The sequence below is a fragment of the Staphylococcus sp. 191 genome (assembly GCF_011174885.1).
GTDB classification, from domain to species: domain Bacteria; phylum Bacillota; class Bacilli; order Staphylococcales; family Staphylococcaceae; genus Staphylococcus; species Staphylococcus coagulans.
In genome coordinates, this window is the sequence record NZ_PNRJ01000001.1 from 288,358 (window position 1) to 403,700 (window position 115,343).

Consider the following 115,343-nt stretch of genomic DNA (forward strand, 5'->3'; position numbering starts at 1 on the left):
TTTATCATATGATAACCTCGAAGTGGTTTAGGGTTTTAGTCCTGCTTGGCATGATGATTTTAAACGGCGTCGGTATTTATGTAGGTCGTTTTTTACGCTTCCACAGTGTACACGTCATTAACCATCCATTTTCTGTCATATGGTCAACGTTAAAAGCCATTGATACCCCCGCAATGATTTTCATTTCGTTAATCGTTGGCTTACAAGCACTCTTATTAATATTTGTGAAAGGGGTACGCAGTCACTCATGAATATGTTCTTTATTTTTGTCATTGCCATCGTATTGATACAAGCAATCATTGCTATACTCTATTCTCAAATGAATTGGCCATGGTATGTATGTCTTATTGTCTTTTCATTTCCATTTGGTGTCGCATTGTTTTTAATACAATTACTCTATTACGAACGTTTTCATAAAGATTGGGATGTCACGTTTAAAACAAAATTATTACTAAAGTATAGTTATATTTTGACGTTTTTAGAATTTGTTGCATTGTATTTAATCATTTTTGTGGTTTAATAGTATCATCATAGTTCATATATGGAGGTCATCTTATGCGCGCATCTTCAAATCATCCTGTTGCCTGGAGAGACCTATGGGCATTTGTGATTTATTTTTTAGTTCAAGTCATCTTAGCAAAACTTTTTAGCTTATTGTTAGTTCCGTTGCATAATTTTCCAGTAAGTTTATTGTTTCTCATTATTAGGATTATCACTGCATTAACGGTGATTGGATATTTAATTTGGTCCCATCGACATCATTGGAAAGAAAAAATAATCCATGCTATTAAAGCGTCTCGAAAGTATATTGGTACGATGATTGGTGCTTATTTCCTTTATATTTTTGCCAATGGGCTCATGACATATCTTTTTAAATTTTTACCAGAGCAATGGCAATTTAAGGAAACAGGGAATCAAGAAAGCTTAATGCTTTTTTTCAATGATCCAAAATGGTTACCGCTTGCGTTTTTAAGCATTGTTATTTTATCTCCTATTACGGAAGAGTTACTATTTCGACATGTGTTAATTGGGGAACTCGGCAAAAAAGTTGGATATGTAATAACAGGGATTATTTCCACCGTCGTTTTTGCACTTTTACATATGCAAGCGGCACAATCTCCATTCGAAATTTTCCCATATCTATTTTTAGGACTCATGTTTACCTATACTTATATTAAAAGTGGATGCAATATTGCAGTTTCAATTATGATGCACATGTTTAACAACTTTATGGCGTTTATCATTATGGTAATTCAACTTCACGCGTAGTGTAATTGATACAGGGGTGTTACTTTGATTTCAAATCGAAAGTAACACCCCTCTTTTTTTATAGCATCACAGTGTTATTCAATCGTTTATTCTTCACATAAAAGATGACTCAATTTTTAAAAATGTCTATACAGATTTAAAAATCGAGTCATCTTCTAAAATGTCGCTAGACCAAACTTAATCTATTTTTATACGTCGATTTAATGTGATTGTGATGACGTTGCTTTTAATGAGGCTTTTACGGATTCAACCGCTTCAACCGAATGCGCTAATTGTTGCTGTTCATCTTCATTCAGTTCTAATTCGATAATGCGTTCTACACCATTCGCACCTAAGATGGCAGGTACACCAATATAAATATCATTTAATTGATATTCCCCTTGGCAGAATGCAATCGTTGGAAGTACCCGCTTCTGATCTTCTAAAATAGCAAGAACCATTTCATATACTGCTGCAGCAGGTGCATAATATGCAGAGCCGTTGCCTAATAGTTTTACAATTTCTGCGCCACCTTTTCTTGTTCTTTCAACAATAGCGTCTATTTGTTCTTGTGGCATAAGCTCAGTTAATAAAACGCCGTTCACTTGGCTGTGACGAATTAAAGGGACCATAGTATCTCCATGTCCACCTAAAACAAGCCCTGTCACATCTTTCACTGCGACACCGAGTCAGCTACAAAAGTATTAAATCTCGCTGTATCTAAAACACCTGATTGACCCATAACTCTTTCACTAGGAAAGCCGGACGTGCGATAAACGGTATAAGTCATCGCATCGACAGGATTAGTTAATACAATGATTGTACAGTTTGGCGAGTATTTAACTACTTTTTGAGTGACCTCGACCATAATTTCTTCATTCGTTTGAACTAAATCGTCTCGACTCATCCCCGGTTGTCTTGGCAGGCCAGCTGTAATTACTACAACATCAGAATCTTTAGTTTCTGCATAGTCCACAGTTGCATGCACATGTACATTAAACCCTAAAATTGCACCACTTTGTTGCATATCCAAGGCTTTCCCTTTCATCACCGATTCATTTTTTTCTCGGTCTACAAGTAAGACATCTGCATGACCATGCATCGCAATAATAAATGCTAATGTTGCACCTGTATGACCTGATCCAATGATAGAAACCTTTTTACGTTTCATGTTTACTACCCCCTTGTATATCCTCGTCTTTATTATAACACCCTCAAGTTGCTTTTTTCATTTTTAGAGTAAAATCATTTGCATCTTTTTTTATCTTCCATTGCAAATCTATAGACACAAAAAGCACGTCCCTATCACAAAGTACGTATGCGATACTTCGTTTGGCGCAAAGGCAATTCAAATACTTATCAAATTCTCGTTACTTTAGTGAATAAACAATGCGTCCTTATCAAATAAAAACGGCACTTTTACATCACGCTTTTTCAATAAGCTGATCATAAAAGTGCCATTCTATACATTAGTGATATTTGAAAAGCATATATAAGTATAACGAAAATGCGCCAATCATTAACACGGTCATCATTAATAAATACAATGCTGTACGACCATATTTAAATAAGAATGCGATGAACATCGCGATAACGTTATAAACCATAAAAATACCAAAAACTGTAACTAACCAAACCGTATCAGGTGAAAAAATAAATAAAAATGCAACGATGAGTCCAAAAATAATATAAGGTATGGCGATGACGTTGCGTTCAAAACGACTACGTTTAATTTTTTCTTCTTCTGTCATAAGACTGCCCCTAACTTCAATTCGTAATAATCCGATTTTACAATGTTTTTAACGATGATGCACCGACAAGTTGTGACAAATTATGGAATATCATAGCCTTGTGCTGCAGTAAATATATCAAACCATTCTTGGTCATATAATTCAATATCAAGCCCTTGGATAACACGATCAAGTCGCTCTAACTGTTGCGTCCCTACAATCGGCATAATCTGAGCGGGATGCTTTTTAAACCAAGCCGAAACAATGGCTTCAACAGTTGTGTGATGTGCTTGTGCAATACGTTTAAGTACTGTCATGACATGTTGTCCTTTTTGATCGTCGCTTTGAAATAGTGCACCACCAGCAAAAGGACTCCAAGCCATTAATTTGACGTTTTCCCGTTGCATATCATCAATCGTGCCATCTTGAAAAGCGGTCAATTGATATGGAGAAATTTCAATTTGGTTCACTGCAATATGAAATTTATCGTCTTTCAAACATCGATTAAGCAATTCATATTGCGCGCGTTTAAAATTAGATACACCAAACGAACGAATTTTACCTTCATCTACCAAATCTTTCACAGCATCTGTAATTTCACATGGTTTCATTAGTGGCGAAGGTCGGTGAATGAGTAAACTATCTAAGTAATCAACTTGAAGTTCTTTTAATGATCGCTCTACTGCACGCTTAATATGTATTTTACTAAGATCATATCGATGTGCGGTTTGATGAGGATGAATTGCGTTTGGCTGAACAATCCCACACTTTGTAACAATCTGCAGTTGATCTCTAAGTGAAGGGGACAACGCAAGCGCCTTGCCAAACATCCCTTCTACAGTATAGTGACCATAAATATCTGCATGGTCCACGGTTGTGACACCTCGCTCAACCAATTCATGAATAAAGCGATTCATTTCTTGTGATGACATTCCCCACTGATCTGCGCGATAAAATCCTTGAATAATTCTTGAATAGTGTACATGTTGATTAATTGCAATCTTCTCCATAAATAACACCTCTTGATTGATCCATATTAACTAAATTGTAGCACATCCAAATTATTTCTGAGTCTAGCTTCATCTAATTGCTCCCCAATCAAAACGACTGATGATGGAAAATCTACATCTCCGACACTTTCAATCGTAGGCAAACCTTGAGCATATTGAATTAAATACATTTCATCCGGACTTTCTCGAAGTCTAACGTAACCTTTCAAGCGTAACACATTTTCTGGTAATTTTAGGATAAACTGCACCAACTGCGCTTGTGAAATTGCTGAACTAAAAGTATATTTTAGACTTGTATAATGTGCATGATGATGGTCGTGATGATGTTTACCATGATGGTAATGTTCATGTTCATGGTGCGCATGATGTCCGTGACGATGTGCATACTCGGGTAACGTATGCTCAGCGCCTGCATTTTCAATGACAGTTTGTTGAACTTGTCCATGGTCTGAAATTAACACACGACTTTTGGGAGCAATGGTTTCAATCGCTTCTACAATTTCCTTTAAGTCACTGTCATTTGATAATAAATCGACTTTATTAATAACAATCGCTTGACTCGCGCGAACTTGGTCTTCTAATAAATCAAGCGTTTGTTTCGAATAGTTTTGTCGAGATAAAAATCTTGAACTATCTACAATACAAATCGCTTCTGGACTTTCGAAGGCTTGCGCAATAAGCGGGTCTTGACAAGCAATCAAAACATCAATCGGATTTGCAATCCCTGTCGCTTCGATAATAATCTGATCAACACTGTTTTTTTGTTGACTTAGTTGATATAAAACTGCAATTAAATCATGTTGTAAATCACAACAAATGCAGCCTTGTAATATGGATTGTTTGACGTTGTAATCCTTTAAAATTCGACTATCCACATCAAAATCCCCAAATTCGTTTACAATGAGTGCGACTTTCTCATCTTTTTTTAATATTTGCGTCATATAATGATTTAAGAATGTGGTTTTGCCACTTCCTAAAAACCCATTAACGATTGTAAGACGCGTTTTATTTTTAAGCATAAATTTAATCCTTTCTCTTAATAAATCTACAAATCTGTTATAATATATGTGTATGTCTGACTTTTAACTTGATAAAGTACGCTTTATCTTCTAAAATTACCGCATGCTATATTTTAAGGATAGCATAGATTTAAGTGAGAACGGCTTAAATCCACTCGATTATGGACGGGTTCCCATTCGTGATAGAGAGAGAAAACGAATAGAATCTCTGGAGGAGAACTAATTATGTCTGACCATTTAAACTTGAAAGAGCAAGTATGTTTTAGTTTGTATAACGCACAAAGACAAGTTAATCGTTATTATTCAAACAAAATTTTCAAAAAATACAATCTCACGTATCCACAATTTTTAGTATTAGAAATTTTATGGGACCATTCTCCTGTTAATGTAAAGAAAGTTGTAACAGACTTAGCGCTTGATACGGGTACAGTATCACCGTTATTAAAGCGTATGGAACAAATTAATCTCATTAAAAGAGAGCGTTCTGAAATTGACCAACGTGAAGTGTTTGTACATTTAACTGAAAAAAGCAAAGATATGCAACCAGAGCTCGCAAATGCATCACAACTTGTTACTGAAGCTTCATCATTAACAACTGATGAGGTTAAGGAGCTCAATCGATTACTTGAAAAAGTAATTACTGCATTTGAAGAAAAGAAATAATAATTAACAGTTCTTGAAGTGTGTTCTATTTAATGGGTGATAAAATCAGTTATTCTAGTTTCAAATATGACAGTGTATTGCTATAGATAGACTTTGATTTTTGGGGACCGAATCAATATTTACGAAATCATACTGGGGAATCGTAGTATTGACTTTTCAACCTGTTACTTTTCATAAAATCATAACAGGTTGAAATCATATCAAAAAATGAGGTGTTTGATATTGACCACCTTGGTTTATCTATACATACTTTATCAACGACTGAAAGCGCGTTGAATGCATAAAAGACTTTGCATTCACGCACTTTTTTTATTTTATCTTTTCCTACTCTACATTGCATATCTCATCTATCATTAGGCTATAGCTTCAACATGTATGGCTTATAGTTCAATGGGGCGATGAACATATTCCGCCAAAAATGATTCTGGGGACATATCTCCCACCACTTTTCCTTCTTGCATAACAATCACACGATCAAAATCTTTTAAATATTCCATATCATGTGTCGCGACAATCAATGTTTGCGCTTGCTGGTGAAGCTGTTGCATGACCAGTTTTGAATTTTCTATATCTAACGCAGTGGTTGGTTCGTCAACGATCCAAACTGGTTGTTGACGAAGTAGCATACGTGCAATGGCTAATCGTTGAAATTCCCCACCAGAAAGCGCTGTTCTCATCATCGTAATCGGTCGTTCTAATGGAATATGCGCTAACTGCAATTGATCTAACACCTTACGACATTTCGCCTCTGACGCGTGGGTCAATAAATTATCATACACTGTACCGTCGAAAAAATGCGGTTGTTGTAATAATGTATCGATTTGCGCATGAAAATGCGACGTATCGAGTTGACCAATAGGCATCTGATTTATCATTATTTGACCTTCTGTGGTATCGTACAAGCCCATTAAAAGATACAATAGGGTTGATTTTCCTGCACCTGATTCTCCAACAATCGCCACATGTTCGCCTTGATAAATCGTTAAATTCAAATGAGATAAAATGGGTCTTTGTTGATGTTCATAACGTAATGACACTTCTTTCAAATTGAACATCGGTTCGCCGTGCTCAATGTCTGAAATATTTACTTTTCGATGACCCTCTTCACTACCTTGTTCACGCATCACTTCTGATAAGCTTTCTTGTGCAAGTTCTGTCTCGCTCTTATAATAAGCCACTTGACTCATTGGCACAGCTTGCTCAAGTAATGTCAGAATCATTAAAATAATACTTGTCGCATAAACGACATCAACATATTGTTTTTCGACCATCACAATGATTAGGATGACACTGACCAATAGTGCAACCATACTTATGATATTTCTCACATATGCATACTTCAAATGTCCCCGTTGTGAATGATGTTCTGCTAAATTAAAGTGTGTTTCACTTTCGGAAAGTTTGGCATCATATTTTTCAGAACTATTGAAGCGTCGCAGTTCATTGTGACCTAAAATTCTGTCGTGATACTCATGCATAAATTGTTGTTGAGATTGATTAACAGTCGTCTGAACCTGCTTAGCTTGTTGTGCTTGAAGCCAAGGCAAAACCAACAACGTTAACACCATCGTGAATAGGATTAATAGCGCATGTGTCCATGAAAAATAAAATAGGACGCCTGCTGTTAATAAAGTCGTTATTCCTATCACAATAGGCGGATAATAGACACGTAAATACACATTTTGCAAAGATTCCACTTGCGTCACCATACGGCCTAATAAATCACTTGAACGAAATTTACGAAATACATCCGGTACGATTGGAATTAAAGCGCGGTAGAGTTGTACACGTACATCTCGTAACATCGTAAATGTGGCCCGATGAGAACGTAGTCTTTCATAATAACGTGTAATTGCACGAGTAAAACCGAATAATTTCACTGTAACAATAAGCCCCATTAATGCAAAGAGAGGCGCACCTAGCGCACTTTGTGTGATCATATAACCACTTAAGAAAAACATGCCTAAAGCAACCGCACTCCCTACGACACCTATGAAGATGGCCATTAAAATATCTTTGTTCCATTTAATATTAATGGTTTGATTTAATTTTTGATTGTATTTATTCATTTAAACATCACCATCCTGTGGATCCGCCTTGAAATCAATTTGAATCTGGGTATCATCAGAGCGTATCTTTCCGTCTTGTAAATAAATTCGACGGTTCGCATGTGCTATCGTTTGTTGTCTGTGTGCAATCGTCAATCGCGTCGTCTCAGTAAAATAGGTATCCAACGTTTGTTGAATCAATTGTTCAGTTGCTCGGTCTAATCCAGCAACAGGCTCATCTAAAACGACAAAGTCTGGCTGCATCAACAACAGACGTGCCAATTCAATTCGACGCATTTCTCCACCTGACATCATCTCGCCACCCTCTCCAATAAGCGTGTCTATACCATCGTGTAAAGCATTGACTTTATCCCACAAATTGACCGCTTGCAGGACAGTCATCATTTTTTCACGCGGAACTGTATTGAACACACTCACGTTTTCGGCAATCGTTGCATTGAAAATATATGGATTTTGTGATAAATAACCCATCTTTAGGTGTGCGTTTTGATAAGAAACATATCCTTTTTGTGGCACCAATTCTCCAAGTAAGATTTGAATCAATGTAGATTTACCAGCACCACTAGGGCCTACCAGCGCAATTTTGTCCCCTTTATTAATATCAAATTGGATATCACTCAGAACCGCTTTCGCCATACCTTCATAACAAAATGACAGATCTCGAACTTGGATAAGAGAAGTCTGTGTTGTATCTATCACAGGTAACGGATGATTCGGCAATTTATTATCGAGCGCTTCATGAATAATATCACTTGCGCCTTCACTCTCTTTTCCAGTATGAAATGCTTGCCCCAAATCTTTAATCGCATTATAAAATTCAGGTGCCATAATTAACGCAATAGCTGCTGTGTAGAAATGAATAGATTTAAAGACAATCAAACTCAACCCCACTTCTAAAGCGACCAGTCCAATGCCTAGCATACTGATAAATTCAAGCATCAATCCTGAAAGAAAAGCACTTCTTAAAATGACCATCGTCTTGTCACGAAATTGTGTACTCTCTCGTGAAACAGTCTCCACCGCTTGCTCTGAACGATTAAATAATTTTAAAGTGACTAATCCTTTAGTCAAGTTGAGAAAACGTTGACTGAAATGGTTTAAAAAAGTCATTTGGTCTTTGGCATCATCTCGTGTTTTCAACCCAAACACGATGTAAAAGACTGGAATAAAAGGTGCAGTCACTAACATGATCAGTGCTGCAGGAATATGGATTTTAAACATAACGACAATAATCACAAATGGAATAAACGTAGATTTAAAAACTTGAGGTAAATAATTTCGATAAAATGGTAGCATATCGGCTAGTGTCTCAGTAGCCGTTGTTAATCTTTCACCAACTGCTTGTTGATTCACTTGCTTCAATAAACGGTGTCGAATCGTCGTCCGAACACGATGCGAAAGTTTTTCACCTAACCATGAATTCAAATAATCTAAGCTTGCCCTCATTAAAAGTGCCACTGCTAAAAGCGTCACTAAAGGTAACCAGTGGGTGGATTTATTTGTAAGTAGACGGTCTAATATCACACCAATCGTAATATTTTGTGTCACGACTGTGATTGCCAAAGCTAAGCAAACAACCGCCATTAATAATGGATATAAGTAAAATTTCTTTGCCCATGAATGCAATTGTTTCATTTTTTCGTGCCTCCATTTTGGATGCGTTATTTTTTCTATTTTACATTGTTTATGAGGCAGAAAGCTAAAAATTAAATTGACATTTTCAAACGATTTTCATGACATTCATACGCTGAATCAATGCGCCTGGGCTCTTTTCGAAGATGTGACAGATTTTCGAATATCCTTAACCTTTTGATATCTGCACTTAATGCTTTTTACTAGAATAGGATAACCTACCCTTTTAGATACCTCATCATCTTATCCAGTTTGTTTTCATACTTTGGTCCTAGAATATAGGTTAACTAAAGACATGTGAGGGGTTCTTGTGCTATCATATGCTATATTATATTTACAAATAAACAAAAATGAATAGAGGGTACTTGTATGTTATTTTTTGAATTGATCAAAGCAATCATTCTCGGTATTGTGGAAGGTCTTACAGAGTTTGCACCTGTTTCTTCCACTGGGCATATGATTCTCGTCGATGATATGTGGCTCAAGTCGACTGAATTTTTAGGCTCACAATCTGCTTTTACATTTAAGGTTGTCATACAGCTAGGTTCCATTTTTGCTGCAGCATGGGTATTCCGTCATAAATATTTCGAAATGTTACATATTGGTAAGTATGCACCTGAACGTCAAGAAGGTCGACGTTCTAAGCCACGACGTTTGAAATTATCACATATTATTGTCGGTATGATTCCTGCTGGTATACTAGGATTTTTATTTGATGATTTAATTGAAAAGTATTTATTCAGTGTACCAACTGTTCTCATTGGACTTTTCCTTGGCGCAATTTATATGATTTTAGCTGATAAATATAGTCGCAACGTTCGAAATCCAAAAACTGTTGATGAGATAAACTATTTCCAAGCTTTTGTTATCGGGCTTTCTCAAGCTATTGCAATGTGGCCGGGTTTCTCTCGTTCAGGATCAACAATTTCTACAGGGGTCTTGATGAAGTTAGACCATAAATCAGCCTCAGATTTCACTTTTATGATGGCTGTGCCTATTATGCTTGCGGCAAGTGGTCTATCCATCGTAAAGCATTATAATTATATTCAATTTGCGCATATCCCGTTTTACATTTTAGGCTTTTTAGCTGCATTTATCTTTGGTTTTATTTCAATTAAACTTTTCTTAAAATTAATTCAAAACGTGAAGTTACTACCTTTTGCTATTTATCGAATTGTGCTCGTCGTCGTTATCGCAGTCGTATACTACGGTATCTTATAAAAAAGCTCACGCACAATCAGCATCTCAGTGAGGGGTCGAATTGAGGGCGTACTTTAATCTCTAGCAGTTGACTTAAAGATTAAAGGCGCCCTCTTTTACATATGTTTTCTCACCTCGACCTCTAAGCGTTTATTTCCAAGCGCGAAAGGGTAATAACACATAAGTATACTCACAAATGGAGGCAACGTTCATGAACAAAACTATCAAAACAATTATAAACATCTTACCTGTCTTTCTCGTCCCACTCATTGTTGAACGTAAAAAGTTCAAGGCTCATCCAGATGTCCAAAAAGTGACACAAACGACCGTGCATACATCTCAAAAAGTAGCGCATAAAGCGGGACATGCTGCTGGGTATGTTAAAGACTCTGTCGTCTCTGGTTCAAGCCATTTAAAAAATCGTGTTCAAACTAAAAAACAACGTCATGATTATAATAAAGCGATGAAAAAAGAAGCGGAAAAACAACGCTATATGCGTCCTGAAAATGTACGCGCGCGTGGTGAAGACTTAGCGAAAGAAAACCGAAAAGAAATCGATAAACTTTCAAAGAAATTAGACAAACACATTTCAAAACGCCATAAAGAAGAAGATAAAGCGTTAGCCCAACGTCAAAAAAACTTAATTAAAAATATGGAAAAAATGCAAAAGTATGAAGAAAAAGTCGGTCATACACCTGGAAACATAGATTTGAAAACAAAGCAACGTGGCGATAAAATCGAGCAACAAAATAAAAAAGAAATCGAAAAAATGAATAAAAAGTTAAAAAAACATCAAGAAGCACTGCGTAAAGAAGAAGAAAAAATACAAAAGCACGTGAAAAAGCATTGAAAGCAAATATGAAATCCTTACAAAAAGATGAACAGTTAAATGACACATCTCTAAATGCACGTCACAAGCAGGATTAATCAATGCGTATATTGATAGATGGCGATGCTTGTCCAGTCGTAGATTCGATTATTCGTTTGACGTCTGAGACAGGCATCTTTGTATATCTCTTTCGCACATACGACCATTTTTCTGTTCAATCATTTCCCGCACACGTTGAAGTGAAATATATCGATGGTGGTCGAGATGCCGTTGACTTTATGATACTTCAATATGCTCAACCCGACGATATTGTTGTCACACAAGACTATGGTTTAGCGAGTTTACTTTTAAATAAGGTCAAGTATGTTTTGCATCATACCGGGCATTTATATACGTCTGAAAATATAGAACGTTTGCTTACACAACGTTATTATCATCAACAAGAGCGTCGAAAATCAAAGCGTTATCCAAAAGGGCCAAAAGCTTTTAATCAAGATCAACGTTTATCTTTTGAATCGCAATTGTTAAAATTAATTGAGACACAGCAGTAACAGATGACCTGATTTCATCATTTTTTAAATCAATGATTAAAAAAGTGACGCGATTGCGTAGACGCCTTTAATTTTACGTTCGTCACCTAAACCAGGTCGTTGGAAGAATATAATCAAGTAGATTCGTCAATATTAAGGAGGAGGCAATATGATTAAAAGAATTGCTGTCTTTTGTGGCGCAAGTAAAGGTCACGATGATACATATGTAAAAGAAGCATACGCTCTAGGAAAACACCTCGCAGAACATCAAATTGAGTTAGTTTTTGGTGCAGGTTCCGTTGGTATCATGGGTGCCATACAAGAAGGTGTCTTAGATTATGGCGGACGCGTGATAGGCGTTATGCCAAAGTTTCTAGATGAACGAGAAATCACAAGCCAAAAAGTATCAGAATTAATCTTAGTGGATTCGATGCATGAGCGAAAACAAAAAATGTCAGATTTAGCTGATGCTTTTGTGATGGCTCCTGGCGGTGCAGGATCTTTAGAAGAATTCTTTGAAATTTATAGTTGGGCACAAATTGGGTTACATCAAAAACCAATTGGTATTTATAATACGAAACAATTTTTTAATCCACTTCAAAATTTAATTGAACATATGATCAAAGAAGGGTTTATTGATGAAAAATATACGCACCTCGCACACCTCTATGAAACGCCCGAAAGCTTACTAGAAGGCCTTAAAAATGCAAAACCTATCTCGACACGAACATATGATTAATCGTAATCGTTTAAGATAGCGTGTTACACCGTATAATACAAGGGAGCTGGTATGATAAAGCCCATGTTAGGGATTGATGCCACTCCCTTTTTCAATGTATCGTTATCGGACATTTCTTTTATTTAATTACGACGACTTTTTATGTGTCTCTGCCACGTCATCATAAAGCGTTTTATGATATCTGACTTGTTGCTTTAAGACATGATGCGGGCTTAGCTCTCTTTTTTCAAATTTATCATAAAAAGACATTCCAATTTTCTCCATTACACGAATAGAAGGACGATTAATGTGAGCAGCGATGGCATATACTTCTGAAACACCTCGCTGTTTAATATAATTTAAAACCGCTTCCGCCCCTTCAGTAGCAATCCCGTTGTCCCACACTTCTGGTGATAAACGCCAACCAATTTCGTAAAAAGGTAAATTATCAAAAGGATAGTCGCTCGTTTTAGGTATGTAATTTACACCGATAAAACCAATCCATTCTTTTGTCGCTTTCAATTCAACCGCAAATAAACCGATTTTATTTTTAGATAGGTAAGCTTTCATCGCTTCAAAATCAAGTCTTGATTTTTCATAGCTTAACAGACTTGGAAAGTATTGTCTGACTTGGCGATTTGCATTTAATCGTTGCAAAGGTAGTAAATCTTCCTCTTGCCAATCTCTTAGCTTTAATCGTGCTGTCTCTATATATACTGTCATTGATGATCCCCCCATTGTTACCGCTCATAAAAAATAGACTCTATAGCTACAATAGCCATAGAGCTGCAAAAGTGATGCCATATCCATTATGCCTTAGAAATGTAGCTAATCAGTTGGATTTTAACGGGTACTTCTTTTATGCGATTTGGATTTTGACCTTTACTTGTAGTAAATGTCGCATCGACAAAATCATTTTTATGGTTCAAACGATATGTTGCGACATACGTTTCCCAATCATGATCAAAATTAGGTTTTAATGCAATTACACGTTTCAACTCACCTGTTGCATCTATAATTGAATAACCTGTAATATTTTCAAGCTCACGTCCGAGTTCAATTAAAGACATGTCGCGACCTTCTAATAACTCAAATTCCTTTTCATACATGTGCAATCCCTCTTTTCTGTACGTTCATATATGTGTTTTTAATACCCTCTCCATTTTAACATCAAACGCTTGAGATGTAGTCAATGAATGAAAGCTTTCTGTTGCGTGCCTTTTATAATTTGCGTATGGTTAATGTTGCTTGTCGTTTGAATCTGAAGTTGCTTGTTCTTTATGCACTTCATTCGTCTTTTTATGTGTAGACGCCTTTTCATTAGCGTTTGTTGGTTCTTTTGTATGCTTGGCTTTTTCATGGTTTTTTTCTTTTTCTTGCGGTTTATCTTTTTTCTTTTCTGTATCCGTTGATTTACCTTCATCAATGGACTTTTCTACATCTTTAATTTGATGATCTAAATCATCACCTTGCTTTTTTAACTTCTCATTTTCTTGTTGGAGTGTTTTTTGCTCTTTTTCTAGCGATTGAATTTCATTTTGCAGTTTATCTTTTTCACTCTTCCCACAACCAGACAAAACAAATGTGAGTGTCACAAGTATAATTAGCCATTTTTTCATTTTTCTTTCTCCCATATCAAAAAATACTTCTCTTTTATTCTATCATGGTTTTACGCTTCTAGCATAACAAGGCTATGCGCATCATGATAAAAAATCTGAATTCATTCGTGCCCTCTTTAGCTTTCTTTTCCATATCACAAAAATATAGACAATCTTCGAAAAACATCTAGATTCGTACTTCTCTATCGCCTTAATGCTCAAGATTTTTAACCATCGTATACTTTTCGACTTGATAACCTAACTTTTGGTTCAATGCTATCATGGCTTCATTATTTTTATCCACTGTCCCAATCAACTGATGTGCCTCTTGTTTGATTGCCCACTGCTCAATCTCTTTTTTGAGTTGCTCTGCATAGCCTTGTTGACGATAAGCAGGTGCTACATAAAGAGATTCAATCGTCACTGTTTGAGAAGTACTATCAAAATGCGCCCATCCATACGCTTGAACTCTATCGTCGTCACCCCTCATCACACCTAGCCAGTCTTGTGTATAGCGTAACCGGCGATCAATCATTTCTTCGTACAGTGCAATTTCCATCTGACTCACAGCCTTTTTATTGCTATGACGCTGTTCATACAACATTTGTACATGTATTGATGCCACTTGATGTATATAGTGGTGATTTTTTGATTTCAGTAAAAGCATACGTGATACCTCTCTCTTAAGTATTGAATTATTTCTATAAAATCGTCATAATAGTGACAGTTTAATGTTGAACCGAATAAAAGGAGGTGCATGACCAATGAAGACAACTAACGAACTCATGAAAGAAAATAATGTTAAGTCATTGCGCTTAAATAATACAGACCGTCAAATATTTGAAAGCTATATGACATATGTACGCGCAGATATGCGGGTCAATGCACATGATTCAGAAATTGTTCTACAACGTATTTTGACGCATTTGCTTAATGCTGAAAATAAAGGGATGCATGCGATGGATTTTTTTAATCATGATCCAAAAAAACATGCGATACAAACGATTAAAGAGTTACCCAACCATACATTTATCAATATATTTCGTTATATTTTCCAACATATTATTTTTTTATTAGGCCTCTTTTGCTTTTTAAAAGGTTTTTTAGGCTTCTTTATCAATGATACCCGAATTTATCTTTATACTTTCCCGTTCACTTTTATTTTAGGTATTTTTATTACATTTTTGTTTGTATGGGCTTGCTTTAAAATGGTACAGTTACAAGCTTTTAGCTATTCCCGAATTGCTTGGCTTTTAGGTTACATCGTTTTAATCGCTTTAGTGGTGATCATTTTTATTGTTTTCTTCTTCCCACAAAACTTTTTACAATTTGGCCCTTATATTCATATCAGCAATTGGGCTTTTATTGTCGCATCATTCATTATTGTACCTGTAGGTGCTTATTTACAGAATCATAAACAGAAACAGACCGGACCTTCATGGCGTTAAAGTTAAAGCACGGCCATCGTCCAAAGCAAAACGAAGACGATTTTCTATATAATAAATGAATCTTCAAAAGTAATGAGGTGCTTGAAGGTACATGTAAAAAATAAAACTTCTTCGTGCCCTTAATTTGCGCTTAAATGATTAAAAACGGGGCTAGGATCATATCCTAGCCTCGTTTTTTAGTTACTATTTAAATCATTACATAAATGAAGCCCTATTTATCTCCTCAGTTGTCCAGTCTATTTCCTGTATCGAATTTAGCTTACTTCAACTGTTTTTGGACTTTTTTTAGTAAATAAAATTAATACAAAACCTAATGATAATGATAATGCAGAGACATAGAAGACATTACCTAAACCAATCCAGTCACTCATAGCACCGCCTAGAAGGTTTCCTAACAACTGGCCGACAACCATTGCATTTGCAAATAATGTTGAAGCATAACCTGGAAATTGTGGCAAAATATCTTGAAAGTAGCTAATCCCTATACCTAATAAAACAGCTAAAAATGCTGCAAGTAAGACTTGACCAATTAACATCATTCTCACACTTTCAAACACGCCTATACTTCCAAAAAAGAGGCTTCCACAAACAGCTGCAATAGCCAACAGCGTTCGAGTTTGAACCTTACTCGCAACAATGCCTAAAATAATCATAAAAGGCACTTCTAAACCTGCACATAAACTTGCTAAATGACCTACATATTTCTCTTCTTCACCAAGATATTTCGTGACAAAAAGGGGCATATTGAGTGTGTACATCCATTGCCCAATATGTAATAACACAAAAGCAACAAATGGCACGATAAGATAACGATGTCTCAACATAGAAGGTGCATTTTGTTCAGTATGTGTCGCTGTACGCGTGGGTTGTTTCGTCTTGATATCTTTGAAAAAGAAGACTTGTAAGAGTAGTGTTGTCAAAATAATCGCGACAGTGCCTCCGAAAAGTCCACTATAGCCCCATGACTGATTAAGAATGTTACCCACTAAAGGTCCAAATAAGAAACCAAATGAAAACATAGACCGCAGCACAGAATTTGCAAAAACGGCGCGACTGCTTGAAGTTGACTGATCAATAGACTCTCTCGCAGATGCATAAAGTTGTGGCATTGCAGGTGCGAACAGCCCTTGAAAAATGGCATATAAAATAATAAATAGCGTTATAGAATGAATAAAAAAGGGGAGTGCAAAGCTAATAGCGCCCATAAATAACCCAATAATAATTAATAACTTGCGATTCACAGCATGTGTGTCTGAAAAACGCGCGACAATACTGTTCATTGTGAATTGACTAATTGCCGCAAGTGCTAATAATAATCCAAACTGATTGGTAGTCATCCCGAGTTGGTTTGTTGCAAATAGCACAAAAAAAGGTACTGTAATGGCAATCCCCATGCCAATCAGCATCATGTTGACTAAAAAGAGCTTATAATTTTTAATAGTTAATAATTCCCGAAACATTTGTTTTCTCCTTAATACGTAATTATCTTCTTTCTTAAATGACTTTACATCATCCTTTACTTTTTCTTCTGTTTACCTAAAAAAGCACACTCTTAAACCATCGGACGTAAACGCGCAATGGTATACGTCACATCTGATCAAGATGTAGATATTCTTTGAAAACATTAATAAATGAGCTCACTTGCGGTAATTGCATCATACTCATGTCATAACTTAAATATGTAGAACGCACGAGCGAATGTGCTTCTATGTCAACTTTTAACATCTCGAATTGTGTAATATCTAAGTCTTTCACCATAATTTCTGGTAATATGGTCACGCCAACACCACTCAAAAGTAACGCTTTACATGTAGCAACTTGATCCACCTTGATTCTTGCATGATAATCTTGAGACATATGTTGTTGATACCACGTTTTAATTTGATTAATGTAAACTGGATCAGCCTGAAATTCGATGAAAGGTAATTTATGCAACTCATCTTTTTTATTTTTAGGATAAATAAAATAGTGTTTATCGTCCATTAAATGATCATTATGCATATTTAATAAAGGATTTCCGCGAACAATCATTATATGATAATCATTATGATTCGCTTTAATATGTTCACTTGACCCGACTTGTAATTCAATTTCAACATTTGGAAATTCAGTTGTATAACGATTTAACACTTCAGGTAACACTGTTTGACCCACAAGTGATGAACAACCAATCGATAGTGTCCCGTTAATCGCACCCACATGTGCCTTAATTTTATCTTGAAACAAGCGCTCTTGCTTTAACATTGATTTTGCATGCGCTATAACCATCGCACCTTCAGTTGTCGTAATTAACTGCTTTTTTGTTCGGATGAAAATCTCAACACCAAAATGTCTTTCTATAGATTTAAGACGTTGCGTGACTGCAGGTTGAGAAATGTATAGTCTTTCAGCTGCTTTTCTCAACGTACGTGTCTCATCTAAAGTAATTAACAACCGATAATCATCAATTTTCATCGTAGCGCCTCCTCAAAATAAAAGAACACTAGACAAACAGAACATTGTCCAGTGTGCATGTATACTTTCACAGCACACGCTGGGTTGGTTGTAACGGTGTGTGAAAAACATTTCTTTTAATCACTAATACTGTTTATGCTTTTCTTTTTTCTGATACTTATGCTTGATTTTCTGATAACAGTACATTGCCCGTCTTTCAATACCTTCAAAATCCTCATCAATCTGGATCATGAGTTGGTGTGCGATCACATAAGCTTCATGGTATTGCTTTCTTGTAATTTGCTTCGTTTTCAGTGCATATTCCAAGTCATCTTGATCAACAAGTTCATATTGACCATTGGGTAGTGCGAGCACATCTAAGCACAAGTCTAACGTACGTGCCTTACCTTTTTGCGTTATATTTTTTAAATTAATATCAAAATAATATTGCAATGGTTGTCCTTTATCATTAAACATGACAGTCATACTGTAACGCTTTTTTTCTGGTAATATTTGCAACCACTGATAGTTATCATCAGCCACGACTATCTTTTTACCTACAACGGTCACCTCTAAAGGCTCTCTCACCTTTTTAATTGTAATTAAACCTATGATGCCTTTAAATTTGTTATTGTTTACTTTAACTTCGATATAATCATGGTCTAAGAGGCGACGCCAGTGACGTTTATCAATATATTTCACTTTCACAGCCACCAACCCCCTTTCGTACATTATATATAAATCAGCGTTATATGTCACTTCTCTCAGTTTCTAACCCACTTGAACTTTGCTCATCTACACCTCGATGATAGATGTCAGTCTGTCTAAAGCTATGTGATGTGCAATATTTTTTATACGTCAATTTAAGCGTAGACGTTGATTTTCTGAAAGGTGAGAACATCGTACGATTTCATACATCTTAATATGAAACAAAAAACATACTAAAGTGTATACAATCGTTAGGTTCTCATCACCTTAACATCCACCTTAGTATGTTTAAAATCACAACCACTGTCTCCCATCATCGCCCTATATGTTATGGGATTGACGTAATGAGGTCATTCCTCATTCCCTTTCATTTACACATTCTTTTTCGCATATTTTTGAATGATTGTTTTATGCTCAGGATAAGTTTTTATAAGCTCATCTTGTGTGAATAATTCAAAATGTTCAAATTGAAATGCCGGTTGTACCATACAACCCACTACCGCAAAACTATTTTCTTGTTCAATAGAAGATGCAAAAATGGTATTTTTAGGCACAACAAATTGTAATACGTCACCATTTGCTACATCCGGACCGAGTTGCACAGTTTCATATGTGTGATCAGGGTGTATCATATGAATCGTGAGTGTATGCCCAGCATGAAAGTACCATATTTCATCAGCATCAATGCGATGAAAATGAGAAATGTTTGCGTCTTCTAATAAAAAATAAATGCTTGAATAATTTGGACGGCCTTCTGCCTGATTTGGACTTAATATTGTTTCACGATAATATCCCCCTTCAGGATGAGGGGTTAAATTAAGATGCTGTATCCATTCTTGAACATCCATAATAAATGCCTCCCAGAGATTTATTATAGTTCAACATTATAGAAGACACGTTGTACATCTTCAAGGTCTTCTAATACGTCAATCAGTTTTTCAAAAGTCGCTTGGTCTTCACCAGAAAGTTGCACTTCTGTTTGCGGTAACATTTCAAATTCTGCAACTTCAAAGTCAGCAACGCCCATGTCACGTAAAGCTTGTTGAACTGTAGCAAACTGGTCAGGTTCAGCATAGACGATTGTCAAATCACTTTCTTCAACCACGTCACGAACATCTACATCGTTTTCCATTAATGCTTCAAGTACAGTATCTGCATCAAAACCTTCAAAGGCAAATGTCGCTGTGTGATCGAACATATAAGCAACCGAACCAGAAACGCCCATATTTCCTCCATTTTTACCAAATGCAGCTCTTACATCAGATGCCGTACGATTAACATTGTTTGTTAAAGCGTCAACGATGACCATGGAGCCACTTGGACCAAAACCTTCATAACGTAACGCATCGAAATTTTCTTCGCCGCCACCTTTAGCTTTGTCGATTGCTCTTTCAATAATATGGTTGGGTACAGAATAAGTTTTAGCACGTTCAAGTACAAGTTTTAACGCTTGGTTTGACTCTGGATCTGGCTCTCCTGATTTTGCAGCCACATAGATTTCTTTACCAAATTTTGCATAAATACGACTTGTATTCTTATCTTTTTGTGCTTTCTTTTCTTTAATGTTATTCCATTTACGTCCCATTACTTCCATCTCGCTTTCACATGCTTTTTTGAATACTCTTTATTATACATGGAAATTTTACAGTCTGGCAACATTCTACTCAATATGAACAGGTTGTACGAATAATCGTTGTACTAATTCATGCGCCGTTTGCTGATCTGACGCATGATAAATCAACAACCGTCCATCTTGATATAATGTCATTTCATAGTCTTTATATTGTAATCGTTTAATAAAATGATTTTCGATTAAGCATGTCACACTTGGATGGATTTTTGCTGAAAACTGCTCTGGAGAGAGTCTATATTGATAAACGCCACCACACAGTAATTGTGTTTGTTCGAGTTGCTTATGATTTAATCGATCATATTGATGTTGAGCACAAACTTTACAATCTTCTTCTTTCAATGCTGTGATAGACAATGTTTTCATTTTGCCACGATAAATATCCATTGTCGTCATACGATAAGAAAAATCACCATGCATCAAATAATGAAAGACTTCTGCTACAACCAGACTACTCGCCATATGAACAGCGGGTGGAAGAACACCATTAATATCACAACTTTCCATTGTATCTGGCACATCTGGCATTACACAATGTAAGCATGGACCATCTTGATGAATTGGAAAAACACTCACTTGGCTCCCCACTACAGCCCCATAAATATAAGGTATATTTAACTTTCTAGAGGCTTCATTAACTAAATAACGTGTTTCAAATCGATCGAGTCCATCTAAAATCATGTCGGGTTGCGTTTCATTGAGGATGCCCAATATGTTTCTTGCGGTGATTTCCTCATTCAATGGTTCTATCGTCACCTCATGGTTCATTGCTGATAGATGTTGTTGTAATGCAAATACTTTCGGTGTCATGGCTTGTGCATCCGCTTCAGTATAACCACTTTGACGATGTAAATTAGATAAGGACACCACATCTTTATCAACGATTGTTAAACGGCCGACACCACTTCGCGTCAATTGTTCTGCGATACCACTTCCTAGCGCGCCAACACCGATAACCATCACATGTAATTGCTGCAGTTGGACTTGTCCTTGTTGACCAAAAGGTTTAAATTTCTCTTGTCTGTTATAGCGGGTCATTATAAGAACCCTAACCCCTCTGATGGGCTTGATTGAACAGCATTATATCGAATAGGAATACGACCCGCTTCATAGCTCAAACGACCCGCTTCAATACCTTTTTTCATTGCTTCTGCCATTTTCACAGGATCTTTAGCACGCGATACCGCAGAATTTAATAATATCGCATCTGCCCCAAGTTCCATCGCTTCCGCACAGTCTTTTGCCGAACCTATCCCCGCATCGACAATAACAGGAACTTGACTTTTTTCTATAATGTATCGCAAGTTTAAAGGATTGCTAATACCTCTTCCTGTACCAATTGGCGAAGCAAGTGGCATCACGGCATGTACACCAAGCGCTTCCAAACGTTTCGCTAACACAACATCATCTGAAATATATGGACAGACAATGTAGCCTTTTTCTAATAAAATTTCACATGCTTTATAAGTTTCGAGGGAATCAGGTAATAAAGTTTCATCGTCACCAATCACCTCTACTTTAATCATGTCACATACACCCGCTTCATTTGCCAATTCAGCAATACGTACTGCTTCTTCAGCCGTTTTCGCACCTGCAGTATTTGGAAATGTCGTAAATTGAGACAAGTCCACATTGGCTAAAGGATTAGGCAACTTTTCATCATACAAACTCATTCGGCGTACCGCAAATGTAAGTACTTCTGTTTCAGATGCGTCTATCGCACGAGATTGAATCTCTTCATTTTCGAATTTACCTGTTCCTAAAAATAATCTTGAATTGAAACTTAAATTACCAATTTTAAACATCATTAACCGCCTCCAACAAATTCTAAAAGTTCTAACTGATCGTCTTCACGCACTTCAGTTGTATCCCACTCTGAGCGTTTTACAACTTCTTCGTTACGTTCGACTGCCATGCGTTTTGACTCAATACCAAAGTGATTCAATATATCACGAATCGTAGTACCTTCATCGAAAAGTTGCCTTTCACCATTCACATATACTTGCATTCCCTTCACTCCTTTGCACGCCAATAAGTGACCATTTGTTTAAACTGATGGATTTCGTTTGAAAACGCACTTCCGATACATGCGATCCCCGAAAAACCTGTAGGAACGTTTTGGATTGTCTCAAGACGAATGCCTCCAATTGCAATAATAGGAAAGTCAATAGACAACACTGATGCAATTTCACTAGACGATCGCGGTGGCTGATTGGGCTTAGAGGGTGTGGGAAAGAGATGACCAAACAACACAAAATCAAAACGTTGAGCTTGCGCATAGCGAATACTGTTTTCAGAATGTGTAGACATACTAATACGATAATCCGGCGACTTCTGTTTGATATATTCAGCTTCAACATCACCTTCTCTGAAATGAAGGCGATGAATGCCCAATTGCTCGGCAAGCTGCACATCCGTATGTACAATCATTTTAGATTTTGGAAAACCTTCATCATGCAACTTTAAAATCCATTTTTCTAGTTCAGGCTTTCTCATAGGCGTCCTGAAAATGACGCCATTAATATCAGGTTCAATTGCACACAAGCGTTGAATATGCGTGTGATCAAGCCTTTGATAAGGTGTAACCACTACAATCATCGTATCCATCCTCCTTAACGCAACAAAAAAAGCTACTTTTCATAAATCAAATTAAGAAAAGTAGCGTGTTATTCCCACGAATTCAGCCACTTTCCTACGCCAGTACGAACTGGATCAGGTTCAGGAATTTTGAAATCGCATTTCAATCTCAGCCATTCGCAATGGCACTTCCAGTGGAATCGTTTTATCTATTCAATTGCGTTAACGTTTTACCATACGTGTTAATTCTAACACATAACGAATAATACGGAAAAGGTTTAAGAACAAATTGAAACCCATCTCTCTAGGTGAAAATTGTCCTCGTTTCATTCGATTAAAGTCGTAAAGGGTATACAATAAGAATAATAACAAACCTACCACAGCAATAAGCGTATGGTAAATCGGATTATGGATAAACCACCCGAGTAGACTTGCTAAAATTAAAGCGATAAGTGTTACGAATAAATATTTTCCGATACTTGAAGCATCTTTTATCAAAAAGTAACCTAAAAATCCAAAAATAAGAAACGCTGCAATCGCTAATAAAACAGTGTTAAAAAATACACTTGGCCCCAAATCTTCTAACGTATACATAAATGTGGCATAGGATAATAAGCCTGCAACAATGGTATAAATATGTGAAATGATAGGACCACTAAAACGTACACGTTGTACAACCATCGAAGTAAGGATAAGGATAAGTAATCCTATCGATAACGGTTGGCGCCATGCTTCTGGTAAAAATTGACCTAAATAAGTTGAAATGCCAAAAATAAGCCAATAATAAACAAAAAAGAGCCAAACTTTTCCATAAGCCTTACTAGCGGCTTGATGTGTTGATGATGACATCTTTTCTCTCCTTTCTTTTTGGTTGTTATATTTTACGATAGATTGTGTCACGAATAAAATAAAGTCTCTTGTCCTGTACCAGAAAATGCACTTTTTAGACCTCATTCATCTTAGTTTTCACGCCGTGTAATCCACATCTTATGTTCACTATCATTGTGGCGTTTCTTTATGTTATATTCAGTTGCACAAATTAGCCATCAATCTATAGAATACTTTCCACTGACTTATGAAGCCATTAGCCGTTGGACCTTGTTCAATGACTCATTGTTACAATGCATCTTCTTTTATTTTTAACGACAGATGGATGGCAAGACGCCTGAGGGAACAGGACAAGCCGAAGACTACAGGCTGAGGCTGTCCCCTCGGAAAGGAAGCCATCCATACAAGTAATCCAACATCAAAAACGCTCTAAGACAGTTTCATTAAAAACAATCTTAGAGCGTTTGAATTGAGGAAATAACCCCAGCCTCATCTCTTCTATCATATCATCATAGACCCTACAACGGCCATTGTACAATCAATAATCAATGTGCTGACAGATGATCTAAAGCCATATTTAACGCCAACACATTCACATAGTCATCATACATCGTTCCTTTATGTGCTTGCTTAGTAATTAATTGATCAATTTGTTGTGGTGAGAGATTTCGTTGTTTTGCAATACGTGCCACCTGTTGTTTTGCATTATCCACCGTAATATCGGGATCTAAACCTGATCCAGATTCTGTCACTGCATCAATCGGTGTATGGTGGCCATCGTCTTGTTTTAAATCTTCCACTCTCTTTTTAAGTTCAGGATTGCCATTTGAATAGTTATCACTACCAGAAGCCACCCCTTTTTCTTTCAATGTCGCTTTATCCATATTATATTTGACAGCACTCGTTCTTCCGTGAAAATATTGCGGTTCATTCCACTGCTGTCCAATGAGATTCGAACCTACTACCTTACCATTCTGTGTCACAAGACTTCCGTTAGCTTGGTGGTGAAACAACGTCTGTCCAACTGCCGTTACAGCCAATGGAAAGAGGACACCACACAAAACCATTGTCATTACAACGAGTCCTATGCTACTTCTTATCGCTTTCATATACACCCTCCTATATCCACCATTGAACAATGAGATCGATGAGTTTAATTCCAATAAACGGAACAATCATACCACCCAATCCATAGACCAACATATTTTTCATGAGGATGGTCTCGGTTGAAGCACCTTTAATGCGCACACCTTTCATCGCAATTGGAATTAGTAATGCAATAATCAGTGCATTAAATATTAACGCTGAAACAATTGCAGATTCAGGAGAATGCAAACGCATAATATTTAAAATACTCATTTCCGGTACAGTGACCATCATCATTGCAGGTAAAATCGCAAAATACTTCGCGATATCATTCGCAATACTAAATGTTGTCAACGCACCTCTCGTCATCAATAATTGTTTACCGATTTTAACAACTTCCATCAGTTTCGTTGGATTTGAATCCAAATCAATTAAATTTGCTGCTTCTTTTGCACTTAATGTACCTGAGTTCATAGCTAATCCAACGTTGGCTTGTGCTAATGCGGGCGCGTCGTTTGTTCCGTCTCCTGTCATTGCGACGATATGCCCTTTTTCTTGTTCTTCTTTAATGACTTTTATTTTATCTTCTGGTTTACATTCTGCGATAAAACGATCCACACCCGCTTCTTTCGCAATAGTCGCGGCAGTTAATTCGTTATCACCTGTACACATAACTGTTTCGATGCCCATTTGACGTAACTCTTGAAAACGTTCGATCAACCCTTCTTTAATGACATCTTTTAAGTAAATGACGCCTAAAATTGTTTGATCTTCAACGACGATTAAAGGTGTTCCGCCTTTACTAGAGACTTCAGTAACCAGCGATTCAATATTAGAAGGTACCATGCCACCTTTTTGTTTAACATATTTAATCATACTATTAGGCGCCCCTTTAAAGACTGTGCGATCTCCTATGATAATACCGCTCATACGTGTTTCTGCTTTAAATGGTTGGTAGTCACCTTTGACTTCGTCCGGTAATTGAACCGATGAAGCTTGCGCCAAAGCAACAATACTTTTACCTTCAGGTGTATCATCATAAACAGAAGTTTCATAAGCTGCGACGAGCAATCTGTCATACCATTCTTCATGCACGGGCATCAATGATTCCGCTAAACGGTTACCATAAGTAATTGTGCCGGTTTTATCCAAAATTAATACGTCTACGTCTCCGCATGTTTCTACAGAGCGTCCACTTTTAGCTAAAATATTAAATTGTGTAACGCGGTCCATCCCAGCAATACCAATAGCTGAAAGTAATCCCCCAATCGTTGTCGGTATTAAACATACTGTTAATGCGATCAACGTTGCAATGGGCACATTCAGTTTTAAGTACTGTGCAATAGGATAAAATGTTAAGATAACAACTAAAAAGATAATCGTTAAAGTAATAAGTAAGGTGAAAAGTGCAATTTCATTCGGCGTTTTTTTACGTTGTGCACCTTCGACTAAGGCAATCATTTTATCTAAAAACGTAGCCCCTTCCTCACTATCAACTTCAATAACGAGCCAATCCGATGTTACCGTTGTGCCACCAATAACACCTGAAAAATCACCACCTGATTCTTTAATCACTGGTGCTGATTCCCCTGTAATTGCAGATTCATCAACCGTTGCAATCCCTTCAATAATCGTTCCGTCTGATGGGATAGTTTCCCCGGCTTTAACAAGGATACGATCTCCACGTTTTAACGCAGAACCATCAATCGTTTCATATTTTTCATCGCCTATAATTCGACGTGCAACCATATTTGATTTTGTTTCACGAAGACTATTCGCCTGTGCTTTACCTCGTCCTTCAGCAATGGCTTCTGAAAAATTAGAGAATAGAATCGTCAATAATAAAATCACAAAAATTGTAAATAAATAAAGCCGTGACATCGCATCATCTGTAAAAATTTGTGGGACGATCGTCATAATTAATGTTAAAACCATCCCTACTTCTACAACAAACATAATTGGATTTTTAATGAGATATGCAGGGTTTAATTTTATAAAACTCTCTTTGACGGCTTGTTTGACTATCGCGCCATTCAAGACATGAGATGATTGATTCATTCAACATATCCTCCTTTATTTTAATGATAAAAATTCTCCAATAGGTCCAAGTAATAACACTGGTAAAAATGTCAAACCACTCAATAAAATAATAAAAATTGTGAGTGATACACCAAAGAAAGGTTTGTCGATAGCCACGGTCTGATCATCTTTTTGATATGCTTTTTTATTAACTAAGCTTGAAGCAATCATAATTTGTAAAATGATAGGTATATAACGCGCAATCAACATGACGATACCGGTTGAGACGTTCCAGAACGTCGTATCATCTGCGAGTCCTTCAAACCCAGAACCATTATTGGCTGATGATGATGTCATTTCGTAAAGCGCTTGTGAGATACCATGAAATGAAGGATTCGTTAATGCGTCACTCGCACCAGGAATAATAAAAGCGAATGCGGTCGCAACTAAAATCAATATCGGATGAATTAAAAATGTCAATGCGATGAGCTTCATTTCTCGTCCTTCTATTTTCATTCCTAAATAGTTTGGTGTTTTCCCTACCATCAAACTACAAATAAATACTGTTAATAAGACGAAAATCAACATATTCATTAATCCAACACCTTCACCACCGAAAATAGCATTAAGCATCATTAATATTAAAGGTACAAAACCACCAAACGGTGTAAGCGTATCATGCATATTATTAACTGTACCTGTCGTAAATGCTGTTGTAATCGTCGTGAAGAGCGCTGAAAGCCCTGGGCCAAATCTCACTTCTTTTCCTTCCATATTCGGTCCAACCACACCTAAATGCGACAACACAACGTTACCTTTGTACTCTGAAATAATGGCAATCGTGAAGAAAACTAAAAAAAATAGCAACATTGTTCCAAATATGACATAAGCGTGCGCATGAATTTGTTTACCACTTTTTGTCAACATTCTTCCAAATAGGAAGACAAGCGCACCAGGAATCAACATCATACTCAACATTTCAATATAGTTCGACCATACAGTCGGATTTTCAAATGGTGTTGATGAGTTGGCGCCTAAAAAGCCGCCACCGTTTGTACCGATATGTTTAATGGACTCTAATGATGCGATAGGACCATATGCGATTTGTTGAATTTTTCCCGTGATCGTATGCAACGTTAGGTTACCTTTTAAATTTTGTGGTGTGCCTTGACTCGTCAAAAGAATACTCACAAGAAATGATAGCGGTATTAAAACGCGAACGATAAACCGTACAACATCTTGATAAAAGTTGCCAATGACATCTGTCATCCCCGTTAGTCGACGCAACATCGCAATACAAACCGCATAACCTGAAGCACTAGACGTAAACATCAAATAAGTGATGACAATCATCTGTGTTAAATAAGTGAGTCCAGATTCTCCAGCGTAATGCTGTAAGTTCGTATTCGTTAAGAATGAAGCGACCGTATTAAACGCCAATGAAACCGATTGATTTAAACTATGATTCGGATTTAAAAAGAGCCATTGTTGAATCAGTAACAATAGGAATGACACGATTCCCATTAGTCCATTAAATAGTAGAAAATGTTTCAGATATGTCTTACCCGACATGTGCTCTAACTTTGTGCCTAACACTTTGTAAATCCCTTCTTCCACACCTAAAAACACCTTATCTGCCGGTGTAGGGATTAATAATGCAACACTATATAAGTATCGACTTAATAAAAATGCGCATAAAAGAAAGATGATTAAAAAGATAACGACTTCCATGTTTTCCCTCCATCAATAATCGAATTTAAAACTTTTCACTGTAAATTAAGGCGTATACTAAATAGCCAATTAATACGATGACAATGAGACCCAATACGATAATCATCTCTTGACCTCCTCCTTATTGCAGGAATTATTATATAAAAATTTTTATAAGGGGATTATTAATATTTGTACCGTTTTATTAAGAAGTTATTAAGATAAAGAAAAACGTATTTTTTTATAGAAAATATAAGATTTGAAGTTTATGATGAATTAAAAGAGGTGAAAAATATGGAGCGTAATCCAACGATAAAAAGAGGGTCCCTGACAATATACCTTGGTTATTCTCCGGGTGTGGGTAAAACTTATGAAATGTTATCTAATGCTATAGATTCATATCAAGAAGGCGCTGATATTAAAATTGGTTACATAGAGCCACATCAACGTAAAGAAACCCATGCGCTAGCTGAAAAACTACCCGTCATACAAACTAAATCTAAAAATCATGGGAGTCATACATTCCAGTATTTAGATGTTGATCAAATCATTGATGATGCGCCTGATATCATTCTTATAGATGAATTAGCGCACACGAATATTTCAAAAGAGCGTCATGAAAAAAGATATATGGACATTGAAGAAATTCTTTCCCACGGAATTGATGTACATACCACGTTAAATATTCAACATATCGAAAGTTTGAGCGAGCAAGTATCATTAATGACAGGTGTCAAAGTTAAAGAACGGGTGCCAGATCAATTTATTATGTCGAGTGATGCCATAGAAGTGATTGATATTTCACCTAAACAGCTCATCAATCGTCTTAAAGCAGGAAAAGTATATAAAAAAGAACGACTCGATACGGCATTTACTCATTTTTTCACTTACGAGAACCTTTCAGAACTAAGGGAATTAACACTCAGAACAGCCGCAGATATTATGAGCCAAAAAGAGCACCTCTATAAGAAAAATATTGATATTACACCTCATATTGCCGTCGCAATTAGTGGGAGCATCAGCAATGAGACAGTTATTCGAGAAGCGCGGCGTATCGCCAATCGTGAACATGCTCAATTTACAGCTGTTTATATTGACGTTTTTGATCATGAAGGCAGACACTACGCTAATGAAAGTCAAGTCCATCAAAATTTAATGCTTGCACAATCATTAGGGGCATCCGTAAAAGTGATTTATGATAATCAAATTGCATCGGGTCTCGACGACTGGTGCAAATCCCAAAAAGTCACTAAACTTGTTATTGGACAACATATTAGTGACAGATGGAACGATATTTTCAAACGCCCGCTGATTGACCAATTACTGGATTTAAAGCATCATTATAAAATTGAAATCGTGCCAATAAAGCATATTCAAATGAAAGCGAAGCATGAACGACACAGTCAAAAGGTAGAGCAGAAACGTTGGGCCGTGGATATTTTTAAAATGATCACCATTCAAGCCATATGTGTCCTTTTGGGCCTATGGGTTTATAACGCAGATAAAGGGGAACAAGATACCATTATTCTCCTATTATTTTTATTAGGGATTATTGTTTTAAGTATGTGGACACAGTCGCACCTCATCGGTTTTTTCGCAGCGATTTTAAACGTATTTGTCTTTAATTTCTTTTTTACCGTGCCAAGATTTACTTTCGAAGTTTATCGTTTTGATTACCCTATTACATTCACCATTAGTATTATCGTCAGCATCGTGACAAGTGGACTATTAAAACAAATTAAGCATCAGTACATCGTAACGAAACATCAACTCTATCGTACAGATATCCTGTTACAATTTAATGATTCAATTAAACAAACGCATACCATTCCTGATTTATTAGTTAATGCAAGACATCAAATCCAACATCTTTTAAATCAAGAAGTTACGATTTACTTAGTTGAAGATGAAAAGATTTCAAAAACGATTCCTATCGAGGGTCCGCATGCCGACTATTCACGACATCAGCAAGCATTGAGTTGGATTATCAAAAACCAAAAACGTGCTGGTGCCACGACGGATACTTTTCCAGGGATTCAATATTTATTAATTCCAATAGGCACAAATCCTGTCAAAGCGATTGTGTCTATACATTTTTCAGAAACACAAGTCATTGATTCCTATGATAATTCTATTTTAGAGTCTATGCTTAATGAAATTTCACTTGCGGTAGAAAACTTGAGCTTATTACGTCAAACCCGTGAATCGATGTTGCGTGCTGAGCGAGAAATGACACGTTCAAACTTTCTACGTTCGATCTCTCATGATATCCGAACACCTTTAACATCAATTATCGGTAATTTAGATGTATTATTACTTTACGGCAAAGAGATGTCTCAACAAGAACAACATCAGTTGGTTTCACGCTCTTTCGATGAAGCTCAATATTTACACATGTTAGTTTCAAATATTTTGTCACTTACGAAACTCGAACATTCAAATGTGAAATTAAATCGTCAACTTTATCTCATTGAAGAATTAGTTGAAGAAATAGAATCAGTATTAGAGCGTAGAAGATTAAATCATCAAGTTAAGGTCATGGCATTTCATGATATTTGTTTTGTTAATATTGATAGCAAACTCATTTTACAAGCCATTTTCAATTTGATAGAAAATGCTTTAAAACATACACCTCCTGAAACTAAAATCACGCTAGTCATCAGTAAAAATGAACAGCAGATTTTGTTTGAGGTCATTGATCATGGTCCTGGCTTGACTGATGAAGAGCAACATACAATTTTCCAACCTTTTCATAAACATCAACTTTTCAAAGATAATAAAAAAGACAGTATGGGGCTCGGTCTTTATCTTGTTCAGTCTATTTTAGAGAAACATGACAGTCAGTTAAAATATCGACAAAACGAGCCACATGGTAGTATATTTTATTTCAACCTACCTTATGAATATTAAAAAAATTAAGGAGGAAGTGCAGTGAATGTTAAAATACTCGTTGTAGAAGATGATGATGCGATTACACACTTACTCGACGTCTCATTAACCCTTGATTATTATGAAGTGCTCACTGCGACTAATGGCAAAGACGCTAATTTTCAAATTCGTTCAAAAGCACCCGATATTATTTTGTTGGATTTAGGATTGCCCGATATGGATGGTTTGGACCTCATTAAAATGATACGTCAAACTTTTGATATCCCTATTATTGTGATTAGTGCACGATTAGATGAACAAACGATTGTTGAGGCATTGGATAACGGCGCGAACGATTACATGACAAAGCCTTTTAATGTTGATGAATTACGCGCACGCATTAGAGTCGTACAACGGTTGAAAAATATGCAAGATCATAAAGATATCGTCTTCGAAAATGGGCCTTTAGTCGTGTCTTATCAGTCTAAAACAGCATGTATTAATAACGAGACGTTAAGTTTAACCCCTAATGAGTTTGCTTTATTAGAATTATTATGCCGTCACGTAGGAAAAGTACTCACGTACGATACGATACTCAAATCTATTTATGGTTATGTGAATAAATCAGAGATGCCGAGCCTACGAGTCCATATGACATCATTGCGCAACAAGCTTAACCAAGCGCATCCTTCATCTAAACAACTCATTATTACCCGTCCTCGTATCGGTTATCAAATGCAATATTGGCATTGATTTCAACTTAAATCATCAAAAAGCCGGCGCCAAAACTAAGAAATAACAACTTAGTTTTGGCGCCGGCTTCATTCAATTTTTTGCGACGATTTTATAAAAATTTAGTTAGGAATGCAAACACAAATTGCAATGGTAAGCGAATCACATGCTCTTTCACTGTCTTACGTTCACTGTCTGCATATGAAATTTTCTTTCTTGCAGCGTAAATGTTTGCTGGAAAGACGAGCCATAAAAAGCCACTTACAATTTTTCTTACACGATTTCTGTTTTTGCCTAATAAAATGTAGGCAGAAAGTACAAATTCTGCGATACCTGAGTATTTCACAATTGCTTCTTTAAAAGGCAAATAAGATGGGACAATTCTTAAAAACATTTCTTTGTTTTTAAAATGGGCTTGTCCACTTCGGAAAAACATAGTGCTAAATAATAATTTTGCGATAAGTTGTTTCATATTTTCTCCTTTGCTGACTTTAAAGTTTGTGTTTAGTTTCAATTATTCTTCAGATACTTGCACGACTTGCTTACCAAAGTTATCACCTGAGAATAATTTTCTAAAAGCTGTAGGCAATTGATTAAAACCGTTATCAATTGTTACTTCTGATTTTATTTTACCCTCAGAGACCCATTTTGCAAGTTGTTCGCTTGCTTCTTTAAAATGATCAGAAAATTGAGCTACCACAAAGCCTTGCATCAATGCTTGGCTTTTCACTAAAGTTTCTTGAATTCTTGGTCCCAGTTCAGCCTCTGTATTATTATATGTTGAGATGGCGCCACACACCGGGACACGCGCAAACTGATTGAGATGTTTGAATACTTCATCTGATAGTGCGCCGCCCACATTTTCGTAATAAACATCAATACCGTCTGGAACAGCTTGTTCAAGTTTCTCTGCAAAGTCATCACGTTTATAGTCAACTGCAACATCGAAGCCAAGTGTATCTGTTAAATATGATGTTTTCTCGTCGCCACCCGCAATACCAACAACTCTAGCGCCTTTAATTTTAGCGATTTGTCCTACAACAGAACCTACAGCACCAGAAGCTGCTGATACAACGACGGTTTCACCTTGTTTTGGTTTTCCAATTTCTAATAAACCTGTATAAGCCGTCATACCAGGCATGCCGAGAACACTTAAATACAAATACAATGGAACTTCTTTTGAAGGAATCGGATCTACTTTTTGTGCATCTACGGTAATGATTTTTTGCCAAGGTAAGACACCTGTAACATAATCACCTACATTAAAATTATCCGCTTCAGATTTAATAACCTTCGCCACGATATGGCCGTGAATAGGCGCATCAATTTCATAAGGTTTAACATAACTTTTCGAATCATTCATTCTGCCACGCATGTACGGATCAACTGAAATATAAACTGCTTCTAGTTGAACTTCACCTTGCTTTGGCTCAACAGTTTCTATCTCTTCATATCTAAAAGTATCATCTTTTGGTACACCTTTAGGTCTTTTTGCTAAAACAATTTGTTCATTTTGCATAATTAGCCTCCGTTCTTAATAGATTGAGATACATCTCGTCGTATTGAATTCAACAACTTGAGATGCTCGCTTTTAAAAACGATATGATGCCCTATCAATCGCGTGACGTGAACCATTATTATAGGCTCACATTCGCTTTATTTTTCTTCTAGAAATTTTGCAACTGCATCTGAAAGTGATGCATCACCATTAATGATTTGGAACTCTTTACCGTGAAGCGCATCATTAACAACCACTTCTGCTAATACTTCAGCAACGTCTTCTCTTGTGATTTTAATAGGACCTTTACCTCTTACATTAGAAGCAATAATAAATTTTGATGTCCCTTTGCCATTTGTTAAACCCCCTGGATGTACAATTGTATATTTAAGGTTCGTACGACGTAAATAGTCGTCAGCATAATGTTTTGCAATCGTATATGGTTTTAAGTCTCCTGATTCATCAAATGCTTCTCTACGTGAATCAAACGTAGATACCATAATGAAATGCTTAACGCCAGCTTGCTCACTCGCTTTAATCGCTTTAACTGCCCCGTCTAAATCAACAATGATTGTTTTATCATCGCCAGTATTAGGCCCTGAGCCGACTGAAAAAAGAACTTGATCAAAATTTTTAAATGTTTCACTCAATTCATCTATAGATTGATTTTCAACATCTACATAAATCGCTGAGACATTATCATTTTTTAATGCATCAACTTGCGATTCTTTTCTTACACCTGCAGTAAATTCAACGTTTTGCGCTTTCAGTTTATTGACGAGATGTTTACCTACGCCACCATTTGCACCAATAATTAATTGAGACAATGTCATTCACTCCTTTATTTTTTTAATAACGCTAATGCTTTTTCAGCTACAGCATGGCCTGATTGTGGGTTTTGACCTGTAATAATACGACCATCTACGACCGCAAATGGGTGCCAATCTGCATCTTTTTTAAATTTTGCCCCTTTACTTACAAACTCATCTTCTAATAAGTAAGGGATACTTTGAGTTGTCCCATTTGCTTCTTCTTCACTATTTGTAAAACCTGTCACTTCTTTACCATTCACTAAGAAGCCATTTTCAAATGGAATGTCTAACAGGCCAACTGCCCCGTGACATACAGAAGAAACGATTCCGTTATTTTCATAGATTTTAACCGCAATGTTATTGATTGCTTCATTATTTCTTAAATCCCAAATTACACCGTGACCACCCGCAAAATAAATAATACTGTAATCTTCCGGGTTTACTTCATCTGGAGATAATGTATGGCCAAAGTTCTTCATATAGTTATCATCCGTATAGTATGCCCAATCATCATCAGACATCATATCTGGTGTAAGACTTACAGGATCAAGTGGTACATAGCCACCTTTTGGACTCATGTAATCTACTTCGTAACCCGCATCGTAAAAGTCTTTCGCAAAATGCGTTACTTCAGAAAACCAAGCACCTGTTGCTCTTTTTAAATTTTCATATTTAGATACATTTGTCATTACAATTAAAGCTTTTTTCATTGTATTTCCTCCTATGAAATGATTATATATAATAAGATAACAGTTAAACCTTACTTTAAGAGAAGGGATATGCTCACATTGGAAAAATATTATATCGATTATGTTGCAGAAATATGTAATATATCCAAAAGTAGATTAAGATTTTATGAAAAAAAAGAGATTCTAAAATTTATAGAAAGAGATTCGAATAATAAACGATTATATTCAAAAGATGATATTGAAATGATTAAGTTTATCAAATGCTTAAGTACGTTAAATATGACTTTGAAAGAAATTAAGAAAAATACCAATATGCTCTATGAAAAGAAAACAGACGTTAAAACAATTTTAACGTTACATTTAGAGGTCCTTAATACAAAGAAAGCATCGCTAACGAAACAAATTAATATTCTCGAAAAGGAACTCAAACAAATATAAGCCTTATTCTTTCATTAATATGTGCAACTTAACATCGATTAATAAATAAGTTGAACTTAAACATTCTTTTTCCCACTAGATACGCTGTTTCATTATATATCGCAGTCTATATTCTTGTTTTCAATCTCGCTTGAAAACCGCAAAATATTGTTATACTCTTAACATGTAAGTGCAATTAAAGTAATCAGCATATCCAATAAAAAACATAGCTATAACACCTACGATTAAATTACTTTTTATTTTAAATAGTCCGTATCTGTTCGTTTCTAAACCTTTAAACAATTCATATTTGCACGCTCTAATTAAGCTTATTAGTACTGAAACTTTCCATATCATCGTCATTGATGCAGTTACACTTTTATGTAACAAATGCAACATCAGCATTGTGGTGGGGAAATGCATTGTGAACGCAATGATGATTTTAAAATCATTAAGTGTATCAAAATAGTTGCTACGCATCAACTTTATGTGAGACGGCGCGCCCCTTACATATTAATATGATGTCATTTTTTGTTATCGCTTACATTATGTGTGGGTTAATGTGCTATTTAATGAAATAGGATGAGAGCGCAGCGCTTATTTATTGAAACTCGCTTATTAGCCCCAAATTTTAATATCACGAATATATCTTGCTTACTGAAAGGACGAAATTATGCAATTTTTAAATTTAACCGAACAAGAATTTGATTCATTTACTCAAGAGAATTTTTCGCATTACACGCAAAGTAAAGATCTCTTCGAATATAGAGATAATAAAAGCCAAGACGTTCATATTGTCGGGGTTAAAAACGATAAGGGTAAAGTAATTGCAGGTTGTTTATTTACAGAAGCTCGTGTTATGAAATTCTTTAAATACTTTTACTCACATAGAGGACCAGTGATGGATTTTCATAACACTGAGTTAGTAACATTTTTCTTTGAAAATCTCACACAATATTTAAAAAAACAAAAATGCTTATTTACATTAGTTGATCCTTATATGGTCATCAACGAATATAATGCAGATGGTGAAATCATTGCGTCGCATCATTATGAAACATTTAAAACAACGCTTGAAGGGCTTGGCTATAAACATCAAGGCTATTCGATTGGCTATCATCCATTGAGCCAAATTAGATGGCTGTCAGTCCTTGATTTAAAAGATAAAACAGAAGCAGACTTATTAAAAGCAATGCAATACCAAACACGTAGAAATATTAAAAAGACCGAAGAAATGCATGTACAAGTTGAAGAATTAAGTATTGATGAAACAGAACGCTTCTTCAAACTTTTTAAAATGGCTGAAGAAAAACATGGATTTTCATTTAGAGATTTAGACTATTTTAAAGAAATGCAAAAAATCTATAAAAATTCTGCTTTAAAAATTGCGACCATTAATTTGAAAGATTATTTGAGCACATTAACAACGCAACAACAGTCCATCACAGAAACGTTGACTTTAGCAGAAGAAAAATTAGAAGAAAACCCTAATTCTAAAAAACAGAAATCAAAAGTCCAAGATTTACGTCAACGACTTCAAAGCTCAAATAAAAAAATTGAAAGAATTCAATCGCTCATCGAAAGTGATGGTGAAGTGCTTGATTTAGCCGCTGCTTTATACATCTATAACAATCATGAAATGTACTATTTATCTAGCGGATCCAATCCGAAATATAATGAATTTATGGGTGCTTATAAATTACAATGGGAAACGATTAAATTTAGCCTAGATCATCATATTGATCGTTACAATTTTTATGGCGTAACAGGCGATTTTTCAAAAGATGCTGAAGACTACGGTGTTCAACAATTTAAAAAAGGATTTAATGCACACGTTGAAGAATATATCGGTGATTTCGTTAAGCCTATTAAGAAAAACTGGTATTTCATTTACAAATTACTCAATCGAGATCGTTAATTAATAGCCTTCCGTTTTATGACGGTTCCCTCACCTTTTTTACCGTCAATTCGTATCTGTCTTCCGTTTAAGGCATGGAAATGACTACTCGGATTGCACAAAGCTTACAACAGCCCCTGTGCAATCCAGCTAGCCACTGCATTTTATCATTATGCCCTTATCATCCATCTAATTGCCCACCTCCTTACTCATTAATTACCACCCACATTTCTTCATAAGGTGTTCATCTTTATTAACAGGTAAATGAGGTATCGTTATATTAAAATCATCTTACAAAACAAAATTTTCTGTCCGTTAAAATGAATGCAACAATTCGAGCACTACAATGTTTAAAGCCATCCGTCAAATTAAATAAAATTTTCCACAACATTACAAATTCGTAACATGTGCCCTATATGATTTATTCTTTGTTATCATGGGTAGTGTATTCATAACAAATTAGAACACTCATAAATGATAGAGATTAAAAATCTAAGTGTCACTAAGGAGGAAATACATTGAAAAAATTCGCATTTGCATTTACGATGGCATCTGGCACAGCTGCATTATTAACGCATCAAGATGCTGAAGCTTCAACGCAACATACAGTTCAATCTGGAGAGTCATTATGGTCAATCGCACAACAATACGGCACATCTGTTGATCAAATTAAACAAGCGAATCAGTTAGACAATAACATGGTATTCCCTGGTCAAGTCCTCTCAATCGGTGGAGGTAGCGGTGCTGGCGGTGCTGCAACAGCACAATCATCCAATAATGGTTCACACGTTGTACAAGCAGGCGAATCTTTAAATGTTATTGCCGCACAATATGGTGTCAGCGTCCAAGATTTGATGCGTGCAAATGGCTTAAATAGTTATTTAATCCATCCACAACAAACTTTAAAAATCCCTGGTGGAGCTGGTGGTTCTGGTGGTGCACAAGCGCCTCAAATCGGGGGCTCAAATGGTTCATCAACAGGTAACGGAGGCTATACATCTCCTACATTTAATCATCAAAATTTATACGACTGGGGTCAATGTACATGGCACGTTTTCAACCGTCGTGCTGAAACAGGCCAACCCATCAGTACATATTGGTGGAATGCCGATCATTGGGCTAGCAATGCAGCAACTGATGGTTACAGAGTAGATCACAATCCTACTGTTGGTTCTATTTTACAAAACTTTGAAGGTCCAGTCGGTCACGTAGCCTATGTTGAACGTACAAATCCAGATGGTAGCATTCTTATTTCAGAAATGAATTACAATACGCCTCCAGGTGTTGTTGATTATCGTACAATTCCTGCTTCAGTTGCATCTCAATATAATTATATTCACTAATTCATTTTGAAGCATATGTCATTAAAAAAGCCATTAGAAGCTTTTCACTTCTAATGGCTTTTTTATTGTTTCAAATCATCAATTTTTATAGCGTGCTGTAATAATACAGCGCATACTTGTCCTTTTACTCTTACCATTGCATTGCACACTCTTCTTATAATAGACAGAGTCGCTTAGGCTATAGATGCTTCTCTATTATAAGAATAAGTTTAAAATCAAATAAAAAACTGCAGCAATAACAGCTGAAATTGGCAATGTAATGACCCAAGTCACAATCATACGTTTCGCTGTGTTCCAATGCACACCTTTAATCCGATTTGAAGAACCTACCCCTAAGATAGATGAAGAAACGACATGTGTTGTTGATAATGGAAAGTGAAGTGATGATGCGACAAATATTGTCAATGCTGAAGCTAAATCAGCTGACGCACCATTTGCTGGACGAATTTTCATAATGTTACCGCCCACTGTTTTAATAATCTTCCAGCCCCCAATGGCTGTTCCTAATCCCATTGCCGTTGCACAAGAGACCTTAACCCATAATGCAGGCTCAACACTTGTTTGTAAATTCGCGACAATTAACGCTAATGTAATAATCCCCATTGATTTCTGGGCATCGTTTGTACCGTGAGAAAAAGATTGTAAAGACGCTGTGAATATTTGAAAGATACGAAAATTACGATTGGTTTTTGTTAAATTCGCATTTCTAAAAATCGTTTTGACAATCGTATAAATAATAAAACCAACGATAAATGCAATCACGGGTGATAACAGTAACACTAACACAATTTTCGTAAAGCCTTGATAGTGTAACACATTAAAAGAACCCGCAGAAGCAATTGCCGCACCTGCAATTGCACCGATTAACGCGTGTGAAGATGAGCTCGGTATCCCATAATACCAAGTCACTAAATTCCATACAATAGCAGCCAAAATCGCTGCTAACACAACAACAAGCCCATTTTCTAATGTAAATGGATCGACTATTTCTTTTGTAATTGTTGAGGCTACACCCGTAAAAGTCAGTGCCCCGATAAAGTTCATAAATGCTGCCAACAAAATGGCTTGTCTCGGTGATAACGCACGCGTTGATACTGCCGTCGCAACTGCATTAGCTGTATCATGAAACCCGTTGATAAAATCAAATAATAACGAAAAGATAATGATAGCTACCGTAATAAGCAACAAAAACTCCATAAATAAGGACTCCCTTAGCTATTTTTCATTATGATTGTTTCAAAATTATTTGCAACAGCCTGACAGCGGTCGGCAATATTTTCTAAACTTTCATAGATGTCTTTAATTTTAATTAAAGTAACAGGGTCTGTTTCACTATTAAAAATATGTTTAATAGACTGACGTAAAATGCCATCACAATTTGTCTCATATTCTTTAATATTGATAGAGTGTACACGCATATGTGAAAGTTTTTTCTCTGTCATTAAACCAATGGCCAATTTCATCTCGCCAATTGCTTTTTGAATATTATCCACAAACTCAAGCATATACTCATCTGTATATTCAATCGAATACATTTCAAACATACCCGATGTTTCTTCCATTGCATCCAAGACATCATCAATCGCATTACACAATGACATAATATCTTCACGTTCGATTGGCGTAATGAATGTTTGGTTTAAATCTGTTATGACTTGGTGCATTAAGTCGTCACCATGTGATTCATACGTCTTGATATTATCAGCATAAGCTCGTAAGTCTAGGTGTGTATTGAAATCCATTTTACCGAACTCAATTGCTGCACGGTCTAAATTGAAAATCATATCCTCTAGGCGTTCCATGAACTTATCCTTTTTCTTCCTAATCATCTTAAAATCCTCCATTCAGCGATTACCCAATCACTTTTGTAAAAGTTTTATTACTTTAATTATAAGATAATGTTAAACCTTTGTTAACTCATAAGATGCTTGATAGGGGCATATCACCTTTTGATTTTCTTATTTCATTGTTGTTACATGCTTTCAACCTTTTTCACAATTCCTATTAGAAAATAGCATATATTTTAAAGCGCTACAATTAAATTTACAAAACCTTAACATTTTATTTTGTTAAGGTATTTTGCCCCTTAAAATTATCAACATATTTTATTAAATGTGTGTTTATTTTCGAAAATTCTGTGACTATTAAGGTATTATTAATCTCTAATGTAGGGTTATTATAAACTTTTTAAAGAATTTGAAAATATTTTTAAAGTTTAATTTAAAAGATTTACCCTATCAGTCACCTAAAAGTATGATAAGTTTTTGTTATCATTCAAATGATTTATTGTTATATTTATAAAATATGTATTCCTTTTAGAACTAAAAATATCTATCATCATATAATATCATAAAGCTGTGTGCTTATCTTTTTCAAATGTAACTGCCACGTTTTATATACCAAAAAGCACGATAGAAACCTTTATATTTCAAGATTTCTATCATGCCTTTAAAACAATTTAAAATAATGACATGTTTCATTACGTCATGATATCGGATTAAATTTTACTATTTTAAATCGAATATTTAATGCTACGTCGTGAATGCATGTAAGCGAGTAATGCAAAGATAAAGTAGATGATTGTATACACGCCCATCGCAATGAATACAGGTATGAAGTTCTTACCATTCATTAATTCATTAAAAGCTCTAGCAGCAAAACCCGCATGAAGCAAGCCGATAACTAAAGGTAAACCAAAGTTAAATAATACTTTAAATGCCAATCCCTTAAACATATCTTGGTGTGTGTAACCCATTTTACGTAAGATACGATAGTTTTGCATTTCATCCTCTGTCTCATCCATTTGTTTAATATAGATAATACACCCTGCTGCAATAAGAAATGCTATACCCAAGAAGCTACTTACAAATAATAACATCCCTGAAAATTGAAGTTGTTGTTCAAGTAGAGCCGATCTATTTTGCGGAATCTCTTGATTCAATTGGTGATTCCACTTTTCAGCTTTTTTTAAATTCTTCTTATCTTTCAAGTCAAAACCAACCTGCGTTGTAGGACCATTTTGTTTATCATTAAGTTGTGTTGATTGTAGCGCCTTAAAATCTTGTTGATTCACAACTGCAAGAGATTGACCTAATATAATTCGATTGGCAACATAAAACTGACTTGAGATTTCGGTAACTTTTAATTGAACGTGCTTCTTTTGATCCCCGAGACTTAACTGGATACCTTCTTTTAATCCAGAGATGTTGTTTGCTACTCCATAACCATTCACAAATACGACTTCACCTTTATTTACCTTTACATCATCAATTTCTGAAGCACTTATAACGGGTGTCACATCGAAATCCTTATTAACATCACTGCTTTCTGTTAAAATTGGTACATCTATCATGTGCAATGTTTTCTTTTGATAAGGTATATTATTTTCCTTTAATTTATCTTCGAACTGTTGCGCAGTTTTCATTTTCATATAGGTGAATTCATTTGGAGTCATCATGTCAACATTATTTTCGATATTGGCTTGACCTATCGTTGCAAATGATAAAACTGTTATCGTAATAGCAGATATTATACCAATAACAGTTAAAGAAAATGCATTTTTCTTCATTCTATGCATAATTGATGAGGTGAATACCACATCTGTAACATTGACATAGCCTCTTTTACTCCGCTTCAGCGTCTTGAAAATCAATGAAACAGAACTTCTGAAGAAAAGGTATGCCCCTAAAACCGTTGTAAATAAAATTGTAGGTACTAATATGATCAATAATCTTACATCTTTTAACATAATAACTGATAAGTAATAACCGACACCTATCATTAAAATACCGAGTACGCCTAACATAACATCTCTTTTGGTAATGTGTGCTTGCGGGGCTTCAGTTTGTTTAATATCATTCATCATTTGTATAATCGAACGTCGTTTTATAAAAAGAAAACTTTGCATCATAATTAATAAAAACGATAAAACCACAAGTATCAAAGTAATGAGTAATGCTTGAGGTTCGAATGCAATTTTGATTTCAATTGGTAGGTGTGCAACATTTTTAATAATTAATAACAATAAGCGAGAACCAAATAATCCAAGTATTACTCCCACAAATGTTGTAGAAATAAATATGACTGTTTGCTCTATACCAAGCATGCGCATTAAATCTTTACGCGACAGTCCTATCAATTGAAATAATGCAAAATCTTGTGTACGTCTCTTAATAAATAATCGATTCGCATAAAGCAAAAAGACGATGATGATTATAAAAAGAAATTTTTCTCCAATTCCTGCTGCTTTATTCAATAATTCTGCTGACTCTGAATGTGCAATATCATCTGTATATTTTAATGTCACAAAACTAAAATACAACGAGATACTGAGTAGCAAAGAAAACAAATATATCGCATAATGGCGCAAATTTTGGCGGAAATTTTTAAGTACAATGTGACTAAAACGCATGCTGTACACCACCTAACACACTCTGATTTTGAATGATTTCTTGGTAAAAGTGTGAAGCGGGTTTGTCCCCTTGATATAATTCTGTATGAATTTGACCATCTTTCAACATAATCACACGATGCGCATAACTTGCTGCTACCGGATCATGTGTCACCATCACAATTGTTGTTTTCATGTGACGATTAATCATATCTAATCGTTTCAATAAATCTTGTGCACTTTTAGAATCTAACGCCCCTGTAGGTTCATCTGCAAAAATAATCGCAGGTTTACTAATTAATGCACGTGCCGCTGCTGTTCTCTGTTTTTGACCGCCTGATATTTCATTTGGATATTTATGGCTTAAATCTGTGATTCCAAGTGCATCTGTCACTTCTTGATAGCGTTGCTCTGCTTCAGTCTTATTAATTTTTCCAATAGACAAAGGCAACATGATATTTTCACGTACAGTCAAAGTGTCTAAAACATTATAATCTTGAAAAATAAAACCGACATTTTGTTTTCTGAAGTGAGAGAGTTGTTTGTTCGACATACGCGTGATGTCTTGTTTGTTCACTTCAATCGTTCCTCTTGATACGTAATCAATTGAACTTAAAACATTTAATAATGTCGTCTTACCTGAACCAGAGGGCCCCATAATCGCTACAAAGGCGCCTTCTTCAACTTTGAAATTAATGTCTTTTAAAACTTCAAAGCTTTGTTTTTTATTCCCATATATTTTACTAACATGACTCACATTTAAAATGGACACGATTCCTCACTCCTTCATCAAATTTATAATGTTATTTTATAGTGAATACAATGATAAATCGTGCGTATCATGTGACAAAACGCATGCCTTATGTGACATTTTTGTCACTTTGACATGCGCGCAATATTTTCATTTTGCATTGGAAAATGAATTGAAACCGTTGTGCCTTCACCCAGTTGAGAGTCTACAGTCACTTGAATACGTAAAGCATCACGTACAGCGTCGACTAAATAAAGCCCCATGCCTGAAGAGACCGTTTGATAACGCTCATTTTTACCTGTATAACCGCGTTGAAAAATACGTGGTAAATCATGTGCTGCTATACCGCTTCCTCTATCTTGAACGTGTAAATGCACTTGATCATCTTCAAACGTCGTATAAATCGAAATGTACGCATTGTCAGAGTATTTAATCGCATTTGAAATAATTTGACGAATGACCATACGAATCCATCGCTTATCCGTATAAACCGTTAACGTATCTGACACAGCCAAATCAAATCCAACCCCTTTTTGTAAGCAGAGATGACGTGTTTGTTGAATTTCTTCAATTAGAATGGCACGCAACTTGACGCTTTCGAAATACATATCATTGGATTGATGATTAAGTCGCGCTAAAAATAATTGTTGATCGAGCATATAATCAATGCGAGACCATTCAAACATCAATTGGTGTCGACGCTTGCTATCCTCTTCTTTCTCGATTAACAATTTTAAAGCCGTCACAGGTGTTTTAATGTCATGAATAAACTCCGCCATATTTTGCTCACTCAAATTAATCCAATGTTGTTGTTCACCAATAGATTGTTGAAGTTGTTGAATTTTCACTTGTAAATAATCCAAGGTCATCTTTTCAAAAGGGGATTCGGCTAAATAGCGATGCTGCAATGATTCGACTTCAGCATACGATTCTAAACGTTGATAAAAACGTGTTTCTCTCAAATAAGTACGTATCAAAAACGCAATGCTCACAAGCCATTTTAATCCTATGAAATACCACAAGCTTCCAAGCGATATCTTTTCATCTAATGCAGCAAGTAACAAAAAAAGTAAGTCCAACGCAACGAGCAAACCAATCCAAGCGATACGTTCTCTTAAAAAATAAAATACCCACCTAATTGTTCTCATGTGCAAGATAACCTTTCCCTACTTTTGTTTCTATTACACCATTCAAACCTATATCTGCCAATTTTCTGCGTAAACGATTGACATTTACAGTGAGCGTATTATCACTTACAAATGATTCATCATCCCATAACGCTGTCATCAACGTATCACGGGATACAATTTGATTTTTATGCTTGAGTAAAACCTCTAAAATAAGCATTTCCGTTTTAGATAACACTGCTGTCTGTTCTGCGCGTGCTATCGTACCTTTAGACAAATCTACAACACTGTCTCTCCACAAAATTGTCCGTCGTTCTTCTTGATTATATTGATACACACGTCGAAAAATCGCTTGTAACTTAGCAATCAGAACGGGCATATGGAACGGTTTTTGTATATAGTCATCTGCGCCAATCTCCATACTCATCACTTGATCCATTGGATGATCACGTGATGATATAAATACAATCGGTACATTCGCATGTTGACGAATTTGTCGCGTCCAATGAAAGCCATCGAATTTGGGCAATGTAATATCCATTAAAATAATATGAGGATCAGCTTTTTGATATTCTTGAAAAACTTCATCAAAGTTTTGAATACAAGTGACATGATAATCCCATGACATCAATGCCTCAGTGATTTGTTGACATAATGTTTGATCATCTTCTACCAGTAGTATATCCAAATTCGTCACTCCTTCGTATAGTGCAAATCTTCACCGTTTTGTTGGCGATCATAATAGTTTTGAATCCGACATTTCGTATCAAATCCTCTCACTAGCATTTGAAAAAAAGGGACTTGAATAAAGTAAGCAATTGGCCACCATGCCCGTGGAATATAATCAAATAAATGAACAATAACTGCATCTAATTGTTGAATATAACGAAATTCAATAACGGCACAATTGCCACCTTTAACTTTTGCCAAACGCCCTTTGACCATTTCAAGCCTATAGAGCGTGTCATCTATTTTATTAAGTTCAAATACCATCAACAATCGTTTTTGCTTTTTATCATATACTTCAATTCGATGATCGACATGTCGAATCGAAGTACGTGTTCCTGGTGTTTGAGACAACCATATCCCCATTTGATGGACAAAGCTACCTAAAGACCACTTCAATGGTTTCGGAATATGGTGAACAAGACGTATATCATTATATTTGGCGCCTTGGAATTCAACAGAAATATGAGATCGGTTCACCTTTTTGCTAGTAAACCGCACGGGTACACCATATCTACCCAATTGTTGAACTGTTTCATTATCAAATTGACTGCCTCTAACATATATGATTTCTTTGACACCTTGCTGAGCAGCAGCACGTGCAAAATTATCAGCGGCAATGATGTTCAAATCTTTCGCTAAAGCTCTTGTCATTTTAGCCGAATGCTTCGTTGGATCTAAAAAGTAAATCGCGATATCTATACCATGCATCGCTCTTAAAACATCAAGATAATTATATATATCTGCTTCAATCCAGTTCACTGCTGAATGTGCCTGTTTTTTAGGATATTTAGATATCGTATGAATAAAGCAGCGATCAGCAAGCGTATGAATGAGTGATTTGCCAATATAGCCTGTACCACCAGCTAGCAATACATTGGGTTTCATCGTAAACTCCTTTCCTATCAACACCTAATATTTAACAATTGATCAGTGCTAGAGAAATTTCCTAAATATCTTATTTTACGTTACAATAAATGTGAATCTTTATTAATGACGAGGCGTACTAAAACATGAAATGGAGTTGAAAGCATGTCAGTAACAATAAGAGAAGTCAGCATTAACGATGTCAATACATTCACCACACTCATGCAACAAGTCTTTGAAGAATCAGAATATATGCTTTACGATCCAGGTGAATATATGCCTTCATTTGAAAATGCTATTTCAAAAATGGAAGAAGTCATCACTTCCCCCCATTTGGCTATTTTCGTTGCTCAAAAAGATGAGCTACTTGTCGGCTATTTAACAGTTAAAACGAAAACACTTCATCGTATTGCACATATTGCTGAAATATCTATTGGTGTGCTACGACAATACCAAAATTCAGGCATTGGCTATCAACTTCTCCAACAATGTATTGAATGGTGTCGTCAACACGAGGTTACACGCCTTTCTCTAAGCGTTGTTACTGAAAATAAAGCAGCTGTTCAATTCTATGAGCGGGCAGGATTTAAAATTGAGGGTGAACTTCGACATACGCTCAAAATTGACAATCGTTACTACAACTCGTTTGTCATGGCTTATTTGCTATCCTCTTCTTCAAATCCAACACCTTAATAATTCCATTTTATCATTTTATGAAGTTCGACTCACATAATCGTCATTTTTTATATTTAAAAGCACTGAAATCTTTTAAAATGATGTACATTCCATAAAGTTAGTTTTGAGTCCAATTTTTGGAATGCACATCGACAGTTAAGATTTCAGTGCTTTTACTTAGTTATCATATGGATTTAAGTTAATTTCAGTGTGATCCGTATCTTTATTATCCGGACCGACTTGTGTGCCTGTTGTATTTCTACTTAAAAAGCTTAAGACTTTTTGAATATTCTCTTTAGATTCTGGTTTATTGAGATGAAACTGGTACTGATGTTTCAAGTGATGTGTACCATCAAAGAAGAATCGATCTACCGAGACACCTTTCTCTTCTAGGGCATTCGCAAAACTTTCATTTTGACTCATAAAAGGATCGTCGTCCCCTACAGATAAAAATGTTGATGGAAAATCTTTAGTAATTTGATTCTCTGTGGACATTTCAGCAATATTTTTTGAACTCATTTCCCATTTTTTCACACCTAAATAACTTCTCATAAATAAATTAATTCTTGGAAATTCAGTTGAGCGAACGGTTTTCATATCATAAAAACCACCAAAGAAAATAGTTGCTTTAATTTGTTCAGGTGTAAACTGTTGTCGAAAATTCATTTCTTCACGTAATGCGCGGTTCGTTTGAATTGCGGTAAATTGACTGTTAATTTGTGCACCTGCTGAATCGCCACCAATAATAACTTGATTTAAATCAATAGGTAAGTTACTTTCGTGATTTTTAATAAACGTGACCGCGCGATCCATTTGAATGAGTGGTGTCGGATATTGATACTCTGGTGCGAGCGCATAATTGACATTAACTACAACGTACCCATGCTCAACAATATTCGCAAGTAGCGGGTTTTTGTATTGCTTATCCCCAGCGATAAATCCTCCACCGTGAGCCCAAAAAATCACAGGTAGCTGTTCATCCGCGCTTACATGCTTAGGCATAATAATATCGAGTTGACTATTCGGTAAGCCTTCCATGTAAGTAATGTCTTTAAATACTGAAACATTTTTATTTTGAATTGATACTCTATTTTGTTCCTGTCTCGATAGTCGAGGCTCAAAAAAATAGCCGGCTATCAGACCGGCTATAACGAGTAAAATGATTGATGTGATTACAATCCATCTTTTTCTATGATTCGTCATTCCAATCTTCCCTTTCGGAAAAATTGTAACACATCTAATCAATTAAGCAATAAATTTCTTATCTTGAGATTTACGATAGAGATATTTAACAATGACCGCAAGTACGATAAAGAGGCCAATAACCCCCATAATTGGGTAAACCACTTTAATGAGTCCTTCAAAACCTACGAAACTTAATCCGTATGCCAACGGTACAAGTATTGAAATCATAACATAATAACCTTTTGTATAAGGTGTTGTAAAACGTGCTGCAAATGAATAAGACAACCCTAAAATTGTGTTATACATTACAGCTAACATCACGATAGATAGTACAAATGTTAAAATTGGAGATATTTTACCTGCTAAAACTAATGTTGGGATGGCAGAATCTTTTATCGCTGTATATTCTGAATGTAAAGCGAAGTTAATTAAACCTAATAATACTAAATATACAACACCACCTAAAAGACCACCTAAACCAGAAACAAGTCTTTTAGATGCGTCTCCACCGATTGCAACTAAAGTACTAAAACCTACTGCAAAAGCAAGGCCACCATAATTGAAACCGTTCCAAATTGCTAAACCAATATTTGGTGTTTCAACAACACTGTTGATTTTTGAAAAAGGAATACTGCCTTTGAATAAGAATGTGATAGCAATCAATACAACTAAAACAATTAAAACAGGAGTTACAATCCCTAAAGCTCTTACAATCTTATTAAAATCCATGAGTAATGTGATATAGACGGCAATACACATAAGCAGCGCGCCTAACCATGTGGGTACACCAAAGCTCTCTTCAAATGTAGAGCCGGCACCCGCAATCATCGTAATTGTTACGGCATAAAGTGACAAAATTAACACATAATCGATGACAAGACCGATTTTTTTACCAAATAAATACTCAAGTGTCGATCCATGATTATCTGCATCAAAGGCTGTTCCAATTTTTGCAACTTGACGCCCGATAAATGTCAGGATTAAACCTGAAATAAGTACACCTATATAGGAATAGATACCATATCTACTAAAGAATTGTAGGACTTCTTGTCCAGTTGAAAAACCGGCACCTACAACAACGCCTACATAGGCAAAAGCTATTTTTATAGCTTCACTATATTTTTGCATACTGTTTTGACCTCCTCGTTAGCAAAACACGTTAAACATTAAAACATATTACTTCATTAATTTCAAATTATGATACACCTATCAACTATCTGAAAAGCTTGATATGACAGCTCTAAGCGCAATATTAAATGATTTTCTTACAGTTTTTTATACTTTTTAATGAATAAAAAAACGTTAAAGGCTATCATTTTTGCATATTTATTCTAATTATGAATAGATTCAACAAAAGATTTCATAGAATTCTTAAAATTTTACAGGTATTTTTTGAGCCTAAAAGTTTTTATGTACACTTTTAGAATATTTTTAAATCATTTTAGGTTTCAAAGATTATGATTTAAATTTAACCTTCACTCCCCCTGAGGTAAAAAAATCTATTTATAAATGTATCAAGCAGACTCAACAATATTGATGATGCGTACTTTGAATCAAGGTGATGAAATAAAAAACGAGACAGAAATCTTGTTGGATAAAATTTCCGTCTCGTTCATACATTCGTTTGCGATCGTACATTGCTTTATGCATCTTTATAATTATTTAACTGATCAAAATCAACCACCACTTGATCCATACGTTTCGCTGTTTCTTTCAATACATTTCTAGCCACTTTATTATTTGGATCAAGCTTTAAGATTTGTTTTGCAACACTAAAAGCCTTTTTATCAGAAATAACAGGCTCTGGAATTGCATGCAACAGTAACATTTGTAATAAACTTTTTACTTCTTTACCCTCAGTCAAATCAATTGACGATTTAGCATGGTAATATGCAGCATCTAATGCGCCTGGCACATCACTCAACGGATATACAAGTAATAAGAAAGCTAAATCATGAATTTCTGCTGTTTCTTCCGCTTTAATCATATCAAGCAAACATGTATAATACATAACACTTTCTTCTTCATGTGCACTAGAGATATACGCTTCTTCAAAAGCTAAAAAGTCAGTTGCAGACATTAAGTTTTTTACCGCTTCAAATTCGCCGTTTAAGACATGTTTCTTTATTAAATCTTGCATGGCTTGTCCTCCTGAATGTGCCTATGTCCATTTACCACTATCTTAACATAATTACATTAAGATTGCAGTTTGACCTGCCACATTAAGTTATATTTTTATCGTATCATCTCATATATTCATATTCTAACATATTTTATATCTTTTACGCTCAGTCTAAGGATTGAAATCATACAGAACGTGTTCGATACATTAAATATAAAAAGTAAGGCGCACCAATCACAGCTACGACGAGACCTGCTGGTACGCCGCTTGGTTGTAATAAAATTTTCCCTAATGTATCTGAAACAATCAGCAGTAAAGCGCCGATGACGATTGAAATAGGTATAAATAATTGATGTCTTGGCCCTACCATTGACTTCGCGATATGAGGTCCCATTAAGCCGATAAATCCAATTGCACCAGCCACTGACACCGCAGCGCTAGACAAGAGAACAGCAATCAATATTAATAAAATACGCGCTTTATTAAGCGGAACCCCCACACTTTTAGCAATTGTATCACTGGTATTTAAAATATTTAAAGTTTCAGATTTAAAGATAACAATGGGCACTAAAATAATAAGCCAAGGTAAAAACGCGAACACAAAAGGCCATGTATCACCCCAAATATTGCCTGCCAACCAAGTGGCTATAAATTCAGATTGATCTTTGTCAAATGTCGACATCAGCGTAAGTGCTGCACCTGACAACGCAGTCGACATTCCGACACCAATCAATACCATACTTGCCGGAGAAAGACCTTTATTCCCTTGGTAACTCAAGATAAAAATTGCAAAAGCTGTCAAAAGTCCACCTATCATACTGATGATAGGTAAGACATAAGCAAACTGATCCGCTTGGATTTGACCAACTGAGATAAACAATGCAATAGCAAAGCCACTCCCTGCATTAATACCTAAAATACCAGGCTCTGCTAATGGATTATTAGTCACACTTTGTAAAATCACGCCACTCAAACTTAAAGCGATACCAGCCATAAGTGTAATCAACATACGCGGCAATCGGAAATCAATCAATATCAATTGATCTGCTGCATTGCCTTGGCCGAAAAACGTTTGAATAATACGACGATAGGACATCGCATATTCTCCAGTCGTTAGATTCCAGACTATAGCTAAACAGAGCACGATAATAGCAGTCACTAAAACAATGCGTTGCTTCCGTTTCAATTTTGGATGGATCATATCGTACTACCTCCTTTTCGAATGAGGTAGAAGAAATAAGGGACACCTATAAAAGAAATAATAGCACTCATAGGCGCTTCTCCCAGTAATCTTGCAACTAAATCTGCCAATAGGACTAACGTTCCTCCCATGACTGCTGCCATTGGGAGTACTTTAATATAATCAGTCCCTACTAAATAACGTACGATATGGGGCACAATCAATCCTATAAAGGCAATCTGACCTACCATTGCCACTGATATACCCGCTAATAACATTGAAAGCACTAAAGCGAGTGTACGAATCCATTTTACATTTTGTCCTAAACTGGTTGCCAAAGTTTCACCCAAACTCAAAATCGTCAGTTGACGACTTATAAGAATAAATAAAGCTAAAACAACTAAAACAATGGGCGCGCTGATCATAATTTGTTGCCAATTTGCCCCGGACACACCGCCAGCACTCCAAAAATTAATAGACTGATTCAGCCGATAAATTAAAGCAATCCCTTGACTTAATGCAGTCAAAAGAGCACTAACCGCTGCACCCGCAAGAATCAGCCGCATTGGATTAAATCCATCACGCCTTGACGAGCCAATCATCATCACGATTGTGCCGCCAAAAATAGCGCCTATAAATCCGGCCAAAATAAGCACCGTAAAAGACGCTGAGGGGATAAATGCATAAGTCACTGCCAACACAAAAGCAGCCCCAGCGTTTAAACCAATTAAACTGGGGTCTGCTAATCCATTTTTTGTGACGCCTTGAATCACTGCACCCGATGTGGCTAAAGCAATCCCTACTAATACCGCTCCAATATTACGCGGGATACGAATTTCAGAAATAATATTATGTGCTTGAATCGATGGATCATAATGAAATATGGCTGCAGCAATCGTTGACACATTCACTTGCGCCTCTCCCAATAAAATAGAAAGAATAAACACAAATGTGAGTATTACAAGTGCACAAATCAGTTGGAATGTATAATTTAATTTAACAAATTTATTTTTATTTAACATTTGAATACGCCATGCCTTACTGCTTTATGCTTTCTCATAGTGCTTACATAATAAATTATAAGTCACAAGCATCGGCTTACCTGTGCGAGGATCAGTGCTTAGTTCCGCATCAATATTAAATACTTTTTCTAAAATCTCGTTCGTTAACACCTCATGCGTTTCACCTTGCTTAACAATATCACCATTTTTCATCGCAATCAGATGATCAGAAAAACGAATCGCTTGGTTAATATCATGTAAGACCATAATAATCGTTGTCCCATGTTTCGCATTCAGTTCTTGTACGAGCTCTAAAATTTCAAGTTGATGTGAAATATCTAAATAAGTTGTCGGTTCATCTAGAAAAATAATATCTGTTTTTTGAGCCAAAGCCATCGCAATCCATACGCGTTGACGTTGACCACCACTTAAATCATTGACTGCACGATGTTTAAAATCAATTGTTCCTGTTACACGCATCGCCCAATCAATTTCTTTTTTATCTTCTTCATTAAGGCGACCAAACCCTTTTTGATGTGGAAATCGACCGTAAGAAACCAATTCACCCGCAGTTAGCCCATCTGCTACATCTGGTGATTGAGGTAATATCGCGATTTTTTTCGCAATTTCTTTTGTAGATTGTGTATGAATATTTTTACCATCTAAAGAGATTTCGCCACTTTTAGTATTCAGTAATCGTGATAAGGCTTTCAGTAACGTAGACTTCCCACAACCATTTGGGCCTATAATGGACGTAATTTTCCCATCTGGTATAGCAACGTCTAAGTTGTTCACAATAACACGTTCACCATATCCGATAGAAACTTCTTTACCTATTAATCTGTTCATCGTCATCCTTCTTTCTTAAAACGATTCCGCTTCAATTCATATTATGAAAAGCGTTATTTGTACTTTACGAGATAGACGTGACCAGTTATTTATTAATATCACGCTATTTTGTAGATCTATTTCATCCAATTGATAATCATTATCATATATTTGTTAGTATATCATTCTTTGCTAGAAATTTCTAACTGAAACTTAATTGATATACATACATTAAACAAAACGAAAAACGTCTGTTTGTTAAACGACAGATGCTTTTATTTAATAAAAATAAAAAAGCAGGATAGTCCAAACCATTTGATAACTATCCCACTCATACTACTTATATCCACTTTTCTTAAAAATGTTCTTTTAAATTAGTCTTCTACTAAAAAGCCATTGCCGTATACATCACGAACGTCATGGACGACTACAAACGCGTTTTCATCAATCTTTCGAATCATGCGCTTCGTCCGTGATAATTGCGTTTTACTAATCACTGCATACAACACATCTGTTTCTTTTTTTGAAAAGTAACCGCGACCGTTGAGTATAGTGATACCTCTACCTATATCTTCATCAATCATTTTAGCAATGCGATCTGGCTCTTTAGAGATGATGGTTACAGCTTTTTTAGGATTTAAACCTTCTATAACAAAGTCCATTACTTTTGTACCTATGTACAAACTAATAATTGTTAACAATGCACGGTCTAAAGGAATGACTGTCAACGAGATTAGCACAACAATTAAATCGAAGAAGAGTAAGGCATTAGGTGTGCTCACATCTAAATATTTATTTGCGATACGTGCCAAAATGGTTGTCCCTGCAGTCGTACCTCCCGCTAATACAATAATACCGATTCCTAATCCTACAGAAAAACCACCGAATATCGCATTAATAATAACATCATCTGTTTTTACATGCCATGACTCAGTTAAACTAAGGAAAATAGAAATCAATACCGTCGCTAGTATTGTTAAATACATACTTCTTTTACTTAAAAATTTATACCCCACACCGATTAAAATCGCATTCACCACAAAGTTAGTGATGGCTGGAGATAAGTGAAATGCATAGTATAAAATGATTGCGAGCCCTGTTACACCGCCTTCACCAAGATCCGCAGTGATAATAAATGCATTTACACCGGCTGAAAATATAAACGCACCTAAAACGACTAAAATTAAATCTCTAATTGTTCTGCTCACCAAACCATTCCCTTCATCTTAAGATTGTCTTTTTATATTGTCATTAGCCATATTATCACAACTTTATGACAATTCGTACCCTTGAATTCCGAGATAATGTAAAAGATTTTATTAAAGTTTTAAATTTCTGAATATTTAGTTTACTTATGGTGTAAAAGTGTGTATAATATGAATTACCTTATTTGTTGCTAGTTTACTAGTCAACAAGAGGCCATCTCCTTTGTGTTTTTTATAGTAAGAGAGATTTTTTGCTCGAGGTTGATATCATGCTCGAATATCAATCTAAATTATTCATTTCCCGTCTAAGGCAGTTCAGCAAGCGCTGAGCTGCTTCTTTTATGCTCTAATTTCATTTAAGATGATAAGCTGATATGGATCACTCACAGTTTAAGGCATTAATCTTTTAACATAATCACTTACACATAAAAAAGAGAGCGGACAATCATGTCCTGCTCCCTCTTTTTTCATTCCGTCGCTCACCGGAATCACAATTACCAAGCGAATAAACCTACAAAACCTGCTGTTAATAACGAAACTAAAATACCCGCTAATAACATCATTGGGACATATTTAGAAACAAAATCAGACGTCTTTTCATTAACAATCCCTTTTAATGTACCGATAATCATACCAATTGTTGAGAAGTTAGCGAAAGAAATTAAAAATGTAGAAATAACAGCGCGGTGATGCGGTGTATAACTATTAATTTCACCAGTAATTTCACCCATTACAACAAATTCGTTTGTTACAATTTTCTTCGCCATATTTTGTGCAACTTTCCACACTTCATCTGACGGTAAACCTAATAAGAATGCAAACGGCCACATAAATACACCTAAAACTTGATCTAGACCAATGCTTCCTTTTAAGTGGAATAAGTGTGCAATACCACTACTGATAAGGTGGATCAAACGGTCTGCCAATTCTGCTAAAGCAACAAAACTAATAACGAAAGCAATAATAATTAATACAAGCTTACCAGCATTTAATACTGAATCTCCCAAGAATGAGAAGAACGGTTGACGCGCTTCATTTTCACGTAAGTCATAAATAACATCGTCATCTACTTCAACTTTAACTGGATTCAAAATTGAAGCTACAATCATCGCATTAACAATATTTAATGGGATGGCTGTCAATACTAATTCGCCTGGAATCATTGTGACGTAAGCCCCAACAATCGCACCAGAAACAGAACTCATTGACATCATTGCAATCGTTAACACACGTGTTTCTTTCATGCGCTTTAATTGTTCACTTGAAACCGCAAGTGCTTCAGTGTTACCTAAAAACATCATTTCAATACCAAAGAATGCTTCAAATTTAGGTTGACGTGTAATTTTGGCTAAAACCCAACCAATTGCACGCATGATCCATGGCAAAATACGGAAATACATTAAAATGTCAAACAAAGGCACAACTAATAAAATAGGGAAAAGCGCAGCAACAGCCATATCTAACTGTTTGACTTCTATCCAACTCTTAAATGCAAAACCTATACCTGCAAATGCAGCATCTATTACCCAAGAGATACCTTCTGCTGCCTTTTTAACGGCTAAAGTTCCAGCAGGGAAGTATACGAAAAACCAAGCTAAGATAAGGTTCAATACAACTAAGGCAGCTATAGAACCCCACTGTATATTTTTACGGTCACGTGAACACAGATATGCAACACCCAAAAATACAAACAAACCAATAATGTTAATGATCAAATACATAAGGATTTACCTCTTACCTTTCAACTGTTTTTAACACAACAAGTATACCATGCGTATGAGATAGTGAGAATATGTTTTTTTAATAATATTTAGGTCAAAATCCCCTCTTTCTTCCATTATGTACAGACCACGACAAACGACTTTCTCATGTGTCGAGATGAACAATGCGGTTCATCGAGTCATGCCGACCTAGCTACCTATCACACACACATATCCAAACTGATTCGCACATTGTTAAACTGAACGGATTGTGCATCCGCCTTAAATGAGATGACGAGTAAAACTTGACTATTTCACGTCACTTAGACTCTAAAGTCCGGCTGAATGTCGTTCCAGCCTAAACAAAATTTTTGATTAAATTCAATAATTTTACATATTCTTTCTAAAATCACTATTGCTTACAAATATAATTCAAGGTATTCTATAATTAAATGAAAATGATTATCATTAACGATAAGTAGGTGGGAATATGTTACATGTTGCAAATGCTGAGGTTGGAAGAAACTATCGTGTCAAAGCTTTAGAAACGCAAAACATTAATTTGAAGCATCGTTTACGCGCACTTGGATGTGTGGAGGGTTGTTGTTTATCTATTCATCAAAAAGGTTTATTTAAAGGGCCTTGTACTTTAAAAATTAATGACCAACAAATTTGTATACGAAATTGTGATGCTTGTGACATCCTATTGGAGCAAGCCTATGAGTAATGCATATTGTATTTTAGGAAACCCTAATGTCGGGAAAACATCATTGTTTAATGCACTTACCGGCTCTTATGCTTATGTTGGCAATTGGAGTGGTGTCACCGTTGAAAAAAAGGTCGGTCAATTAAAAAAGAAAAATGGTCATTTAATTGATTTACCCGGCATTTACGATTTAGTTCCTATTTCACGTGACGAAACTGTTGTAACTGACTTTTTATTACATGAATCATTCGATGGCATGATTAATATTATAGATGCCGCACAAATCAAACGTAATTTTAATTTAACAATACAATTGTTAGAATTCGGCGCACCGATTCTCATAGGTTTAAACATGATAGATGTTGCTAATAAGCGTGGCATTCGGATTGACTATCAGAAACTCATGAGGAAATTACACGTCCCTGTCATTCCTGTCATTGCAAGAACTGGAAAGGGTAGCGATGATATGCTTAACGCCCTGACAGATCATCATATTTCAAAGCAACGTCCTTTAAAAATCAACTATGGTGAAGCGATTGAAAACTTGCTTCAACAATTACAACAAGCAATGCCTTCTCAATTGAAATTAGAAAAGGCACAATATCGATTTTTAGCGATTCAATATTTACTCAAAAATCCATCTGTTTTAACGTACTTAGATTCTCAAACGTGCGACGCATTAAATAACATTAAAAATGCATTTATGTCTATACATACAATAGACATTGAACATCATATTGTTCAGTGTAGACAATCCTACATTGACGCTATATTGGCTGACATTGTTCAATATCCAGATACGCAACGACACTATGTTACAGAACGCATAGATGCGTTACTGACACATAAAATTTTAGGGATTCCTATCTTTCTTGGTATCATGTGGCTGATTTTTCAAACCACATTTACATGGATAGGCACACCCTTATCAGATCAACTAGATGAGTTTTTCGGTGGTCCTTTAACTGACTCTGCACGAGATGCTATGACACATCTCGGTATATATCCAGCACTTCAAGATTTAGTCACAGACGGAATTATCGCTGGTGTCGGAGGTGTGCTTGTCTTTGTTCCTCAGATTCTTGTCTTGTTTTTCTTCATATCTTTGTTAGAAGATTCTGGCTATATGGCACGAATTGCAGTCATAATGGATCGAATTATGGAAAAATTTGGACTAAACGGAAAGTCTTTTATCCCTATGATTATCGGGTTTGGTTGTAATGTACCTGGAATTATGGCCGCAAGAAGTATCGAAGAAGAAAAGGAACGTTTAACAACAATTCTGATTGCCCCTTTTATGTCTTGTTCGGCAAGGCTTCCTGTATATGGATTGTTTGTCGCTATATTTTTCGCGCAACATCAAGCACTCGTTGTTTTAAGTCTTTATGTGCTTGGTATCATCGTAGCTCTATTTGTCAGCTGGGGCCTTTCAAAAACAATTTTGAAAAAAGACACCTCTATTTTTGTAGTCGAATTACCTCCATATCGCTTGCCATCTATTAAAACTTTATGGAGAAGCACTTGGGAAAAAGGAAAAGGATTTGTTAAAAAAGCAGGAACATTTATTTTTGCTGGTTCTGTTATCATTTGGTTGCTCAATTATTCTGGACCATCAGGGTTTCATGTACCGGTAGAACAAAGCTTCTTGCATTTAATCGGGGCTGCTATTGCACCTCTTATCGCCCCTTTAGGTTTTAGTTCATGGCAAACGGCTGCTACATTAATACCAGGATTTTTAGCCAAGGAAGTCGTAGTCAGTGCTATGGCGATTATTTATTCAGTAGATGAAAACGCCCTTGTTTCAATGATTTCATCACATTTTACAGCTTTATCCGCTTATTCATTTATGGTTTTTATTTTGCTATATACACCTTGTCTAGCTACTGTCGCGGCGATTCGTAAAGAAACGACATCATGGAAATGGACCTTACTCGCACTCGTTTACCCAATTACAATTGCTTATGTCTTGTCACTCGCAGTTTATCAAATCGGTTCAGTTTTCTTTTAAGGGGGAAATCATTAATGGCATTACTTTTAAACTTACTACTCATTGCACTTATTTTTTGTTACGTTGTCTTAGTAACGATACGATATATTAAAAAATCTAAGCAAGGACAATGTAGCGCTTGTGAGGTCAACAAATCTTGTTCTACTAAACAGTTACCAAAACATTTGCAGTAATACAAAAAGGAGAATTTCATTCGCTGAAATTCTCCTTTATTGATCTAACAATTGATGAGGTGAAACGTTGAAACGAAACAACATACCACCCAACAACATCTCGCCACGAAGCACGTCAATTGCAACAAGGGCATGCCATAAAAACGCTTGATGGATAAAACCCTCCACAAAATTACGCATCACGCTTTGTTGTTTTATAATCAGTTAAATTTTGTGTTTCTACAAATTGTTGATATTTTTTATGGGTCTGCATTAGTACTTCATGTCGGCCTTTACCTGTAACACGTCCTTGATCTAAAAAGATGATTTGTCCTGCTTTTTTAATTGTAGATAGACGGTGTGCAATGACAATCGTAGTGCGATTTTCCATTAATACATCTAATGCTTCCTGAATCTTACGCTCACTTTCACTGTCTAAATTCGCCGTTGCTTCATCCAGTAATAAAATATCTGGATTTTTTACAAAACTACGTGCAATGTCAATACGTTGACGTTGACCTCCTGATAATTTCAAACCACGTTCACCCACAATAGTATCGTATCCTTGCTCAAATTCCATAATAAAGTCATGACAATGTGCAAGTCGTGCATAATGGATAAGCTCTTCATCAGAAACTTCGCGATCAATACCATATAAAATATTGTCTTTAATCGTTCCATTCATCATCGCATTACTTTGCATAACGTAACCTATTTTTCTTCTCCAATCCGTTAGGGAAAGATCGTAAATAGATCGATTATGATATGTAATATCGCCACCGTTAACATCATACATACGCTCAATCAAACTAAAGATTGTACTTTTCCCTGAACCTGATGGTCCAACGAACGCTGTCACTTCACCTCGAACGACATTAAATGAGACGTCTTTTAAAACAGGCGCAACATCGTAGCTAAAATCAACGTGTTCAAATGATAAATCTCCTGATTCAATTAGATGTGTCTCACTCGGATCATCAATGACTTCCATTGGCTCTTGTAGTATTTCATAAATTCGACTACTTGCCCCTACTGCTTTTTTATAATCCGTGATAAGTGTGGATAAATTGATAAGTGGCACTGATAAATTTAATACATAAAATATCATGGCTACAAGTGTCCCAGCAGAAATGGCACCAGAAGCAATACGCAAGCCACCAAAACCTAAAATAATCCCAATTGTTAATAACATTATAATGCCCGAAACAGGTTGAACAATTGCTGCTATCTTGGCTTGTTTCAATCCTAATCCGTAAATTTTAAGTAAATTATCATGTGCAAGATTTAATTCTCGCTTTTCTGTGTTTGCTACTTTCACTAAGCGCATTTCAGTTAAAACACGTCCCAATAACCCACTAAAATTGGCAATCTCGGTTTGCGTATTCGTTGAGATTTTTTGCATAATCTTACCGAGTGGTATCATAATCAATACAAATATAGGTATTGTTATAAATGTTAATAACGTCATTTGCCAATCTAAAACAAACAATAAAATTAAAGAACCAATCAACGTAATAATGGATGGGAAAAAGTTAGGCAATTTTTGCGAAATAAAATCATTAATCACTTTCGTATCATCAGTTAAACGACTCATCAATTGGCCACTTTCATTTTTGTCAAAAAATGGCATTTTTAAATGAATAATATGCTGCCACAACACTGAACGGATAGCGTAAATGATTTTTTCACCAATTTTATTCAACAAATAATATCCGATACCACTTAATAATGCGTTTAAGATAAACACGACGAGCAATATAACAATGAAAATAGGATTAATTGATGCAACTGTGAACTTATCTACCATCTTCCCAGTAAAGAGTGGAACGAGTAGGCCGCTAAGGCTTCCTAATGAAGCGATAATCACAGCGATAATAATGAGACCCACCGGCCATGAAATCTTTTTCAATAAATATAGGAGTGGGTTATCTTTTCTCATAGTGACATACCTCATTTATTCGTAATTTTCTTCGCAATAAGTAATCCGTGAGTCTTCCTTCTTTGTGCGAGCAGTCTACCTCATTAAATTTTAGTCATTTTTACCTACCATGATTAAAATCGGTATTTTTTGTTAAACCACAATGTCTATGACTCGTAACTAAAACAGGGGCACCTTTGCAAAAAATCAGCCAAAGTACCGATTTATTAACAACAAGCTTTATGATAAAATGACGTTTGTTGTTTATCTATTTATAGTTTTAGATTGAGGAGTCTGTATGCAAATGAAAAAATTAATACTATCTATCGTGGTTGTATTCTTCGCTACCACAATTATAACACCTTTCGCGCGTGCATATACACCTTCACCTGTTGAACTTGCACAACAAAGTGGTTATCCGGTGACTTTGCCGTTCCAACCTGAAGGTGTCATCAATATCAGTCAAACTGGCCAAATTTTATACGACTATAATAGTCAAAAAGAATGGTATCCAGCCTCAATGACAAAACTTATGACAATGTATTTAACACTTCAAGCGGTAAAAGAGAAAAAATTATCATTAAATGACACAGTTAAAATCACACCTGAGCATTATAGAATGTCAACACTACCGGAATTAAGTAATACAAAGCTTTATCCGGGTGAGACTTATACAATAGCAGAGTTACTTCAAATTACTGTTTCTGCTTCAAGTAATGCGGCTGCACTTATTTTAGCTAATCAAGTTTCTGACAATACATCTGATTTTGTAGATAAAATGAACCAGACTGCAAAATCTTTAGGTATGAATCACACGCATTACGTGAATCCAACTGGTGCAGAAAATCGACTATTATTAGAATTTGTTCCTAAAAGATACCAAAATGAGTCTTCCTCTACTTCAACAGCCCATGATTACGCCATTTTAGCGCAACATACCGTTCAAGATACACCTAAAATTTTACATTTCACTAAGCAAATTGCGCCTACTCAACACGGCGTAACCTATTATACTTTTAATGATTTACTAGAAGGTGGCAATATGAGCTTAGAAGGCACGGATGGGTTAAAAACAGGTTCCAGTGATATTGCAGATTATAATAATTCCTTAACAACAAAACGTGGGAAATTTCGTATATTTCACATCATTATGGGGGCTGGCGATTACAAACATCTCGGTGGCGAAAAACAACGGAATATGATGAGCGCGAGTGCGATTAATTATAGTTTTGCATTATATGACTATAAAAAAGTCCTCTCTAAAGGAAAGCATAAAATCGATGGTAAAACATATTACGTCACAAAAGATTTATATGACGTCGTTCCTAAAAAGCTAAAAAAACCTTATCATTTTATAATTGATGACAACCAAGTACATCTTGATTATGATCGTAAATTCATCACAAAACATGATGGACCCCCTAAAGTAGAGGTAGAAAATCCATTTATTTATGAATCTAAATCTGTCGTCATTTCAAGTTGGCAAACACATCCATGGATGACAATCCTCGCTTTCGGTGTTATTGTCGTCTTTCTATCTATCGTATTTTACAGTCTTATGAGCCGATTCCGTCGTAAATAAAATAAACTCGTTGTTTTACACGGAGTCTCAAGCAACCTATGCGACAATCAAAAAAGCTTAGAAATTTTGGTAACTTCAAAATTTCTAAGCCTTTTTTAATTTATGACTATTTTGCATCTTTACCATACAACTCTTTCTTAATTTGAGTTGTAGAAATGCCTTCTGTACGTTTTAAATAAATCACTTCACATTTGTCTTTTAAGAAATCAAATTCGCCTTCCCAGTCATGACCCATTACGAAAGTATCAATTTCATATTTTTCTACGTCAGTTTCTTTTTGACCCCAATCATTTTCAGGAATCACAAGATCTACATAACGAATCGATTCTAACATCATTTTACGTTGTTCAAAATTGTAATATGACTTTTTATTTTTGATTCGATTGAATTCATCACTTGAGAGCGCAACAACTAAATAATCTCCCATTTCACGGGCACGTCGTAGTAATTCAATATGTCCATAGTGTAAAAGATCGTATGTTCCATATGTAATGACACGTTTCATCTTTACATCTCCTTAATAATCTATTAATATATTTACATTTTGTTAAAATTATAGCATAAACAATTCTTAATTCCTAAAATATATGAATATAGATTTTAAATCCTCACGAGTTTTTCTACATAATTGACCACCTGATTGAGACTCTCTCTTGTATTAAATTGGTGCCACTTTTCAAATAGTGGTTTTAAGTTTCCTTTTCTAATACGTGCATATAAGTCATGCTCATTATAAACTTTGTAATCTTGTGGAATGGCTTGATAATATTCATTGAGCCCTCTGACCTCATCATATTCAGCCTCATCATAGACATAAAAGAGTGCAGGCGTATCGATGATACTCGCTTCTATAGCAAGTGAGCTATAATCTGTAATAATTAAATCTGCCATAACGATCAGATCAAGTGTACATACTTTCGTATTGTTCACTGCAGCGGGAACCGTGGGATGATACTTACTTAATAAAGTATATCCCGGTACTGTCGTTTCAAAAGTCACTTTATCGATAGTACGATTGTTTTGACCTTGCTCTCTATAAGTTGGTAAATAGACAGCAACTTTATTTTCGATGCCGAGTTCCTGTTTTAACTTTTGCTTATGTGCTTCTATATCTAATTGTCGATATGTGGTCAAACGCGGACTCCCAAAACCAATCAACTGCTCGTATTCCGCTTCAAAAGCTTTTTCAAAACAGTGTGACATTTGTTGGCCACCTACGAGATATTTATCTGTCGCTTGATAAACAGCACGATACTGTTCGACTAATTTGTGATTGTTTAAATCTACTGAGCGATCTTCTAAACCAAACTTTTTAAGCGCACCTACCGCATGCCAAGTTTGAATAACTGTCTGTCCACTCTTTTTATTTAATCCTGCCATTAATAAATAATACGTATCAATAAAGATAATCTTAGCGGTTGCTAGCGCTGACAACTGTTTCAAAATGGAAGAAAATTTAAGTGGGTGATAAGTAATATTTTGTCGATTCTCTAAAAAACTGAAATCCTTTTTTTTCGCAAAAACAGTAACGCGAAAACCATTTTCACTTAATTGATAGATAATGGGTAATTCATCTTCTTTAAAAGTCATTAAAAAAACAATATGGTTAGCATCCACACGTAAATGACTGTATAAACGACTTAAAAATTTAATAATATAAATATAAAACATTTTAATATAATATCGCATCATTGTTCTTCACCGCCTTAAAATGTTGTCGAATGAACAAAAAGCCCTCAACACAAACCACTGTATTGAAGGCTTGTTCTCATTACATAAAATCTGCAAAGTGATCTCTGTAGCGCATATGTAACATCGAACCAACGATAAATATTACAACTGTAACCAATACATTATATAACGCAAGATGCCAATGCTCTATGAAATACCATTGATGATACAGTATCGCAGCACGGTAGCTCTCTGCTATAAAAAAGATTGGATTAAACTTTAAAATCTTCTCTGCTAATGACCCTGTTGCAGGGTGCCATAATATAGGCGATGCATAGAAAAGAACCCTTAATAATGCTTGCATTGCCATTTGTGTATCTCTAACAAGCACACCTAACGTTGACGTTAATAATGTTACAGATATCGTGAAGAAATATGCAAACGGAATATATAAAAATAACTGAATGATATAAATTGTTGGCGTAATACCTGATAAAATACACAATATTATAATAGCGAATACAAGCGCCAAGTGACCATAAAGTTTACTTGTGACGATATAAGTTGGAATAATCGATAGTGGAAAGTTCATCTTCGCAACCTGCCCGTATTTCATCGTAATCGATTTTGTGCCTTCTAAAATACCTTGGTTAATGAAGAACCACATACTAATACCGACTAATAGCCAATATATGAACGGTATCCCTTCTATTGGGTGGTTGCTACGAATTCCAAATCCAAAGACAAACCAATAAACCAAAATTTGTATTACCGGATTAATAATCTCCCAAGCTAATCCAAGATAATTATTATGATTTGAAATTTTAAGTTGGAATTGTGCTAACCGTTGAATGAGGTAGAAACTTTTTAAATGCTCCTTTAATACGATTCTAACTGAATTCATAATTTACCACGCTTTCACATATTGGATAATTCACTCAATGCCAAAACAAGGTCGCTATATAATGAATATATTGACCTAGAGTGTCTCATCACCTATTCTTTAATTGAAATTGTTCAACTATTTGAGTAAAATGGATACATTGTATCCCTAATACTTTACAATAGCTTCACAAATTTCACAACCACTTAGTAATATATTATAATCTATAGACAACAAATGATGAAAGCAAAAAACGAAATTCTCATAAATATTATCAATTAATGTAAGGAATGTTCTCAGATGAATCCAACTGTCAATATTAATCAAGTGACAAAAGAATATCGTATTTATCGTAATAATAAAGAGCGTATCAAAGATGCTCTATGGCCAAAACATAAAAATAAAACATTTTATGCTTTAAAAGACATTTCGTTTCAGGCTTATGCTGGTGATGTAATCGGTCTCGTCGGTATTAATGGCTCAGGTAAATCAACACTCAGCAATATGATCGGTGGCTCGCTCACGCCGACTAACGGTCATATTGATAAAAAAGGTGATGTAAGTGTCATCGCAATTAACGCAGGCCTAAATGGTAACTTAACCGGCATGGAAAATATCGAATTTAAAATGCTATGCATGGGATTCGATAAACATCAAATTAAAGCATTAACACCTGAAATTGTAGAGTTTAGTGAGCTTGGTGAGTTTATATACCAACCCGTGAAAAAATATTCAAGTGGGATGCGCTCAAAACTCGGCTTTTCAATCAGTGTAACAATTAACCCTGAAATACTCGTCATTGACGAAGCCCTTTCTGTGGGTGACCAAACGTTTACTCAAAAAAGCTTGAAAAAAATCTATGAATTTAAAGAAGCAGAAAAAACGATTTTCTTTGTAAGTCATAACTTGCGCCAAGTGAAAGAATTTTGTACTAAAATTGCTTGGATTGAAGCAGGCCAACTTAAAGAATTTGGTTCAGTTGATGATGTACTTCCTCAGTATGAAGCTTTCCTTAAAGACTTTAAGAAAAAGTCCATTGCTGATCAAAAAGCTTTTAGAAACAGCTTAGATGAAAAACGTTTTGTTGTGAAATAAACGAATCATCAATCACATAATTGCATATTTGCACAATACCCAAAAATAATACCTTTCATTCAATAAATCTTAGTATTTCAATCAATTTTTCAAAATAAAGCGCGAGTAATTCCAGTCGTCTCTTCAATTACGGCCTGAATCGCTCGCGCTTTTTATGATTGATATTACGTTATTATTATGATGATAACGCTCTTTTTGCCGTGCTACAGCTTTATAATGGTAGCCGATACATTCGATTTACCGTCGTACTACTTGCCCCATTTTTAAATAATTAAAGGTAGCGCGTCAATTCATCGCCCTACCTTTAAATTATTTTGATTGATTGAAATACTTCTGTTTATAAACTCCTACAACGAATTTAGGAATTCTCTCTAATCTACGGATACGTTTCATATCTGTCAAACAACGATACGCCCATTCTAAATTAAGCGCGCGCCATACATAAGGTGCTCTTTTGACATCCCCACTAAAAACATCAATAGCACCGCCAATCCCCATCATTAATGTATGGTCAAAATGATGTCGGTTGTGCTGTATCCATTGTTCTTGTTTGGGATATCCCATGCCAACAAAAACAAAATCCGGATTAAACTGACGCACTTGCTCGATAACTTCTTGATCTGTGATGTCAATAAAGCCATGGTGGGTTTGAATTTCAATATTTGGGAATTGCTGTTGGATACGTCTTGCTGCTTTTTCAACGACAGGCGAAGTAGCGCCAAGTAAGAAGACCTTTTTGCCCTCTAAATCAGCGATATTTAAACACGTCTCCATGACTTCGATGCCTGGCACACGTTCCTGTAAAGGTTGACCTAAAATGCGCGCCGCTTTAACAATACCTGTCCCATCAGGCACTGTATAATCTGCATGTGCAATGATCTTATGATATTTTGGATTTTCAGATGCATAATGTACAATTTCTGGGTTGGCCGTTACGATAAACAAATTATGTTTCGTTTCACTATGCATATATTTTAAAATGTTTTGATGCATATCTAATAAAGTGACATTATCGAACATGACGCCCATGACTTGAACTTGTGCCTTCTTATCTTTTAGCAAATATGTTTGTGGTATTGTCGAAATATCAGCGTGTGTAAAAGCCCCTTCATGCTCTCCACTAGGCATTACTTTTGCCATAGTTTCACCTTCATTCTCTCTATCATTTCAGTTTGTTTTTACTTTTAGTTTACAATATGTTTATGTTACTTTAACACATTTTACACCAAAATCAAGCTAAAAGATATCTTTTCATGCTAAAGTATGAGGCTGCTTTTCTCCTATTTTAAAAAGAGCGCAACGTCCTCATTTCATCGGCTATTTGAAAATGAATACTTACCCTCAATTGAATGGTGTATTCGTATAGTTAAACCTTCAACTTTAAGACTTTAGTCCATAGTCCCTTTTTCATTCAGCCGTTATAATCATTATATTGGCTCTGAAAGGATGGACATATATGCACGGATATTCTTGGTTGACTTCACCGATTCCGATTTCAGGTGTATTACTTTGCACCCTAACTGCAATTTACTTAATCAGTCGCTATTATCATCATCGCCCTTTATTTTCTATACTAGATATTGCGATGAATTATATCCCCGTTTTGACTCATGAATGGGGGCATATCTTATTTAACAAATTATCTGGTGGTCACGTGATTGATTTTGTAGTTGTCGCAACCAGACGTGAGCGTAATGCGACAGGGCAACAAGGATACGCTGTTACACAAAGTCATAACCGAACAGGACAAATCTTTACAACGCTAGGTGGATATTTAACACCTCCGATGATGTTATGTTTAGGTCTTTATCTTCAAAGTAAAGGCCAAGGTGCGTTATTATTGATGCTATACATTTTAATTTTTATTTATTTCACATGGAAGACCTCTCGAAAATTAGTTCCGATTTTGATTATCTTATTCTTAACACTTATCGGCTATTTTGGAATTCAATCTGAAAACTTAACAAATTATTCCTTCATATATATGTTCGTTTATCATTTTATTTTAGGAACTTTATTAGGAGAAGTCATATTATCAACGGTAACGATTTTGCAACTCACGTTTTCACGTTCACAAGCCCAATGGGATGGAACTGCACTAAAAGCGTTGACACATCTTCCGACATTTTTATTTTCAATGTTTTGGATTGCAGTCAATCTTCTAACACTTTATTATACATGGACATATAGCTTTCATATCTTTTCTTAGCTAAGCATGATAAAGGATTTAGGACATAGTTTTTGATAATCATGACCCCATAGACGCGCTTGCTTAGGGGCTGAAGTTTTAACTCAATTTGGCTTAATTGAATGCGAAGTTTTATCATAAAAAGAAGCGCTGAAACGATCATCTCAGCGCTATTTATTTTGGGATTAATGTCCCAGCCTCTTGTTAAGTTATATTAAAATGATTAATCACTATTTTTATTGTACTTTTTCAACGAAGATTACATCTGCGTTATGATAGCTTAATGTGACTTTTTCGTCTTTATTTTGCAATCCTAATAATTGATTGATTTCATCTTTTTCTACTATTGTAACGGTATCACCGATAGACAATGCTTTGCTCGATAAAAATACGAGTAATTCCGATCGATCACGGACACGTCGAATCGTCACTGTATCCCCTGCATCAAACTGCAATAACGGGGTTTTATAAATTTCTTCATATTGATTGTTTCGTGGAATCACACCACCGTGCGGACATGTTTCCGGATAATTTAATAGTTCGTCCAAACGTTCTACAAATAGTTCAGATACACGGTGCTCGAGCACCTCTGCTTCACTATGAACTTCTTCCCACGTATAATTTAAAATCTTTATTAAAAATAATTCTATTAAACGATGTCGCTTAATTACATCTAATGTATAAGTCAGTCCTAGTTCTGATAACTTTACGCCTTTATAAGGTTTCGTTATGACATAGCCCTCTTTTTCCAAGCGTCCTACCATTTCGCTCACAGATGGAGGTTTAATATTCAAAAATCCTGATAACGTTTTATTTGACACATAACTATGAACGCCATCATGACTTAAAATTGCTTTAAGATAGTCTTCTTTTTCCTCAGTTAACATATGCTCACCTCTTTTACATATACAATTTATTGTATCATGAATTCTATTGATATTGACAATTTTCTATTTATAATATACTTTATTAGGGTAACCTAAAACAGAAGAAAGGTGGTGTTAATATGTTATCCATAAAAAACCTAAACCTATTTTTAGGTCAAAAACATGTTTTGAAAAACATCACATTAGATTTACCATTGAATGGTGAAATGATTGGAATTATGGGCCCTAATGGGAGTGGTAAGTCCTCTTTAATCAAATCTATTATTGGCGAATTACCTGCTGAAGGCACGATTTTACTTAACCAAAAACCGACACAACAACATTTAACAGATATTACATATATACCACAAAAATCTGTACTTGATCTTGACTTCCCAATCAATGTACAGGATTTAGTTTTATCTGGCTGCTATCAAGAAATCGGATGGTTTAAACGTGTACCAAAATCCATTCGCGATAAAAGAGACACGTTATTAAAAGAGTTAGAGCTTTTTGATTTACGCAAACGACAATTGCATGCGCTTAGTGGCGGACAACTCCAGCGTGTGTTCATCGCTCGCGCCCTAATGTCAGATAGCGTGGTTTATTTGCTTGATGAGCCATTTGTAGGTATCGACTTCAAAAGTGAACACATCATTTACAACAAACTTAAAGCATTAAAACAGCAAGGTAAACTCATTTTAATTGTACATCATGACCTCACAACAGCTTCTGAATATTTTGATCGTATTTTACTCTTAAACCAATCTGTCGCATTTTTAGGTGAAAGTTCCGAAGCCTTAAAAACAGAAAACATAGAGTCTGTCTTTTTAAGTCGTCACCATTCAACAAAATTACAAGACCAAAATCCCCATGGAAAGGAGTCATCACAAGATGTCATTCATTCAACATCTCTTTGAATATCAATTTTTGTCACGGGCTATGATTACAGCCATCTTAGTCGGCATTGTATGTGGTGTTGTCGGATGTCTGATTGTTCTTAGAGGGCTTTCACTTATGGGGGACGCAATGAGTCATGCCGTCTTACCTGGTGTTGCTTTATCATTTCTTTTCAATATTCCTATGTTTATCGGCGCATTGATTACAGGTATGCTCAGTAGTACAATTATTGGTTATATTTCGGACAAATCAAAAACTAAAAAGGATGCAGCAATCGGTATTACATTTACCGCCTTTCTCGCTTTAGGTATTATTTTAATCAGCTTAATTCATTCAGCAACAGACTTATATCACATTCTTTTTGGTAATATTTTAGCCATTACTCAGTCCGCATTTTATACTGCATTGGTTGTTAGTATCATTGTATTGAGTTTGATTATCATTCTTTTTCGACCTTTAAAAATGTCTACATTTGATCCAGTGTTCAGTCGAATGAGTGGACTCAATACTACATTTATGCATTATTTTGTTATGTTACTTTTAGCGCTCGTTATCGTCGCAAGTGTTCAAACTGTAGGTGTCATCCTTGTTGTTGCCCTGCTCATTACGCCTGCTTCAACGGCTTATCTCATAACAAAAAGATTATCTACAATGATGCTCGTTTCTAGTTTGTTTAGCGTCATCAGCTCTACAATCGGCATCTATGTTAGCTTTATATTGAATTTACCAAGTGGTGCGGTTATCGTCCTCATCGCTGCAATATTGTATGCACTTGTTTTTGCACTGACTAAATTTAACAACATCTCACATAAAGGAGCGTATCAAAAATCATGAGTAAACGAATTCTTACACTTTTATCGATTTTATCGATTGTTTTTCTTTTAACAGCATGTAACTCTTCTGATCAAGGACATAAAGATCACAAACTTAAGATTGTAACAACAAACTCAATCTTATATGATATGGCAAAAAATATTACAGGCGATGAAGCAGAAATTCACAGCATCGTTCCTGTTGGTCAAGACCCTCATGAATATGAAATTAAGCCTAAAGACGTTAAAGCATTAACTGACGCAGATATTATTATTTATAATGGTTTCAACTTAGAAAGTGGGAATGGTTGGTTTGAAAAAGCATTAAAACAAGCTAACAAATCATTAGACGATTCTTCAGTTGTTCAAGCTTCTAAACATGTTGATCCTATCTACTTGAAAAAAGGTGAAAAATCAGAACACAACATTGACCCTCACGCATGGTTAAGTTTAGATAATGGGATCCAATACGTTAAAAACATCAAAGATGCATTAGAAAAAGCAGATTCATCACATAAATCTACTTTTGAAAAAAATGGTAAATCTTACTTAGACAAATTAGAAAAACTAAACAATAAAAGTAAAGACGAATTTAGTGATATTCCAAAAGAAAAACGCGTTATGATTACAAGTGAAGGTGCATTCAAATACTTCGCAAAACAATATGATGTAACGCCAGGTTATATTTGGGAAATCAACACTGAAAACCAAGGTACACCAGAGCAAATGAAACAAGCAATTGACTTCGTTAAACAAAATCACATCAAAAACCTTCTTCTTGAAACAAGTGTAAGTGACAAGAGCATGAAGAGCTTAGGCGAAGAAACAGGTGCGAAAATTTACGGCACAGTTTATACAGACTCTATTGGTAAAAAAGGTAGCAACGGAGATTCATACTATAAAATGATGAAATCTAATATCGAAACAATCCATAAAAGCATGAAATAAAACTCCCATTGATATATCAATAGAAATATTCATCATATAATAAAAAGCGTGACCAATACATTACCATTGGTTCACGCTTTTTTATTATTTTAAATAATGAAGTTCGCTTGATAAACTTCTCAAAATCCTAAAATTCGTATTAAGAAGTAAGTGAGCTATGGGCACTATTAAAAACTTATTTAGAAATTATAAATATGATTCAATCTCATTTTTTAAAATTAGTCTTTATCTAAGCGAGAGTATATTCTTTTGCGTCGTTTCGCTCTTTTTTCTATTCGAATTCGACGCTTCGTCTCTTCATCTACATCTTCTTTATTAAGGTCTGTATTTTCATGATTTTCATGTTTTTGATACATATAAGCACCTGTTCGATAAGCGGCACGCGAGATTAAATGACCGCCAACGGGTGAAGTAATATTAATAAAGACCAATGCTAAAATCGTACGGACACTGACATAACCTTGCGCAAAGATAAAATAAATAAATACACCCACCAGTGTCAATAAAACTGCTGCCGTAGAAGCTTTTGTCGCTGCATGAATTCTTAAAAAGACATCTTTAAATCGAACTAAACCAATTGCACTTACAAGCGCAATAATACTTCCTGCAAATACAAGGAGAGCTGCTAACAATTGGATGATTTCATTTGTCATCGCCATGAAATACATTCCCCCCTTCAATAAAGCGAGAAATCGTAACAGAACTTAAAAAGGAAATAATGGCAATCAACAGTACAGAATCTAAAAATGAAAATGTTTCGAATAAGAGACTCAAAACCCCTACTGTTGACATTAAAATGGCACTCATTGCGTCAAATGCGACGACACGGTCTGCTGTTGTAGGTCCTTCAATCAAACGAAACAATACGACAACTAATGACACAGCAAAGATAACTAATGCACCCGACAAGAAGAATTGTGTTAATTCAGTTATCATTTCGTCACCTCCACAATGAGTTCTTCGTATTTTTTAATACTTTTCAATAAATTTTTCTTTTCTTTTTCAGTCGTATCAATAGCGTGAATTAAAAAGATGTTAGGATCACGATTCACACGAATAACAGTCGATCCTGGTGTTATAATCACTAAAATTGTTAGAAACGTAATTTCCCAATCCGTATCGAGCTGCGTTTCATAAGTTACTAAACCAGGATCCATTTTATTCGCTTTAAATAACACATAATTGATTATTGAGAATGTTGCAGTCAATAGTTGATAGAGATACGTAAATAAAAATTTAATCGATACCCAAATCTTTTTAGGATAAAATTCTTGATTAAAAAATTTATGAAGTAAATAAATAATAATAATACCTATTAAATAGCCAATCACAAATGTTGGAAAACGAAAAGCATCTTCATCTTGGAATAACACCCATAAGATAGCTATCATCATATTCAAAGCAATTTGTCTCATTTAACTGCCACCTCGCAGTCCAGGATTAACCATTTTTTCAAATTTTTGTACATTCATGGATAAATCCGTTGCTTGTGCTGTGACTTGGTAGATCACTGGTGCGCAAAGACCTATCGCTAATGTAACTGCAGTCATAAATAAAACGATAGCCTTTCTATTTGACTTGATAGGCTTAAATTGAATTTCTGCACCTTTATCACGATTTCCTGCATACATATAAAAGAAGACTCGGAACAAACTATACATCCCTATCAAACTTGTGATAATCATCAATACTAAGCCTACATAATGCTGATGCTCAACTGCACCGAGAAAAATAAGTAATTTCCCAGGAAATCCACTGAATGGCGGCACTCCTCCAATGGCTAATGTCACAACAATAAAAGCCACACCAAGCCACGGTCCTTTTTGGGCTAATCCTGTTAAGAAACGATATTGGCGGTAACCCGTTGTGTAAACCATAATGCCTATAATGAAAAACAGTAACGCTTTTACAACGATATCGTTCACTAAATAAAAAATTGCGCCATTGATTCCATTAAATGTATGCGTACCTAAACCAAAAATGATATATCCGATAGATAATACAACTTGGTAAGCGGCAATCTTTTTAATATCTCGATACGCAATCGTTCCAATGGCTCCAATTACCATTGTAAGACCCGCCATAACAATTAAAAGTGGTTCGACAATTTCACCACTTTTATTGAAAATTAAAGTAAAGAACCGAATCAAAGCATATGCGCCAACTTTTGTCATTAATGAGGCAAAAAGGGCTGCAAGTTCTGTATTGAGTACGGCATATGCCTTTGGAAGCCACATAAATAAAACAAGTGCTGCTTTTGATCCGAAAGCAACAATAAATGACATCGCCACTAAGTGAATCGCTGTCGGATCATCCATTTCATGAATTCTTATCGCGATATGCGTGTAATTTAAGGTACCGATTTGACGATACAGAAGGCCAATCCCTATTAAGAAAAACCATGAGCCTATCACATTGAGGACGACATATATAATACTCGCGCGCAATTGCTCTACAGATTGTCCTAATGTCACTAACACAAATGAAGCAAGTAGCATAATTTCGAACATGACATATAAGTTAAACAAATCTGCAGTCAAAAAGGATCCCACGACACCGGTTGTTAAAAATAAGACAAAGGATAATAAATAATACCGACTTGCACGCTTTTCACCACGTCCAAAACCAAAAGCGACAATCATAAACACGACTAAAAATGTTGTGGTAACGAGTATTAAACTCAACGCGTCGCCGACATATTGAATACCAAACGGTGCTTCCCAATTACCAAAATTCAAAACAATCGGCTTATGGTTGTACACGTCGATCAACATCACGAGCGAGACGACGAATGATATCAATAATACAAAAAGAGCAATAAAGCGTGATAACCGCACTTGCTTGTTCAAAATGACTAAAAGAAGTGCACCCAGAAGTGGTAGGAGTATGGGTACGGCTAAAATATTATCGTTCATCCTCTTCACCTCCTGTTAATACATCGATTTCATCTTCTTTAGTCACTTTAAAAGTACGGTAAACTAAGACAAGCAAAAATGCAGTGATTGCAAATCCAATTACAATCGCAGTTAAAACGATCGCTTGTAACAATGGATCAACAAAGTTTTGATGACCACTCACAATCAATGGCTCGGTTTTTTGTGCGGTATATTCACCCATACTCATAATAATAAGGTTGCCTGCATGCGTGTAAATTGCGATACCAATAACGATACGAATTAAATTTTTAGATAGCACCATATAAGTAGCAATAAAAACTAAAAATCCGATTACAATCAATAAAATAATATTCATGATCTCCCTCCACTCAGGGAAAGTATTGTCGTTACGACCACGCCGACAACAACTAGGGCGATTCCCGCTTCAAATAATGTAATTGTCGACAGATGTACTTCACCAAAATAAGGGAAAGTCACATTCCAATCCTCTTGATAAAGGATGTTCTTACCGAAAAACACAGGCACAATTGCAGTTGCGAGTGATAAAAGCGCACCAACAATCATGAGCTTTCTAAAATCAATAGGTAAAGCTTCTAGTACCTTTTTTACATCAAATGCTAAAAACATTAAGATAAACGCTGAACTTAACACTAGGCCGGCAATAAATCCGCCTCCAGGATTATTATGTCCTGCAAAGAAGAGATAAAAGCCAAATGTTAAGATGATAAATACAACCACTCTTGTAACGGTTTTGAGTACTAAATCATTCTCTTTCATCTTGACCTCTCCGATCTTTATAGTTAAGTAATGTATAAATACCGAGTCCTGCAATAATTAAAACTAAACCTTCTGCCAGTGTATCTAATGCCCTGAAATCACCTAAAATGGCATTAACGATATTTTTACCACCTGATTTTTCATAAGCATCATGATAAAAAACAGAAATCGTTTCTATTGCGCTCGCTTGTTGAATAATAAAAACAATACCGATTACTGTAATTGCAGTAAGTAAAGAAACTAAGATTTTAACGGTTTCTTTTTTCATATTGAACTTACCGCGTGGAATATTCGGTAATCTTGAAAAGCTTACGATAAATAATACTGTCGTAATCGTTTCAGTAACAAGTTGTGTTAGCGCTAAATCTGGTGCACGCATTAAAATAAAGAACAACGCAACAACATAACCAATGCCCCCTGTAAGAATAACCATCGTTAAACGTTGTCTAATAAATATGAGCGCAAATCCAATGAGAACTACCGTTACTAAAAGGAGTATATGAAAGATATGGTACTCAGTGACTTCGATACGTGAAAGTTCTGGAACCCCTGTACTTATCAAACCATAGAGATGAATTACAAAATAAATAATCAACGTAATAATAATGTAAGAATTCAAACGATTATTCATCAAACTACGTAGTCCGTATCCACAATAAAATTCCATTGACCGGTATGAATCATTACACATACGTGATACTGACATTTGATTTTCTTTTAAAGACAGATAGCGTTGTAAATCTACGAATAGTACCACAATAATCCCCACAACGATAATCGTTAAACTCATAAGTAAAGGTATATTAAACCCATGCCATGCTGATAAGTGGGGAACTGTGGACGCAAAAGATGTTGAACGGACTGAACTTAAAAATGCAGGTTGAATAAGATAAGTCCCTACCCACTGTGGAACAATAAATACAATCGGTAATAAGAGCGCCATTATCATCGCGGGTGTAATGAATAAACGTGGTTCATGTATCGCTTTGTTCAACTGAAATGAGCCAAAAAATGTCGTTTTTATCATATTGATTGAATAAATAAAGGTAAAGATACTAGCAATAAAACCTACAAGCGCAATTGCAATCATCATAGATTGGTTGAAAGCAGACAGATAATTCGATCGAATTAACCCTTCAAAAAACATTTCTTTACTTATAAAGCCGTTTAATAACGGGACGCCTGCCATAGAAAGTGCAGCCATTGACATGACAACCATGGTAATCGGCAAGTAACGTTTTAAACCACCTAATTGTCGGATATCACGTGTACCTGTTTCATGGTCGATTAAACCCACGCCCATAAATAATGTTCCTTTAAATAATGCATGATTGAAAAGATGAAAAAGCGCTGCGCATAATAAGTAAGTATAGATTTCAATCATCCCACTCTGCGTCGCTTTGGCAATACCGCCACCTAATCCAACCATCGTCATGATCATACCTAATTGACTAATTGTTGAATAAGCAAGTATCCCTTTTAAGTCAAATTGTCTAATCGCAGTAAACGAGCCGTATATCATAGTGATGAGCCCAATAGCCGTCACAAGATAAGTATAAGTATCACTCAAACCTAAAATGGGTGTAAATCTTAAAAGTAAAAATATACCTGCCTTTACCATTGTCGCTGAGTGTAGATAGGCACTCACGGGTGTAGGCGCAGCCATCGCCTTTGGTAACCAGAAATGAAAAGGCCACTGTGCTGACTTAGTAAAAGCACCGAGTAACAATAACAATACAATGGGGATAAATAAAGGATGTTGTGCAATCGTATGTCTTTGATGTATTAATTCACTAATTGAGAACGTTCCTGCCACGTGATATAACATGACAAACGCGACTAACATGGCTAAGCCACCTAAAACCGTAATCATAAATGAAGTGATTGCACCGTTTTGACTCTCACTTTTATCGTACCAATAACTAATTAGTAGGAACGATGACACACTTGTTAACTCCCAAAAAACGTATAACAAGATCGTGTTATCAGAAAGTACAATTCCTAACATACTAAACATAAATAAAACTAAATATGTGAAAAATCGGGGTAAATGATCATGTTCATAGGATAAGTATTGTGTTGCATAAAAGAATACAGCGACACCAATGATGGAAATAAGTAAGGCAAAAAACATACTCAATCCATCCAAGCGGAGTACGAGGTTAATATCTAAAGCAGGTAACCACTGAATCTTTTCAATGATCAGTTGGTTGTCTAATACCTTAGGAATGTTTATCAAAAAGATTATTGATGCAACAAGGGGTGCAAATAATGCGACAAAGCCGGGTAAACGCTTTGTATTCCACTTCATCATTACGACAAGTATAATCATTATTGCTATTAAAAATATAAGCAATCCACTTAACATCTTCACGCCTCCCTTTCTCTATTTTTATAAATTTAAAGCGATGGTCGTGTTAATTTCCTTTTTAGAAATACCTATAAACTTCATTGTTTCATAAGCCGTTTGATGTCCAAGATATTTTTGAATGATTGAAACTGAAATTCCGGATTTATACGCATGATATGCAAAAGTTTTTCTAAGTGTCGTTAAGCCTATATGTTCAATTCCTAATTGATGTGCCGCATTGTTAACAATACGATAAGCTTGCTGTCGACTAAGCCCTTTTTTTGTCCGCTTCGAGCGAAACAATAAGTCATCTCCAGAAATTGCTTCTGCCTGAATGTATTGTTTTAGCTCTTTACGTAGTTGTTCTGGAATAACAACACGAATATTTGAGTCCGTTTCATACCAACGTGTCATACTGACGCCTTGATCAGAAAGGAATTGAGACACCTTAAAATTAAGTAACTCTGTTAACTTAATACCCGTATGGATAGCAAATTTGAAAAATAAATAATCACGCATTGAATGTGCCTTTAAAAATTCATACATTCTATGAATATCTTGTTTGTCACGGATAGGATCTACACAGTTCACGCAATTCCACCTCTCATAATGTTTCTTATTCCATGATAAACTATATTTAAGTAACATGAAAGAATTTTCATAAATTATTTTATTTTTAGGGTGTGCTTTTTCGCTGTCATATTCGATATATAAAGTGAAAGGAGGTCAGAAATATGAACATCCATCAAATCACACTTATTCTGACGCAAACATCAGTCACACCGGAAGGAAAAATAACTAAAACGTCAAGACGCTTTACGCAACTTAAACCAACTGCAACCCGAGAAGAACTCAAAGCCTTTAGCAATGCAATTCAAGCACTTACTGGTGAACAATATGACGCCATTGAAGTCCTAACATCTGAATACATTCAATAAAAAGGAGCATACAAAAATGAATACAAAAACTTTAGAAATTACTTTTTCCGACGCATCACAAAAGAATATCAAACTCTCTCTTCCAAAATTAGACACTTCTATCACAAAAGAACTCGTAGAAACACAAGCAAATAAGATTGTGCAATTGAACATACTAGATAGTAAAGGGGGCGACATTCAAAAAGCAGTAGGTGCACAATTGATTGATAAGTCCGTTACAGTCCTTTTCTAATAAAAAAGACCCTGCGCATACCATATAAATAACGAGAGCCTGTCACAAATAAACGTGACAGGCTCTTTTCTAGTCATTCTTTTGATAATGAGGTCGAATTCTCACTTCATCACCGTAGAATATCTTATATTTCCCCAACTTATAACATATCGCATATTTCTCAAATACTTCTTCAACCCTTGCTAACGTTTTGTAAGACTTAAAAGGGTTTAAAACTTCAACATATTGTCCCTCTTGAAGTTGGGTTGACGGTTTTACATTGATAAAAAACATTTGTTCATCAATGACACGTACGATCTCATGTTCGTACAAATTTATCACAACTTTCTCTTACATCATACAATTCTTCAAATAAATGCCTTAGTCATGCATTAAACTTAAATAACCTTCCATGTGATTAATACAATTAAGTTCAACAACAATTTTCATGACTCCTCCCTATCTTAATCAAAATAACTTACGTTTGTAAATATATCGTAACTTTCTTTTATCTAAAATATTAAACTTTTTGAAATTAAAATTCGATAATTCCCTTTAAATGCTATCTTATTATATTTTGCTATAATAACACTATCTTAATTAAACAATAAGGATGGACATGATATGCTTTCACTTTTACTTATTTTAGGGCTTATCGCAGGTAGTGTCGTGCCAATTCAAACTTCTATCAATTCAAAATTGAGTCTTTATACGCACTCCTCGTTTTATGCTTCAGCTATTTCATTTTCGACTGGAACACTTTGGCTCATCATTGTTAATTTAATCATGAATCCACATGTTTTTTCGATTGCTTCCTTTCGTCATTATCAAATTGACTATTATTGGTATGTAGGCGGATTAATGGGGGTTATCTTTTTAACAGGCAATTTATTGTTACTCCCCAAAATTGGGGCTTCGCTCACCGTTGTCACTACAATTGCTGGTCAAATATTAATGAGTGTCGTGATAGACTCGTTCGGTTGGTTTAACGTAGACATCAAGCCGTTATCCATTTTGAAGACTTTTGGTATTATTTTATTACTCATTGGCATTATTTTAATGAATATTCAAAAGCGCTCAAAAGTTGTACGTACGACGCATCAAACGCCTTTATGGATTATCGTAGGTATTTTATTTGGATTCGCTCCTCCAATCCAAACTGCAATCAACAGTCATTTAGGCCAAAGTGTGCACTCTCCTTATTTCGCATCACTCATTTCTTTTACAGTAGGATCACTAGCGCTGATCTTATTAACGCTGATTGTTCATCGTAAAATTTCTATCAGTACACTTCATGCATCAAATGGTCCTTTGAAATGGTGGCATTTTATCGGAGGTGCGCTTGGCGTCATTTTTGTTACTACGAACATTATTTTAACCCCACATATCGGCGTGACATTTACTTTAATCACTGTCATGTTAGGTCAAATTATTATGGGTATGATTATTGATCACTTTGGATTATTAGGTGTTCCACCGCGTCGTTTATCTTCCCAACGCCTTATTGGCTTTGTTGTAATTATTATAGCGATTGTACTCATTCAAGTGCGCTAATAACATATTTTAAAGGTTGGAAGAACTCGGATTGTGCTTAAATCATATTTAAGTGCAATCTGCATACCTTCCTCATTCACTCAATATGCCCCTATCTTTAGACGCTTTTGTTGTCTATCAAATGAAACATCAAAGGTTTTTAAATTGTGTAGCTGCATACGCCATCACTTTCTTTTCTTCTTTCAACTCTTTTATATTACGATAAAATCATTCAATGCACATGAATTAATTTAAATGTTCCTGTTCATTTTTCTATACACCTTTTTAATGATTTTCTTTTTTAGTCATCATCTCTTCTATATTTTGCACAATTATAGTCCGTCATCATCAAAACATTTAAGTTTACGATATTCATTCATATATAAATAAAAAAATTGATATTATATATTTTTTAACTTGCATCCCATTTATAACTCAGTATAATATAAATATCTATTTGATATGAGGTGCCCGGATGTCAAAAAAATTAATATTTATTGTCTTATTATTTATTTTGCTGCCCTTTTCTTTTATGACATTCTTTTTATTTTTTAATAACCAATCAGAAAACTATGATTTAAAAATGGTACGTGCCAGTGCTTCCCAGCCTTTAGTGTTAAATGGCATTGTGCAATCGGACTATCAAAAAGTAATTGTAAATCAAACAGCACTAGGAGAAATTAAAAAGATTGAGGTTGTCGATGGACAATCTGTAAAAATAAATGATTCACTTCTCACTTACCACAACGCTTCTAAATCCCACCAAATCAACTTTCTTTCCCATCTTATTCAACAAAATCGAAACCCTTCCAACACCTTAAACTATCGTGCTCAGATTGCCCAACTCCAAGAGCAACAAGACACAACAATCAAATCTCCCTTTGAAGGAATCGTGCACTTGCACAAACATTTCCCAAGTTTCCAGAACGAAAAAATACTTGAGATTTATTCCAAAAAACAGCATCTTTCATTTAAAGTTCCAGAAAATTTGTATGCGAAAATCAAAGTTAATCAGCCTGTATCTGTCAAGAAAGTCTTTGATACCAAAACTTACAAAGGCACGGTGACTTCTATATCTCCAGTACCTACCACTTCTGACAATCCTTCAAGTTTTTCCACTTATTCATTCAATGTTAAAGTAGCCGAAAGCTTTCCTATTGGTACACACTTCACTTTACAAATCGAACAACCACGTATCGTCTTACCCCAAGACACTCTTTTTGACCGTAATTCTGTTGTTATAAATAAGAATGGAAAATTCATTAAACGAATAATAAATTATGATAGAATAAATGAGCAACTTTTAATTGATAAAGGGGTTTTTATTGGAGAAAAAGTTGTTAGAAATCCAAATGCAAATATTTTAGAACCAAGTTAAACATGATATTTATCATTTTTTTACATTTTATTGCAATTTTTAGTTATTTAAAGGGAATAGTGGGTAAAAGAGCATTATATAAGAAGTTATATTGTAGAGAATGAATAAGCATCATTTCGTTTAAAATTGTTCTACAGATATCTTTCTTATTTTACAATTTTACACCAATTAGATATGCTGTAATAAATAATTGCACGCGAAATAAATTAAATATAAATTATAATCGCATATTATTATGGTGTAAGATAGACTTTGTTTGCTATAATATAAAGTGAGCACTGGATTAATTCATTGATATTTATAGCATATATGCGTATTATGATTTGAGTTAATTTTTTAAGGGTTATACAAATGGGAGGTTATGAGAATGGCTGTTACAAGAGTCAAAGATTGTTTTGAATTATTATCCATGGTTACTTATGCTGATAGATTGAAAAGTGTGATTAAAAAGGAGTTCAAAATTAGTTTTGAAGAGTTCGCTGTTTTAACACATTTAAGCTATCGTATTGAAGAAGAATACTACTTGAAAGATATTATTAACAACTTGAATTACAAGCAACCTCAAGTTGTTAAAGCTGTTAAAAATTTATCTCAAGAAGGTTATTTCGATAAGCGTCGTAATGAAAATGACGAGCGTACAGTACTTATTTTGATTAATGATGAACAACGCGAAAAAATTAATGCTTTATTAGAACGTGTGAATGAAACGATCAAATCTACTGATATTAGACCGCAATAAGAATTTACATCACTGATTATTCATAAATCATTCATCTTAATATGGGGAAAGTCTCAACACAAATGAGATTAATTAAATTAAAAACCACTCACAAAATCGACCATTTCTCATATGGTTGTACTTAGGATGAGTGGTTTTTAGGATACCTATCATCTCGCACTGCTACACTCAATTTTCTAACTCTCTTTATTGCGTGCGGTGCTTATATATCTTCTACTTAAAGATCATTTAACCTTTAAATGATACTTCATAAAACCCTCGTTTTAATAAAAAAAGTGAATAAAGCGAATGAACCATCACGTTCATTGTTTTACTCACTCTTTTTAATCACTTTTTTATGATTTTATATTTTCCATTTAATACGCGTTAAATATGTGAATCTTATGATTTCGTTCTTGAAGATAATTCAATGGTGTAAAAAATAATCAGGACAAGAATCATCACCCATATCGCTATGGAAATTAATTGTGCTGCTTGTCCATCAGAAATTATAACATCAATCGTCTTTTGCAATAGTAGTAAACCGATGCCAGTGTATTCAAGATGTTTTAAATACAGACCTATACTCATAATTATTAACCCAATAAATGCTACAGCCATATGTGCATATTGTGTGACGACATGAATACCTAAATTAAAATCGAAGGCATTCATCATAATTAAAACAAACGCAATGAGTGCTAAAACGACACCGATATAACTTTCGAATTTGTTGCGATATAAATAATTTTTATGCATGATGCGTATATAAATAATAATTGAAATGGGTAAAATAATTAAAATATAAACTAATGATAAGCCTGTTGCAGCACCAAATGCGACGAGCTGTTTATCATATAGATATGAAATCAAGATAAAGTTGATAATAAAAAACACCACTGGATTAAACTGTAGTGTAAACAAATTCTTTTGAATAATTAATATAATTTCAGCAGGTGATTTATGGCGATACTCAATGTAATCTTTATCTTCCGCTTCTGATTTTTGAATATCTTTTCTTAAATTTTCTTTTACATCATCAATCAAATGCGGAGAAACACCTTTATGCTTCAAATAATCTTCTACATTCTCTAGCAAAGTACGATTATTGACTCTCATATAATCCTCCGTCTCACTTAATACATAATCATATTATATTAAAAACCTAACGCATACGCCACCAACAATTTAATGAAGTCTTATTTGAGTTACTATCTTTTGATTGATATTTGCAAAATAATATTGATTACAAAGTCTATAAAATAAAAAGGAGCGTGGCAGAAATCATTTTGATTTCATTGCCCCGCCCTATCAAGGTCATGCACAAAAGATATCTTTAAAGGATGCCTCTTACGTTTAAGCTTCTAAATCAATGCGATAAAGTTTTAAGTGATGATCTTTTGGATTTTTAGATGCAAATTGATAAGCTACTTTGCCATCTACCACGTAACCATTATTTCCTGTCACAGAATTATAATGTGCACGTGTAATCGCTTTTTGGCTAACTTCTTTTTTTACATCCTCATAACTTGGTCCGTTGAGTGCTTGATAACTCATACTAATTCTTTTCACTTTAGACTGCTCACTTTGTCCATTTGTAGTTACAATCATAAGCCCTTTTTTAGTATGATACTCATAATAATGATTGTGTCCATAGGCTTGTTGCGTATGAATCCCTTTTCCTTTTTCACGAAAAACATCTTTCAAACTTTGACCAATTGTTACCCCTTCAATTGTTTGATCACCATTTTGTAATGCTTTAACTGACTCCAAATCATTTCCTGTCATTGCGTTTGCTGTTCCTGTGTACGTAGTCAACAATGTCACACATGCGATAAGTATTGCACTGACTAGCTTTTTCATAAAGCGCACACTCCTTTTTTATGCCGTTATCTTTAGTTATCCATACCCGTAATCACCATAAAATAACAATTTGATTACAAAAACATTACAACTCCATATGATGTGTCGTTCTTTGCATAAAATCTTTGACTTGTTTAAGAAATTTTTCTTTTTCTTCTACAAATGGGTAAACACCTGACTTATTAAATAATTCATATGTTGCATTTGGCATTAACTCTGCAACATGCTTTGACTCATTCGGTGTCACACGTTCATTTGCCTGACCTGCAATAATGAGCGTTCTCACGTGAATTTCAGGTAAAATCTTTTCTAATCCATTTTCCGTAAATGAATGATCAACAGCTGTTTTTTCATAATCTGTTAATAACGCCTCAGAATCATTCACATTTTTAAGAAATTTACGCACTTTTCCTTTAGAATGATATAAATGCTTCTCTAAAAACTTTTCTTGTTCAGATTCATTACATGTTCGAATTGTTTCTGCGTATTTGCGAAATAATCGCTCATGTGGTAATAAAGTATCATCAGCAGTAGGATTAATCAGTATTAACTCAGAAACTTTATTTGACGCACTCAAAGTCAAATCTAACGCGACCGTGCTACCTAACTCATTACCTATTACTGTCGCACTTTCAATGTAAAGAAAGTCCATTAGCTCTTTTATATCTTGGCTATATTCATGAAAATCAATCGCCAAAGGTTTATCAGAATAACCATGTCCACGTAAATCGATTAATATAACTTGAAAATAACGTGCCAATCGTGTGGCAATGTCTTCAAAAACCGTATGGTTCATATATATCGAATGTATCATAACGATGGGATAACCTTTACCCATTGAGCGATAATTTAATGCCGTACCATCAGATGTCCTAAATAGTTCCATTACTTTTCAGCCTCCCGCTTTACATTTAAAATATCTAACAACTCTTCAAGTGTTGTGATTTCATAATCCATTTCTGAATCTAGAGGAACGACTTCATCTTCTTGTCCTTCATGACGATACCAAACACTTACCATTCCCATCGCATGTGCGGGAGCAACATCGTTTAATGCATCATCACCGACATATATAACCTCTTCGGGTTGAACATCTAACTTTTCTAAAATATCCTCATAAATACGTGGGTGTGGTTTGCGGAAGCCGACCGTTTCTGAAGTGGATAAATGATTGACGTATTCTTCAATACCTAGTGCATAAACACGATACTGTTTAATTTTAGATTTACCATTCGCAATAACGCCAATCTTATATCCCGCTGCTTTCAATCTTTCTAACGTATAGTTCGTGTCGTAAAATGGGAATACATAACGATAAAAATGCATTTCAAAGTCATGAAATAAGTCCTTCCAACTTAATCGATCAACGTTGAACTGCTTAATAATTTCTTTGTATAAGTCCGGTTTATCATGGTCTTCATCGTCATCTAATTCAATGAATTTTTTACGAAAATCCGAGGCCTGTACACGTACTAAGTAATCATGAAATCGCTCATACTGCTCTTCGATAAATTTATCTCGAGACTTTTTACGATCCAATAATGTACCTTCTAAATCAAATATTATTGCTTTAATTTGTGTTAAGTCCATTGATTTCCCCTCATTGTTATTCTTGAAAATTACATAACTCTATCATAGTCAATTGCCTATCGCCGTTCAACTATCATGAGATAAAACATTAAAGGAATACCTATTATTGCCAATACAATGCTTGCCGGTATTTGAATAGGCGCAAGCAATTGAGTGCCTAAGACGTCTGCTAATACCATCATGGTTCCCCCGATGACGAGATTAAGCAGCACTTTAATCGTAAGGGATTGTTGACTGATACGATGTACAAATTGAGGAATCACCATGCCAATAAATCCTATGACACCAACAAAGCCTATAATAACGGTTGAAATTGCCGTCGCCAATAATAAAACTACGATTGATAAACGTTCTACATGAAGACCTAAAGCAGCACTTGATAACGTATTCATTTGTAATAGCTTAATTTTAGGAAGACATATCAAAATTGCGCCTAATGTTAGCCCTAAAACGATACTGACATAGATGACCTCGCGATATTCCGAAGCTGAAAAACCACCGAACATATAGGCAACGATATTTCGTAATTTTGTAGGATTAAATTGCACCATTAAAAATAATATCGCGTTTAGCAGAGAACCAATTAATATTCCGGCTAGAATCAGTGAACGCGTGGGATAACCGCGTGTTATGAAATATGCGACAGCAATCACAATGAAAAGTGAGACCATCCCCATTATCATCGCAAACGGGGCAATCCAACTAAAAGATAGGCCTAAAAGAACAGCGCATGCTGCACCCACTGTCGCACCATTTGCCAGCCCTAGCGTAAAACTGTCTGCCAGTGGATTGTTCAAAATAATTTGGAACATTTGCCCCGCTAAAGTTAAACCCATGCCTGATAAAAGTGCTAATAATACGCGTGGGAGTCTGACCTCTAATATCAATATTGCCGCCAAAGGAGTTCCCCATTCAATTTGGCTAAGAAGGCCATACGCACAGACAACAATCAGTGCAATTATCCAAAGCATTATGCTGATTAAGCCACGCAAGGCCTTATTTTTCATATATGGCATCTCTTAACAATTTCATGGCATCATCTAAGCGTGGTCCAGGTCGAGACAACATATCATCATTTAAAGCCACGACGCTCTCTTTTTTCACTGCGCGAATTTGTTCAAAACCACCACGTTGTTTCACGCTTTGTTGATAGTCCTTTGTTGAAACGCCTGCAGTCGACACCATAACATCAGGATTTTTCTTTATAATTTGCTCTTTACTCACTTTCGGCCATCCTTCTGTATCATCAAATACATTTTTAGCGTGCAGTTGTTTAAGCATGTCATTCATAAATGTGCCTTTTCCAGCGGTATAAATTTCTGGTTCTGAAGCAATTTCAATAAATACTTTAGGCTCTTTTTTCTGTTTTGGAACACTATCTGTTACTTTCTTGATATTTGCTTTTGTCTCATCGATTAAATATTTTGCTTGTTTTTCTCTACCTGTAAGCTTTCCAATTTGTTCAAATGATTCATACATTTCATTAATTGATTGGGCATCTTTCACATATGCCACTTTAATACCACTTTCACTCAAATCTTTTAACACTTTTCCTTGTGTCGCTTTTTGAGATTCATGCGCTAAGATTAAATCTGGTTGCGCTTTAATCAAAGCTTCTTTATTTAAATGCATCGCATCAAATTTTTCCTTTTGTTTTACTTCCTTTGGATAATCATCCACTGTAGAAACGCCGGTAACTTTATCACCGATGCCTAATGCATATAATACCTCTGTGTTACTAGGCATCAAAGAAATAATGCGCTCTGGTACTTTACTCGTTGATTTTCCCGTATCCTTAGATTGATTTGCATTAAAATTACAGCCTGCAAGCACAACTACAATGAGTAGTAAGATGCTTATAAAACTTTTCCCCCTCATGGTTTCACTCCTATTTTAATTATTTCATATATCTTATCATTTTCTAAAGTTTAATGGTGCATAAAAATTATTTTCTATAATAAATAATGTAAAATTCAAAGCCCTATCACAATCATCCCTTGACCCAAAATCAATTTTTACGCATATTCGAAGATTGAATAACCAAAAAGAAGGCAGAAACCTATGTTCGTTTGCTAGATTTCTACCTTACTTTACTTTTAATTTTATGATTTATAGTCTAATTTTACATTTGTTCTGGTGCAGAAACGCCGACTAAATGTAATGCATTTCGTAAAGTGATACGCACTGCATCAACTAATGCGATGTGGGCCCGAGTTTTTGCATCGTCTTCTGTTAACACTTTTTCTGCGTTATAAAATTTATGGAAATGCGCAGCTAAATCTTGAATATAATTTGTCACACGATGAGGGGCTCTCGCTTCTGCTGCACTTTCAATCATCGGTTCAAATTCGGCGATTTTCTTTAATAATTCAATCGCTTTTTCATTTGTGATTGTTTGATAATCTGCACCTTTTTCTACTTGATAACCTTGTGCTTTTGCTTGTCTTAAGATAGAGCAAATACGTGCATGTGCATACTGCGCATAATATACAGGGTTATCTTGTGATTGCTCTTTTGCAAGCGCCATATCAAAGTCAAAATGTGTGTCTGGGCTACGCATTGTTAAGAAATAACGTGCTGCATCTACACCCACTTCATCCATAATTTCTCGTAGTGTAATGGCATTTCCTGTACGTTTACTCATTTTGACTTCTTCGCCATCCTGCATTAAACGTACCATTTGCATAATTTGTATTTCTAAACGATTACTATCAACACCAAATGTCTCTAATGAAGCTTTCAGACGATTAATATAGCCATGATGATCTGCGCCGAACAAGTTGATTAGTTTTTGATTACCGCGTTGAATTTTATCATAATGATACGCAATATCAGGTAGGAAGTACGTATAAGTACCATCCTTTTTGATTAATACACGATCTTTATCGTCTTTAAAATCAGTCGTACGTAACCACGTTGCGCCATCTTTTTCATACGTGTAGCCTAATTCATCCATTTTAGCGAGAACCGCTTTAATTTCATTTTTCTCATAGAGCGATGTTTCGCTAAACCAATGATCAAAATGCGTATTAAAATCAGCAAGATCCTGCTTTAATTTTTCCATTTCATAGTCTACACCTAATTTTCTAAACGTTTTTAAACGTTCATCTTCTGCTAAATCAACTAAATGCGGCTGTTTTTCTGCTAAATCTGCACCTATATTTTTAATGTCTTGACCATGATAGCCATCTTGTGGCATTTCCGCATCATATCCTAATTGTTGTAAGTAGCGTGCTTCAATGGATTTGGCTAGGTTTGTGATTTGATTACCTGCATCATTGATATAATATTCACGTGTCACGTCATAGCCGGCTGCATCAAGTACATTACTCAACGTATCTCCGACTGCAGCGTTACGTGCGTGCCCAATATGTAAATCTCCAGTAGGATTGGCTGATACATATTCAACTAGAATCTTTTCATTTTTAGGTTCAGCTACACGACCAAATGCGAGATCTTGCTCTAACGCTTGATCAATCACAACATTGAGATAACTTGGGTCTAAATAAAAATTAATAAACCCTGGTCCAGCGATATCGATAGATTTTACATGTGCCGCTTCCGTATCTAAATGGTCAACAATAAGTTGTGCGATTTCTCTCGGATTGCGCTTTGCTAATTTTGTTAAAACCATAGCGATATTTGTTGAATAATCCCCGTTTTTACTATCTTTTGGGATTTCAATTTTAATATCAGGAATTGTGTCCACGATTTGCGCTTGTTGAATACTATTTTTAATTTCTTGAACTAAAGTGTCTTTAACTTGATCGATAATATTCATCTTATATCTCCTTATATTTAATTTCGTATTGATATTTTCCAATCTGTTCATTTCCTTGAAATAAGGCGTAATACACTTTAAGTTTTCCACCATTTTCGCTCACAAAATGTAATATACTCATTGTATGGACGGTTAACACCATTTTACCATGCGGAAACTCATAAAATGTGGTCGTATCTTGACCTTCAACAAAATGAAGTGTCATATTGATATCACCTTTACGAATAATCTTGATACTGTCATCCGCTAATTTTACGGTCACATTTACAGCAGCGTCATCCACTTTTTCATGATATCGAATGAAGTCTGCATCTTTTTTCAACCATTGCCCAGTCGTTTGATGGGAGAAAATGTCCTTATCTCCATCTTTTTTTACAATTTGACGCACATCAACTTTGATATTATGTTCCACAGTGTCATTCACCTTACTTTATAGAATAATACAAGCCATTATATCACACAATACAATAAAGAAAAGAGAGCAAGACATCATGTCCGGCTCCCTTTTTCTGGAAAATGTTAGTTTGCTTCATCGTTCAGCGCTTGATGCAACGTCACATCTGAGTTGCGCCACATTTCAGGATGATGCGATTTTAAAAATTCAGCGAGGACTTTACGATTGTCCGCACCAATATGGTCGACAATGACTTTGTGCTTCATCGATTTATCCATCATATTCACATGTTCAGGCATACTTTTATATCCCCGACGAATTGACTTATTAACAAGCATATAAGCTGCAGTCACGCCAGCGTAATAGGGCCCTTGCTCTCCTCTTTCTGTTGTGACCCAACATAACCAATAGGCTTTTGCGCCATCAACATCAACAATTTCCTTGTCTGTTATCCATTTCACACCTCGCTCTACTTTAGCACGTGCATGCATCGCACCAATATCTATAAACGCTTCTTGTGCTTCGATATCAATAAAAACAGGTGCCACATTATCTAAACTAATGGAACCTAAATTCGTCCCTTTATGACCATCTAGCGGGTCTTTTTTAATAATATTAAAATTAAAGCCTTTTTTCTCCGCCATTGCATATCCCTCCATCAAACATGTTCTCTCAAATACAAGTGAAGGATAAAAATTGATTTGAAAGACGTCTTCCCAATCAGTAATAGTAATAAGAAGTATGCCACGCCTCATTCAAAGCGTATGCCCAATCCCCATCCTTAACGGCAACATAATCTTTTGTGCCCCTTCATATGAGGCAAAACGCATGGTTCTCTCAATCACTAATTGATTAATTCAACTCATTCAAAAGATTAATAATAGTACTTTTTATCTCGAGATCTTCAATATTAATAATAAGCTCTTTAGGATAATAGAGCTTATAGTCTTCACGTTTAATACCTGTAATACTTGAAATAATCAGCGATTGGCTACTGATTTCTCGAATACTACCATTATTTTGTAATAAATGTATCGGTTGTCTATTAGATCCAGGTCGGTCATAATCATAAGGTAAGTCTGAAAATGAATCACTGACAAAATAATAGTCAGGGTCGATACCCGCCTGTTGAAATAAATCGCGTAACTCAGTAATCGTAATAATGGAGCCATCAAATGGTAAATACTTAAATAAATCACGATTAATAAAGCGACGCGACAAATCACTTAAAATCGGATCCGTTTCTTCCATCCATTCTTTCAAGTAATATGTAACATCTGTTTCATCTAATTTAATATATTCTTCAACTGTTGCTCTATTCTCAAAAAAAGGCACAAAATCTCTTGGAGAAATCTTAAAAGCATAGCCTTGCTCATATAAGTATTTCGCGCGTTTAAAACAATGATTAAGCAAAACCTCTCCACCACGACTCACAGGGTGAAAGTAGATTTGCCAATACATTTGATAGCGACTCATAATAAAGTTTTCAACGGCATGCATTCCGCTCTCTTTAATCAGTACCTCATCTTTCGAAGGGCGCATCAATCTTAAAATACGTTCCATATCAAACATACCATAAGACACACCTGTGAAATAAGCATCCCTTTGTAAGTAATCCATTCGATCTGCATCAATTTGTGATGAAATCATTGAAATGACTAACTTATTGTCATGCGTTTTATTAATCACTTCGGCGACTTCATTTGGAAACGTGTCACTGACACGTTTCAGTACCTTATTGACTTCCGTGTCTCCTACAATAATCGCCTGAGTATATGCTTCGTGGTCTGTATCAAAGATTTTTTCAAAACTATGGGAAAATGGGCCATGTCCTAAGTCGTGTAACAAGGCTGCGCACATCGCTAGTGGTCGATCTGCATCATTCCACTCTGGCCATCCTCTAAACGATTCGTCAATCATGCGTCGAACAATCTCATAAACGCCAAGCGAATGACCAAAACGGCTATGTTCAGCAGTATGAAATGCTAAATTGAGCGTACCGAGTTGTTTAATTCGGCGTAACCTCTGGAATTCTTTTGTTTTGATTAAATCCCAAATCAATTGATCTTGTACGTGTATATAGCGATGAATCGGATCTTTGAAAACTTTTTCTTCTGGTAATTTACGTGCTGCATAAGTTGATTTCGTCAATCGAAAATCCTCCTTAATCGCAATTTTATCTCAGTCTTTTTTTCATAAGGGCGAGATGCATCGTTTCACCATACATCACATGTTCATATGTACGTAATACTTCAAAGCCTTCTTGTTCATAAAATGCGACACCTTTTTCATTTTGCGTATCGACTTCAAGGTAGACAGCATCATATTGACCATCGTAGTGCGAAAGTCCTTTTTCTAACAATAAACGTCCATAACCTTTATTTTGTGAGTGTGGACGCACATAATGCGCTGATAAATAAAGTTCGCTTCCTTGTATAAAGTTAGCGAAACCTACCACTTCTTTATCTTCAATTGCGACAATAAAGAGTTGGTCTTCTAATCTTTTACGCAAATGCTCTTCGTTATATGAAGCCGCGAGTAATTCATTCACAGTGGAAGCCGCATAAATATTCAAATACGTATTGTACCACGCTTTGGTCGCAACATCGCGGATACCAATGACATCATCAGGTGTAGCAATTCTTACTTCATACATTCAACATTTCGCTCCTTACTTGCATTATAGAATACATACTATTATACCATAAATGCACAATTAAATAGGATTGAAAATATTTATTTCGTCACGCGTAAAACTGGTTCCAACGCTTTGCTTCTTTCATTGCATAGCTATCATCACGAATATCTCCTGGGCGTTCTGCATAGCCAATTAAATAGTCTTGTAAATGCGCACCTAAATACTGCAAACTATATTCAATCTGTTGTACGCAAGGTAGCGCTTTAATTCTAGGACTATCGCCACCCACAATAATTAATCTAAAGTTGATTCTCGCCATTTTTTCTTTAAAATCAACGTAACGCGGATCTTGTAATGTTTCCGACCAATGGTCAATAAATGATTTTAATGTCGCACTCACACTGTACCAATAAACCGGTGAAGCAAATATCACTTCATCGCTTTGTAGCACTTTATCAATGACTTCTTGATAGTCGTCATTGTAATCTAGTATCGTTTCATGTTGATGTCTGACATCTCTCACTGGATTAAACTTTAATTTTGTCAAATTAATCCATTCATAGTCGTATCCGTTTAATGCTTCTTTAACCAGTGCAGCCGTATTGCCGTAATCTCGACTTCCCCCGAATAGCACCGTAATCATAAATTATCATCCCTCTTACTTTTTTGAATGTATGGATACTATTCCCATGTAAAGCGCTAAATATGCATGATTTCTTTTATCTTGCACCTGAACAAAGTTTTCAAAACCGACTATAACACATAAAAAAGGCTAAGACGTCATCACGTCTTAACCTTTTTAAGGATTTGAAATGACATCATTATTTCTAGGTGCGCCACACCGTAAAACAACGGCATATCCGTACATGTCTGTCGCCATTTCTCTCTTATTTATTTTGAATCAATTCAATGATTTAACCGCTTATTGACGTTTAGCGAGTTTTTCTTTCAGCTTCCGATCTTGTTCTTCTTTTCGACGCTTACGCTCCTCATTACGCTTTCTGAGACGTTCTTCTTCCTCTGGATCTCTTGGTTTTTGAAGTTGTTTCGTTACCTTTTCTATCAATTCTTCCTCAGTTTGCGCAGCGAGTGGTCGATTGTTAACAAACGCAAAAGTTTTACGTCTTCCTGGTCCACAGTATGATTGACAGCCCACTTCAATTTCCGCTTCAGGGTCTAACTTTTTAAGCTTTTGCGTCAATGTTTTAATGTTAACCGCTTGGCAATCATCGCAAACCATGAATTTATTTTTCACTTTAGCGTCCCACCTCTCAATTTTTTAACTCTATCCATTTTACTCTTTTTTCAATATTTTTCAAGTTACAAATCTTTAGAGATATGAACGTCAACCCATATTTTTACGCCACTTAACAACTTATTAAGATCGTCCCTCGCCCAACATTAAAGAACCTAAAAAAGGAGTGGAACAGAAATCGGTTTAATTTCGTTGTTCCACTCCAGCACAAATGACTAAAATTGAGTAAAGCTTGCTTCAAGCATATGTGCAATCCAGTCAGTTACTGCTTTTAATTTATTTAAAACTTTTCGTAGATTGAACCCTATATCTCATTAATATCGTTCATTTCAATCAATACAGCACTATTTATTCCATTTTTGCATTCATTTTCGCGTTACGCGCTAACATTCGTTCGTAATACCCTTCATAGCGCTCCCATTCAAATGAAGTAATTGGATCCATATTCAGTGTACCACCTAAATCTTTAATCGCATAAAGCAATTTAAACATGACCTCTTGAACAGTTAAAGAATGACCTAAAAGTTCTTCCAAAGATGCCATACATTCTGGCTCAATGCTTGGATACGTAAACTTTGTCTTCTCACCGTGAAGCGCATGTTCGTAAAATGCACGCATTAATTCAGCACGTTCACTGCCTGAGCCTTCAACACAAAGATAAATTTGCACAGCTATTCCACCTCGTACACGCCGTTGTGAGATGCCAGCAAACTTTTTATTATTGATACTCAAATCAAACTTACCTGGGCAATAAGAATGTTGAATTTCGTGTGTATCTATGTCTACATTTTCGTCTTCAAACATTTTGCTAATTAATAAGTACATCACTGTAAAAGCTTCATCGATAGAGGTTTCCGTTTTACCTTTAAACACCAGTGAAATATTTAATACACCTTGATCTAAAACAACACCTAAACCACCTGAATTACGAACAATCGCATTATAACCACGTGTATCTGTCAAATATCGAATACCGTCTTGCAAATGAGGAAGTCGCGAATCGTGAATACCTAAAATCACTGTATGTTGATGAACCCATGTTCTTACTACATTCGGAGATAAATCTTTGCCCACACTTTCCGAAAACGTATCATCAAAAGCAAATGATTGCATAGGCGCTAAACCAGAAGAATGGTCAACATAGCGCCATGTGTGGCCATTAAAATACTTTGATGTTAAGTCCATTATTGTAAACTTTGTGCAGCAGTAATAATAGATAAGTTATAAACGTCTTCAGTTGAACAGCCGCGAGATAAATCGTTTACTGGTGAATTAAGTCCTTGAAGTACAGGTCCTACTGCATCGTATCCTCCTAAACGTTGAGCAATTTTATAACCAATATTACCTGCTTCTAAGCTTGGGAATACGAATACGTTTGCATCACCTTGAATTTGTGCACCTGGTGCTTTTTTCTTCGCAACTTCTGGTACGATTGCAGCATCGAATTGGAATTCGCCATCAATGACAACGTCAGAAAGTCCTTCAGAAGCTATTTTTTCTTGAGCAAGTTGAACAGCTTCTACAACTTTTTCTGTATCATCTGATTTTGCTGAACCTTTTGTTGAAAAACTCAACATAGCTACGCGAGGATCCATTCCAAAGCTTTGTGCTGTTTTAGCACTTTCAACCGCAATTTCTGCTAAATCTGATGCACCTAATTCTGGATTAATGGCACAATCACCAAAAATAAATTGTTGATCTTCTTTAATCATAAAGAACACACCAGAAGTTTTAGACACACCTGGTTTTGTTTTAATGATTTGAAGCGCGGGACGTACTGTATCTGCAGTCGAATGTGCTGCACCACTCACTAATCCATCTGCATAACCTGCGTAAACAAGCATTGTACCGAAGTAATTCACATCGTTTAAGAACGATTGCGCTTGTTCTTCAGTTGCTTTACCTTTACGTCTTTCCACAAATTTCTCAACTAATTCGGCTTTTAAGTCACTTTTTTCAGGGTGAATGACTTTTAAGCCTTCAATATTTAAAGATTTGTCAGCTGCTAATGCATTAATTTTGTCTACATCACCTAAAACGATTGGTGTGACGTAATCAGAACCTTGCAATTCTACAGCTGCTGTTAATACACGCTCATCTTCACCTTCTGGTAATACGATACGCACATTTTTACCTGAAAGTTTGTCTTTTAAAACATCTAATAAACTAGACATTGTTGTCCTCCTCTGCTTTACTTCTCAATAATTTCCATCTATTATTATACGTTATTTAAGCATAGATTTCCATGCCACTCACTGTAAATCTAGGGATAGGGGGATCTAGTCAAATTCATTTCTGTCCTGCATGTATAATTTTTGCGTAAACTCTAGTGAGCGCAGTTGATGGCTGGATTGCGCCTTCGCTTTTTCAAGCTTTGCGCAACCCTACACATCTTTGCTGGGGCAGGACGACGAAATCAAATAGATTTCTGTCCTGCTCCCTTTATGATAAAATTTAATTATAATTCTATTTCTAAGGAGTGTTCTGAATGAGTCATGCAGCAGAGACTTTAGATGGTTGGTATAGTTTGCATTTATTTTATGCGATAGATTGGGCTTCTTGGCGTTTGGTTCCAGAAGCGGATCGTGAAGAAATGGTTGCTGCTTTCCATCAATTACTCGATCGTTTTGATCAAGCGAAGTCAGATCATAGTGGCGATCAAGTGATTTACAATGTAACAGGGCAAAAGGCTGATTTATTATTATGGTTTTTACGTCCAGAAATGAAGGATTTAACTGAAATTGAAAACGAGATTAATAAGTTAGCCATCGCTGACCATTTTATTCCTACATATTCATATGTTTCAGTGGTAGAGTTGAGTAATTATTTAGGTGGTGATTCAGAGGAAGATCCTTATGAAAATCCACATGTAAAAGCGAGATTATATCCTGAATTACCACATAAACAATATATTTGTTTCTATCCTATGAACAAACGTCGTAACGAAACATATAACTGGTATATGTTATCTATGGAAGAGCGTAAAAAGTTAATGTACAATCATGGTTTAATTGGTCGCAAATATGCCGGTAAAATCAAACAGTTTATTACAGGTTCTGTTGGCTTCGATGATTTCGAATGGGGCGTAACATTATTTTCTGATGATGTACTACAATTCAAAAAAATTGTTTATGAAATGCGTTTTGATGAAACAACAGCACGCTATGGTGAATTTGGTAGTTTCTTTGTCGGTCACCATTTAGATAAAGAAGGTATTAATACTTTAATGGCGATTCAATAATATAAGCTTAATAATAACGAGATGAATGTGCCGCGAGATACGCCTTGTAGCCCGTCACCAATCACATTTTGTTTCGTGTACTCTTTAAAGCTGAGGCGTTGTCACGTCTCAGCTTTTTTATGATTGTCAAATACGCGACTCTCCATATCTTTAAAAATTGTTCTTTCTATTTTTAATGGCCTTTCATTCTTCAACAAAGTCGATATTTATTTCAACATCTCTTATGCTATAATCGGTCTATATCAAAAAGGTGCTTTCCAATCAGCTTCAGCTTAATGGAACACTTTGTTTTCGATGGTTTTTATTTTCACAATATTAAGAAATTGATATCATTTAGAATTCATTATAATTACTTTGACCCAGGATAGGAGTTAACTATGACAGATAAAAAAGCAGGTGACATTGATGACCCAAATTATACCTTCTGATCGAGAAGTCACAAACTTAGTCATTTTAGCAGGACGCATTCTACTTGAATGTGGCGCAGAAGCTACGCGTGTAGAAGATACAATGAAACGCATTGCACAAAGCTATGGCTATGATGAAGCGCAAGGTTATGCCCTCAATATTTTTATTAATTTTTCTTTGTCACCTGATCATGATACACGCATGGTTAAAATTAAGAAAAATGACACTAACTTAAGAAACGTTTATTTAGTCAATCATATTTCGAGACAAATCGCACAGCATGCGATTGACTTTGATCGTGCATATAACATATTAAAAGAAATCGAACAAAAACAACCGCGTTACGCTTTAGGACATAAAATGCTATTTGCTGGCATGATTTCGCTAGGCTTTTCATATTTACAAGGTGCTTTTTGGATCGATGTTTTTCCAGCTGTTTTAGCAGGTGCACTAGGTTATTTTGTGACAGAATGGATGAAAAACAAGCAACTGACGCTCTTCATTCCTGACTTTTTAGGCGCCATTACAATTGGACTTATCGCCATCCCGCTCAACCATTGGTTAGGCAGTCCAAATATTGGAGCCACCATCACCGCTGCAGTCATGCCTATTGTTCCCGGCGTTCTAATAACAACCGCAATTCAAGACTTATTTGGTCGCCACATGCTCATGTTTACAGCAAAATTTTTAGAAGCAATCGTTACATCTTTCGCAATTGGTGCAGGTGTAACAACCGCGTTTTTAATATTATAGGGGGTGCTCACATTGACAATTGTCTTTATCTTTATATGTAGTTTTTTAACTTCATTTTGTTTTGCTTTTGTATACGATGCACCTACTCGACTATTTTTACCCGCTGGTTTATGTGGTGGCTTCGGTTATTTAACTTTCTTTGTTGCTAATGACGTTTTTACTATGGACAGTATCTATGCCAGCCTTTATGGCAGCTTTATTTTAGGAATTATTTCTCACATGATGGCACGCACGTATAAATCTCCTGTGATTATCTTTATGGTTCCAGGTATTATTCCTTTAGTGCCAGGGAGTATCTTTTTTAAAGCCACTCAACAATTGCTCACATTAAATTTTAATGAAGCCAGCGACATCTTTGTTCGTGCAACATTAATCGCCGGTGCAATCGCAGTAGGTCTTCTTATATCTGATCAAGTAGCCAAATCTTTTATTCGTAAACCTATTCAAATCTTAAAATCACCTCAAAAATAAATCATGATTATACTTAGCCCTGAAATGAATTGAATGCTATTCGTTTACAGGGCTTTTCCAAGCGCTAATATCTTTTTATACTATCTCACCTTGTTACGGGCCTTTTGCTTGCATTAACGCCCTTTCTAAAATATTTTTCAATTCATACACACTAAAAATATAAAGCGTTTTCATTTTGCAGATTAACTTCGCTGTTTATTGCTGAAACCCTCTAGATACGCCATTAATGAATGTGCTATACTATTTTCAAATATGATACTACTTATGGGATGGTGTATTAAAAACAAAGGGGGCAACATCATGAATAACTCTAATGAGTCACGATTGTTGACGTTTTTTACAGAGAAAAAGAAGGATCCTTCGTATACGCTTGCACAGTTAATCGGGCTAGTATTAGGACCCCTTCTTTTTGCGTTAATTTTACTATTTGTAAGACCTGACGACTTATCTTTCAAAGGAATCTATGTACTCGCTATTACAGCTTGGATTGCCATTTGGTGGATTACTGAAGCAATCCCTATTCCCGCGACAAGTTTATTGCCTTTAGTTTTATTACCTTTAGGTCATGTCATGGATAGTGCCACAGTTTCCGCTCAATACGGGAACGATATTATTTATCTCTTTTTAGGTGGCTTTATTCTCGCTATCGCAATGGAACGTTGGGATTTACATACACGGATTGCCTTAACAATTATTAATAGCATTGGGACAAGTACAGGCCGTATTTTACTTGGCTTTATGTTAGCAACTGGCGGTTTATCGATGTTTGTGTCGAATACAGCTGCCGTGATGATTATGATTCCTATTGGTTTAGCTATTATCAATGAAGCACATGCCTTAAAAACTGAAAATGACAATGAAGAAAGCATTTTAAAATTTGAGCGTGCGCTCGTTTTAGGTATCGGCTACGCAGGAACGATTGGTGGACTCGGAACACTTATCGGAACACCACCTCTTATTATTTTAAAAGGCCAATATGCCACACATTTTGGACAAGAATTAAGTTTTGGGAAATGGATGATTATTGGGATTCCAACTGTCATCTTACTATTATTTCTAGCTTGGCTCTATTTTAAATTTATCGCTTTTCGTCATGATATGAAGTCATTGCCAGGAGGCCAAAAGGTAATTAAAGATAAACTTGCTGAATTAGGCAAAATTAAATATGAAGAAAAAGTTGTATTTATTGTTTTCTTAATTGCGAGCTTCTTATGGATTTCACGTGAGTTTTTACTCTCAAAATGGGGACCTACTCAACTGGTAGCAGATGGTACGATTGCGATGTTTGTGTCAATTTTACTCTTCTTAATTCCTGCAAAAAATAAGCATAAACGTATTTTAGATTGGTCTATCGCAAAAGAATTACCATGGGGCGTGCTCATTCTATTTGGAGGAGGCCTCGCGCTCGCAAAAGGAATACAAGCAAGTGGGCTTGCAAAATGGCTAGGAGAACAAATGACGTTATTGAAAGATGTAAGTCCTATCGTTATTGTTATCGTCATTACAGTGTTCATCTTATTTTTAACAGAGATTACATCGAATACGGCAACTGCGACGATGATCTTACCGATTCTCGCTACGTTATCTGTTGCTATTGATGTACATCCATTATTATTAATGGTACCTGCTGCAATGGCTGCGAACTGCGCCTATATGTTACCAGTAGGTACACCACCAAATGCCATTGTTTTTGGTACCGGCAAAATAGAAATTAAAGAAATGGCCGTCAAAGGCTTTATCATGAACTTACTCAGCATTGTCATGATTATTGTCGTTGTCTATTTCTTATTACCTATTGTATTAGGTATAGATATTACACAAAGTTTGCCTATTAAAAAATAAGACGGCTGTTTAATAGCTCATATTACTTATATTCAAATTAAAAATGCCCTACAAAGTGTGCACTATATCTGTGCGACTTTGTAGGGCAATATCATATATTTTATGAGGACTGCGATTCACAACAATCATTAAGTGAAACACACCTCATTGATACACAACCTATCAAATTTTATAAGATAGTAGTTGTGATTAATTTTATTCGTGTGAAATATAATGTGATTTCCCTTTTAGGAAAAAGCTTAAAAATAGTGCTAAACCACTTAATGCAGTCGCGATCCAAAATGCACTATTCACACCATCAACAGATGCTAATTGATTCATAAATCGAATAATCGCAGCCATTGCATGGTCTTGGCCACCCATTTGTTGCGCCATTTCTTGCAATTCGTCTTTGATTGCTGGGTTCGTACGGTCTAGGTCTTGTTGGAAAGTTGCAAGATGTTGGTCAGTTTGTTGCGTCATCACTGTAACCAAAATCGCAGTACCAATTGAACCTGCAATTTGTCTCATTGTATTAACAAGTGCATTACCATGAGAAATGAGACGAGATGGAAGAGAGTTAATACCCGCAGTCATAATTGGCATCATTACAAAACTCATACCAAATGAACGAATAATGTAAATCATTAAAATACTACGATATGGTGTATCCATAGTCAGCTGTGTAAGCTCCCATGTCCCGTAGGTAGTAATCGCCAAACCAAGAATGGCAATAGGTTTAACCCCTATCGTATCTAATAACTTACCAGCGATCGGTCCCATAACCCCCATGATTAGCGCACCTGGTAATAAAAGTAACCCAGAATCTAGTGGTGAAAAACCACGTAAACTTTGGAGGTAAAGTGGTAATAAAATCATACCGCCAAAGAGACTCATGGTAAGTATCATATTAATAATTGCTGTTAATGTGAAGCCAGAATATTTAAGGACTTCAAAACTTAGCATTGGTACTTTCATTGTCATCTCACGAACGACAAAGGCAATTGTAAACACTGTACCGATAATGAACATAATCACAATTTTAGGTGATGTCCAACCATCGTTACCCGCTTCACTAAAGCCATATAATAGCGCACCAAAACCGATTGTACTAAATATGATACCTGGAATATCTGCTCTTGGGTTTGTCGTTCTTTGATAAATACCAAACCAAAGAAAACCAACTAAAAGCGAAATAATACCAATCACAAACATACCTATAAACATAGAGTGCCAATCATAGTTTTCAACAACATAACCTGATAATGTAGGTCCAATTGCTGGTGCTAAGATCATTGCAATCCCTAATGTTCCCATAGCCATACCACGTTTTTCAGGCGGGAAGATGGTCATAAATACATTTGTACCAAGTGGCATTAAGACACCTGCACCCATCGCTTGAAGCACACGTCCAACCATCATAATTGGGAAGCCCCATGCAATACCACAGACGAATGAACCAATTGTAAATAAAAGCATCGCAATTAAGAATAATCGTCGATAAGAATATTTATTGAATAAAAAGGCACTGATTGGAATTAAAATCCCGTTCACCAACATAAAACCGGTCATTAACCATTGTCCTGTTGAAGCGGAAATATTAAAGTCCGTATTAAGTTGTGGCAATGCTGTATTCAATAATGTTTGGTTTAAAATCGCTATAAACATACCAAATATCATTGCGATTAATACTTTGCTACGAGTGGTACCTTTTTTGAACACAAAGTCTTGCGTTGCATCTGCAACTTTTTCATTCACAGGTTGACGTGGAACATGCGTCTCATGAGAAGCTTGCGCATTTGAATGATCATCGTCTAGTGTGAAAGTATGCTGACTTTGATGGGGTTCATTTGATGTTGTCATCGACTGTGTTGACGATTTGCGATGTTGTTGTTGTGGTTTACGCTTTTTACCACGGACTAAAATCCAGTTAAGTATAATAGTCACAATAAGGGCAAGAATTGTATAAATCATCACAAACATTTGATGACCCCCTTTTAATTTTTGTGAATACTTACTTCAGCGTTCATACCTGGAACAACACCACTTGATGGTTGATTGTCTAATTTGATTTTAACTGGAACAACTTGCGTTACTTTTGTGTAATTACCGTCACTATTTGATGAAGGCATCAATGAAAAGCTTGATGCAGTTGCATGACCAATTCGGTCAACTTTACCTTTAATCTTAGAATGCTCGCCATCGATAGAAACATCGACATCACGACCTTCTTCTACATCTTTAATGTCTGTTTCATCAACATTTGCAGTGATGTATAAGTCGTCCATGTCATAAGCATAAGCGATAGGTTGACCTGCTTGAGCAATACCTTCGTTTTGCCCATCGAGTTTAGCGATTGTTGCAGTTTGTGGCATTTTAATTGATACAGATTGTGGAGAACCATTTTCTCCTTTTCCTTGTACTTTAGCCACTGTATCGCCCTTATCTAGTTTTTGTCCTTCATGCACGTCCAAACCATCGATTTTACCTGATACTGGACTTGCAATTTTAATTTGATCGCCATCGACTTTTGCATTATCTGTTTTGATATAACTTACAGATTGATTGTAAAAATAAAAGCCGACAACACCAATAATAATTAAAAGAACGATTGTTACAATGTTAATCGTTATTATTTTCTTCATTGTCTTTACTCCCTTTCTCCAATAAAGTAACTCTTGTATTATAAAATGATTTTTTCATAAAAAATAGAGACAATCTTTTTAAATGTGTCGGATTTGAAAATATATTATAATAACAATTGGTGATACTATGACGAAATCAAAATCAAAAGCAAGGCGTCAAATTATTAAAGCGATGATTCGCTTATTGAAGACTGAACCCCTTGAATCTATTACAATTAAACAAATTTGTGCAGAGAGCGGTGTCCATCGTTCTACTTTTTATGCACAGTTCGAAGATAAATATCAATTATTTGAGAAACTTACGACTTATCATATGACGAAATACGAGCACCTTATTAGTTATCTTGTCGATGTCGTAGAAAATCATTCTCTTCCAGAAGTTAAAACGACAATTTTGAAAGTGTTTCGACTGCTGTTTCGCTATTTAAAACGTCATCGTACATTTTTTACCGCGATTATCGTCACACAGCCGCAACCTGAGTTAATGCGAAGTTATATTCAATATACTTATGGGGCCTATGAGAAAATGCTAAAGCATTTACCAGAATTAAAGCAGACGCAATATTTTATCCATTACACGCTAGGTGGACAAATTGCGATTGTTTATAGTTGGCTCTCAAAAGGGTGTCAAGAATCTCCTGATGCCATGGCAGATACCTTGTATTCAAATGTACTTAAAATGAATAGATAATTTAAGGGACGGATTGAGAGAAAATTGGAGAATACACAATCATGTGCCTTTCACAAGGCTAAGACATATAGCTTTCATCTAAGCAAAGGTTTTAACTTATTAATGGTAGAAATCTATTTCTCACGATATGGTTATGTCAAAACCTTAAAAGCACAGTTAATGTCTGTTTAAATCGCAGTCAAATAGGCCTGTCTCATCACTAACAGTCGCTACGCTATTAATGTGAGCCAGGCCCTTTATTGGAGAACTTTTTGAAAATGAAAAACACAAAATGATATGCTTATACTGTTCATATATTTTGCTTAACACTAATGTAACATGTTTTTAAACTTTTTGGGATAGAAATATTGAAATTTCATTAATTTTTTATGAAATTTTTAAACTTTTTATTTATGTTGTGTGTTTGAAATGTCGCGAATCGTTTTTCAACCATAATAATCAGATTTTAAAAGTTCATAGTAATTTATGTCTTCATATTGGTGGTTGCTAAACTCATCCTCGTATTTTACCCCTATCCACCGAAAACCAACCTTCTCCGCTACTCGATTGCTCCCTTTATTGTTAACATTGGCACGTAATTCCAATTTATTGAGTGCCAAATCTTCAAATGCAATATCGCACAATAGTTTTACAGCATTTGTCGTAATCCCTCGCTTTGTATATGCTTCTGCAAGCCAATAGCCTACCTCTGCTTTTCGTGTTTCTTTATCAAATGCATGTAAATCTATCATTCCGATGAATTGCTCCTCATCAAAAATCAAATAAAGCAACGCTTCACCTTTTGCAACTTGTGTTAACACCCCTTCTAAAAAATTTCTTTCAGCTTCTACTGTTGTTATATCGTCCACCCATTTTAAATAGCGACTTAAATGTGCGCTGTTTTGTTGTATGGCTTCCAATATTTCTTCTGCATATGCGATATGAGGATAAACGAGCGCGACGTCTCCCTCGATAGGTAATCTAAAATGATGCATCAACTCACCTCTTATTTTTCTGAAAATTATAACATTAGACAAAAATCTTTACAATCTCTTTTAATATATAGTCATAAATAAATAGAGCAATGCAAACTCCTAAATCAATTTTTAAAAGTTATACATTGCTCTACTGTTATTATTTATTCATTTAACATTTTATCAACATCACGTTTTTTTGTATCTAAAATTAATTGCGTTAACTCATCTTTATCCATACGTTTTAATTTTGGTAAACGAATTAAGAAGAAAATCAGTCCAAGTATTGTCCATCCACCAAGCGCAATATGAGATGGTAAAGACAATGAAGCTGGTGATATAGGAAGTAACAATAACATTAAGAAAATAAACGCAATCACCGAACCGACAATAGCAAATATTTTATAAACTGGACCATAAGTTCGACTGTTTTTATCAAAACTAAACAATTTAGCAGCGGATAGACAAGTAACAAAATAAGCGATAGAAACACCTGTAGATGACATATCTACAATCCAAGTTAATGCTGTACGCCCTAACCAAGGTGCAATTAACGTAATCGCTACTAAGAAAATAATCGCCACATACGGCGTTTTGTATCGATGATGCAATTTACTAAATACTGAAGGCATAATGCCTGAACGTCCCATTGAGAAGAGCAAGCGACTTGCGCTCAATAAGAAACCATTCAATCCAGTAAAAATCCCCATAACAATTGCAATCGTCAATACACCTAAGCCAATCGTACCGAAAGCTTCACGCGTTACAGATCCTGTTAACCAAAGATCACTGCTTCCCCCTGCTAACCAACCTGTGTATAATATCATCATAATGTAAGTCACACTTGCAGCAAGTAAGCTATAAACAATCAATTTGAATGTTTTATTTGGAGAAAAATTAAATTCCTCTGCGGTTTGTGGAATATTATCAAAACCAACAAAAGCCCATGGTGCAACCGCTACTATCATAATAATCGCTTTAAACCATCCATATTCAGGTCCATTGTATGGTTTTAAATTATCAAAAGAAAAATTAGAACCAAAGAAAGAACCTACGAATAATAATGCCACGACAATAACCATTGCGACACAAAAGTAGTATTGAAGTGATCCTGAGACACTCGTCCCTTTAATCGCAATCAACATAAAAATAATCAATAATAATGAAGCAATGATTATTTCAGTAATATAGACGTCCCATCCCGCGATGGTATATAATTTTCCAAATTCAATAACATCTGGCAGTAAAAACTTAATTAATAAACTAAATGCCGTCGCATTCAACGCAACTACACATATGTAACCGAATGTTAAAAACCATGCCGAGAAAAAGCTCACATAGCGTCCAAATCCTAAAAAGCTGAACGCAAAGCCACCACCTGATACTGGGAATCGCTCTACTAATGCACCGTAACTGACCGCAATAATAATCATTAATAACGCACCGATAAAGATACCAATAGATGCTGCGATCGGTCCTGAAGCTTTAATCCAATCCCCCGGAAGAATAAATGAGCCCCATCCTATACATGACCCATAAGCAATCGCCCACACAAACTTTTCAGATAAGTTTTGTTGGAGGTCTCCACGATCAGGTTTTCCGTTCTTTGTATTCATTATCATTTCACCCCTGAGTGTTATTATACCCCTGTTATAAATTTTTATAACAATTATTTTTGGCATATTAAAAATAAATCATACCTTAAAATTAAAAAAAGTGCGATAAAAAAAGGCGCTCTATTTATTGTCAAACTTTTACAAAAATATGCATCATTATTTCGTATCATGGCACAAATCCTTTTGCGACAAACAAATTTAATGCCCATCTTTATATCTAGCAATAAAAAACGTTACCTTAAATGTATAATAATTACACTCTAGGTAACGCTTTTATAAAATTGATTAAGTTATTCTTTTAATAAATATTAAAATGACTAAATAGCTCTGTACTTAAATAATACATTGCCATCAAATGAATTGCTCTACTTGATACTTTTAAACATACCCACTTACAGTTTAAAAGCGGCAATAGCTAACATCAGCCAACTTATTACAAAGAGAACGCCACCGATTGGAGTAATCGCACCGAGGATACTCACTTGCGTTAAGGATAAAATATAAAGAGATCCACTGAAGCATACGATACCGATGAACATTAACCAACCGGCCCAGCCCACATTAAGATGTAAAGCACCGCCAATAATGCCTATCAATATTAAACCTAAACCATGATACATTTGATACATTGTTGCTTTTTCCCATACTGACATGTAGTGCTCTGATAACTTGCCATCCAATGCATGTGCGCCAAATGCACCTGTACCTACTGCCATTAACGCGTTTAATGCGCCTAATATGATAAATACTTTCATTTTATTTCCTCCTCTTTAAAAATCAAAAATAGATGCGCCGTTCCCCACTTCATCATCTGTTACCATGCGTTGATTTGAATCTAATTGTTGTGGAGACGAGGACACCTTACCGCCCATCATTTTGATTTCTTCGTCAGTCACCTCAGATGAACGTGACGTATGACGATTTTTGTTTGTTTCTGATAACTTATGCTTTGAAAACTTTGGTGTTTCCTCATCAACATATAAAGATGTCAATGTGTGTATCGCATAAATGTGTTTATGAAATGCTTCATCTGTTGTTGCTGCATCCGCTTGCACTAATTCCTGTTCCAACAATTGAATCAGTTTTTCTTTATTCATCGAATTTCTCCTTACCTTCACACCAATGGATTGGCTTTAATCCTTGTGATTCTAGATATTGATTTGCTCTTGAATAGGGTTTTGAACCAAAGAAGCCTCGATGTGCAGACAATGGACTTGGATGGGGCGACTTGATGACATGATGTTTTGTAGTATCGATTAAACGTTCTTTTTGTTGCGCCGGTTTACCCCAAAGGATAAAAACAACACCTTCTTTACCTTCAGATACTGCTTTAATAATTTCATCTGTAAAGACTTCCCAACCAATATCACGATGTGAGTGTGCCTGTCCTTGTCGAACTGTTAAGACTGTGTTCAATAAGAGAACGCCCTCTCTTGCCCAATCTTGTAAATGAGGGGAAGTTCGTTGACACCCGATATCATCTGCAAGCTCTTGATACATATTACGCAGTGATGGTGGAAACTTTGCGTTAGGCTGTACAGAAAAAGCTAACCCATGGGCTTGATTTGGACCATGATAAGGATCTTGTCCTAATATCACAACTTTAACATTTTCAAAAGGCGTTAAATCAAAGGCTTGATAAATGTTTTTTCTATCTGGATATACAATTTGCGTAGAATATTCTTTTTCTAAAAAATCGTGCATAGCCTGAAAGTCATGTTTTGTTGTAATTTCATGAAATATTGTTGACCAATCCATCTTTTTCACCTCGTTGACATTTTACCATAATTCGTCATGAATCGTGTTCTTTCATTTTAGATTCAAACATTCCATATGCATACGATAGGTGACCATGATAAGATAGTATGTAACTAAATAACTATGGAGACGTATTGATATGCGGATTTTGTCGGTCCAATATCAATAAGTTAGATTTAAAGGAGTGCGTATATTATGGCTTTAAAAAAAGTATTAACAATTGCAGGTTCAGATACGAGTGCTGGTGCAGGCATGCAAGCAGATTTAAAAACTTTCCAAGAACTAGACACATATGGCATGGTCGCATTAGCTGCAATCGTAACAATGGATAAAGAAACATGGTCTCATGATGTCACACCGATTCCGTTTGATGTTTTTAATAAACAACTAGAAACTGTGATTAGTATTGGACCTTATGCAGTCAAAACAGGGATGCTCGGCACAGAAGAAATTATTCAGCGCGCAGGCGAAGCTTTTACTGAATCAGGTGCCAAATATTTTGTCGTCGACCCTGTGATGGTATGCAAAGGGGAAAATGAGGTTCTTAACCCGGGAAATACTGAAGCAATGATTCAATATTTATTGCCTAAAGCAACAGTAACAACACCTAACCTTTTTGAAGCGGGCCAATTGTCTGGCTTAGGTACATTGAAATCGATTGAAGATATGAAAAAAGCGGCACAAATCATTTACGACCAAGGTGCGCAACATGTTGTAATCAAAGGCGGTAAAGCATTAGATCAAGATAAATCTTATGACCTTTACTATGATGGTCAAACTTTCTATCAATTAACAACGGATATGTTCCAACAAAGTTATAACCATGGTGCAGGCTGTACTTTTGCAGCGGCGACAACTGCGAACTTAGCGAACGGTCAAACACCAAAAGAAGCAGTCGTTAATGCAAAAGCATTCGTCGCTTCTGCGATTAAAAACGGTTGGAAAATGAATGAATTTGTTGGCCCAGTCGATCACGGTGCTGCCAATCGTATCGAACAAATTGAAGTTGAAGTAACAGAAGTATAACTGTAGAGATACAAATACATTTAATAGAGCAAGACAGAAATCAATTTGATTTCGTCGCCCTACCCCGGCAAAGATGATTCGGACTGTATAAGTTAGCAAGCCACTAATCATCTTTGCCTTTATTTAAAACTTTTTCCATGGATTAAGATATACATATCCACTCATAACGCTTTATTGCCGCATTCGCGCTTTTTCTACACTGAATTTCTCACATATAGCGAATCGTTAATTTAGTCTCTTCATTTGCGCCTACAACTTGGATTAAGTGTGCCATTTGACGTATCTCTAATGGTTCATCCACACGTATAGGCTGCTGATATTTTACTTTATACACTTTTGGCTGCCATTTCAACACATGCCAGACCCTTTCCACCACCATTTGACCGGGCACAATATGCACATGAATCGGATTATCATCTTTAACGATATTGACATAGTTTTGTATGACTTCTAATGAAAATTTCAATGTCCCACCCGCTTCACAAATGTCTGTTGTATTGTATTATCATGAGGTAAAGCAAGCTCAAATTGAAAGCGTTCAAATCCTTTAATCTTTTTATACGCCATATAAGTCATTGTTGCTTCTATTGATGCCTCATATAAAATGGCTTGAGGCTGATTTACATTTGTCTCTACTAAAGTAATGGCTTCTCCAATAAAAGGTTGAAACAGTTCAAATTTTGACCAATAGCGCGCAAAAAATAATAAGGGGATTGTCGTTGTTGAAGCGTCATCAAATAACGCTTGATAATCCATTAATGCTTGTTGCTCAATATTTAAATAACGGGTTTCTTTACGCCCAACGTTCAAATAACGCTGCATTACCCATACCGCCTCCAATCCCCATCGTAGCAATGGTTCTGTGCGCATCCATCATATAAAATAATCGAGTGACTAAAATGGCCCCGCTTGCACTATAAGGGTGTCCCATCGCAATGGCACCGCCAAAACGATTGAGTTGATCATTGCGAATGTCTAGCTCTCGCTGTGATGCAAGCACTTGTGAACTGAACGCTTCATTTAACTCTACAGCATCAATTTGTTCGATTGTCAGTTGTTGCTGTTCTAGAATGCGCTTTACTGCTGGAACTGGACCTATCCCTAATAGATTGGGATCAACACCGACCATCGCATAATCAACAAATGCTAATCCTTGTGTCAAACCGAGTTGCCCTGCTTTTTGTTCAGACATCACTACAACTAAACATGCTCCGTCATGCTTAAGGCAACAATTGCCGACTGTTACCGTACCACCTTCACGTAGCGGTTTTAAACGTGCGATACGTTCATATTGGATTTTCGGCTTTACACTTTCATCATGAAGCATCTGTTGTCCATTTACAGAAAGCGGTAATATTTCAGGTTCTATGACACCCATCGCTATCGCTTGGCTCGTGCGGTGATGACTTTGAACCGCAAACCGATCTTGGTCTTCTCTTGTCACGTGGTATTGTTTTGCGACATTGTCGGCGGCTTCAATCATACTCGGATCTTGACCCTCTGGCGCAAATGGTGCGCGTTCATAAAAAGTTGGGGGACTGGAAGGATATAATGATGTCGGTTTTTCCATTTTCCAGGGCGCACGACTCACACTCTCTACGCCACCAGCGATGTAAAAATCTCCCGCGCCACTTTCAATCAACCGACACGCTAAATGAATGGCTTCTAAACCTGAACCACATTGTCGATCAACTGTAAGTCCAGGAATCGACACATCGATGCCCGCTTCTAATAAACTTTTGCGTGCAATATTCCCTCCTTTGCCAACAATATTTCCAATGATTACATCATCAAGTTCATCGAGCGGACACGGTAAATTTTCCACAAAATACTCAAATAATGGTTTTAATAATGCTTCGGGTTCCCATCTCTTTAATAACCCTCCATAAACGCCAATAGGTGTCCGTTTCGCTGCTACAATGACTGCTTTCGTCATTGATAATCACCTCTTTCATAACAAATTTGCGCATCTTTACGCGAAACTTTACCACTTGCAGTTTGTGGTAACGACGCAACACGAATAAATTTTGATGGTATTTCGTATCTTGAGACACGTGATGAAAGCCATTGTCGCACCGCATGGACATCCAACGTTGCAGTTCCTACATAAAGCGCTACGGCCAACTCACCTAGCTTATCGTGTGGACGGCGCACAATGACGGCCTCTGCAATTTCAGGCCATTGTTTAAGGTACTGTTCAATGACTGCAGGATAGACATTTTTTCCACCAATGATGAGACGGTCTTTTACACGGCCTTGTAAATACAACACATCCTCCTCTATTCGTGCATAATCCCCTGTCGCTATCCATTCATTGTCTTTTCCTTCACCCACATAGCCTGAAAATGTCATCGGGCTTTTCACAAATAATTGTCCTATACCGGCCTTGTCTTGTTCGCGTAAAGTCACTGCTACATTTGGAAACAAATGCCCAACAGAATCGAGAGGTGCCGTTTGATTACGATTAACACTGATAAAGCTTGCTTCTGACGTACCGAAAAACTCATCAATTGAACTCTCTGGAAACACTGCTTTCAGTTGTTTATGGCGACTGGGCGGTAACTTGTCTCCTGAAATAAAAATATGACGAACCCAAGGCGAATGTTGTCGCAAATGAATCCCATCATACACCATTGTAGGTACAAGAAACAAAGCACATGTCTGTTGTCGTTCTGCAAGGTCAGATAAACCTTTTGCCATATCGTATGTATCTTGTCCTATAAACGTTTTACCGTTCCACAACGCGTATATCAGGACATACAAAGTTAACGAATGTGCATAAGGGCCAAGCGCCATATACATCTGTACTGAAGTATCTAGCAACCTATCATTCACTTCAAATGAAGCAATCCATGACGGTAAGTCTCTCATAAAGCCCTTCGGTAAGCCTGTTGTCCCTGAGGTAAAACCGATATGTAATAATTGTGGCTTTTCGGATCGCTTATGAGATATTTCAAAAGATGTACACACTAACCCATCATCTCCCCAAACATACGGAATAGGATGTAACTTAATGAGCGCATCTCGTTGTTCCGACGACCATTGAGGACCGAGTACACAGGGTATACCTTGACGCATCAAGACCGCTAAATAAGCGACAATAAAATTCGCTGTTTGCGTATGCGTCAACATAACTTTTTGAAACGCAATAGCGGCAGTTATCGTTTCACTTTCCTCTTGTACATTTTGCCATAACATTTCGTAGGTAATGGGGACATCCTCCATCCATAACGCGAGATGCTTTGGCCTTTCTTGGGCATATCTTTCAAGTCGCTTTAACAATTCCAAATCCATCACACTTCTTTTTATACTTTTGCCCTATTTTAACATAGTAGTTGCTTTATCCATATGTGAAACTGATACTTCTATATCTCCGTATTATACATATGTTGAATCAATATGATGAAATCCCTTATCATCCCAAATTTAATTCAAATGATAACCAATGAAGATTTGTGCTTTTTCATATCAAAAAAAAGACCAGGATACCTCCTAGCCTTTTTTTAAGTCGCTTATTCTTTATAGCGATAACATTATTATAAGTAATATTTATCAATGACTTTTAAATCATCTGATAATTCATAAATAAGTGGTGCACCTGTTTTAATTTCATAACCGACAATATCTTCATCAGATACGCCTTCTAAGTATTTAATCAAGGCACGTAAAGAATTACCATGTGCGGATACAAGAACTGTCTTACCAGCTAATAATTCTTGTGAAATGTGATCATTCCAATATGGAATTACACGTACCAATGTATCTTTTAAACTTTCAGATTCAGGCATCACGCGTTTATCTAACAATTCATATTTACGATCTTTTAAATAACTTTCGCGTTGTGCTTCATCTTGTGCTGGTGGCGGGGTATCGTAAGAACGTCTCCAAATATGTACTTGATCTTCACCAAATTGTTTACGCGCTTCATCTTTGTTTAATCCTTGCAATCCACCGTAATGGCGTTCGTTCAAACGCCATGATTTAACAACAGGAACATACAGTTGATCTGATTCATTTAATAAATGAAATGTTGTTTTGATGGCACGTTTCAATAATGATGTGAACGCGATATCAACATTAATTCCTTGTTCTTTCATTTTTTTACCTGAAGTTATGGCTTCGTTATGTCCTTGTTCAGATAAATCAACGTCTGCCCATCCTGTAAATAAATTTTCAGCATTCCAAACGCTTTGGCCATGTCTACATAAAATAAGTTTTGGCATATTTTACCTTCTTTCTATACGTGAACGCCAATCGCATTAAATGTTAATCAAAAATAAACGTTCACGTGCTAATCAATGTATTAACAAATGCGATTTTTTATTATATAAATTGATTATAACAAGTTTTTTGATGCTTTTACATGATTTACACTTGATAAAATATGAATATATTGTTTCATTTCCTAGCTTACTTATTTGTGCAAGTTTAATAGAACAAAATTATTATTGTAAGGTTACCTTTGTGTTGAAGCGTTACTAGTGAAATTTCTTTTTCAGTTGGTTTTTAAGAGTCTCATCCATTTGGACAATCTTGTTCGATATTTAAGAAAAGAGGTCAAGTTCAGTATAATTTACCACTTTGTTTAGTCGAAAAGTTATATCGCAACACCATCTACTTACGAGAATATTACCAACTCCTTTTTGTAGCTGACAAAATCATTTGAAAATTAATGGGACAAAGTCCATAAAAATCCATTATAAGCTTCACCAAGCGGCTTGCGATGGTTTCAATATTTATTATATACATAACTTGGATATATGAATTATCAAACTATAGATATTTAGGTCAATGCGCTTCGTTTATAATTTTATTAACACTTTTATATCTAGTAGATATATTTCATTAGTTTATGTCTGCTTGTACAACGAAATCTATTACTTTTTGCTTTCCACTAAATAAAATCTTCAACTAAATCTATGGGAATTTTATTAGTACCAATACGAAAATTCATGTGTGCGGAGCCCCCTTTATACATATTCACAATTCTTAACGCTTATAATAAACTTTATAAATATATACAGTTTATCCATGCTTTATATTTTATGCACTTACAATTTCATATGAATATATCTTGTTCATTACTTCATTATTATTTTTTGTTAACCGTTCAATCATATGGTTGCATATATCTTTAGCCATATTTTCTATAGGCAAAGATATACTAGGTAATTGGGGGCTGGTGATTTTACATATGTCATGATTGTCTG

121 protein-coding genes, 1 pseudogene and 1 riboswitch (2 of these 123 only partly in view) are annotated in these 115,343 nt (G+C 35.6%); of the genes and pseudogenes, 35 read left to right on the forward strand and 87 right to left on the reverse strand.

Annotated elements, in window-relative coordinates; translation table 11 throughout:
- The 3 genes in view from C1H58_RS01400 to C1H58_RS01410 are tightly spaced (at most 35 nt apart) and all read left to right on the forward strand, a layout consistent with a single transcriptional unit that may run on beyond the window.
- On the forward strand, positions 1 to 251 hold the 3' portion of the coding sequence (locus C1H58_RS01400; RefSeq protein WP_165545083.1) for a DUF1361 domain-containing protein. The gene continues 367 nt to the left of window position 1, outside the view; the window shows 251 of its 618 coding nt (coding positions 368-618); its start codon lies beyond the left edge, outside the window; its stop codon occupies positions 249 to 251.
- Positions 248 to 520: a hypothetical protein gene (locus C1H58_RS01405; RefSeq protein ID WP_050331645.1), complete on the forward strand. Its 273-nt coding sequence runs from the start codon at positions 248 to 250 to the stop codon at positions 518 to 520. The genes C1H58_RS01400 and C1H58_RS01405 overlap by 4 nt, the downstream gene beginning before the upstream one ends.
- Positions 521 to 555: 35 nt before the next feature.
- On the forward strand, positions 556 to 1,269 hold the full coding sequence (locus C1H58_RS01410) for a CPBP family intramembrane glutamic endopeptidase (RefSeq protein ID WP_165545084.1): 714 nt from the start codon (positions 556 to 558) through the stop codon (positions 1,267 to 1,269).
- Positions 1,270 to 1,469: 200 nt separating this feature from the next.
- Here C1H58_RS01410 and mdh read toward each other — a convergent pair.
- The 4 genes and pseudogenes from mdh to C1H58_RS01430 form a co-directional block, all read right to left on the reverse strand.
- Positions 1,470 to 2,419 (reverse strand): annotated as a pseudogene (gene mdh / locus C1H58_RS01415) (malate dehydrogenase).
- 298 nt (positions 2,420 to 2,717) lie between these two features.
- Positions 2,718 to 2,999 carry a DUF2207 domain-containing protein gene (locus C1H58_RS01420; protein ID WP_165545085.1) on the reverse strand — a complete coding sequence of 94 codons (282 nt, stop codon included), beginning with the start codon at positions 2,997 to 2,999 and terminating at the stop codon, positions 2,718 to 2,720.
- Positions 3,000 to 3,079: 80 nt separating this feature from the next.
- Complete coding sequence (locus C1H58_RS01425) at positions 3,080 to 3,988, reverse strand: aldo/keto reductase (RefSeq protein WP_165545086.1); 909 nt, start codon at positions 3,986 to 3,988, stop codon at positions 3,080 to 3,082.
- A gap of 26 nt (positions 3,989 to 4,014) precedes the next feature.
- Positions 4,015 to 5,007: a CobW family GTP-binding protein gene (locus tag C1H58_RS01430; RefSeq protein WP_165545087.1), complete on the reverse strand. Its 993-nt coding sequence runs from the start codon at positions 5,005 to 5,007 to the stop codon at positions 4,015 to 4,017.
- 225 nt (positions 5,008 to 5,232) lie between these two features.
- On the opposite strand from C1H58_RS01430, the gene mgrA reads away from it, so the two are divergent.
- Complete coding sequence (mgrA, locus tag C1H58_RS01435) at positions 5,233 to 5,670, forward strand: global transcriptional regulator MgrA (protein WP_016424444.1); 438 nt, start codon at positions 5,233 to 5,235, stop codon at positions 5,668 to 5,670.
- Between the two features lie 380 nt (positions 5,671 to 6,050).
- Here mgrA and cydC read toward each other — a convergent pair whose 3' ends face one another.
- Positions 6,051 to 7,739 (reverse strand): thiol reductant ABC exporter subunit CydC, encoded by a 1,689-nt coding sequence (cydC, locus tag C1H58_RS01440; protein WP_165545088.1) that lies wholly within the window; start codon positions 7,737 to 7,739, stop codon positions 6,051 to 6,053.
- Positions 7,740 to 9,374, reverse strand: coding sequence for an ABC transporter ATP-binding protein/permease (locus tag C1H58_RS01445; protein ID WP_165545089.1), 1,635 nt, complete (start codon positions 9,372 to 9,374; stop codon positions 7,740 to 7,742).
- Positions 9,375 to 9,740: 366 nt separating this feature from the next.
- Between C1H58_RS01445 and C1H58_RS01450 the strand changes: the two genes are divergently transcribed.
- From C1H58_RS01450 to C1H58_RS01465, 4 genes are all read left to right on the forward strand, one after another.
- Positions 9,741 to 10,592 carry an undecaprenyl-diphosphate phosphatase gene (locus tag C1H58_RS01450; protein WP_016424441.1) on the forward strand — a complete coding sequence of 284 codons (852 nt, stop codon included), beginning with the start codon at positions 9,741 to 9,743 and terminating at the stop codon, positions 10,590 to 10,592.
- A gap of 190 nt (positions 10,593 to 10,782) precedes the next feature.
- Positions 10,783 to 11,421: a hypothetical protein gene (locus tag C1H58_RS01455; protein WP_242680212.1), complete on the forward strand. Its 639-nt coding sequence runs from the start codon at positions 10,783 to 10,785 to the stop codon at positions 11,419 to 11,421.
- Positions 11,422 to 11,501: 80 nt separating this feature from the next.
- Positions 11,502 to 11,951, forward strand: a complete 450-nt coding sequence (locus C1H58_RS01460; protein ID WP_165545090.1) for a YaiI/YqxD family protein — start codon at positions 11,502 to 11,504, stop codon at positions 11,949 to 11,951.
- 151 nt (positions 11,952 to 12,102) lie between these two features.
- On the forward strand, positions 12,103 to 12,669 hold the full coding sequence (locus C1H58_RS01465; protein WP_165545152.1) for an LOG family protein: 567 nt from the start codon (positions 12,103 to 12,105) through the stop codon (positions 12,667 to 12,669).
- Positions 12,670 to 12,795: 126 nt separating this feature from the next.
- Here the strand turns inward: C1H58_RS01465 and C1H58_RS01470 are convergent, their stop codons facing one another.
- The 4 genes from C1H58_RS01470 to C1H58_RS01485 form a co-directional block, all read right to left on the reverse strand.
- On the reverse strand, positions 12,796 to 13,371 hold the full coding sequence (locus C1H58_RS01470) for a GNAT family N-acetyltransferase (RefSeq protein WP_050331655.1): 576 nt from the start codon (positions 13,369 to 13,371) through the stop codon (positions 12,796 to 12,798).
- 86 nt (positions 13,372 to 13,457) lie between these two features.
- Positions 13,458 to 13,757, reverse strand: a complete 300-nt coding sequence (locus tag C1H58_RS01475; protein ID WP_016424436.1) for a hypothetical protein — start codon at positions 13,755 to 13,757, stop codon at positions 13,458 to 13,460.
- 129 nt (positions 13,758 to 13,886) lie between these two features.
- Positions 13,887 to 14,267, reverse strand: a complete 381-nt coding sequence (locus tag C1H58_RS01480; protein WP_207554664.1) for an SA0632 family lipoprotein — start codon at positions 14,265 to 14,267, stop codon at positions 13,887 to 13,889.
- A gap of 190 nt (positions 14,268 to 14,457) precedes the next feature.
- Positions 14,458 to 14,913 (reverse strand): GNAT family N-acetyltransferase, encoded by a 456-nt coding sequence (locus tag C1H58_RS01485; RefSeq protein ID WP_165545091.1) that lies wholly within the window; start codon positions 14,911 to 14,913, stop codon positions 14,458 to 14,460.
- 97 nt (positions 14,914 to 15,010) lie between these two features.
- Between C1H58_RS01485 and C1H58_RS01490 the strand changes: the two genes are divergently transcribed.
- Positions 15,011 to 15,694: a DUF1129 family protein gene (locus C1H58_RS01490; RefSeq protein WP_050346001.1), complete on the forward strand. Its 684-nt coding sequence runs from the start codon at positions 15,011 to 15,013 to the stop codon at positions 15,692 to 15,694.
- Between the two features lie 254 nt (positions 15,695 to 15,948).
- On the opposite strand, the gene C1H58_RS01495 is transcribed toward C1H58_RS01490, so the two are convergent.
- The 14 genes from C1H58_RS01495 to kdpF all read right to left on the reverse strand — a co-directional run bounded on the left by C1H58_RS01495 (position 15,949) and on the right by kdpF (position 28,812).
- Positions 15,949 to 17,154, reverse strand: coding sequence for a sugar efflux transporter (locus C1H58_RS01495; protein WP_060830306.1), 1,206 nt, complete (start codon positions 17,152 to 17,154; stop codon positions 15,949 to 15,951).
- 127 nt (positions 17,155 to 17,281) lie between these two features.
- Complete coding sequence (locus C1H58_RS01500; RefSeq protein WP_016424431.1) at positions 17,282 to 18,148, reverse strand: LysR family transcriptional regulator; 867 nt, start codon at positions 18,146 to 18,148, stop codon at positions 17,282 to 17,284.
- Between the two features lie 123 nt (positions 18,149 to 18,271).
- Positions 18,272 to 18,835 (reverse strand): ribonuclease FAU-1 family protein, encoded by a 564-nt coding sequence (locus tag C1H58_RS01505; protein ID WP_165545092.1) that lies wholly within the window; start codon positions 18,833 to 18,835, stop codon positions 18,272 to 18,274.
- Between the two features lie 371 nt (positions 18,836 to 19,206).
- On the reverse strand, positions 19,207 to 19,683 hold the full coding sequence (locus tag C1H58_RS01510) for a cupin domain-containing protein (RefSeq protein WP_165545093.1): 477 nt from the start codon (positions 19,681 to 19,683) through the stop codon (positions 19,207 to 19,209).
- A 23-nt stretch (positions 19,684 to 19,706) separates the two neighbouring features.
- A complete protein-coding gene (locus C1H58_RS01515; protein ID WP_165545153.1) occupies positions 19,707 to 20,420 on the reverse strand; it encodes a YebC/PmpR family DNA-binding transcriptional regulator in 714 nt (237 codons plus the stop codon).
- 75 nt (positions 20,421 to 20,495) lie between these two features.
- Positions 20,496 to 21,503, reverse strand: coding sequence for a ThiF family adenylyltransferase (locus tag C1H58_RS01520; RefSeq protein WP_165545094.1), 1,008 nt, complete (start codon positions 21,501 to 21,503; stop codon positions 20,496 to 20,498).
- A complete protein-coding gene (locus C1H58_RS01525) occupies positions 21,503 to 22,270 on the reverse strand; it encodes a thiazole synthase (RefSeq protein WP_165545154.1) in 768 nt (255 codons plus the stop codon). Before C1H58_RS01525 ends, C1H58_RS01520 begins: the two co-directional genes overlap by 1 nt.
- 2 nt (positions 22,271 to 22,272) lie before the next feature.
- Positions 22,273 to 22,473: a sulfur carrier protein ThiS gene (gene thiS, locus C1H58_RS01530; RefSeq protein ID WP_016424425.1), complete on the reverse strand. Its 201-nt coding sequence runs from the start codon at positions 22,471 to 22,473 to the stop codon at positions 22,273 to 22,275.
- Between the two features lie 5 nt (positions 22,474 to 22,478).
- Positions 22,479 to 23,063 (reverse strand): thiamine phosphate synthase, encoded by a 585-nt coding sequence (locus C1H58_RS01535; protein ID WP_165545095.1) that lies wholly within the window; start codon positions 23,061 to 23,063, stop codon positions 22,479 to 22,481.
- Positions 23,064 to 23,137: 74 nt separating this feature from the next.
- A riboswitch (TPP riboswitch) is annotated at positions 23,138 to 23,245 on the reverse strand.
- Positions 23,246 to 23,264: 19 nt separating this feature from the next.
- Positions 23,265 to 23,891, reverse strand: coding sequence for a Bax inhibitor-1 family protein (locus C1H58_RS01540; RefSeq protein WP_050331662.1), 627 nt, complete (start codon positions 23,889 to 23,891; stop codon positions 23,265 to 23,267).
- A 524-nt stretch (positions 23,892 to 24,415) separates the two neighbouring features.
- Positions 24,416 to 24,979 (reverse strand): potassium-transporting ATPase subunit KdpC, encoded by a 564-nt coding sequence (kdpC, locus tag C1H58_RS01545; RefSeq protein WP_050346006.1) that lies wholly within the window; start codon positions 24,977 to 24,979, stop codon positions 24,416 to 24,418.
- A gap of 10 nt (positions 24,980 to 24,989) precedes the next feature.
- Entirely contained in the window at positions 24,990 to 27,014 is a 2,025-nt protein-coding gene (kdpB, locus tag C1H58_RS01550; RefSeq protein ID WP_165545096.1) for a potassium-transporting ATPase subunit KdpB, read from the reverse strand.
- A 15-nt stretch (positions 27,015 to 27,029) separates the two neighbouring features.
- Entirely contained in the window at positions 27,030 to 28,706 is a 1,677-nt protein-coding gene (gene kdpA, locus C1H58_RS01555) for a potassium-transporting ATPase subunit KdpA (protein WP_165545097.1), read from the reverse strand.
- A gap of 25 nt (positions 28,707 to 28,731) precedes the next feature.
- Positions 28,732 to 28,812, reverse strand: a complete 81-nt coding sequence (gene kdpF, locus C1H58_RS12530) for a K(+)-transporting ATPase subunit F (RefSeq protein WP_081635118.1) — start codon at positions 28,810 to 28,812, stop codon at positions 28,732 to 28,734.
- 167 nt (positions 28,813 to 28,979) lie between these two features.
- Between kdpF and C1H58_RS01565 the strand changes: the two genes are divergently transcribed.
- Positions 28,980 to 31,595 (forward strand): sensor histidine kinase, encoded by a 2,616-nt coding sequence (locus C1H58_RS01565; RefSeq protein WP_165545098.1) that lies wholly within the window; start codon positions 28,980 to 28,982, stop codon positions 31,593 to 31,595.
- Between the two features lie 21 nt (positions 31,596 to 31,616).
- Positions 31,617 to 32,306, forward strand: a complete 690-nt coding sequence (locus tag C1H58_RS01570; RefSeq protein WP_050346010.1) for a response regulator transcription factor — start codon at positions 31,617 to 31,619, stop codon at positions 32,304 to 32,306.
- Positions 32,307 to 32,397: 91 nt separating this feature from the next.
- Here the strand turns inward: C1H58_RS01570 and C1H58_RS01575 are convergent, their stop codons facing one another.
- The 4 genes from C1H58_RS01575 to C1H58_RS01590 all read right to left on the reverse strand — a co-directional run bounded on the left by C1H58_RS01575 (position 32,398) and on the right by C1H58_RS01590 (position 35,305).
- Positions 32,398 to 32,757, reverse strand: a complete 360-nt coding sequence (locus C1H58_RS01575) for a DoxX family protein (protein ID WP_050331668.1) — start codon at positions 32,755 to 32,757, stop codon at positions 32,398 to 32,400.
- 42 nt (positions 32,758 to 32,799) lie between these two features.
- The gene (locus tag C1H58_RS01580) at positions 32,800 to 33,804 is read right to left on the reverse strand and encodes an NADP-dependent oxidoreductase (protein ID WP_165545099.1); all 1,005 of its coding nucleotides are present in this window, start codon (positions 33,802 to 33,804) and stop codon (positions 32,800 to 32,802) included.
- Between the two features lie 137 nt (positions 33,805 to 33,941).
- Positions 33,942 to 34,610, reverse strand: a complete 669-nt coding sequence (locus C1H58_RS01585) for an SDR family oxidoreductase (protein ID WP_165545100.1) — start codon at positions 34,608 to 34,610, stop codon at positions 33,942 to 33,944.
- A 14-nt stretch (positions 34,611 to 34,624) separates the two neighbouring features.
- The gene (locus C1H58_RS01590; protein WP_050346013.1) at positions 34,625 to 35,305 is read right to left on the reverse strand and encodes a type 1 glutamine amidotransferase domain-containing protein; all 681 of its coding nucleotides are present in this window, start codon (positions 35,303 to 35,305) and stop codon (positions 34,625 to 34,627) included.
- Positions 35,306 to 35,383: 78 nt separating this feature from the next.
- On the opposite strand from C1H58_RS01590, the gene C1H58_RS01595 reads away from it, so the two are divergent.
- The 3 genes from C1H58_RS01595 to C1H58_RS01605 all read left to right on the forward strand — a co-directional run bounded on the left by C1H58_RS01595 (position 35,384) and on the right by C1H58_RS01605 (position 38,941).
- Positions 35,384 to 35,722, forward strand: a complete 339-nt coding sequence (locus C1H58_RS01595) for a helix-turn-helix domain-containing protein (RefSeq protein WP_037559186.1) — start codon at positions 35,384 to 35,386, stop codon at positions 35,720 to 35,722.
- 652 nt (positions 35,723 to 36,374) lie between these two features.
- On the forward strand, positions 36,375 to 37,619 hold the full coding sequence (locus tag C1H58_RS01600; protein WP_165545101.1) for an aminoacyltransferase: 1,245 nt from the start codon (positions 36,375 to 36,377) through the stop codon (positions 37,617 to 37,619).
- A gap of 497 nt (positions 37,620 to 38,116) precedes the next feature.
- Positions 38,117 to 38,941 (forward strand): LysM peptidoglycan-binding domain-containing protein, encoded by an 825-nt coding sequence (locus C1H58_RS01605; protein WP_165545102.1) that lies wholly within the window; start codon positions 38,117 to 38,119, stop codon positions 38,939 to 38,941.
- 195 nt (positions 38,942 to 39,136) lie between these two features.
- Here the strand turns inward: C1H58_RS01605 and C1H58_RS01610 are convergent, their stop codons facing one another.
- The 7 genes from C1H58_RS01610 to C1H58_RS01640 all read right to left on the reverse strand — a co-directional run bounded on the left by C1H58_RS01610 (position 39,137) and on the right by C1H58_RS01640 (position 46,823).
- Positions 39,137 to 40,138, reverse strand: a complete 1,002-nt coding sequence (locus C1H58_RS01610; RefSeq protein WP_050331674.1) for an inorganic phosphate transporter — start codon at positions 40,136 to 40,138, stop codon at positions 39,137 to 39,139.
- 14 nt (positions 40,139 to 40,152) lie between these two features.
- Positions 40,153 to 40,770, reverse strand: a complete 618-nt coding sequence (locus C1H58_RS01615; protein WP_016424409.1) for a DUF47 domain-containing protein — start codon at positions 40,768 to 40,770, stop codon at positions 40,153 to 40,155.
- A gap of 683 nt (positions 40,771 to 41,453) precedes the next feature.
- Positions 41,454 to 43,352 carry an FtsX-like permease family protein gene (locus C1H58_RS01620; protein WP_165545103.1) on the reverse strand — a complete coding sequence of 633 codons (1,899 nt, stop codon included), beginning with the start codon at positions 43,350 to 43,352 and terminating at the stop codon, positions 41,454 to 41,456.
- A complete protein-coding gene (locus tag C1H58_RS01625; protein WP_050331676.1) occupies positions 43,342 to 44,103 on the reverse strand; it encodes an ABC transporter ATP-binding protein in 762 nt (253 codons plus the stop codon). The genes C1H58_RS01620 and C1H58_RS01625 overlap by 11 nt, the downstream gene beginning before the upstream one ends.
- 104 nt (positions 44,104 to 44,207) lie before the next feature.
- Positions 44,208 to 45,230 carry a sensor histidine kinase gene (locus tag C1H58_RS01630; RefSeq protein ID WP_165545104.1) on the reverse strand — a complete coding sequence of 341 codons (1,023 nt, stop codon included), beginning with the start codon at positions 45,228 to 45,230 and terminating at the stop codon, positions 44,208 to 44,210.
- Positions 45,217 to 45,897 carry a response regulator transcription factor gene (locus C1H58_RS01635; protein ID WP_050346017.1) on the reverse strand — a complete coding sequence of 227 codons (681 nt, stop codon included), beginning with the start codon at positions 45,895 to 45,897 and terminating at the stop codon, positions 45,217 to 45,219. The genes C1H58_RS01630 and C1H58_RS01635 overlap by 14 nt, the downstream gene beginning before the upstream one ends.
- A gap of 5 nt (positions 45,898 to 45,902) precedes the next feature.
- Positions 45,903 to 46,823, reverse strand: a complete 921-nt coding sequence (locus tag C1H58_RS01640) for an NAD(P)H-binding protein (protein ID WP_165545105.1) — start codon at positions 46,821 to 46,823, stop codon at positions 45,903 to 45,905.
- 144 nt (positions 46,824 to 46,967) lie between these two features.
- On the opposite strand from C1H58_RS01640, the gene C1H58_RS01645 reads away from it, so the two are divergent.
- The gene (locus C1H58_RS01645) at positions 46,968 to 47,495 is read left to right on the forward strand and encodes a GNAT family N-acetyltransferase (RefSeq protein ID WP_165545106.1); all 528 of its coding nucleotides are present in this window, start codon (positions 46,968 to 46,970) and stop codon (positions 47,493 to 47,495) included.
- A 159-nt stretch (positions 47,496 to 47,654) separates the two neighbouring features.
- On the opposite strand, the gene C1H58_RS01650 is transcribed toward C1H58_RS01645, so the two are convergent.
- The 8 genes from C1H58_RS01650 to C1H58_RS01685 all read right to left on the reverse strand — a co-directional run bounded on the left by C1H58_RS01650 (position 47,655) and on the right by C1H58_RS01685 (position 56,719).
- Complete coding sequence (locus C1H58_RS01650; RefSeq protein ID WP_165545107.1) at positions 47,655 to 48,680, reverse strand: alpha/beta hydrolase; 1,026 nt, start codon at positions 48,678 to 48,680, stop codon at positions 47,655 to 47,657.
- Between the two features lie 42 nt (positions 48,681 to 48,722).
- Positions 48,723 to 49,790: a YkvI family membrane protein gene (locus tag C1H58_RS01655; RefSeq protein ID WP_060830320.1), complete on the reverse strand. Its 1,068-nt coding sequence runs from the start codon at positions 49,788 to 49,790 to the stop codon at positions 48,723 to 48,725.
- 514 nt (positions 49,791 to 50,304) lie between these two features.
- Positions 50,305 to 50,802 carry a hypothetical protein gene (locus tag C1H58_RS01660; protein WP_050331683.1) on the reverse strand — a complete coding sequence of 166 codons (498 nt, stop codon included), beginning with the start codon at positions 50,800 to 50,802 and terminating at the stop codon, positions 50,305 to 50,307.
- Between the two features lie 166 nt (positions 50,803 to 50,968).
- Positions 50,969 to 51,985: a FecCD family ABC transporter permease gene (locus tag C1H58_RS01665; protein WP_165545108.1), complete on the reverse strand. Its 1,017-nt coding sequence runs from the start codon at positions 51,983 to 51,985 to the stop codon at positions 50,969 to 50,971.
- Positions 51,982 to 52,986 carry a FecCD family ABC transporter permease gene (locus C1H58_RS01670; RefSeq protein ID WP_165545109.1) on the reverse strand — a complete coding sequence of 335 codons (1,005 nt, stop codon included), beginning with the start codon at positions 52,984 to 52,986 and terminating at the stop codon, positions 51,982 to 51,984. Before C1H58_RS01670 ends, C1H58_RS01665 begins: the two co-directional genes overlap by 4 nt.
- 24 nt (positions 52,987 to 53,010) lie before the next feature.
- On the reverse strand, positions 53,011 to 53,814 hold the full coding sequence (locus tag C1H58_RS01675; protein ID WP_016424396.1) for an ABC transporter ATP-binding protein: 804 nt from the start codon (positions 53,812 to 53,814) through the stop codon (positions 53,011 to 53,013).
- Positions 53,815 to 54,167: 353 nt separating this feature from the next.
- Positions 54,168 to 55,001, reverse strand: coding sequence for a YitT family protein (locus tag C1H58_RS01680; RefSeq protein WP_016424395.1), 834 nt, complete (start codon positions 54,999 to 55,001; stop codon positions 54,168 to 54,170).
- A gap of 491 nt (positions 55,002 to 55,492) precedes the next feature.
- Positions 55,493 to 56,719 carry a NupC/NupG family nucleoside CNT transporter gene (locus C1H58_RS01685; protein WP_165545110.1) on the reverse strand — a complete coding sequence of 409 codons (1,227 nt, stop codon included), beginning with the start codon at positions 56,717 to 56,719 and terminating at the stop codon, positions 55,493 to 55,495.
- Between the two features lie 469 nt (positions 56,720 to 57,188).
- Here C1H58_RS01685 and C1H58_RS01690 point away from each other — a divergent pair, with 469 nt between their 5' ends.
- From C1H58_RS01690 to C1H58_RS01700, 3 genes are read left to right on the forward strand one after another with little or no spacing between them, the layout of a single operon-like run.
- Positions 57,189 to 57,425, forward strand: coding sequence for a FeoA family protein (locus tag C1H58_RS01690; protein ID WP_165545111.1), 237 nt, complete (start codon positions 57,189 to 57,191; stop codon positions 57,423 to 57,425).
- Positions 57,418 to 59,412, forward strand: a complete 1,995-nt coding sequence (feoB, locus tag C1H58_RS01695) for a ferrous iron transport protein B (protein ID WP_165545112.1) — start codon at positions 57,418 to 57,420, stop codon at positions 59,410 to 59,412. The genes C1H58_RS01690 and feoB overlap by 8 nt, the downstream gene beginning before the upstream one ends.
- Positions 59,413 to 59,426: 14 nt before the next feature.
- The gene (locus tag C1H58_RS01700; protein ID WP_050331690.1) at positions 59,427 to 59,585 is read left to right on the forward strand and encodes a FeoB-associated Cys-rich membrane protein; all 159 of its coding nucleotides are present in this window, start codon (positions 59,427 to 59,429) and stop codon (positions 59,583 to 59,585) included.
- A gap of 36 nt (positions 59,586 to 59,621) precedes the next feature.
- On the opposite strand, the gene C1H58_RS12190 is transcribed toward C1H58_RS01700, so the two are convergent.
- Together C1H58_RS12190 and C1H58_RS01705 are read right to left on the reverse strand one after the other, a co-directional pair.
- The gene (locus tag C1H58_RS12190; RefSeq protein WP_207623132.1) at positions 59,622 to 59,765 is read right to left on the reverse strand and encodes a hypothetical protein; all 144 of its coding nucleotides are present in this window, start codon (positions 59,763 to 59,765) and stop codon (positions 59,622 to 59,624) included.
- Complete coding sequence (locus C1H58_RS01705) at positions 59,758 to 61,503, reverse strand: ABC transporter ATP-binding protein (protein ID WP_165545113.1); 1,746 nt, start codon at positions 61,501 to 61,503, stop codon at positions 59,758 to 59,760. Before C1H58_RS01705 ends, C1H58_RS12190 begins: the two co-directional genes overlap by 8 nt.
- Before the next feature lie 283 nt (positions 61,504 to 61,786).
- Between C1H58_RS01705 and pbp4 the strand changes: the two genes are divergently transcribed.
- Positions 61,787 to 63,064: a penicillin-binding protein PBP4 gene (gene pbp4 / locus C1H58_RS01710; protein WP_165545114.1), complete on the forward strand. Its 1,278-nt coding sequence runs from the start codon at positions 61,787 to 61,789 to the stop codon at positions 63,062 to 63,064.
- Positions 63,065 to 63,170: 106 nt separating this feature from the next.
- Here pbp4 and tagD read toward each other — a convergent pair whose 3' ends face one another.
- The 3 genes from tagD to C1H58_RS01725 all read right to left on the reverse strand — a co-directional run bounded on the left by tagD (position 63,171) and on the right by C1H58_RS01725 (position 65,639).
- Positions 63,171 to 63,569 (reverse strand): glycerol-3-phosphate cytidylyltransferase, encoded by a 399-nt coding sequence (tagD, locus tag C1H58_RS01715; RefSeq protein ID WP_050331692.1) that lies wholly within the window; start codon positions 63,567 to 63,569, stop codon positions 63,171 to 63,173.
- A gap of 95 nt (positions 63,570 to 63,664) precedes the next feature.
- Positions 63,665 to 64,756, reverse strand: coding sequence for a teichoic acid glycerol-phosphate primase TarB (gene tarB, locus C1H58_RS01720; RefSeq protein WP_165545115.1), 1,092 nt, complete (start codon positions 64,754 to 64,756; stop codon positions 63,665 to 63,667).
- A 79-nt stretch (positions 64,757 to 64,835) separates the two neighbouring features.
- Entirely contained in the window at positions 64,836 to 65,639 is an 804-nt protein-coding gene (locus tag C1H58_RS01725; protein WP_050331694.1) for an ABC transporter permease, read from the reverse strand.
- Positions 65,640 to 65,918: 279 nt separating this feature from the next.
- Between C1H58_RS01725 and tagH the strand changes: the two genes are divergently transcribed.
- Positions 65,919 to 66,713: a teichoic acids export ABC transporter ATP-binding subunit TagH gene (gene tagH, locus C1H58_RS01730; RefSeq protein WP_050346032.1), complete on the forward strand. Its 795-nt coding sequence runs from the start codon at positions 65,919 to 65,921 to the stop codon at positions 66,711 to 66,713.
- A 309-nt stretch (positions 66,714 to 67,022) separates the two neighbouring features.
- On the opposite strand, the gene tarA is transcribed toward tagH, so the two are convergent.
- Positions 67,023 to 67,841, reverse strand: coding sequence for an N-acetylglucosaminyldiphosphoundecaprenol N-acetyl-beta-D-mannosaminyltransferase TarA (tarA, locus tag C1H58_RS01735; RefSeq protein ID WP_425353679.1), 819 nt, complete (start codon positions 67,839 to 67,841; stop codon positions 67,023 to 67,025).
- 328 nt (positions 67,842 to 68,169) lie between these two features.
- On the opposite strand from tarA, the gene C1H58_RS01740 reads away from it, so the two are divergent.
- Positions 68,170 to 68,922, forward strand: coding sequence for a M50 family metallopeptidase (locus tag C1H58_RS01740; protein WP_050331696.1), 753 nt, complete (start codon positions 68,170 to 68,172; stop codon positions 68,920 to 68,922).
- 215 nt (positions 68,923 to 69,137) lie between these two features.
- Here the strand turns inward: C1H58_RS01740 and C1H58_RS01745 are convergent, their stop codons facing one another.
- Positions 69,138 to 69,788: a metal-dependent transcriptional regulator gene (locus C1H58_RS01745; protein ID WP_165545117.1), complete on the reverse strand. Its 651-nt coding sequence runs from the start codon at positions 69,786 to 69,788 to the stop codon at positions 69,138 to 69,140.
- 119 nt (positions 69,789 to 69,907) lie between these two features.
- Here C1H58_RS01745 and C1H58_RS01750 point away from each other — a divergent pair, with 119 nt between their 5' ends.
- The 3 genes from C1H58_RS01750 to mntC are packed head-to-tail and all read left to right on the forward strand — an operon-like array spanning position 69,908 to position 72,427.
- A complete protein-coding gene (locus C1H58_RS01750) occupies positions 69,908 to 70,687 on the forward strand; it encodes a metal ABC transporter ATP-binding protein (protein WP_050331698.1) in 780 nt (259 codons plus the stop codon).
- The gene (locus tag C1H58_RS01755; RefSeq protein WP_050331699.1) at positions 70,662 to 71,501 is read left to right on the forward strand and encodes a metal ABC transporter permease; all 840 of its coding nucleotides are present in this window, start codon (positions 70,662 to 70,664) and stop codon (positions 71,499 to 71,501) included. The genes C1H58_RS01750 and C1H58_RS01755 overlap by 26 nt, the downstream gene beginning before the upstream one ends.
- On the forward strand, positions 71,498 to 72,427 hold the full coding sequence (mntC, locus tag C1H58_RS01760; RefSeq protein WP_050346033.1) for a manganese ABC transporter substrate-binding lipoprotein MntC: 930 nt from the start codon (positions 71,498 to 71,500) through the stop codon (positions 72,425 to 72,427). The genes C1H58_RS01755 and mntC overlap by 4 nt, the downstream gene beginning before the upstream one ends.
- 218 nt (positions 72,428 to 72,645) lie before the next feature.
- On the opposite strand, the gene C1H58_RS01765 is transcribed toward mntC, so the two are convergent.
- Genes C1H58_RS01765 through C1H58_RS01800 form a run of 8 tightly spaced genes read right to left on the reverse strand, consistent with a single transcriptional unit; the run spans position 72,646 to position 79,042 of the window.
- Positions 72,646 to 73,086, reverse strand: a complete 441-nt coding sequence (locus C1H58_RS01765) for a Na+/H+ antiporter subunit G (RefSeq protein ID WP_050331701.1) — start codon at positions 73,084 to 73,086, stop codon at positions 72,646 to 72,648.
- Positions 73,070 to 73,363, reverse strand: a complete 294-nt coding sequence (locus tag C1H58_RS01770; protein WP_165545118.1) for a monovalent cation/H+ antiporter complex subunit F — start codon at positions 73,361 to 73,363, stop codon at positions 73,070 to 73,072. The genes C1H58_RS01765 and C1H58_RS01770 overlap by 17 nt, the downstream gene beginning before the upstream one ends.
- A complete protein-coding gene (locus C1H58_RS01775) occupies positions 73,360 to 73,842 on the reverse strand; it encodes a Na+/H+ antiporter subunit E (RefSeq protein WP_165545119.1) in 483 nt (160 codons plus the stop codon). The genes C1H58_RS01770 and C1H58_RS01775 overlap by 4 nt, the downstream gene beginning before the upstream one ends.
- The gene (locus C1H58_RS01780; protein WP_165545120.1) at positions 73,843 to 75,342 is read right to left on the reverse strand and encodes a Na+/H+ antiporter subunit D; all 1,500 of its coding nucleotides are present in this window, start codon (positions 75,340 to 75,342) and stop codon (positions 73,843 to 73,845) included.
- Entirely contained in the window at positions 75,332 to 75,679 is a 348-nt protein-coding gene (gene mnhC2, locus C1H58_RS01785) for a Na+/H+ antiporter Mnh2 subunit C (protein ID WP_016424374.1), read from the reverse strand. The genes C1H58_RS01780 and mnhC2 overlap by 11 nt, the downstream gene beginning before the upstream one ends.
- Positions 75,676 to 76,101, reverse strand: coding sequence for a Na+/H+ antiporter Mnh2 subunit B (gene mnhB2 / locus C1H58_RS01790; protein WP_050331704.1), 426 nt, complete (start codon positions 76,099 to 76,101; stop codon positions 75,676 to 75,678). Before mnhB2 ends, mnhC2 begins: the two co-directional genes overlap by 4 nt.
- Positions 76,088 to 78,469, reverse strand: a complete 2,382-nt coding sequence (locus C1H58_RS01795) for a DUF4040 family protein (protein ID WP_165545121.1) — start codon at positions 78,467 to 78,469, stop codon at positions 76,088 to 76,090. The genes mnhB2 and C1H58_RS01795 overlap by 14 nt, the downstream gene beginning before the upstream one ends.
- Positions 78,470 to 78,493: 24 nt before the next feature.
- Positions 78,494 to 79,042: a tyrosine-type recombinase/integrase gene (locus tag C1H58_RS01800; protein ID WP_050331706.1), complete on the reverse strand. Its 549-nt coding sequence runs from the start codon at positions 79,040 to 79,042 to the stop codon at positions 78,494 to 78,496.
- A gap of 143 nt (positions 79,043 to 79,185) precedes the next feature.
- On the opposite strand from C1H58_RS01800, the gene sroA reads away from it, so the two are divergent.
- Both sroA and C1H58_RS01810 read left to right on the forward strand, forming a co-directional pair.
- Complete coding sequence (sroA, locus tag C1H58_RS01805) at positions 79,186 to 79,389, forward strand: sigS mRNA-stabilizing protein SroA (protein WP_165545122.1); 204 nt, start codon at positions 79,186 to 79,188, stop codon at positions 79,387 to 79,389.
- Between the two features lie 16 nt (positions 79,390 to 79,405).
- Positions 79,406 to 79,621 (forward strand): DUF2922 domain-containing protein, encoded by a 216-nt coding sequence (locus C1H58_RS01810; protein ID WP_016424369.1) that lies wholly within the window; start codon positions 79,406 to 79,408, stop codon positions 79,619 to 79,621.
- 69 nt (positions 79,622 to 79,690) lie between these two features.
- On the opposite strand, the gene C1H58_RS01815 is transcribed toward C1H58_RS01810, so the two are convergent.
- Entirely contained in the window at positions 79,691 to 79,942 is a 252-nt protein-coding gene (locus tag C1H58_RS01815) for a hypothetical protein (RefSeq protein ID WP_103356360.1), read from the reverse strand.
- Between the two features lie 282 nt (positions 79,943 to 80,224).
- Between C1H58_RS01815 and C1H58_RS01820 the strand changes: the two genes are divergently transcribed.
- The 3 genes from C1H58_RS01820 (at position 80,225) to sarA (ending at position 83,250) form a co-directional block, all read left to right on the forward strand.
- Positions 80,225 to 81,154, forward strand: coding sequence for a DMT family transporter (locus tag C1H58_RS01820; protein WP_165545123.1), 930 nt, complete (start codon positions 80,225 to 80,227; stop codon positions 81,152 to 81,154).
- A 454-nt stretch (positions 81,155 to 81,608) separates the two neighbouring features.
- A complete protein-coding gene (locus C1H58_RS01825; RefSeq protein WP_165545124.1) occupies positions 81,609 to 82,511 on the forward strand; it encodes an efflux RND transporter periplasmic adaptor subunit in 903 nt (300 codons plus the stop codon).
- A gap of 367 nt (positions 82,512 to 82,878) precedes the next feature.
- Positions 82,879 to 83,250: a global transcriptional regulator SarA gene (gene sarA / locus C1H58_RS01830; RefSeq protein WP_016424365.1), complete on the forward strand. Its 372-nt coding sequence runs from the start codon at positions 82,879 to 82,881 to the stop codon at positions 83,248 to 83,250.
- 381 nt (positions 83,251 to 83,631) lie between these two features.
- Here the strand turns inward: sarA and C1H58_RS01835 are convergent, their stop codons facing one another.
- The 15 genes from C1H58_RS01835 to pta all read right to left on the reverse strand — a co-directional run bounded on the left by C1H58_RS01835 (position 83,632) and on the right by pta (position 96,924).
- Positions 83,632 to 84,348 carry a hypothetical protein gene (locus C1H58_RS01835; RefSeq protein WP_050331711.1) on the reverse strand — a complete coding sequence of 239 codons (717 nt, stop codon included), beginning with the start codon at positions 84,346 to 84,348 and terminating at the stop codon, positions 83,632 to 83,634.
- 237 nt (positions 84,349 to 84,585) lie between these two features.
- The gene (locus tag C1H58_RS01840; protein WP_165545125.1) at positions 84,586 to 85,092 is read right to left on the reverse strand and encodes an SA0570 family protein; all 507 of its coding nucleotides are present in this window, start codon (positions 85,090 to 85,092) and stop codon (positions 84,586 to 84,588) included.
- Positions 85,093 to 85,177: 85 nt separating this feature from the next.
- Positions 85,178 to 85,978 carry an alpha/beta fold hydrolase gene (locus C1H58_RS01845; protein WP_165545126.1) on the reverse strand — a complete coding sequence of 267 codons (801 nt, stop codon included), beginning with the start codon at positions 85,976 to 85,978 and terminating at the stop codon, positions 85,178 to 85,180.
- Positions 85,978 to 86,682: an HAD family hydrolase gene (locus C1H58_RS01850; protein ID WP_016424361.1), complete on the reverse strand. Its 705-nt coding sequence runs from the start codon at positions 86,680 to 86,682 to the stop codon at positions 85,978 to 85,980. The genes C1H58_RS01845 and C1H58_RS01850 overlap by 1 nt, the downstream gene beginning before the upstream one ends.
- Positions 86,683 to 86,738: 56 nt before the next feature.
- Positions 86,739 to 87,689, reverse strand: coding sequence for a FecCD family ABC transporter permease (locus C1H58_RS01855; protein ID WP_165545127.1), 951 nt, complete (start codon positions 87,687 to 87,689; stop codon positions 86,739 to 86,741).
- Positions 87,679 to 88,560 (reverse strand): ABC transporter substrate-binding protein, encoded by an 882-nt coding sequence (locus C1H58_RS01860; protein WP_165545128.1) that lies wholly within the window; start codon positions 88,558 to 88,560, stop codon positions 87,679 to 87,681. The genes C1H58_RS01855 and C1H58_RS01860 overlap by 11 nt, the downstream gene beginning before the upstream one ends.
- A 244-nt stretch (positions 88,561 to 88,804) precedes the next feature.
- Positions 88,805 to 90,463, reverse strand: a complete 1,659-nt coding sequence (gene argS / locus C1H58_RS01865) for an arginine--tRNA ligase (protein ID WP_060830336.1) — start codon at positions 90,461 to 90,463, stop codon at positions 88,805 to 88,807.
- A 1-nt stretch (position 90,464) separates the two neighbouring features.
- Positions 90,465 to 90,875: a YwiB family protein gene (locus C1H58_RS01870; protein ID WP_050331717.1), complete on the reverse strand. Its 411-nt coding sequence runs from the start codon at positions 90,873 to 90,875 to the stop codon at positions 90,465 to 90,467.
- Between the two features lie 107 nt (positions 90,876 to 90,982).
- Positions 90,983 to 91,501 carry a YwhD family protein gene (locus tag C1H58_RS01875; protein WP_050331718.1) on the reverse strand — a complete coding sequence of 173 codons (519 nt, stop codon included), beginning with the start codon at positions 91,499 to 91,501 and terminating at the stop codon, positions 90,983 to 90,985.
- A 208-nt stretch (positions 91,502 to 91,709) separates the two neighbouring features.
- Positions 91,710 to 93,008 (reverse strand): HD domain-containing protein, encoded by a 1,299-nt coding sequence (locus C1H58_RS01880; RefSeq protein ID WP_165545129.1) that lies wholly within the window; start codon positions 93,006 to 93,008, stop codon positions 91,710 to 91,712.
- Between the two features lie 25 nt (positions 93,009 to 93,033).
- Positions 93,034 to 93,513, reverse strand: a complete 480-nt coding sequence (locus C1H58_RS01885) for a GNAT family N-acetyltransferase (RefSeq protein ID WP_050331720.1) — start codon at positions 93,511 to 93,513, stop codon at positions 93,034 to 93,036.
- An 88-nt stretch (positions 93,514 to 93,601) separates the two neighbouring features.
- On the reverse strand, positions 93,602 to 94,138 hold the full coding sequence (locus tag C1H58_RS01890; protein WP_165545130.1) for a flavodoxin family protein: 537 nt from the start codon (positions 94,136 to 94,138) through the stop codon (positions 93,602 to 93,604).
- 279 nt (positions 94,139 to 94,417) lie between these two features.
- A complete protein-coding gene (locus tag C1H58_RS01895) occupies positions 94,418 to 94,750 on the reverse strand; it encodes a YuzB family protein (RefSeq protein ID WP_050331722.1) in 333 nt (110 codons plus the stop codon).
- A 348-nt stretch (positions 94,751 to 95,098) separates the two neighbouring features.
- On the reverse strand, positions 95,099 to 95,935 hold the full coding sequence (locus tag C1H58_RS01900) for a lipoate--protein ligase family protein (protein ID WP_207554662.1): 837 nt from the start codon (positions 95,933 to 95,935) through the stop codon (positions 95,099 to 95,101).
- Complete coding sequence (gene pta / locus C1H58_RS01905; protein WP_165545131.1) at positions 95,935 to 96,924, reverse strand: phosphate acetyltransferase; 990 nt, start codon at positions 96,922 to 96,924, stop codon at positions 95,935 to 95,937. Before pta ends, C1H58_RS01900 begins: the two co-directional genes overlap by 1 nt.
- A 314-nt stretch (positions 96,925 to 97,238) precedes the next feature.
- Between pta and hemQ the strand changes: the two genes are divergently transcribed.
- The 4 genes from hemQ (at position 97,239) to C1H58_RS01925 (ending at position 101,465) form a co-directional block, all read left to right on the forward strand.
- Complete coding sequence (gene hemQ / locus C1H58_RS01910) at positions 97,239 to 97,991, forward strand: hydrogen peroxide-dependent heme synthase (RefSeq protein ID WP_050331725.1); 753 nt, start codon at positions 97,239 to 97,241, stop codon at positions 97,989 to 97,991.
- A 405-nt stretch (positions 97,992 to 98,396) separates the two neighbouring features.
- The gene (locus tag C1H58_RS01915; RefSeq protein WP_060830339.1) at positions 98,397 to 99,152 is read left to right on the forward strand and encodes a threonine/serine exporter family protein; all 756 of its coding nucleotides are present in this window, start codon (positions 98,397 to 98,399) and stop codon (positions 99,150 to 99,152) included.
- 12 nt (positions 99,153 to 99,164) lie between these two features.
- On the forward strand, positions 99,165 to 99,623 hold the full coding sequence (locus tag C1H58_RS01920) for a threonine/serine exporter family protein (RefSeq protein WP_050331728.1): 459 nt from the start codon (positions 99,165 to 99,167) through the stop codon (positions 99,621 to 99,623).
- Positions 99,624 to 99,923: 300 nt separating this feature from the next.
- Entirely contained in the window at positions 99,924 to 101,465 is a 1,542-nt protein-coding gene (locus tag C1H58_RS01925; protein WP_165545132.1) for an SLC13 family permease, read from the forward strand.
- 195 nt (positions 101,466 to 101,660) lie between these two features.
- On the opposite strand, the gene C1H58_RS01930 is transcribed toward C1H58_RS01925, so the two are convergent.
- The gene (locus C1H58_RS01930) at positions 101,661 to 103,427 is read right to left on the reverse strand and encodes a DHA2 family efflux MFS transporter permease subunit (RefSeq protein WP_165545133.1); all 1,767 of its coding nucleotides are present in this window, start codon (positions 103,425 to 103,427) and stop codon (positions 101,661 to 101,663) included.
- A 14-nt stretch (positions 103,428 to 103,441) separates the two neighbouring features.
- Positions 103,442 to 104,089, reverse strand: coding sequence for an HlyD family secretion protein (locus tag C1H58_RS01935; RefSeq protein ID WP_060830342.1), 648 nt, complete (start codon positions 104,087 to 104,089; stop codon positions 103,442 to 103,444).
- Between the two features lie 127 nt (positions 104,090 to 104,216).
- Between C1H58_RS01935 and C1H58_RS01940 the strand changes: the two genes are divergently transcribed.
- Positions 104,217 to 104,780, forward strand: a complete 564-nt coding sequence (locus C1H58_RS01940) for a TetR/AcrR family transcriptional regulator (protein WP_165545134.1) — start codon at positions 104,217 to 104,219, stop codon at positions 104,778 to 104,780.
- Between the two features lie 425 nt (positions 104,781 to 105,205).
- Here C1H58_RS01940 and C1H58_RS01945 read toward each other — a convergent pair whose 3' ends face one another.
- The 5 genes from C1H58_RS01945 to C1H58_RS01965 form a co-directional block, all read right to left on the reverse strand.
- Positions 105,206 to 105,754: a GNAT family N-acetyltransferase gene (locus C1H58_RS01945; protein ID WP_060830344.1), complete on the reverse strand. Its 549-nt coding sequence runs from the start codon at positions 105,752 to 105,754 to the stop codon at positions 105,206 to 105,208.
- A gap of 143 nt (positions 105,755 to 105,897) precedes the next feature.
- Entirely contained in the window at positions 105,898 to 107,349 is a 1,452-nt protein-coding gene (locus tag C1H58_RS01950; RefSeq protein WP_165545135.1) for an APC family permease, read from the reverse strand.
- Between the two features lie 392 nt (positions 107,350 to 107,741).
- Positions 107,742 to 108,104, reverse strand: coding sequence for a DUF423 domain-containing protein (locus C1H58_RS01955; protein ID WP_050331735.1), 363 nt, complete (start codon positions 108,102 to 108,104; stop codon positions 107,742 to 107,744).
- 15 nt (positions 108,105 to 108,119) lie between these two features.
- Positions 108,120 to 108,446, reverse strand: a complete 327-nt coding sequence (locus tag C1H58_RS01960; RefSeq protein ID WP_165545136.1) for a DUF5327 family protein — start codon at positions 108,444 to 108,446, stop codon at positions 108,120 to 108,122.
- Entirely contained in the window at positions 108,439 to 109,116 is a 678-nt protein-coding gene (locus tag C1H58_RS01965; RefSeq protein WP_306669211.1) for a uracil-DNA glycosylase, read from the reverse strand. The genes C1H58_RS01960 and C1H58_RS01965 overlap by 8 nt, the downstream gene beginning before the upstream one ends.
- 186 nt (positions 109,117 to 109,302) lie before the next feature.
- Here C1H58_RS01965 and thiD point away from each other — a divergent pair, with 186 nt between their 5' ends.
- Complete coding sequence (gene thiD / locus C1H58_RS01970; RefSeq protein WP_165545137.1) at positions 109,303 to 110,133, forward strand: bifunctional hydroxymethylpyrimidine kinase/phosphomethylpyrimidine kinase; 831 nt, start codon at positions 109,303 to 109,305, stop codon at positions 110,131 to 110,133.
- A 208-nt stretch (positions 110,134 to 110,341) separates the two neighbouring features.
- Here thiD and C1H58_RS01975 read toward each other — a convergent pair whose 3' ends face one another.
- From C1H58_RS01975 to C1H58_RS02000, 6 genes are all read right to left on the reverse strand, one after another.
- The gene (locus tag C1H58_RS01975; RefSeq protein ID WP_165545138.1) at positions 110,342 to 110,599 is read right to left on the reverse strand and encodes a hypothetical protein; all 258 of its coding nucleotides are present in this window, start codon (positions 110,597 to 110,599) and stop codon (positions 110,342 to 110,344) included.
- Positions 110,596 to 110,955 carry a hypothetical protein gene (locus C1H58_RS01980; RefSeq protein ID WP_050331740.1) on the reverse strand — a complete coding sequence of 120 codons (360 nt, stop codon included), beginning with the start codon at positions 110,953 to 110,955 and terminating at the stop codon, positions 110,596 to 110,598. The genes C1H58_RS01975 and C1H58_RS01980 overlap by 4 nt, the downstream gene beginning before the upstream one ends.
- Complete coding sequence (locus tag C1H58_RS01985; RefSeq protein ID WP_165545139.1) at positions 110,927 to 112,069, reverse strand: thiolase family protein; 1,143 nt, start codon at positions 112,067 to 112,069, stop codon at positions 110,927 to 110,929. The genes C1H58_RS01980 and C1H58_RS01985 overlap by 29 nt, the downstream gene beginning before the upstream one ends.
- Entirely contained in the window at positions 112,066 to 113,427 is a 1,362-nt protein-coding gene (locus C1H58_RS01990; RefSeq protein ID WP_242680993.1) for an AMP-binding protein, read from the reverse strand. Before C1H58_RS01990 ends, C1H58_RS01985 begins: the two co-directional genes overlap by 4 nt.
- 242 nt (positions 113,428 to 113,669) lie before the next feature.
- The gene (locus tag C1H58_RS01995) at positions 113,670 to 114,356 is read right to left on the reverse strand and encodes a 2,3-diphosphoglycerate-dependent phosphoglycerate mutase (protein WP_016424335.1); all 687 of its coding nucleotides are present in this window, start codon (positions 114,354 to 114,356) and stop codon (positions 113,670 to 113,672) included.
- 820 nt (positions 114,357 to 115,176) lie between these two features.
- Positions 115,177 to 115,343: the 3' portion of a LacI family DNA-binding transcriptional regulator gene (locus tag C1H58_RS02000; protein WP_060830351.1), read on the reverse strand. 787 nt of this gene lie beyond the right edge of the window; only the last 167 of its 954 coding nucleotides appear in the window; the start codon falls outside the window, past its right edge — the gene reads right to left on this strand; it ends in the stop codon at positions 115,177 to 115,179.

Bases quoted from the DNA above. Each gene is read 5' to 3' on its own strand.
- C1H58_RS01405 (WP_050331645.1), top strand. From the start codon at position 248: ATGAATATGTTCTTTATTTTTGTCATTGCCATCGTATTGATACAAGCA.
- C1H58_RS01410 (WP_165545084.1), top strand. From the start codon at position 556: ATGCGCGCATCTTCAAATCATCCTGTTGCCTGGAGAGACCTATGGGCA.
- C1H58_RS01420 (WP_165545085.1), bottom strand. From the start codon at position 2,999: ATGACAGAAGAAGAAAAAATTAAACGTAGTCGTTTTGAACGCAACGTC.
- C1H58_RS01425 (WP_165545086.1), bottom strand. From the start codon at position 3,988: ATGGAGAAGATTGCAATTAATCAACATGTACACTATTCAAGAATTATT.
- C1H58_RS01430 (WP_165545087.1), bottom strand. From the start codon at position 5,007: ATGCTTAAAAATAAAACGCGTCTTACAATCGTTAATGGGTTTTTAGGA.
- mgrA (WP_016424444.1), top strand. From the start codon at position 5,233: ATGTCTGACCATTTAAACTTGAAAGAGCAAGTATGTTTTAGTTTGTAT.
- cydC (WP_165545088.1), bottom strand. From the start codon at position 7,739: ATGAATAAATACAATCAAAAATTAAATCAAACCATTAATATTAAATGG.
- C1H58_RS01445 (WP_165545089.1), bottom strand. From the start codon at position 9,374: ATGAAACAATTGCATTCATGGGCAAAGAAATTTTACTTATATCCATTA.
- C1H58_RS01450 (WP_016424441.1), top strand. From the start codon at position 9,741: ATGTTATTTTTTGAATTGATCAAAGCAATCATTCTCGGTATTGTGGAA.
- C1H58_RS01455 (WP_242680212.1), top strand. From the start codon at position 10,783: ATGAACAAAACTATCAAAACAATTATAAACATCTTACCTGTCTTTCTC.
- C1H58_RS01460 (WP_165545090.1), top strand. From the start codon at position 11,502: ATGCGTATATTGATAGATGGCGATGCTTGTCCAGTCGTAGATTCGATT.
- C1H58_RS01470 (WP_050331655.1), bottom strand. From the start codon at position 13,371: ATGACAGTATATATAGAGACAGCACGATTAAAGCTAAGAGATTGGCAA.
- C1H58_RS01475 (WP_016424436.1), bottom strand. From the start codon at position 13,757: ATGTATGAAAAGGAATTTGAGTTATTAGAAGGTCGCGACATGTCTTTA.
- C1H58_RS01480 (WP_207554664.1), bottom strand. From the start codon at position 14,267: ATGAAAAAATGGCTAATTATACTTGTGACACTCACATTTGTTTTGTCT.
- C1H58_RS01485 (WP_165545091.1), bottom strand. From the start codon at position 14,913: ATGCTTTTACTGAAATCAAAAAATCACCACTATATACATCAAGTGGCA.
- C1H58_RS01490 (WP_050346001.1), top strand. From the start codon at position 15,011: ATGAAGACAACTAACGAACTCATGAAAGAAAATAATGTTAAGTCATTG.
- C1H58_RS01495 (WP_060830306.1), bottom strand. From the start codon at position 17,154: ATGTTTCGGGAATTATTAACTATTAAAAATTATAAGCTCTTTTTAGTC.
- C1H58_RS01500 (WP_016424431.1), bottom strand. From the start codon at position 18,148: ATGAAAATTGATGATTATCGGTTGTTAATTACTTTAGATGAGACACGT.
- C1H58_RS01510 (WP_165545093.1), bottom strand. From the start codon at position 19,683: ATGGATGTTCAAGAATGGATACAGCATCTTAATTTAACCCCTCATCCT.
- C1H58_RS01515 (WP_165545153.1), bottom strand. From the start codon at position 20,420: ATGGGACGTAAATGGAATAACATTAAAGAAAAGAAAGCACAAAAAGAT.
- C1H58_RS01520 (WP_165545094.1), bottom strand. From the start codon at position 21,503: ATGACCCGCTATAACAGACAAGAGAAATTTAAACCTTTTGGTCAACAA.
- C1H58_RS01525 (WP_165545154.1), bottom strand. From the start codon at position 22,270: ATGTTTAAAATTGGTAATTTAAGTTTCAATTCAAGATTATTTTTAGGA.
- thiS (WP_016424425.1), bottom strand. From the start codon at position 22,473: ATGCAAGTATATGTGAATGGTGAAAGGCAACTTTTCGATGAAGGTACT.
- C1H58_RS01535 (WP_165545095.1), bottom strand. From the start codon at position 23,063: ATGATTGTAGTGGTTACACCTTATCAAAGGCTTGATCACACGCATATT.
- C1H58_RS01540 (WP_050331662.1), bottom strand. From the start codon at position 23,891: ATGTCATCATCAACACATCAAGCCGCTAGTAAGGCTTATGGAAAAGTT.
- kdpC (WP_050346006.1), bottom strand. From the start codon at position 24,979: ATGAAAGCGATAAGAAGTAGCATAGGACTCGTTGTAATGACAATGGTT.
- kdpB (WP_165545096.1), bottom strand. From the start codon at position 27,014: ATGAATCAATCATCTCATGTCTTGAATGGCGCGATAGTCAAACAAGCC.
- kdpA (WP_165545097.1), bottom strand. From the start codon at position 28,706: ATGGAAGTCGTTATCTTTTTAATCATCTTTCTTTTATGCGCATTTTTA.
- kdpF (WP_081635118.1), bottom strand. From the start codon at position 28,812: ATGATTATCGTATTGGGTCTCATTGTCATCGTATTAATTGGCTATTTA.
- C1H58_RS01565 (WP_165545098.1), top strand. From the start codon at position 28,980: ATGGAGCGTAATCCAACGATAAAAAGAGGGTCCCTGACAATATACCTT.
- C1H58_RS01575 (WP_050331668.1), bottom strand. From the start codon at position 32,757: ATGAAACAACTTATCGCAAAATTATTATTTAGCACTATGTTTTTCCGA.
- C1H58_RS01580 (WP_165545099.1), bottom strand. From the start codon at position 33,804: ATGCAAAATGAACAAATTGTTTTAGCAAAAAGACCTAAAGGTGTACCA.
- C1H58_RS01590 (WP_050346013.1), bottom strand. From the start codon at position 35,305: ATGAAAAAAGCTTTAATTGTAATGACAAATGTATCTAAATATGAAAAT.
- C1H58_RS01600 (WP_165545101.1), top strand. From the start codon at position 36,375: ATGCAATTTTTAAATTTAACCGAACAAGAATTTGATTCATTTACTCAA.
- C1H58_RS01610 (WP_050331674.1), bottom strand. From the start codon at position 40,138: ATGGAGTTTTTGTTGCTTATTACGGTAGCTATCATTATCTTTTCGTTA.
- C1H58_RS01615 (WP_016424409.1), bottom strand. From the start codon at position 40,770: ATGATTAGGAAGAAAAAGGATAAGTTCATGGAACGCCTAGAGGATATG.
- C1H58_RS01620 (WP_165545103.1), bottom strand. From the start codon at position 43,352: ATGCGTTTTAGTCACATTGTACTTAAAAATTTCCGCCAAAATTTGCGC.
- C1H58_RS01630 (WP_165545104.1), bottom strand. From the start codon at position 45,230: ATGAGAACAATTAGGTGGGTATTTTATTTTTTAAGAGAACGTATCGCT.
- C1H58_RS01640 (WP_165545105.1), bottom strand. From the start codon at position 46,823: ATGAAACCCAATGTATTGCTAGCTGGTGGTACAGGCTATATTGGCAAA.
- C1H58_RS01645 (WP_165545106.1), top strand. From the start codon at position 46,968: ATGTCAGTAACAATAAGAGAAGTCAGCATTAACGATGTCAATACATTC.
- C1H58_RS01650 (WP_165545107.1), bottom strand. From the start codon at position 48,680: ATGACGAATCATAGAAAAAGATGGATTGTAATCACATCAATCATTTTA.
- C1H58_RS01655 (WP_060830320.1), bottom strand. From the start codon at position 49,790: ATGCAAAAATATAGTGAAGCTATAAAAATAGCTTTTGCCTATGTAGGC.
- C1H58_RS01660 (WP_050331683.1), bottom strand. From the start codon at position 50,802: ATGCAAGATTTAATAAAGAAACATGTCTTAAACGGCGAATTTGAAGCG.
- C1H58_RS01665 (WP_165545108.1), bottom strand. From the start codon at position 51,985: ATGATCCATCCAAAATTGAAACGGAAGCAACGCATTGTTTTAGTGACT.
- C1H58_RS01670 (WP_165545109.1), bottom strand. From the start codon at position 52,986: ATGTTAAATAAAAATAAATTTGTTAAATTAAATTATACATTCCAACTG.
- C1H58_RS01675 (WP_016424396.1), bottom strand. From the start codon at position 53,814: ATGAACAGATTAATAGGTAAAGAAGTTTCTATCGGATATGGTGAACGT.
- C1H58_RS01685 (WP_165545110.1), bottom strand. From the start codon at position 56,719: ATGTATTTGATCATTAACATTATTGGTTTGTTTGTATTTTTGGGTGTT.
- C1H58_RS01690 (WP_165545111.1), top strand. From the start codon at position 57,189: ATGTTACATGTTGCAAATGCTGAGGTTGGAAGAAACTATCGTGTCAAA.
- feoB (WP_165545112.1), top strand. From the start codon at position 57,418: ATGAGTAATGCATATTGTATTTTAGGAAACCCTAATGTCGGGAAAACA.
- C1H58_RS01700 (WP_050331690.1), top strand. From the start codon at position 59,427: ATGGCATTACTTTTAAACTTACTACTCATTGCACTTATTTTTTGTTAC.
- C1H58_RS12190 (WP_207623132.1), bottom strand. From the start codon at position 59,765: ATGCGTAATTTTGTGGAGGGTTTTATCCATCAAGCGTTTTTATGGCAT.
- C1H58_RS01705 (WP_165545113.1), bottom strand. From the start codon at position 61,503: ATGAGAAAAGATAACCCACTCCTATATTTATTGAAAAAGATTTCATGG.
- pbp4 (WP_165545114.1), top strand. From the start codon at position 61,787: ATGAAAAAATTAATACTATCTATCGTGGTTGTATTCTTCGCTACCACA.
- tagD (WP_050331692.1), bottom strand. From the start codon at position 63,569: ATGAAACGTGTCATTACATATGGAACATACGATCTTTTACACTATGGA.
- tarB (WP_165545115.1), bottom strand. From the start codon at position 64,756: ATGATGCGATATTATATTAAAATGTTTTATATTTATATTATTAAATTT.
- C1H58_RS01725 (WP_050331694.1), bottom strand. From the start codon at position 65,639: ATGAATTCAGTTAGAATCGTATTAAAGGAGCATTTAAAAAGTTTCTAC.
- tagH (WP_050346032.1), top strand. From the start codon at position 65,919: ATGAATCCAACTGTCAATATTAATCAAGTGACAAAAGAATATCGTATT.
- tarA (WP_425353679.1), bottom strand. From the start codon at position 67,841: ATGCCTAGTGGAGAGCATGAAGGGGCTTTTACACACGCTGATATTTCG.
- C1H58_RS01740 (WP_050331696.1), top strand. From the start codon at position 68,170: ATGCACGGATATTCTTGGTTGACTTCACCGATTCCGATTTCAGGTGTA.
- C1H58_RS01745 (WP_165545117.1), bottom strand. From the start codon at position 69,788: ATGTTAACTGAGGAAAAAGAAGACTATCTTAAAGCAATTTTAAGTCAT.
- C1H58_RS01750 (WP_050331698.1), top strand. From the start codon at position 69,908: ATGTTATCCATAAAAAACCTAAACCTATTTTTAGGTCAAAAACATGTT.
- C1H58_RS01755 (WP_050331699.1), top strand. From the start codon at position 70,662: ATGTCATTCATTCAACATCTCTTTGAATATCAATTTTTGTCACGGGCT.
- mntC (WP_050346033.1), top strand. From the start codon at position 71,498: ATGAGTAAACGAATTCTTACACTTTTATCGATTTTATCGATTGTTTTT.
- C1H58_RS01765 (WP_050331701.1), bottom strand. From the start codon at position 73,086: ATGGCGATGACAAATGAAATCATCCAATTGTTAGCAGCTCTCCTTGTA.
- C1H58_RS01770 (WP_165545118.1), bottom strand. From the start codon at position 73,363: ATGATAACTGAATTAACACAATTCTTCTTGTCGGGTGCATTAGTTATC.
- C1H58_RS01775 (WP_165545119.1), bottom strand. From the start codon at position 73,842: ATGAGACAAATTGCTTTGAATATGATGATAGCTATCTTATGGGTGTTA.
- C1H58_RS01780 (WP_165545120.1), bottom strand. From the start codon at position 75,342: ATGAACGATAATATTTTAGCCGTACCCATACTCCTACCACTTCTGGGT.
- mnhC2 (WP_016424374.1), bottom strand. From the start codon at position 75,679: ATGAATATTATTTTATTGATTGTAATCGGATTTTTAGTTTTTATTGCT.
- mnhB2 (WP_050331704.1), bottom strand. From the start codon at position 76,101: ATGAAAGAGAATGATTTAGTACTCAAAACCGTTACAAGAGTGGTTGTA.
- C1H58_RS01795 (WP_165545121.1), bottom strand. From the start codon at position 78,469: ATGTTAAGTGGATTGCTTATATTTTTAATAGCAATAATGATTATACTT.
- sroA (WP_165545122.1), top strand. From the start codon at position 79,186: ATGAACATCCATCAAATCACACTTATTCTGACGCAAACATCAGTCACA.
- C1H58_RS01810 (WP_016424369.1), top strand. From the start codon at position 79,406: ATGAATACAAAAACTTTAGAAATTACTTTTTCCGACGCATCACAAAAG.
- C1H58_RS01820 (WP_165545123.1), top strand. From the start codon at position 80,225: ATGCTTTCACTTTTACTTATTTTAGGGCTTATCGCAGGTAGTGTCGTG.
- C1H58_RS01825 (WP_165545124.1), top strand. From the start codon at position 81,609: ATGTCAAAAAAATTAATATTTATTGTCTTATTATTTATTTTGCTGCCC.
- sarA (WP_016424365.1), top strand. From the start codon at position 82,879: ATGGCTGTTACAAGAGTCAAAGATTGTTTTGAATTATTATCCATGGTT.
- C1H58_RS01835 (WP_050331711.1), bottom strand. From the start codon at position 84,348: ATGAGAGTCAATAATCGTACTTTGCTAGAGAATGTAGAAGATTATTTG.
- C1H58_RS01840 (WP_165545125.1), bottom strand. From the start codon at position 85,092: ATGAAAAAGCTAGTCAGTGCAATACTTATCGCATGTGTGACATTGTTG.
- C1H58_RS01845 (WP_165545126.1), bottom strand. From the start codon at position 85,978: ATGGAACTATTTAGGACATCTGATGGTACGGCATTAAATTATCGCTCA.
- C1H58_RS01850 (WP_016424361.1), bottom strand. From the start codon at position 86,682: ATGGACTTAACACAAATTAAAGCAATAATATTTGATTTAGAAGGTACA.
- C1H58_RS01855 (WP_165545127.1), bottom strand. From the start codon at position 87,689: ATGAAAAATAAGGCCTTGCGTGGCTTAATCAGCATAATGCTTTGGATA.
- C1H58_RS01860 (WP_165545128.1), bottom strand. From the start codon at position 88,560: ATGAGGGGGAAAAGTTTTATAAGCATCTTACTACTCATTGTAGTTGTG.
- argS (WP_060830336.1), bottom strand. From the start codon at position 90,463: ATGAATATTATCGATCAAGTTAAAGACACTTTAGTTCAAGAAATTAAA.
- C1H58_RS01875 (WP_050331718.1), bottom strand. From the start codon at position 91,501: ATGGCGGAGAAAAAAGGCTTTAATTTTAATATTATTAAAAAAGACCCG.
- C1H58_RS01885 (WP_050331720.1), bottom strand. From the start codon at position 93,513: ATGTATGAAGTAAGAATTGCTACACCTGATGATGTCATTGGTATCCGC.
- C1H58_RS01890 (WP_165545130.1), bottom strand. From the start codon at position 94,138: ATGATTACGGTGCTATTCGGGGGAAGTCGAGATTACGGCAATACGGCT.
- C1H58_RS01900 (WP_207554662.1), bottom strand. From the start codon at position 95,935: ATGGACTTAACATCAAAGTATTTTAATGGCCACACATGGCGCTATGTT.
- pta (WP_165545131.1), bottom strand. From the start codon at position 96,924: ATGTCTAGTTTATTAGATGTTTTAAAAGACAAACTTTCAGGTAAAAAT.
- hemQ (WP_050331725.1), top strand. From the start codon at position 97,239: ATGAGTCATGCAGCAGAGACTTTAGATGGTTGGTATAGTTTGCATTTA.
- C1H58_RS01915 (WP_060830339.1), top strand. From the start codon at position 98,397: ATGACCCAAATTATACCTTCTGATCGAGAAGTCACAAACTTAGTCATT.
- C1H58_RS01925 (WP_165545132.1), top strand. From the start codon at position 99,924: ATGAATAACTCTAATGAGTCACGATTGTTGACGTTTTTTACAGAGAAA.
- C1H58_RS01930 (WP_165545133.1), bottom strand. From the start codon at position 103,427: ATGTTTGTGATGATTTATACAATTCTTGCCCTTATTGTGACTATTATA.
- C1H58_RS01935 (WP_060830342.1), bottom strand. From the start codon at position 104,089: ATGAAGAAAATAATAACGATTAACATTGTAACAATCGTTCTTTTAATT.
- C1H58_RS01940 (WP_165545134.1), top strand. From the start codon at position 104,217: ATGACGAAATCAAAATCAAAAGCAAGGCGTCAAATTATTAAAGCGATG.
- C1H58_RS01945 (WP_060830344.1), bottom strand. From the start codon at position 105,754: ATGCATCATTTTAGATTACCTATCGAGGGAGACGTCGCGCTCGTTTAT.
- C1H58_RS01950 (WP_165545135.1), bottom strand. From the start codon at position 107,349: ATGAATACAAAGAACGGAAAACCTGATCGTGGAGACCTCCAACAAAAC.
- C1H58_RS01955 (WP_050331735.1), bottom strand. From the start codon at position 108,104: ATGAAAGTATTTATCATATTAGGCGCATTAAACGCGTTAATGGCAGTA.
- C1H58_RS01960 (WP_165545136.1), bottom strand. From the start codon at position 108,446: ATGAATAAAGAAAAACTGATTCAATTGTTGGAACAGGAATTAGTGCAA.
- thiD (WP_165545137.1), top strand. From the start codon at position 109,303: ATGGCTTTAAAAAAAGTATTAACAATTGCAGGTTCAGATACGAGTGCT.
- C1H58_RS01980 (WP_050331740.1), bottom strand. From the start codon at position 110,955: ATGCAGCGTTATTTGAACGTTGGGCGTAAAGAAACCCGTTATTTAAAT.
- C1H58_RS01985 (WP_165545139.1), bottom strand. From the start codon at position 112,069: ATGACGAAAGCAGTCATTGTAGCAGCGAAACGGACACCTATTGGCGTT.
- C1H58_RS01990 (WP_242680993.1), bottom strand. From the start codon at position 113,427: ATGGATTTGGAATTGTTAAAGCGACTTGAAAGATATGCCCAAGAAAGG.
- C1H58_RS01995 (WP_016424335.1), bottom strand. From the start codon at position 114,356: ATGCCAAAACTTATTTTATGTAGACATGGCCAAAGCGTTTGGAATGCT.